Consider the following 115,343-nt stretch of genomic DNA (forward strand, 5'->3'; position numbering starts at 1 on the left):
GCTAACTCTAAGGCACCATTGTATGTTTGTTTAAGTGTATGGTTTTGAGATACTAAAGCTAAATCTAAAATGGAATAAGCTGTATGTTTCGTTTTCATGATAAATAAAATGCTATTAAAAATAACAAGAGGTCAAAATCCATACCAATTTTAATTCTTTGAGCATAATTATATAGATGATACTATTCAATAGAAAACACTTATAATTCCATGGTTTTTTCTTCTTCAATAGATTCTATATACTTTATGTTTTTATGTTCTAAAGCAGTATTTCTTTCTAACTTCAACATGTTAAATCGCGGATAATACTTTAGTATTTTAAAATCCATATCTGTTAGGTATTGAACAACATGGCTGTCTATTACCACATCATTTTTTAAAACGGCCAAATAAATTTTCATGAGTTTAAAATAAGCATTTTTACTTGAATTAAAAATAAAAGCTTTTTGAGTTTACGGTGTTTGCGCTAGTCCTTGACCAACATCTCTAAGTAATTGGTTAGTTAATTGTTTAGCTCGTTTTTCTAATTTTAACCAAATACCTTCGGCAGATAATTGTGGAAATGCTTCCCAATATAGAGCTGCTAATCCTGCTACATGTGGTGTGGCCATACTTGTGCCATTCATAGTTTGATATAAATTACCTGCACCTGCATGCTTCGATGATGTGCTGAATACATTGACACCAGGTGCCGAAATATCTATACGACCGCCATTACTCGCATTAATACCTCCATTAGAGAAACGTGCTACTTTTAGAGCTTCATCTAAAGCCGCAACAGCCATTATAGATTCTGCATTAGCCGGGCTACTTACTGGTTTGGGTAAGGTCGGTCGATTGCTATCGTTTCCTGCCGCGGCAATAACCAAACTATTATGTTCTAAGGCTTTTTTGCCAACTTGTTCAAATATTGGCGATGGTTGCTCGCCTATTCTTACGGGAGACCCTAAAGACATTGATATCACTTTGTGTCCTTTCTCTAAACTATTATCAATGGCATCGACTATTGCACTGGTTGAGCCACTACCAGAATCACTTAAAACTTTAGAAATGGCAATATTAGCTTCGTGTGCTACGCCATACCTCTTTTGGTCTATTTTAGAAATAAAACCAGCGGCAGTACCAGCACAATGCGTACCATGTCCGTGCATATCCAAATCCCATTGCTCTCCTGGTACAAAAGATTTTCCTGTAATGTTTCTACCTTTAAAATCTGGGTGTTCGGCATAAAAACCGGTGTCTAAAATACAAATATCTACGCCTTTACCGGTGTAATTGCTTAATTCCATGCCAATGGCTTGTAATCCCCAAGTAAAATTATTCTCAACGATAGGTTTATTATTTTGCTTAATAAGCAATTCTAATTGATCTAAAGCACCTGTTAAATCTTCTATTTGTGCTTTCATGCTATTTATAAGATCGAGTTCTACTACGGGTGTGAAAATGCGATCTTCTTCCCAATAAATTATCGGGTTAGATGATGCATTGGTTAAGCTCCTTAGTTTATCTATTTCATAATCTTCAACAATGGCTAAACCAAGGTTCTTTAAAAAGAGGCCGTTGCCTGAACTTAAAACGTCTTGTGCTCTTACGGTTGAACTCAATTCTGCCGAGGATGTAAATTTTAAACTCAAATCTTTTTCAGTTTTTCTTAAACTGGAACGGCTATCATCTTTTAACTGAATTATATATTTATTAGGTGTTTTTTTGGTTTTCATACTGTTTAGTTTTTAAGTTTAGAAAAGGCTATATCTATTAAAATGCTTATGTCTTCTTGTAAAATATCAAGTTTTAATTTTTTATCAATTACAGCAATTTGTTCATTGTCTTTTAATGTATTCCATAAGGCTGTACACTTCTCTAAATTATCGGTTATATTAATTAAGTTATCGCTAATAAGCTTGGATTGATATGCAGAAAGTATTACTTGATTAATAGTTTCTGTAGACGTACTTATAAGGTTTTCTATAATGGAGAGCGAGTTACGGAGCGTTTCACCTAAATGTGATAAGCAATGAAAACAAGCTGTACGAACCAAATCGCGTCGTCTCGTTTTAACACGCTCTAAATGTATTGGGTCTATACCAGAAACCGCTAAATCTAAATAGGTTTTTAATTCACTTATAGCACTTTCTGCCGTACTGTCACCCACCTGTCCATAATAGTCTTGTACTAGGTTTAGTAATGTCATTAGCGTTTTATCTAAGTCGTATTCCTTTTTAATAAATTTTTCGTTTTGCAAAATAAACTGTTGCATAAAACCCTCTAATTGTTGTTTTTTAAAATGAACCAGTACCGTCATTATTCAAAAATTATTTCTTCTACTACATTTCCTTTTTCGTCGGTTGCATTGTGAATTCGTATACCTTCCTCAACCATTTCCACATTAAGCGTTAATAATATTTTACCTTTATCTTTCTCGTCACTAGTATTCGGATCAAAATAAATATCATTAAGTTTAGATGAAATGGGTTTATACCTATCGGTGAGAGATTCCTGAAGTATTTTTTCCAATTCATCGTTCTCTACCGAAGCAGCATCAGCGGTGGTATTAAAAGTTCTAACTTTTATTAAATCTAACACCGGTTTTTTTAGGTCTATTTTTAAGATATTATCTTTAGGATTTTTAATTATTAAATTATTATCTTTTTCCAACTTATCGATAACTTCTTTTAAGTCCTTTTTAATAAGTACATCTTTGGTAATAGGAACAAGCTTAAGGTTCTTTTCTTTGTTAACTAATTCAATTTTGGTATTAACATCTTTAAGAAATTGATCGTTATCCATTTTAAATTCGTAGTTTGTTTCTGAGTCTAATTCCGAAATTTTAATAGGAATACTTAGCTTAACAGATGGCATAGTAAACCTTGGAACCCTAAAATATTTTAGATAAGGATGCTTTGCATATTCCTTGGCAATTATAACAGCTTGTTCATCGGCTTTTTTTCTAGCTTGGACTATCTCTTCATTGAGATAGTCCATGTAGTCTGATAGTTTTATCATAATTTTATTCAGATAAAATACCTAATACCTTTTCTAGTCCTCCAGGCATTTGGTCGTTAGTAGCCACCACTTTTACGCCCATAGTGTACTCCTTTTCTACTTTTACACCTGTACTAGAAGATCGTTTGTACGACGCAGATACTTTAAATTTTACTGGTCCCCAACCGCCACTAGCACTCGCATCAATACCAAATTCGCTACTAACGTCTTTAGTGTACACAGAGTTCAACTTAACGTTAAAATCGACTTCGCAGGTTTCAATACGTAAGCTAGGAATATTTAAAACGGATACAAAAGGCACTTTTAAAGACACATCTTCACTAATAGTTGCACTTGGATCTGCTGGATCTGGAACTTCTTTTTTATATGAAAAATCTACCATGCGTAAGTTCCCATCGTCATCAAAACCTACTTCTTTAATAAAATTAACAGTAGACATCGAAGCGTTGGCTTGCGCAGTAACGCAGGCATTTAAAGGCCCACCAATTAAATTCTCAAAATCAATACTACCTAATTCAGCAGCAAAATCGGCATCGGAAGCATCTAAGGTTGAAAATTGATTATCGTCTTTCTCGATTTGAGCAAAAATGGTTGATAATAACTCCGAGGAATTGGTAACATGAGTTTCCCACTTTACATTGTAATTATCTTTAAAAGATTTTAAAATAGCTAAGAGATCATCGTTTTTTGTTTTAGGAAGTTCACTGACCTGAACACCAGTAATTTCAGAATAGTCGTCACCAACAATTTCCTGAATACCTGTTAGTAAATCAACAAGTTCTTTTTTAGTTTTTTTTGAATGGTCTTCGTTTAAAACACTTTGTAATGTCTTCATTTTGTAAGGGATTTAGATTAATGTTTAATTTATATTACAAAGTTTAATAATTTAAACACTTAAAAACCAAGGGTATATACTGAAATTAGCACGGGGTTTTCCCCTTTTTTTTAAAATTAATTTTAAAGACTATTTAAGAATGAAGACTAAAAATAGATTTATTTAATCAACACGCTTTAAATAAAAACTTATCCTAATAAATACCTAAATTTGTATGCTATTAAGGTATACTTATAAGATGAATACAGAAATACAAAGCATAAATATTGAAGATTTAGATGGTGTAGCTACCGATTTAATAACCTTATATAAAAATAAAGTTTTACTGCTTATTATTTATAATAACGATTGTTTAGGTTGTACTGGGCGCGCCATTCCGTTGGCTTACGAGTTTCAGCAAAAATATCCATCAATCCAAGTAGCAGGTATTCATGCAGATTTTGTGAATAGAGAAGGCACAAAAACTTCTATTAAAAGTGTTTTTACAAGTGGTGAGAATCCGTTTCCTATTTATATAGACAAGCATCATCAGGTTTACGATCAATTTAAGTCTGAAGGCACACCACAATGGTTACTTATTACGGAACAAGGCGAATTGTTTCGGTCAATTTTTGGTTCGCAAGATAATGCTAAGAACAGGTTGTTTTATGCGCTAGAAAGCCTTTGTGAGTCATAAAATAGCTGGTGTTTCTATTTTTTATGATACAACCACCAATTCATATCTCGCGTTAACTGAAATCCTAATTTTTGATAAAGCGGAATGGCTAAGTTACCTTTATTTGTGTGTAAAATAGGTTGTTTATTTACTTTCAAAATTTCTTTTGTGTTGTGAGCTATTAGTTGTTTTGCCAATCCTTTTCTTGTATAATTGGGGTGTGTAACAACAGCACTAACTTCTATAAAAAGATCGGTTTGCATACGTTGGCCAGCTATAGCTACTAATTTACCATCCTTAATAATGCCATAATAATTCCCCATTTCAAAGGTTCGCTTTTTGTAATAACCAGGCATTACTAACCAAACTAGGTTGTAAATTTCTTCAATATAGCTATCGTCTAGCAATACAATATTTTCTGTTATTTCAACATCTGATAGTTGATTTAATACCATTTGACAACCTTCAATTTTTCTGTCTAAAACAACCTTGTTTTCGTCTATTATTGGGGTTTTATTTTCTGAAACAAAGAAAAATGAATCGGATTTTTTTACATATTCACTTGAAGCTTCTGCCGTTTTTGTTTCATCGAAAAAAGCTCCAAACGGACAAACCTCGTGGTGATAAAATTGTACACCATCGGAAACCACAGCAAATTTTTTATGCGTTTCTTTTAATGAATGCCAAACAGGGTTTTTTAATTGATCTTCTAAATTTATCATTAGAAATACTTAAATTAAGTTGAAATACTCCGTAAATAGAAGCTTAAATATAATTAAGTTAAAAATTGTTTTAATAGACTTAACGCAACAAATTAGTATTCCGTTTTATCCATTTTTTTAGACCATTCATTAAATGGTTCTAAAGCGATTTCACGAGCTAATTGCTCGAAAGGGATGCTTCTTTTTTCGTATGGTAACGGAATTTCCTTGTAGATAAATTCATCATCAAAACCGATATTAGCTGCGTCTACCTGATTACTTCCGTAGTAAACCTTATCTGGTCTCGCCCAATAAATAGCACCTAAGCACATAGGGCAAGGCTCGCAAGAGGTATATATTTCGCAACCATCTAGTTGAAAAGAATCTAGGTTTTTACATGCATCTCTAATGGCCGTAACTTCGGCATGTGCTGTAGGGTCGTTGGTAGAGGTTACTTTATTATTACCACGACCAACTATTTTTCCGTCTTTAACAACTACGCAGCCAAATGGGCCACCTTCATTGTTGTTCATTCCTTTTAAAGCTGCATTTACAGCTTCCTGCATAAATTTTTCTTTGCACATCGTTCTTCTAATTTTTCCGAAAAGTACAGATTATTTGCTGTTTTATTGATGGAGATTTGAGATTATTTTAATGGTTTCTGTAAGCTGTTAAAATTTTAAACAAAAAAAGCCCATCAAAATAAATTGATGGGCCTTTTTTAAAACTTGAAGTATATATTTAGATAACTTTTACGTTAACTGCATTTAGTCCTTTGTTTCCTTCTTGTAAATCGAATTCAACAACATCGCCTTCACGAACCTCGTCTACTAAACCTGAAATGTGTACAAAATGATCTTTGTCTACACCTTCTTCTGTAATAAATCCGAATCCTTTAGTGTCGTTGAAAAATTTTACTGTTCCTTTACTCATAATAATATAGTATTTATAATTACTTGTGTAAAGGTAGTGCCAATTTATAGATAAGGACTACCAATCTATAGGAAAATAATCTTTTAAAAATTTACCCGACCAATGTTTTCCGGTATTAATCCCGTCAATAACCGGATCCATTACCCTCGCGGCACCATCAACAATATCTAGCGGTGGCTGAAAATCGTGAACTTCTACCTTTTTCTTAGACAATTCGGCCGGATCTTCGTCGGTTACCCAACCAGTATCGACTGCATTCATGTAAATTCCTGACTTTGCAAAGGTAGCTGCCGAGGTATGTGTAAGCATATTTAAAGCTGCTTTTGCCATGTTTGTATGTGGATGTCTATCTTGTTTTTTAAACCTATGGAACTTTCCTTCCATGGCCGAAACATTTATAATGTGTTTTTTTCCTGTGTTTTCCTTCATCATTAAATTTGATAAACGGTTACACAACACAAAAGGCGCTACAGCATTTACAAGTTGTACTTCCACCATTTCGGTAGTTTCTATTTCACCTAATTTTAAACGCCAGCTATTTGTTTTTCGTAAATCTACTTGTTGTAAATCGGCATCTAATTTTCCTTCTGGGAATACCTCTGAGGTTTGCAATGAGTTATCGAAACTGTATGGGATTTGAGATAGTTCGGCCGAATTACGCAATCCAATACCCGGTTCTGGACCGTGCCATGTTACTGGTAATACGTTATTTTTATCTGTTTTTGATGGGCTTATACTTAAACTCGATATTTCTTCTAGACAACTCTCATGATCTTTAAGTAAGGTTTGTGCTAATTTTGGTAATTGATCTATGGGTAATTTTTCATTTTCCATTAAATGGAAATAAAAACCAGACGGACGCCTTACAGTTTGCGCAGCATTATTTATTAAAATATCTAAACGATCGTATTTTTGTTCTATGTAGTTACAGAAAATTTCTACGCTTGGTATGTGTCGTAAATCGAGACCGTGAATGTGCAAGCGGTCGCTCCATTGTTTGTAATCGTCTTCTTTAGCAAATCGAATAGCCGAATCGGCAGGAAAACGTGTAGTTGCTACAACAGTTGCTCCAGAGCGTAAAAGCATGAGCGTAATATGATACCCTATTTTTAATCGCGAACCAGTAATTACTGCCACTTGGCCTTTTAAATCTGTGGTTTGAAAACGTTTGGCATAATTTAAATCACCACATTCGGTACACATTGTATCGTAAAAGTGATGTAATTTAGTAAATACCGTTTTACAAACGTAACAGTTTCTAGGCGATTCTAATTCTGGAGTATCTTCTGGAATGGCTGCAGCTGCCAATAGTTTAGGAGCAACAAACAGTGCCGATTCTCTTGCCGAACGAATACCTGTAGATTTTCGAGCATGCTTATCTTTAGCAATCATTTTACGCTTTGCTGCTTTTTTAGCATCTTTTCTACGACGTTGAAACTCATCGCGATTAGGGCGAGTTAAGGCGCCTGCAGCTTTAAAAAGAGCTACTCTTTGCTCTTCGGGTAATTCGAAAAGTGTATTGGTGTCTTCTAATAAATTTTGTAACGTAGCGATACAAGCTTCTATATCTAGGTTACTAATGGGCTTACTCATAACAACGACTTGATTTAATCTTTTTGTAGGTTTAAAAGAGTGTAATGTGCTGCTTGAAACCTGAAAACTTTTTATTTAGTTGGCGAAGATAATACCATTAAATTAGAAATCTTCCTAATATATGTATTAGCCTATTTATTTTATGGAACTTGTTAATTTTAAGATTGAACCTATTACTTTAAAGTTTTTAAAATATTATCCATATTGTCCATAGCTTGATTATACCCGATATCGAACAATTCTTGAGATTTGCTAATAGAAAACATGCTGTAATTAAAGTGTTTATCGATATGTATAGACACGTCGCATTTTTCTATGCGTTCTTGTACTGTACTCCAAACGGCCAGTTGCAAACAGCGTTGTGTAATTTGTACGGCGCCTCTAATATTATCTTTAAACTCATGCTCGTTAACACTTACCCCTATTATTTTTTCTGAAGTTTTTAATAGCGGTTCAATAGGTAAATTATTAAGCAAACCACCATCGACATATAAGTGATTATTAATTTTTATAGGTTTAAATAGTAATGGAATCGCGCAAGAGGCCGCAATAAATTCTATTAATTTGCCAGAGGATCTAATTTCGAAAGCACCTACATTAATATTAGATGCGCAAATGGATAACGGAATTTTCAGGCTACTAAAATCATCTTCTAAATATTGATTTAAAAAAGATTTTAAGCGTGTCATTTCTGTAAGCTCTTTGTTTACAAAGCCTATTTTAAAAATTTGTAAAAACTCATGACTTTTCGCTAAGTCTAATATTTCTAATGGCTTATAGCCAGTACAATACAAAGCACCAACTAAAGCGCCAGCACTTGAACCAGAAAGATGTGTGGGATAAATACCATGTTTGTTTAAGGCTTCTAACACTCCAATATGTGCATAAGCCCGCGCCCCACCGCCAGAAAGAACAAGTCCAATTTTTTTATCAATTTTAGCTATTGTTTGTTTTATCAAAACGACATTGTGGTTTTAGTATTCAAAGCTTAATTATCTTCTTTTTTTTAACCATTTATCTAAAGGGTCTATAGATAAATTTATAATTAGTATGAGTACAGTACAGATTGCTGTTTCTTTATATAAACCTGTTGCGGCAATACAACCGATGGCCGCGCTGCACCAAATAGTAGCTGCAGAGCCTAAACCATGGACATTAACACCTTCTCTAAAAATAACACCTGCACCTAAAAAACCAACGCCGGTAATAACTTGGGCAATAATTCGGGTAACATCTACAGCTTTTTCTTCTTGCTTTATTAAAAAAGATAACAAAACAAATATTGCAGCTCCCGAAGCCACTAACATATTAGTTTTTAAACCTCCTGTTTTATTCCGCCATTGCCTTTCAAAACCAATAGCTAATCCTGCTAAGGCGGCCGCAAAAAGACGTATAGTAAAATCTGTAACTGTCATCTTAAAAAGATATATGATAGTTAAAGATAAGAATAAATTTTATGTTGTTTTAATAAGATTAAAGCATTAATCTTTTACAATGGTTAGCACGGCAGTTTTAACCGAAATTGGAACTTGTCTTTTTTCTTTAATTTTTTGATAGATAAAAACCACTAACCCAAGCACTACCAACGCAAGTAATATTTTTGTCGATAAAAAATTAGCTTGATTATCAGTTTGTTTAACAAATTTATGATCTTCAACATTTAGACTTAAAGCAAAATCGTTCGATTTATTTAAAACAAAATGTTCTTTACTAAACCCTTTTTTTAGAAGTACTAAAGCACTTTGGCTTCTATTAATATCTCTAAAAGCAGTATTTGTAACGTTTATAGATGTTAATGAATCAGGAATTCCCATAACCTGAAAAACAACTTTTGTTTCGTGACCCAGCTTTACAAAGCCATGCTCTAAAATTAAGAGAGATTCCCTGTTATTAACCTTTATGCTTATATTGTTTTTAATGTGCGTAATAACCATTTCCTTAAATTCTTCAGGAGTTTTATACGGCGTTTCTGCAAAATGACTTCTTACTTCTTGCTGAAAAGCGGTTAGTGACCCCGTAATTTGTAAAACCCAAGTGTCATTTTCTTGTTGTACTAACATCGTGGTTGATATATCTGGCTGATGGGCCTGCATGAGCAGGGATGTTGTAAGGAATATAATTACTAAAGCTATTTTTTTCATAATTAGAATGTGTTGTACAATTAATTTTTACTAAGAAATAAAATACGTGCTATGCATTAAACAGCACGCATTTGTAAATGTGTTTAGTTGGCATATGCGCCATATAAACAATCTATAAAGTTGTTGTTTCCTGGTGCATCAACATGGTAATGATAGCCTCTAACCTCATCTGTATGCCCACGGCAAGCATCTAAATCTGTTGGTTCGTTTCCATCGTCATCAAGTTGCGCATAAATACCATGTCCGTCCATAGCATACCCAATCATGGCGGCATGGTTGTCCTCTTGAGCTATTTGTGTACTTACACCTGTAGCGGCATGGTAGTGGTATCCCGCTGTTAAGTTTATATGTCCGCCAGCATCATCAAATGGCGCTAATGTATAAGCCCCTAAAATAGCATCAGTTGGTGCAGGCGCATCGAAAACAACACCATTAAAAGCTAAGCCTCTTTGAGACGGTCCGGCTGCTCCTGGTCCAAAACCACTAAAACTTGTTGCTGTGGTTTGCTTTACTGGAGTAATTGGTATTAAGTATGTTTTTGATATATCGGCCACATAAGATGGTAAACATTCTACACAAAAATTCTCATATTCCTCTCCTACGTTAGGGTTTGCAGCATTAGCACAATCATCTTCAGTTTCTGTAGTGTATATATCGCCATTTTCATCGTACATATGCCAAGTGGCATCGTTATAGAATTCTGCCATATTTTCAATAAAAGCACCATCAACATCATAAACTTCTCCACTTTCTAACCAAATTCCTCCAGCCGATGCATCGTCTGAGATGTTTCCAGGGCACCATGGTCCCATTTGATGGTCTGATGGTGTGCTCGTAGCGACTATTTGGTAGCAATCCGTAGTTGTTCCATCGGATAATGTACAGGGCACCGTAGTAATGGTTACAGCTGATGTATTTGTTAAAAATAAAGAGGAATCTACGCTTAAAACTAAGTCGTCGCTAATTTCTGCAGTATCAGATCCATTGGTATTACTATCGTCTGATCCACACGCTGTGAATGATAAAATAATCATGCAAATAAGGATAAGGCTTTTTACTTCTAATTTGTTTGTTTTCATGCTCTCAGTTTTATTCTGTTATTGTTATGTTTATAAGTTTAGATTAAGGTTTCAATATTTACTTGCGGTGAAAAATCAGTTTTAAGAAAACTTTAGCATATGTAATAAGTGTTTCATTTTGTTTTAATCTATTTTGCTTTAAAGTGCTATTTAAAAGCGGTTGTAACGTTTTTAACACTTAAAAAAAACTTGTATAAGAATTTTCTATGGTACCATTAGTAATTAGAATTTGTAAAAATGATAGTATTACTATTATATTTGCGTAAACAAGTTTCAATAATGAAAGATTTACTGTCAAAATTTAAAATAGAGCTACCTGAAGGAATTTACCTGAAAGATCCAGAGTCGTCTACTTTAGGAAAAAAAATTATAGAAAATAGCATTATTCTCATTGAAGAGATTGGGTTCGAAGATTTCAATTTTAAAAAACTTGGAAAATATATAGGTTCTAACGAGAGTTCTATATATCGTTATTTTGAAAGTAAACATAAAATACTTTTATATCTAACCTCTTGGTATTGGAGTTGGTTAGAATACCAAATGGTTCTAGAGACTTATAGTATAAATAACCCGAAGGAAACACTTATACAAGCCATAGATGTTGTAACGCGAACCACAAAGCAGGATAATAAATACACGCACATTAACGAGGTGTTATTGAATCAAATTGTTATAGACCAAAATTCAAAATCTTATCATACCAAGGATGTTGATATAGAAAATAAGGATGGATTATTCCTGCCTTTTAAACGTGTTGTACATCGTTTATCAGATATTATTGTTGATTGCAACTCCAGCTATGAATATCCTTTAAGTTTAGCTTCTACTATTATTGTAGGCGCCTTGAAACAACACTTTATCAAAACGCATTTTAAATCTATTTCGAATTACGATGAATATAAAAAACCAACCGATTTTTTCACAGATTTGGCCCTAAAAACATTACTACTACATGGATAACAGTACATTGTCACCCTGGAAACGCTTCTTAGGATTATTACGATTAGAGCGTAAAGATATTTATCAAATAGCATACTATGCTGTTTTCGATGGCTTGGTTGCTTTATCGCTTCCCTTAGGTATTCAAGCCATAATTAATCTACTTCAAGGCGCCCAAATTTCTACATCCTGGGTTGTTTTGGTATTATTAGTAACTTCTGGTGTCGCCTTTTCGGGTGTGCTTAAATTAATGCAAATGCGCATTATTGAAACTATACAGCAACGTATTTTTATGCGTGCCTCTATAGAATTGAGTTATCGTTTTCCGAAAATTAAAATGCGGGAATTACGTCAATATTATCTACCAGAATTAGCAAACAGATTTTTTGATACGTTAACCATTCAAAAGGGATTATCAAAAATTTTAATAGATATTCCTTCTGCTTTATTACAAATTATATTTGCATTACTTCTACTTTCCTTTTACCATCCATTTTTTATAATTTTTGGCTTGTTATTATTGCTTCTAATTTATGTAGTTTTTAAATATACTGCACGACGTGGTTTAGAAACGAGTTTAAAAGAATCTAAAGCTAAATATAAAGTAGCGCATTGGTTGCAAGAAATTTCTAGAACGGTTATAAGTTTTAAACTCTCGGGTAAAACGAGTTTAGCCATAGATAAAAGTGACGGTTTGGTTGCCGGTTATTTGGACTCTAGAGAAAAGCACTTTAAAGTATTGGTGCTTCAATTTATTCAATTAATAGGCTTTAAGGTTTTAGTAACTCTAGGTTTATTGTTAATTGGAGGTTTCTTGGTTCTAGACCAACGTATGAATATAGGACAATTTGTAGCCGCAGAAATTATTATTATTTTAATTATTAATTCCGTTGAAAAACTAATTAAAGGTCTCGAATCTTTTTATGATGTTTTAACGTCTATTGAAAAATTAGGGCAAGTAGTAGATATGGCTTTAGAGTCTCAAAGTGGTGAAACCATAAGAAAGGATGCCGATTTAACAATTGAATTTCAATACGTGTCTTACCTAGTTGAAAACCGTTACAAACCTATTTTAAGCGATGTATCTTTTACAATAGAGCCTAAAGACAAGATTTTGGTTAAAGGTGAAAGTGGTTCTGGGAAGTCTAGTCTATTGCAACTTATTGCGGGATTAATTTCTCCAACCTCTGGCTATGTTTATGTCAACAATTTATCCTTACAAAGCTTATTTAAAAATGAATATCGATCTAATTTAGGGTTGTCACTATCTGAGGAGTCGCCATTTGAAGGGACATTAAGAGATAATATTACTTTTGGAAATAAAGATATTAGCGATGATACTATTTATGATGTTTTACAAAGCTTAAATTTAACTACGTTTTTACAACAACAAACCAAAGGTTTGAATACTATTTTGAAGCCTGAAGGAAAACAAATGGCATATACTATATCGAAAAAAATAATATTAGCTAGAGCTCTGGTTAAACAGCCAAAACTTTTAATTCTAGAAGATCCGTTAGATCATTTTGACAAAGAAGAAGCTACAAAACTTATTAATTTATTAGCCAGCCCACAAAGCCCATGGAGCTTAGTTGTTGTGAGTAATAATGGCCTGTGGGACGCTAAATGTAATAAGCATATTGAGCTTAAAAATGGATTTATCATAAATAAACTGTAAGCTATGTTGAATATAACAAAGAATCACGTTTCAGAACATATAGATATTAAAACCTTGAAATCTGGAAAAGACATTTTTACGGTGCAATACCATAAACGATTTAAAAATTTTTTAAAGGTATTTTCTATTCTTATTGTAGTGATTATCTTTTTACCGTGGACACAAAACATAACAAGTACAGGTTTGGTAACAACTTTAAAACCTAACCAACGCCCACAATCTATACAGTCTCAAATACCAGGACGTATTGAGGAATGGTTTGTGCAAGAAGGAGATTTTGTAAAACAAGGCGATACTATTATTCGTATTTCTGAAGTAAAGAGTGATTATTTCGATTCGCGCTTAGCAGAGCGAACAGGTAACCAACTTAATGTAAAATCATCGTCTGTAGCGGCATATAAAAACAAAGTGGTAGCATTAGGAAATCAAATTTCTTCATTACAACAAGAACGCAGATTAAAGCTAGAATCGGCCAAAAACAAATTATTGCAGGCGCATTTAAAAGTGACCACAGATAGTATGGATTTAGAGGCTATTAAAATAAAAGCAGATATTGCCAACACGCAGTACGAGCGTACCATCTCTTTACAAGAAGAAGGTTTAAAAGCGGTTAAAGATGTTGAAGAAAAGCGCAATAAATTACAAGAAGCCGAGGCTAAGTTAATGTCTCAGCAAAACAAGTATTTAAGTACTAAAAATGAAGTAATAAATGCGCAAATTGCTATCTCTACAATAAGCGCTACTTACGGTGATAAATTGGCAAAAGCCGAAAGTGGTTTATACACCGCACAGTCTAGCGGGTATGATACCGAAGCCGAAGTATCTAAACTAGAAACTAGCTTAGCCAATTATACTAAGCGTAGCAGTTTACTATTTGTAACAGCTCCGCAAGATGGTTATATTAATAAAGCAATTAAAGCTGGTATTGGTGAAACTTTTAAAGAGGGTGAGCAATTGGTTAATATTATGCCAGCTAATTATGATTTAGCTGTAGAAATGTACGTGCGCCCTATAGATTTGCCATTAATTCATAAAGGGGAAAGTGTTCGTGTGCAGTTTGATGGTTGGCCTGCAATTGTTTTTAGCGGATGGCCAAATGTATCTTATGGAACTTATGGTGCTAAAATTGTAGCTATCGAAAATTATATTAGTACTAATGGTAAATACCGTGTTTTGCTAAAACCAGATACTGACGATGTAGCTTGGCCAGAAGCAATTCGTGTGGGATCTGGAGCTAAAAGTATTGCGTTGTTGAACGATGTACCTATTTGGTTTGAACTTTGGAGGCAAATAAACAGCTTCCCTCCTGACTTTTATAAGCCTGATAGTAAAGCCGAAACTTCAAAAGATAAAAAGTAAAAGGATGCAAAAACTTATCATTATCGTATTGTTTTTAATGTCTTCCATTGGTTTTTCACAAGAAGGCGATGCGGTTTTATCATTAGAGGAATATTTGGGTTATGTAAAAAAATATCATCCCATAGTAAAACAAGCGCAACTTATCACGACAGAAAGTGAGGCCAAATTGTTGAAATCTAGAGGGGCCTTCGATCCAAAATTGGAGGTAGATTATAATCGTAAAAAGTTTAAGTCTACCACCTATTACGATAAGCTAAATACCACATTTAAAATCCCTACTTGGTACGGTGTAGAGCTTAAAGCTAATTATGAAAATAACGATGGGACCTATTTAAATCCGGAATATAACACACCAGAAGATGGTTTGTATGGTGTTGGAGTTTCAGTTTCTTTAGCAAAAGGTTTATTAACCAATGAGCGCATGGCGACTTTAAAACAATCTAAATTATATTTAAAATATGCACAAGCAGAACAAAAACTTGTAATAAACGATATTTTATACAATGCTATTTCTACCTATTTTAATTGGTTAAAGAATCATCAAGCTAAATTGGTTTATAACGATTATCTAAAAAATGCAGATATTCGGTTGCAAAATGTAAAAAGCAGCTTTTTTGCGGGCGATAAGCCTGCTATTGATACTTTGGAAGCAAGTATTAATTTGAAAAACAGGAAACTCGATTTTGAAAAAGCGAAAATTGGGTATATTAAATCGGCTTTAGAACTATCAAACTATTTATGGATAGAAAACAACATTCCTTTAGAGTTAGAAGAAGGTGTTTTTCCGGATATTACTACTATTGATAAAATAGATGTTATTTTAAACAGTTCTGTATTAAATAGCACGGAAGAATTAATAATAAACCACCCTAAACTTCAAAGTCTTCAAATAAAAAAGGAAATCTTAACTGTTGATAAGCGTTTAAAAACAAATAACTTATTGCCAAAAATAGATTTGCAGTATAATTTTCTGTCTAGCGATTATCAAAATGCTAACGATTTTAATACTGCTAATTACAAAAGCGGATTAAATATTAGCTTTCCTTTATTTTTAAGAAAGGAACGTGCCGATTTAAGATTAGCTAAAATGAAACTTCAGGACATTGGTTTTGATATTTCGGCAACTAAAGTTAACCTGAAAAATAAAGTAAATGCTACCATACAAGAAATAGATTCGTATTACACGCAGTTTAATCTTTTACAAGATATTGTTAAAGATTACAAACAAATTGTATATAGTGAGGAACGCAAATTCAGCCTAGGTGAAGGCTCTCTCTTTTTGGTTAATTATAGAGAAGTTAAACTAATTGAAAGTCAATTAAAAGCAATAGATATTGAATACCAATTATTTATTAGTAAATCTAATTTATTGAGAGTTTTAAATAATTTGTAATTATTAATATTTTAGTCTCAATTTTACGTGTTAAACACGTAAAATTGTGCCACTTTGTTTTCGTTTCAATTAAGTTTTTTGACTATTTGAAATAGAACTCGTTTTTAAATTATAGTTAAGAGTCTTTGTTCGCATTATTTGTAACAAGTCTATTTTAGTTTTATTCAATTGTTATCAGTTTTCTACTTATTTAATAAAATCTTCAACCAACCACAGTGGTTTATTATTAAATAGCAACCAGTCGGTTTCTAGAGCATCATAAAGTTTATCTATTTCAGTTAAATCATCTAAGTTAATATCTGGGTCAGCTTTTAATTCCAAAATATACTCCATAAGCTCGTAGCATACGGTAAACTGGCCACAAGCGATTAAAGTTTGCATTCTGTTTTTTACAATATCTTTTTTATCCCACCATAAAATGGTTGGTGTTTCGGAAGCCGTTAAACAAACACTTTCTAGGTTTTTACTTGGGGCTTTTATAGATTTGTTATAAGCAGGACTATTTTTATAAGGCGATTTTTTACCGTTTAATTTATAAACAGTTGCGGTAATACGTTTGTTTTTTAACTGATTTTTAGAGTAGAATAAATCGTAATTTACGCGTCGCATTTGTTTTAAAAACACATCGTTTATCATCGTCATTGCCGATGTTACACGATTGGAGAGCATCACTTGTATTAAGCTAATATCTAATTTTTCAAACGTTAGAATATCATCGAGTAAAGCTTCGGGGATATTCTTATTAAATAGGTGTTTCAACCTAGAGAGTACTGCTATTTTAACTGACGATGCTACAAGTCCAAAAACGGTTAAAAGTAACCCAATACCAAAAAGTGAGCTACCTAAAATATATAAGCCTACATAGTCTGTTGAGCCAAAAACTTTCATGTTGTTTAAAAGTAAAATTGCTAAACCAACCAATAAAATAGACCAATAAATGGGTTTAATAGAAAAATATTGCAATACCTTATTTATAACTCGTTTGGCGGTCGATTTCTTTTCAATTTTAGTAGCATCTTGCTTCCAAGGTTTCATTTTATAGCTCCCCACATCGTTAACAATAATGAGGTCTAACTTACCTTTCATTCTATCATTAATGAGCATCATGCTGCCTATTCCTTGGTTATCGGCTATACCTCCATCCATGATACCTACACCTTCAATAAATGTGTCTAAACCTTTTAAATTTTTATACGAAGAACTATCATGATCTTTAAAATAATCGTCAGGAAACACTAACGGTTCAAACCCTACAGGAAAACAAGATGATGAGGCGATAACATCTCCTAATTCAACCTCATTTCGTAAAGCATTAATTTCTTTTTGATTGTTTCTATATAGTGGATTGTTTCCAAAATATCCGCGGTTTTGAAAGCGATAAGTTAAACCAAATGAAAAATCGGTAGCATTGAAACAAACTTGCTCTAGCTGCGTTATTTTACTTTTTTCAAATTTACCGAATGCACCTTTAAAAACGGGCATTTCGGAATACGTTAAAGCAAAAGCATTTATTAATGATCTGTTTTTATATGGGTTTGCTTTCCAAACGGTATCACTTTCTAATTTAGCAATGGCGCTTTCTAGTAAAACATCGTTTTCTGGTGTAAATGTATTATAAAATTGTGTAAAAAATGTTCTAAAATTATACCCTGGCATCTGCACAGCCTTTGCATAACCTACACCTGTAAGTGTTCCTCCACTTACCGTACTTAATGCTCTTACAGATTTTAATAACGACTTATTTTTATAAGAAACATGATCGAGATAAGATAAAACACCTAAAGCAAAAAAAGTAGCACGATAACCGCCACCGCTAAAGCAAAGGCCTATGTTTTCAAAAGGTGTGAATTCTGATTTTTTATCTAATTCTTTTGCCATGATCTGTATTGTGTCTTTCTGCTTTAAAGATAGTTATAGATTTAAAACTATTTGTAAGTAAAATCACTTGATTGTGTTTTATTTCTGAATTATCTAAATTTCACCCTTGCTAATTCATTCAGACCAAATAATATAAAAGCAAAAACCCTTCACAAAAATTGAATATTATCAATAGTTATGAAAGGTTTACTATTCTAAATTGCAAAAGCAAAATAGGCTATTTTATTACGTTCGTTTTATTTTAAAAGACCTAATAAGCCGGTTAATTCTGTTAAGTTTAAACTAGAATTGCTATCCGTATCTAATACGTTAAAATTTTCTGCTACTGAGCCAATAGCTTCTGTTGAACTAATAGCCTCATCTTTGTTAGAATCTAATAAACTAAATAAGGTAGATATTTGCTGAACTGTTGAATTAGAACTTAAAGAACTTAATAAGGATGCAGCACTTGCAACACTCGATGTATTCATGTTTTTTACACTGTTACAGCTCGTTAAGCTAACAATAACGACTAAAGATAGTATTACTTTTTTCATAATAGTTTTTAAATTTATTTTCAACAAATGTAGTGCTCCCCTATTCTTTTGAGAAAAATAATATACCAACACCGTAATTTCATCTTTTAAACAAGTAGATTTTTAGACGAATGGATTTATTCTAGTTCCTCTTTTAACTTGGTAATTAATAATTTTGTTTTTCCACGTAAAACTTTAGCGTTATTTAACTGAATCTCGGTTTGTAATAAGCGGTCTATAATACTGTTTTGATACTCTTTATTTTTAAGTAACCCGCTATAATCCGATTTGCTACCGAATTCTTTAATATGTTTATAGTTTAAGTTTTCATTAGAAAGCAAGTCTGCCAAAGAAATGTGCTTTTCTAAAACTGGTTTTACTCTGTCCGCAATAATGGCTCTTATTTTTTCATCTTGTTTCGTGAATACTTTAATTTTACTTGGATAAATTGCGATTAAATCTTTTAAATCTACACTTTCAATAATTTCAAATTTGGTAGTATTAACAATAGAGTTTATAGAACTATCGAGTAAACTCACCTCCTTATTAATCATGTTAACAAGTGTATCTTTTGCTCCTTTAGATAGTTCATTAGTTGGTTTGCCTACATATTTTAAAGTGTTTTCCAAATAAGTGATGCTTTTAGGATACTCATCAATTACGGCATTCAATACATGTAAGTTTGTATTTAATTCTTCATTGAGATTGTTGTAAATTTTCTGTTCTACAATATTGTTTTTTCTAATATCATTAAGATCGTTTATTTTCCAAGCAATGGAAATACCAATTACTATAAGTATAATTTCGCCAATAGCATATACCAAATAAGACTTAAACTTACCGAAGGCTATTAGGTTTCTTCTTAATTTACGGAATAGTTTCATAGCGGATTGTTTGGAAATATAAAGATGAAATTAATCCTATAAATTATATTGAATTACTATTTACAAATTCTAGAAAAGCAGGCTTATATTGCTCAGAAACCGTAATACGTTGGTCGTTGATAATAATCTGGCTACGCTCAATAACTTCAATGTTTTTTAATGACACAATAAAAGAGCGATGCACACGTAAAAACTGAGTTTCTGGTAATTCTTCCTGTAAAGATTTTAAGCTCATTAAAGTTAAAATAGGTTTTGGATTATCCTTTAACCAAATTTTAATGTAATCCTTCAACCCTTCAAAATACAAGACATTAGAAAGCTTTATACGTAGTTGCTTGTATTCCGATTTTACAAAAAGAAATTCCTTTCCTTCGGAAACTTCGTTTTGCGTCTTTCCTTTTGATAATGTAAACCAATGGTTTGCTTTATTTGCCGCTGCTAGAAACTCGGCATAATCAAAAGGCTTCAATAAATAATCTAAGGCTTCAACTTTAAAACCTTCCAACGCATACTGATCAAAAGCAGTTGTAAAAACCACACGTGTTTCTTTTGGTAACATTTTAGAAAACTCCAAGCCTGTTAAGTCTGGCATTTGAATATCCAAAAACAGTAAATCTACAGGTTCTTGCTTAATAAACTCCATAGCTTCAATAGCACTACTGCACTTCTTTTTTAAAACTAAAAAAGGCGTTTTTTCAACGTAGCTTTCTACTAAATTAAGTGCCATAGGCTCATCGTCTACAATAACGCAGGTAATTTTTATATTGCTCATAATTTAGTTCGTATCAATTTCTAAATGTCCAACAAAACGATCATCTTTAACAAATGTTTTAAAATTATTTTTGTTTGGATAAAGTAATTCTATCCGTTTTTCAATATTTTGAATGCCTATTCCAGATCCACTTTTATCGTCTGTCTTTTTAGGGAAATTATCGTTTTCTATGGTGAATATTACTATTTTCTCTTCGCAAGTCATGGTAATATCAATCGTACTCGTTTTGCTTGCAGATACGCCGTGTTTAAATGCATTTTCAATTAATGAAATAAATAATAATGGTGCAATTATAACTCCTGTTTCTTCCGTTGGGAAATTATAATTAACCACCGTTTTATCTGAAACCCTAAGTTTCATCAAATCGATATACCTTTTCATAAAATCGATTTCTTTTGATAATGGAATAGATTCATCATTTGTTTCATACAACATATAACGCATCAACTTGCTTAAACTATGTATTGAAGTTTTAGCTTGATCTGGCGAAATATCAACCATCGCATAAATATTATTTAACGAATTAAAAAAGAAATGTGGTTGTAGCTGATAATGTAAATGTTGAAGTTCTGACTTTAGTTTAATATTAATTGTTTCTTTTCGCTCTGCTTCTGTTTTCACCCAACGTTTGGTAGTTTTCATGGCTATTGAAAACAATAAAGGCACCATGAAAAACAACATTTGTATATAAACAAACATTCTAAAAGGTGGGCCATCATCATCCGCTTTATCAGGTTTATTAATAAGTTCTTCAAAAAACTTAACTTCAATCTGCTCTCTTAAAAAAATGAATAAAGCAATAATGACAATATTAATTAAAATGAATTGCATTGTTTTCTTTAAGAATAAAATACGATCTATAAGAACAAAATAATTAATGTAAAAAATGCAAGCATAAAACACCATTGGAATCCAAAAATGAGCAATAATTCTATAAATATTCTGTTCTTGTCCAAACGATAGTAAGTATGGCAAACAAACTAATGTTAGCCATACCAGTACATGTAATACTATTGTTATTGTTTTATTTTTATACATAATTTACTATTCGTAGCGTAAAGCGGTAATTGGGTCTAAGGCTGATGCTTTTCTTGCTGGATACCATCCAAAAAAGATACCTGTTACAGCACATACAGCGAATGAAATGACTATAGAATATAAGGCCACACTTGTAGGCCAATTTAAGAATTTTTCGATAAAAACAGTTGCTCCAAGTCCTAATATTACACCCAAAACACCGCCGGTTATACTTATTAAAATAGCTTCAATTAAAAATTGCATTAAAATATCGGAGCCCTTTCCTCCTACAGCCATGCGTAAACCAATTTCTTTAGTCCGTTCTTTAACCGAAACGTACATTATATTCATAATGCCAATACCTCCAATTAATAGGGAAATACTAGCTACAGCCACTAATAGAATGGTTAGCATTTCACTTGTTGAGCTAAATGTAGAAATCAATTCTTCCATAGAACGCACCGAAAAATCATCATCTTCATTATCCATTAATTTATGTTGCTCGCGCAAAATGACTGTGACCTGTTCTACGGCTTCTGGTGCATCATCTTCACTAACAGCTGACGCCATAACTTGATTTAAATAATCGATGGCCAAAATACGTTTTTGTACAGTTGTATAAGGCGCAATTACCACATCGTCTTGATCTTGACCAAAAGTATTTTCTCCTTTTTCTTCTAAAACACCAATAACCTTAAACGGGATATTGTTAAATCGAATCATTTGTCCAACAGGTTCCCGACCATCAGGAAAAACGTTATCAACTACCGTTTGCCCAATAAGAGCCACTTTTGAAGCTGTTTGAACTTCGGCGTCGGTAAACATACTTCCGCTTTGTAAATCGACTACTTTAATGTTTAAATATTCAGGATTAACACCATAAATAGTACTTGGCCAGTTATTAGCCCCATTAATCACTTGCCCTCCGCCGTTTACAACTGGGGTAATATAGCTTAATAGAGGCGCCTCTTTTTTTAATGTTTCGTAATCGTCAAGTGTTAAAGTCTGTACATCACCTCCGCTTCCTCTTGCCGGACCTCTATCATCGGCTCCAGGTCTAATGGTAATCATGTTAGAGCCCATAGCTGAAATTGTTGTACGTATACTTTCTTTAGAGCCTTCACCAATGGCTAGCATAGCAATTACTGAGGCTACACCTATAATGATGCCTAACATGGTAAGCAACGTTCTTGTTTTATTAAGAATGATTGCTTTTGTTGCGATTTTTAATAAATTTAATAGTCTCATAATTAATCGTCTTGTTTAGGTAATTTAGCCAATTCCTTTGCTGCTGATTGGATATTATGATTTTGATAGTCCTGCATAATTTCACCGTCTTTTAATACAACTGTTCTACTGCTAAACGTAGCAATATCTGGCTCGTGTGTTACAAACGTGATGGTAATACCTTGTTTATTCAATTCTTGAAATAGTGACATAATCTCGTAAGACGTACGTGTATCTAAGTTTCCTGTGGCTTCATCCGCCAGTATCATAACAGGATTATTTACTAACGATCTTGCAATGGCAACACGTTGTTGTTGTCCACCAGAAAGTTGCGATGGTGTATGATGCAATCGATCGCCCAAACCAACCATTTCTAAAGCTTTTATAGCACGTTCTCTTCGTTCTTCTGTAGATACTTTATTATTGTACAAAAGTGGTAATTCTACATTTTCGATTGCCGATGTTCTAGCCAATAAATTATAGGATTGAAAAATAAATCCAATTTTTTCGTTTCTAATGGTAGCCAATTCATTTCGGCTTAAATCTTTTACGCTTACCCCATCAATTTCATAAATCCCTGAAGTTGGTTGATCCAAACAGCCTAAAATATTAAGCATGGTACTTTTACCAGATCCACTAGATCCCATGATGGTAACAAATTCACCTTCTTTTATAGTGAAGGAAATCCCTCTTAGAGCATGAACCGTTTCTGTTCCCATGGTGAACTCACGTTTTAAATCTTCTATTTTAATGATTTCTTTACTCATGGCTGTTTATTTTTTTTTACTTCCCGGACGTTGTGGCATAAATGGACTTTCGTTAGTTCCTGACGGTGGACCGGTAGCTTCAGATTTTGACACACCTTTTAAACTATAAACAAGCTCGTCTCCTTCAGACAGACCACTTAAAATTTGAACATTAACACCATCACTTGCACCTAATGTTACTGTTTTCGGAGTTATACTTCTATCGCTAGCTAGTATCCATAATGTTTTGTTATTTTCTAAAACTTGGCCTGTAACCGTTGAAAAATTATGATGGGTGTTATATATATTTAGTGTTTCCTGTTCTGGCTTAAAATTAATGGCTTTCGCTTCTGCTGTCAATATATCATTGAGCTCTAAAGTAAAAATAGATATGGTTGCAGTTAATCCTGGCTTTAATTTTAAGTCTTCATTATCTGCTTTAACTACTACGGTGTAAGTCACTACATTTGAGGTTACTGTGGGGTCAAGTCTTACCTGCGTTACAATACCATTAAACGTTTCTCCGATGTAAGCATCTACTGTAAATTCAACACGTTGGCCTTCTTGAACTTGTCCAATATCAGCCTCATCCACATCTGCTTCGACTTGCATTTCTTTTAAATCTTGAGCAATTGTAAATAAAGTTGGCGTGCTGTAACTTGCAGCTACGGTTTGCCCTTCATCAATATCTTTAGATAATACAACACCATCTATAGGCGAATAAATATTAGCATAGCCTAAATTGGTTCTAGCTGATTGTAAATCAGAATAACGCTGTGTTACTGTACCTTTTGCTGTTTCGTAATTATATGCAGCATCGTCAAAGTCAGATTTACTAATTACCTGATTGTCAAATAATGTTTTTTGTCTGTCGTAAATGGTTTTAGTATAATTTCTTTGACTTATAGCATTATCATAAGCTGCTTGTGCTTGTGTTGTAGATGCTTTGAGGTTGGTTTTATCCAATTCTGCAATTAACTGGCCTTCTTTAACAATACTGTTGTAATCTACATATATTTTTTCTACAACACCAGACACTTGCGTACCAACATCTACTTGGTTTATAGGCTCTATAGTTCCCGTTGCGGTAACCATTGTGGTAACATTTGCTTTTTTAGCAGTAACGGTTTTTGGTTCTATAATAATAGCATCGTCTCCGTTTATTAAACTGAAACCTACAATAGCCAATACAACTAGTATGGCACTTATTATTATGATATTTTTTTTATTTTTCATGATGGTATGGGTATTATAGTTTTATATCGTTTCCTTGATAAAATTGTAATAGTTGGTGGTATAAAATATTTAAGTATTTGGCTTGTAAATAATTCTGTTGTGCGTTGGTATATGTATTTTGACTTATCACTAAATCGGTAGTGCTTAAGTCGCCTAATTCATATTTCTTTTGAGCAAGTTTATAACTCTGTTCCGATGCATCCTTAGAAGCTTCTGCTGCAATAATTTGTTCTTGAGCCGATAATGCATTTTGATAAGCTGTTTCAATTTTTTTATACAGTATTTTTTCTGTTATTTGTTTTTGTATTTCAGCTTTTTCAATATTAATTCTTGCAGAGGTTACGGCCGATTTTGTTTCATTTCTATTAAAAATTGGTATGCTTAATGATAAGCTTAATTTCTGATTAAAATTTACATCAAACTGATCCGAAAACGTATTATCATTAATACTAGTGTATCCAGAACCTACACTTCCGTTAAGGGATAATGTTGGTAAATATCCTCCTTTAGCAATGTCTAATGCTTTCTTGTTAGCAGCAAGGTTTAGTTTGCTTGCTTCCACTTCTGGTAAATAATTTAAAGCCTTATTATAGATTGAAATTTTGTCTAACTCTAGGTTTATTAAATTCATGTTTTCATCAATGGTTTCAATCTCTAAAGTTTCCATCGGAGAAAATTCTAGTAGTTGTTTTAAATCGATTATATATTGTTGGTAATTATTTTTAGCGCTAATTACATTGTATTGATTGGTAGCAGCTTGGCTTTGCGCTTCGGTATAGTCACTTAAAGCAATAGTGCCAGCGTCTAAACGCGCTTTGGCACGTAATACTTCCTTTTGTGAGGCTTCTAAATTGTTTTCAGCAATAACTATATCTTCTTTGCTGTATAGTGTTTGTAAATAGTTTTCTAATATGCTAATTACGATACTGTTTTTTGCTTCTTCTTCTATAAAGCTACTTTGTTCTAAAAGAATTTTACTTTGTTCTATTTGATTATTTATTTGATTCCCTTGAAATAAGGTTACCGAACTATTCACACCCACATTAGTACTGTGTATTTGATCGGTAACATAGCTACTGGTGATAGGGTCAATCGTGTTTCCGTTTGAAAAACTTTGCGATGCACTACCAAATAAATTTGGTAATCGAGACGATTTAGCGTTGCTATAATCAACTTCTGCAAGGTCTTTGTTTAAAGAAGCGTCTTTTACACTAATATTATTAGCGATGGCATAGTTAATACAATCTTCTAGTGACCATACTTTAGAAGAGATTTCCTTAAGAACTTCCTGCCCGATTGAAATTTGTGCAAATAGTAAACTTGCAATAAAAATATATAATCTCATTTTTTTGAGGTGTTTTTGTTTTACACACCAAAATTGATACTAAATGCTCCATTATAAAATAGTAATAGAAGTTTGAGGCAATTCACTATACTAAAGTCCTAATTCTATCGACGAGATTTTTATCAATTTTACCAATAATTAAAATATAGATTATACTCTTTGAATTTTTGATAAATATCGATTTTATGGCTTTATTTCGCTCAAATTATACTTAGAAAACAACAGGTAATCATTAACTTTGTTCGTAGTTAATTTAAATTGATGAATTAGTGATTTTATATTAATTACTGAAGCTTTTTATATGTAACAAAAGTTACTGTTTTATAGCGTAAAATCGAATAATTTCGTCGGCAACAAATATAAATTATTGCTTTTATGGAGGATATGCTTTTTTATGATAGAATGCAGTTTGCTTTTACCATTACCTTTCACTATTTATTTCCGCAATTAACCATGGGATTATCATTATTGGTAGTCTATTTTAAGGGAAAATATCTTTACTCTAATATTGAAAAATATAACGACGCGGCTAAGTTTTGGATGAAAATTTTCGCTTTAAATTTCGCTATGGGTGTTGTTACCGGTATCCCAATGGAGTTTCAATTTGGAACCAATTGGGCTAAATTCTCAGAACTTACAGGTGGAATTATAGGTCAAACGTTAGCCATGGAAGGTATGTTCTCTTTCTTTTTAGAATCTTCATTTTTAGGACTTTTTATTTTTGGTGAAAAGTTACTTGGGCATAAGCTCCATTTTGTTACTGGTTTTTTAGTCTTTTTAGGGTCTTGGGCTAGTGGATATTTAATTATTGCTACGCATTCATGGATGCAACACCCTGTAGGTTATGAAATTCTAGAGAATGGAAGGTTCGTGCTTAATAATTTTGGTGCCTTATTCTCTAATCCTTGGTTGTTGCCTTCTTATTTGCACAATCAAATGGCTTCAGTAATTACTGCATCGTTTGTGGTAGCAGCTATTGGAGCATTTTATATATTGAATGATAAGCATAGTGAATTTGGAAAACTATTTGTTAAAACAGGTGTTGGGTTTGGTTTAGTATCAAGTATTTTAGTGGCTTTCCCAACAGGAGATTTAGTGGCTAAAAACGTTGTAAAACATCAGCCTGTAACCTTTGCTGCAATGGAAGGGATTTTTGAAACTGAAGATGGCGGCTCGGAAATTGTTTTAATTGGCCAACCAAATATGTTGGAGCAAAAGCTTGACAATAAAATAGCGGTACCTAATATTTTGAGTTTCTTAACCTATCAAGATTGGAATGCAGAAATTAAAGGTTTAAACGAGTTTGATAAACGTACCCATCCTACAAACGTACCTGGGCTCTACTATTCTTACCATATCATGGTTGGTTTAGGGACTATTTTTATTGGTTTAATGTTATTAGCGGCCGTACAACTTTTTAGAAAAAAACTATATACAACAAAATGGATTTTGTGGGCGCTTCTATTTATGCTTCCTTTTCCATATATAGCAAATACAACGGGTTGGTACACTGCCGAATTAGGTCGTCAGCCTTGGTTGGTTTATAATTTATTGCGCACTGCAGATGGCGCATCTCCAACCGTATCTGCAGGAAACACATTATTTACTTTACTTGGTTTTATTGGTTTGTATTTGCTTTTAGGTTTACTGTTTTTAATGCTTGCAGGAAAAATAATTAACAAGGGACCACAACTTAACAACACACATTAATTATGGAATTATTTTGGTATATCGTTTTAATGACCATGCTGGCAGTTTATGTAATTTTAGATGGTTACGATTTTGGAGCAGGTATTATTCACTTATTCTTTGCTAAAACAGAAAAAGATAAAAAAGCTATAACCAATGCTATTGGACCTTTCTGGGATGCTAATGAGGTTTGGCTTATTGCTTCTGGTGGTATTTTGTTTTTTGCTTTTCCAACATTATATGCTTCATCTTTTAGTGGTTTTTACTTACCATTAATTATGATTTTATGGTTGCTTATTTTTAGAGCCATAGGTTTGGAGTTACGCGGACAAGTGCATAACCGCATGTGGGAAGCCATTTGGGATAAAGCCTTTGGTATCTCTAGCCTTTTATTAGCATTGTTTTTTGGTGTCGCGTTAGGTAACGTAGTTCGTGGTGTGAATTTAGGTAATGTGGTCGATGGTGTTTCTACTCACGAAGCACACTTTTTCTTTTTACCGCTATGGAATCCAACATTTAGTCCACATGCCGAAGAGTTGGGAGTTATAGATTGGTTTACCCTTTTACTAGGTGTTATTGGTGTGGTTTCTTTAGCAATACATGGCGCTAATTGGATTATTTTTAAAACCAATTCCGATATAAATCAAAAGCTTAGAAAAGTTATTTTTAACCTAAACATTGTACTTCTAGCTTTAGTTGTTATTTCTATTTTAATTTGGCATTTAATTGAACCACAACCATTTCATAATTTCTTTGAATATCCTTGGTTATGGTTGTTTCCTATTATAACATTAACCGGTTTATTTGGCTTATTCAGAATTAAATCATTCAAAAAAGATGGTCATGGCTTTATCTTTTCGTCGCTATTTCTATTTGGCGGTTTAACCACAACTGTGTCTTCAATATTTCCAAAAGTGTTACCATCAACTAACGATATTAATCCAGATTTAACGCTTTACAACGTCGCTGCAGATGATTATGGTTTATCTGTTGGCGTCTATTGGTTTGCTATCGCTATTGTTTTAGTTGCAGTATATATGTTTATACAGTATAAAGTTTTTAGAGGTAAAATGGACGATGTTGGTTATGGAGAACATTAAATTTTAAACCAATTTATAGATTATGCAAACCCCAATACACACATCTATTAAATTAGAAAAATTTATTAAAAAACTTATTCAAACAAAACCTACAGAAAAGTTAGGTTTATTAGGTAAATGGAATGCCACTGTTTTTCATGTTAATAGGAAAAAGTGTTGGCTTGTAGCTAATGCAAAAACACAATACTCTGTAATTTTAACAGATATAAAAGCGAAGGATTTAAGCAATATTTCAGAAATTTTTAAGAACGCTTTTTATACGCAGTTAATTTATGATGGGATTATTATCGATTTCGAAAACGTAAATATGCTTATTGGTGAAATAAGTTTTTTTAGAACGGATAATGACCGAAAAACAACAGGTTTTCAAAACGATAGACTTTCGCATTTAGAGTATTGGAAAGATGAATTTAATACTTTAGAAGCTATGCCTATTAAAGATTTAACAAACCGCATTAACAATATACCTATCCATATTGGAGAAAGTAAAAAAATGGCAGATTTCACTTATGCTAAAAGCGAAATGAAACAATGTATTGAATTTATACTAATGTAAATACAACCCTATTTTAAGTTTACATTACAATGAACAGTGATATTATATCTTAAATTTTTATTGTAGAATTATAGATTAAATTATCTTCGCGCGATGTGGATGTATTTAGGGCTTTTAGCCGCGCTATTTTTAGGATTACATAACTTATGTAAAAAGCATGCCGTACAAGGCAACGAAGTCTTTCCGGTGCTTTTGGGCACAGTGAGTTCTAGTTTCCTGTTTTTATTACCCTTTTTTATTGGATCGATCTATTTTCCGGAATTCACCAAGAATTTGGGCTTTTACATTGCGCCAATTCCTTGGGAAACACATGGGTTTATTTTTATCAAATCGGCTATAATGGCGAGCTCCTGGGTTTTGGCTTACCAGGCTCTAAAGCACCTACCAATAACTATTGTAACGCCTATACGCTCTGCTGGTCCGTTTTTCACTTTTATAGGTGCTATTCTTATTTATGATGAAAGACCTAACGGATTGCAATGGGTTGGTTTCTTTCTAATTATTTTTTCGGTGATGCTGTATTCTAAAATTGGTAAAAAAGAAGGGATTAACTTTAAAAATAATAAATGGATTTTTGCCATTATAGCCGCAACCTTCTTAGGTGCATCTAGTGGTCTTTATGATAAGTTTCTAATTCAGAATTTACTTCTGGACCCACAAACTCTACTATTTTGGTTTAGCTTTTATGTTATTTTAATTCTCTTAGTAATACTATCAATAACTTGGTTTCCTTTTGTTGAAAAACGAAAAGCTTTTATATGGCGTTGGACTATTCCGGCCGTTGGTGTGCTGTTATCCTCTGCCGATTATTTTTATTTTAAAGCGTTGCAAGATCCTGAAGCTTTAATTATGTTACTCTCTGCCATTAAGAGAAGTCAAATTATAATTGCTGTAGTTATTGGTGGGCTTATTTTTAAAGAACAAAATAAACGCAAAAAATTAGTGCCACTTTTCGGTATTATGTTAGGTGTATTTCTTATTCTATATTCATAATTATTTTTTTTAGCTTACTATAGAACTCATCTTAAACGTTTTATAGATAAAACCCTTCTACTCATCTAAATTTTGGCATTTTGGAATATAAATTTTTGTTAAAAAAAGAATGAACGTTCATTTTTTACATATATTTGTACTCACAAAACATAATAAATGACACTTTTTTGGAATATTTTACGAGTTCTATTTGCAATATTTATGATATACGCAGGTGCTCAGCATTTCACGAATGCTGAGTTTTTCAATGCTTTCGTTCCAGATTTTTTAATATATAAAACGTGTATTATTTATGTGTCAGGCATTATAGAGGTACTACTAGGAATATTATTACTTATCCCCAAATACAAACGTACGGCGGCAAGTGGCATTTTTGTACTAATGATTTGTTTTTTACCAATTCATATCTGGGATGTATTTTCAAATACACCAGCTATTGGTAGTCACCAAGCCGCATTAATAAGATTGCCAATTCAGTTTGTGCTCATTGCATTGGCGTATAAATTTCAAAAAAATCAATAAATTATGGCTAAACTACAGAAAAGTATAGATAAGCGTAATGCATTGGTAAAAGCAACCATAGAGTTGGTAAACAACGATGGTTTCCATGCAACACCCATGAGTAAAATTGCTAAAATGGCGAATGTTTCGCCTGCAACCATTTACTTGTATTTCGAAAATAAACAAGATTTAGTAAATCAAACGTATATAGATGTAAAAGCAGAATATACTAAATATGCTTTTGAAACTTATGATGATAATATGTCGGTTGAGGATGGTTTTGAATTGATATGGAAACGCATTGCAGATTTTAAGCTTAAGGAGTGTGAACACGCCATGTTTTTAGCGCAATGCGATAACTCTCCTATGATTGATGAACCAAGTCGACAAGAAGGCATAAAGCATCTGCAACCTCTACTCGATCTTTGGGAACGTGGTAAAAAAGAAGGTGTTATTAAACCATTGTCCGACTATCTTTTATATGCTTACGCGATAAATCCTTTGTCGTTTTTAATGATGATACAAAAACGTGGTGTATTTCAATTGGATAAAAGCCTACTAGAAGAAGCTTATCAGGCAGCTTGGAGTAGTATAAAACTTTGTAAATAACATGAGGAAAACGGCCATTATACTAGGTGCAACTGGGTTAACCGGTAATATTATTCTCAATAAGCTAATTGAAGATGCTCGATACGATACGATTAAATTATTTTCTCGTTCTAAAATAGAAGGTTTGCCAAATAAAGTAGAGCAATATATAGGTGATTTATTAAATATAGAAGACTTTAAGCTCGATTTTGAAGCAGACGAAGTTTATTGTTGTATAGGAACAACAGCAAAAAAAACGCCAGATAAAAATCTCTATAAAAAAATAGATTATGGTATTCCGGTAAAGGCAGCAAAGCTTTCAAAAGAAAACAATATATCAACATTTTTAGTGATCTCAGCAATGGGTGCTAATAGAAATAGTAATGTGTTTTACAATAAAACAAAAGGTAAAATGGAACGCGATGTCCTGCAACAGAACATAAAGAACACTTTTGTTTTAAGGCCTTCTTTAATTGGTGGCAAAAGAAAAGAGCGCAGATTATTAGAAAAAATTGGACTGGCTGTTTTCCAAGTCATTGAACCTTTATTTATTGGAAAATTAAAACAATATAAAGTTATAGATGCTGAAACTATTGCTGTTGCCATGATAAATTTAGCTAACAGCACAAGTAATGCCGAAGTAATTATTACATCAAGCGATATAAAACAAATTTCAAAAAACAACTAAAAACATAAAATTAACATGGAATTATTAGATAAATTAAATTGGAGATACGCTGCAAAAGCCATGAATGGTAAAAAAGTAGCCGACGATAAAATAGAACGTATTTTAGAAGCGGCTCGGTTAGCACCTACCTCTAGTGGTTTGCAACCCTTCGAAATTTTTGTAGTAAAAAGTCAGGACATCAAAGAAAAAATAAAACCTGTAGCCTGGAACCAATCAGTGGTAACCGATTGCTCTCACCTACTCGTTTTTGCTGCTTGGGATACGTACACCGCAGATCGTATTAATTACATGTTCGATTTAACAAACGATATTCGTGGTTTTAAGAACGAAGGTTGGGAAGATTACCGTAAGATGTTATTAAACTCCTATCCGCAAAAAGATGCCGAAGAAAATTTTAACCACGCGGCAAAACAAGCTTACATAGCCTTTACAGAAGCGCTTACTGCTGCTGCTTTTGAAGGTGTAGATGCTACACCAATGGAAGGTTTTGATGCCGATGCGGTAGATCAAATTTTAGGTTTACGCGAAAAAGGATTACGTAGCGCCGTTTTATTACCAATTGGTTATAGAAAAGACGATGCAGATTGGTTAGTAAATCTTGTAAAGGTTAGAAAACCTATGGAAGATTTGGTAACTGTAATTGAATAAAAAAAGAATAAAATGACAAAGACTATATTATTAAATAATAGGCCTAAAGGCAAACCAACAATTTCAAATTTTGAGTTTGTTAGCGACGGCTCGCCATTGGAAGTTAACGAGGGAGAAATCTTGCTAGAAGCTACTTATGTATCTGTAGATCCTTACTTAAGAGGCCGTATGAGCGATTCAAAATCCTATATTCCGCCATTTGAGTTAAATAAACCAATACAATCAGGTGTTGTAGCCAAAGTAATAACTTCAAAAAATAAGAATTTTGCAGAAGGTGATTATGTTTCTGGTATGCTAAGTTGGAAAACACAACAAATTTCTACGGGTGAAGGCCTTTTAAAAGTTGATGGCAATAAAGCACCACTAAGTACGTATTTAGGGGTCTTGGGCATGACCGGCTTAACTGCTTACTTAGGTTTACACGAAATAGGAAAACCTAAAGCTGGAGAAACTATTGTAGTTTCTGGTGCTGCTGGAGCGGTTGGTTCTGTAGTGGGGCAAATAGCAAAAATTCTAGGACTACACGTTATAGGAATTGCTGGAACCGATGAAAAGATTGAGTTGCTAAAAAGTAAATTTGGTTTCGATGCAGGTATTAATTACAATACTAGTAAAGATATAAACGCCGAATTAAAAACATTAGCACCAAATGGTGTTGATATTTATTTTGATAATGTTGGTGGCCCAATATCTGATGCTGTTTTATTCAACATAAATCGTTTTGCACGTATCATTATTTGCGGAGCTATTTCGGTTTACAATGAAACAGAATTACCAAAAAGCCTTAGTGTACAACCATTTTTAGTTAAAAACAGTGCCTTAATGCAAGGTTTTATTGTTTCTAATTATGCTGAAAAGTTCCCTGAAGCTATGAAACATTTATCTAGCTGGTTAACAGAAGGTAAATTAACCTACACCGAGACTATTGTTGATGGTTTCGATAATATTCCTAGTGCTTTTATCGACTTATTTGAAGGTAAAAATAAAGGGAAAATGATAGTAAAAATATAAAAAATTAAAGAAAAAGAAGATGAACAATTTTGAATTTAAAAATCCGACTAAAATTATTTTTGGAAAAGATTCTATTGAAAAATTAGAAAATGAAATTCCAAAAAACGCTAAAGTTTTATTACTTTATGGCGGAGGAAGTATTAAGAAAAACGGTATTTACGATCAGGTAAAAACAGCCTTAGCGAAAGTTGAAGTTGTTGAATTTGGAGGTATTCCTGCAAATCCAGAATATGCTGTGTTAGTAGATGCTTTAAAAGTAATAAAAGAAGAAAACATCACTTATTTATTAGCTGTTGGTGGTGGTTCTGTAATCGATGGTACTAAGTTTTTGTCGGCTGCTGCATTATTTAATGGAGATACACCATGGGATATTTTAACCCAAAATATTAGAACAGAAAAAGGTATGCCTTTCGGAACTGTTTTAACCTTGCCTGCAACAGGATCAGAAATGAATTCTGGTGCAGTAATAACCAGAAAAGAAACAAAAGAAAAACTAGCTATGGGTGGACCAGGTTTATTCCCTGAGTTCTCGATACTGGATCCAGAGGTCATTATTTCTATTCCCAGACGCCAATTAGTAAACGGTTTAACCGATGCTTTTACACATGTTTTAGAGCAATACATGACGTATTCGGTTGGTGCGTTATTGCAAGACCGATTTGCCGAAAGTATTTTACAAACCATTATAGAAGTTGCACCAAAGGTTCTAAAAGATCCTACAGATTATCAAGCAGCCTCTAACTTTATGTGGAGTTGCACAATGGCCTTAAATGGATTAATACAAAAAGGAGTACCTAACGATTGGGCTGTTCATGCTATGGGCCATGAATTAACGGCTTTATTTGGTATTGATCACGCGCGTACTTTAGCTGTAATTGCACCAAGCCATTACAAATATAATTTTGAAGCTAAAAAAGAAAAATTAGCACAATACGGTGAGCGCGTTTGGAATATTACTGAAGGTAGCATGGACGATAAAGCTTATGCGGCAATTGAAAGAACAGAAGCATTTTTTAATGAATTAGGTATAGATACCAAATTATCTGACTATACTAAAGATTATGAAGGTACAGCTGAAGAGATTTCTAAACGTTTTACAGATCGTGGTTGGTTAGGTTTAGGTGAACACCAAAGTTTATCGCCAGACAAAGTTGAAAAAATTGTAAAAATGGCTTACTAATTTGATGATTAAATCTATAAAAACTATAATTCTAGCAGTTACAATAATTACGGCTTCGAGTTGTAAAGACGTAAAACAAGAAACAACTTCTGAAAAAGTTTCGGAAGTAAAAACAGAATCAAAAAAACAAAACGACATGAAAATATTATTTGTATTAACATCTCACGATAAATTAGGAGATACAGGAAAAAAAACAGGATTTTGGGTAGAAGAATTCGCTAGCCCATATTACACATTATTAGATAAAGGTGCAAAAATTACTATTGCAACTCCAAAAGGTGGAGCTGCACCAATAGACCCAAGTAGTGATAGTCCCGATGCCGCTACAGAGTCTACAGACCGATATAACAGTGATGCTGATGCTAAAGCAAAAATTGCAAATACAGAGGTTTTAGCCGATATGAATCCAAACGATTTTGATGCGGTATTTTATCCAGGTGGTCACGGTCCTTTATGGGATTTAACCAATGATAAAGCATCTGTTTCATTGATTGAAGCATTTAATCATCAAGAAAAACCAATCGCTTTCGTATGCCACGCACCAGCCGTTCTAAAAGATGTAAAAAATGAAAACGGTACAGCCTTAGTAAAAGGTAAACGTGTTACCGGATTCTCTAATGCAGAGGAAGCTGCTGTTGGATTAACAGAAGTTGTACCGTTATTATTAGAAGATATGCTTATTGAAAACGGTGCTTTGTATTCTAATTTAGGTAACTGGGAACCATATGCAGTACAAGATGGTAATTTAATCACTGGTCAAAACCCAGCGTCATCAGAATTAGTAGCAGAAAAATTATTAGAGAGTTTAAAGTAATTTAAATATCTTATTTTTATTAAAAAGGTTGCCCATAATATGGGCAACCTTTTTTTTTATTCAAAAATTAATTTTATTTCAATGATAATTATTTGAAAAAATACATTCCATTTGTCTGATAAATCTTATTTTTTTGTTAAATTCATAATAGATTTAATCGGTATTAAACCTTGAAATAAACGGTTTTAAAAATTATTTGGTAACTTATTATTGGTGGTTTTAAAAACGAAAAACGGCGAATTAAAATAAATAAAATTTCTTTTAATCGTGTTTATATGTATTTTATCGATAAATTTATTTAAAAAGTAAGTTAAAACAACCATTAAAGTGCGTTAACACCTTTTTGAGTATTATCTTGCACTATTATTTTACTTAAAAGTATTATTACGAGTTATTTAGCCTATATTATGGAGCGTCCGTATTTAAAAAATCAAATAAAACCATTTTATCTATTTGTATGGATATTATTGGTGTGTTTGTTTACTACGTCCCTATTCGCTCAAGATAGAATAAAGAACGCTATACTACAAGATCTTAAAAACATAAAAGAAACTCAAAATTTTGAAAAGGATACCACGTATATCAACTTGCTAAATGAATTAGCTCGAGAATATAGTGCTTACAATTTAGATAGTTTACTCATTCTTTCAAACAAAACCATTGATTTAAGCAAAGATATTAAATACAGAAAAGGAGAGGCACAAGGCTATTTAATTAAAGGTGGTTATTATTCTGATATAGGCGATCAAGATCAAGCTATCTTCTTTTTTATTAAGGCTAACCTAGCAGCAAGAAGTATTAATGATATTAAAATTTTACTTCAATCCAAAAGTGAATTGGCTACAGAATATATGTATCAAGAAGAATACGCCAAATCCCTAAAAGAATTTTTAGACGGTATAGAAATAGCAAAGCAATATAAAAATGAATCTTGGCTATCAACTTTTTATGTGAATATATCGGTACTTTATAGTATGCAAAAGGAATATAAACAAACTATTCTTTTCTTAAAAAAAGCCATGGAAATTAATGAAAGAAGTGGTGATCAAAAAATTTTAGCCATTACCCTATCAAATTTGGCTTTTACCTATATTGAAATTGGCAATTTAGAAAGTGCAGATTCTACCATTAACGAAGCTGTAAAAGGCTTTAAAGAATTAGAACTAGATCCCTGGCTTACTTACACTTATGAAATAAAGGCGACTATTTACCTTAAAAAAAATGATTTTAGTAACGCTTTAGTTTGGTTAAAAAAGAGTGAAAGGCTTCACGAAAATATTGACCAGAAACGTTATAAAATTCCGCTTTACCTATTATTAGCGCAAACTTACTACGGACTCGAAAACTATGAGTTATCCGAAAACTATGGTACTAATGCACTAGAGATTTCAAAAGAGCTTAATACTTTAGAAAATCGTGATGAAATTTTAGAGATACTCTATAAAGTTAATAAGGCCAGCGAAAATTACAACGAAGCCCTTACTTATTTAGAAGATTTAAAAGCTATTTCTGATACGATAAATAAAAATAATAACATAAAGGAATTAAGAATTTTGAAATCTAATCTTGAGTTCGAGCAAGAACGCGAGCAGTATATATTAGAGAACGAACAGAAAAATGTGATACAACGCAGTTACATTTATATTTCGGTTTTAATTATTTTGGCGTTTTTAATTATCATCATTATACTTAAAAAGAATAACAAAACTCAAAATGCTTTAAATCAAAAATTAATTGAGAATGCAGAGGCTCTAACAAAAAACGAAGCGCATTTAAGAGAAGCTAATGATACTAAAAGTAAGCTTTTTTCAATTATTGCTCACGATTTAAAAGGGCCTATAAATTCGTTTAAATCTCTTTTCGATTTATTCAATAAAAGTGAGCTTAGTAGTGAAGACCTTATGACCTTTATGCCACAAATTAGCGAAAACATTGATAGTATTGCGTTCACGCTTAATAACTTACTAACTTGGGGACAGTCACAAATGAATGGTTTATCTACCAAACCAAATGTCACTAGTATGAAAAACTTGGTAGAAGAAAATTTCAGGTTACTATCCAAACAGGCTGAATTAAAATTAATAACCACTGTCAATACCGTCGATAAGCGTGTAATAACTTGGTGCGATGTTAATCAAATAGATATTGTAATACGTAATTTAGTGAGCAATGCGCTAAAATTTACAAGAGAGAATGGTACTATAACCATTGGCGCTAAAGAAACTCCTGAATATTGGGAGATGTTTGTTAAAGACGATGGTGTTGGTATTAGTAAAGATAAGCTTACTTCTATTTTTAACGCAGATGAAACCACAACCTCTTTTGGTACTCGAAACGAAAAAGGAACTGGTTTAGGTCTTAAAATATGTAAAGAAATGGTACAAAATAACGGTGGTGATATTTGGGTAGAAAGTGAATTAAATCAAGGATCTACGTTTTTCTTTACCGTTCCAAAACCCGAAAAACTATAAATTATTTTTATCTGCTCCTCTCTCTAAACTGTTTGTTCTAAATAACATTTGTTATATTTTATTTAAGTAGAAACTTAGATAGGTACAAATCTAAATTTGAAAACAAAAAAACTGTTTCATAATGAGAATAAATTTTCTATGATTTTACGATAATTATAAATTTCAGCAATTAATAATCTTTTACAAACAACACATAGCAAGGTTCTTCTTTTTTAGTATCGTCTAGCGTAGTACCATGAAACGACCATGCACACTGGGTATCTGCTATATCTGCTGTCCAGAGTTTATATTTTAAACCATCTTTTTGAGAAAATGCGGACATGTAAGGAAATAATTGCTGTTTTAATACTGTGGCTTCTTTTTCTCGAAGATTGTAAACATCACGGTCTTTTATGCTTGGATTACTATAAAACTGAAGAATATCTGCTTCAGCAGCAGTTGGTAACCGCCATTTATCAGAATCGGCGAATGAAACCTTACAACTACCTTTGGTGTAATTTTCTTTAAAATTCGTTGGTCGTTTTTCTAAGGATAGTGCCGGGAACGGGCTTCTAATAAAAATCCCCTTTCCAAACAAATCGCTTGCGTCACGCCATTTGATAGGTTGTGGATTGCCAATAAAATCTGTGCCATTCCAAGTAGTTCCCCAAGGTGCTCTAACCCAAGATAATTTATTAGTGTTATCGGTAACAGTGCCGTTAGCGTTTATAGACCAACTTCCAAAGTATTTAGTTTCTAAAGGTATTGTTGCCGTTTCTTTGGTTACATTTCTGTAACCACCAAAGTTTGTAGTTTTATAACGCTTAGCATCTGCTAATAGTGAAGGTTTCTTTTTATAAAAAAAATATTTCGAGATAAGCCATGATGCCACAATACCAATAATTATAGGTATTACTACTTCTTTTGACATTAGAGATTGAAAAAACAGACTAAAAAAACACATACTTACCTTGTTTACAATTGGTTGATTATAAAATTAAGTTTTTTTATTTAAATAAAGAAGGTGTTTTTTATATGTCGATAGTTTTATATGCCTATTGTGTTTTGTGATTTTAGTTGTTATAAAACAGGTTATTCCATAAATTAAGCGGTGAGTTAAACTTTTTTTATATCACAAAAAATATTTCTTTTATTCTAGTTATCTATTCTCACTTTATTTTTAGCAAAGTTGATTTTGCATTTTCATTATTTGGATTTAATTCAATAGATTTCTCGTACATTTTAATGGCTTTTACTTTTTGGTCAGATTTTAATAAAGCTTCTGCGTAACTATCAAAAGCATTAAAGCTATCCGGAAATAGCATAGTATTTAATTTCAAAATAGTTAATGCTTTTTCCAATTCCCCACTACTCATAAGGCTATATCCCCAAATATTCAAATCGTTTTCTGAATGCCATTTTTCTATTTCTGCCTTTTTAGTATCAATAGATAATTCTATAGCATTATTTAAGGCCTTTTTTAAAAGAATATGTTGCTGCTCTGAATCTAGGATTTCTGAATAAGCCTTAATAATGGTGTTGATAATTAAAGCGGGATTATCCTCAAATATGGCATGACCACTACCTTGAGCTATTATATTTTTTACATTTTTGTTTTTATCACCAAATGTATCATGTAGTTTTTTCCATCTATTATTAATTATTTCAGGGAAACCTGGAAAAGATATTTCTGGAAAAACATTTGTTATGGGGATGTTTGCGGGAAAGTTAAAATCCCTAGTATAGCGTATGGTTTCGTTGTAATTGAAATTCAAGTAATAATCACCTGTATGTTTTTTTATATTACTAATATCGACATTGTTGTCTCTCATGTTTAGTAAATCGTCACTCCAAAAATTATTTAAAGTAGCATCTATTAAAATAACCGACTTTACTTTTTTCGGATGTTTGCTTGCGTACAGCAAGTTGTACAAACCTCCATAGGAATGAGAAACTAAAATAATATCTTTATTGAAGCCTAATTTTGAAAGGCCAATTTCTAGTTCTTTTATGCCATTTTCTATACCATAATCTGATTCGTTTTTTAGATTAGGATTTAATTCACTTTGTCCAAAACCAGACCTATCATAAGTAATCAAGGTTGTGCCTGTTACTTCATTAATTTTTTCTAATATGCTGTTCCAAACATTACTATCATTACCTCCACCAGCTTCAAAAAGAATTGGTGTTCCTTTGCCTTCAATTATTTTAAAGTACATGTTATAGCCTCCAACATCAACTAATGTATCTTGGCTTTGAGCATTCATGAATAGCGATAATAAGAAAAGCAGTGAGAAATTAAAACAAAGAAATTTCATGTAGTATTTAGTTTAAAATTTAATAGTAAAATATCTAAAAGTATTTTTTAAGGAAGTGAATATTCTAATCCTGAGTATATACTTAAGGCTCCAACAATAACATCGTTTACAGGCATCGAAACGCCATTAAATGTTATTGAAATACTAACATCATCATTCGGAAAATAATAAGAAGCTGATTGAAATCCGTCCAAAAGCCCTGTATGCCCGAATCCTGTTTTTTGATAAAACGGAACCGAAATTAACCCAATGCCAAAAGCATTATTAATTGCTACCATTTGTTTAAAGGAGTTCTCTGAAACTACATTTCCGTTGAACAAATTTTGATAAAAGGTAGTGATATCCGCAGGGGTAGAAACTATAGACCCTGCTCCTATCACCAAAGATATATTTGTTTCTGGCGCAAGAACCCAATTATTTAATTCTAAAGTATAAGATAGCGCCTCAAGGTTTGAAGTGTTAATGGCATTGCCGTTGTAAGTATTCTCTAAACCTAACGGTATAGTGATTCTATCTTTTAAAGATTCAGAAAAGGTTTTATTATCAATTATTTCAATTATAAAAGCTAAAATAACATAATTTGTATTTGAGTATTCCGTTTGTTCATTTGGCTCAAACACAGTTCCATTTTCAATAAATAAATCAATAAGTTGTTCTCTGGTAGCAGTTTGAGTGATATCGGTTCCATCGGCATAATTGGTATAGTTATATAACCCGCTTCGGTGGCGAAGCAGGCTTTCTATAGTAATTAAATTTGAATTTGGTAATTCTGAAAAATAGGTATCGAGTGTGGTATTTAATGCTAGTTTGTTTTCATCTATTAATTGCATGATTATTGAAGCTGTGAACGATTTAGAAATCGATGCAATTCGGTACTTTGTTTGATGGGTTGCGGAGATGCTCTTTTCGATATCTGCTTTACCAAATGATTTTTGGTAATCTAATTGTCCGTTTTTAAAAATAGCAATGCTTCCCATATCGAGATTTTTTTCTTCAAGAATTGAAAAAAAAGTATCCATTTTATCGCGGTCAAATTGGGTGCCAAACTCAAAACCCTCATTTTTTTCTTCCGAACAACTTATTAGAGAAAATATAATTAAAATACTAAAAATTTGAAATGGTGTGTTTTTCATACTAGCAATTCCTTTTAATTAATATACATATTGCTTTATATTTTCTTTATAAATATTAAGACCTAATTAATCTTCATAAAGCCGCAATCTATTTTTAACTGTATTCAATTCAGTTTGTAATTTATGTATTTTATCCAGTAGATTAAAAACGGTATCAACGCCTTCCAAATTGATATTAAGATCTTTTTGCATTCTTACTACTTTTTCAACCACACTTATCTTATCCTCATGTATAAAGCATGTGTTTTCAATAGTTAGTATTTCAATGATACCAAAACTATGTAATTCAGAGAATAAGGACATTTCGATTTGATAGTGTTCGCACAATTGGTTAATCTGGATTAATTTTTCTTTATTCATTTGGATCTCAATTTAGCTAACTCTTTAAATAATTCTATTTCTTTTTCACTTAATTTTGTTGGCAACGCTACATTATAAGTAATATATAAATTTCCAAATTCACCTTCTTTTTTATAAACAGGAAAGCCTTTGCCTTTTAATTTTACTTTGGTTCCACTTTGTGTTTCGGGTTTTACTTGCAACTTTACTTTTCCGTTAAAAGTGTCGGTTGTAATTTCACCCCCTAAAAGTGCTTTGTACAAATCTATATCTACGTTGGTATATAAATTATCTTCGTCTCTTTTAAATTTGGTACGATTGACTATTAAAAATTTAAGTATTAAATCGCCATTTGGTCCACCATTCATTCCGTCGCCTCCATAGCCTTTTATTCTAATTATTTGTCCATTTGTAACCCCAGCCGGAATTGTTAAGCGTATATTTTTGTTATTAACGGTTAAAGTACGTTTATGCGTTTCATACACATCTTTTAGGTTAAGTTGTAATTCTGCATTAAAATCCTGTCCTTTAAACTTAACATGCGCTCCTTTCGGATTTCCTCCGCCAAACATAGATTCAAAAAAATTGGAATATTCACTTTCTGAAAAATTATCTGAAGAAGAATCTCGATAATTGCTCGATGATTGCGATCTCTGCTGCTGGGCTTTGTCTAACTCATCTGCATGCTGCCAATCTTTTCCATATTTATCGTATTTCTTACGGTTTTCTGCATTGCTAAGAACTTCATTGGCTTCATTAATTTCTTTAAATTTTGCCTCGGCTTTCTTATCGTTAGGATTTAAATCAGGATGGTATTTACGAGCTAATTTTCGGTAAGCTTTTTTTATATCGTCTTGAGTAGATTTTTTTTCAATTCCTAAAGTCTTATAATAATCTATAAATGCCATTTAGTTGATGTTAATTTGATAAAATAATTTAGTATACTCTATAATTTCTAATGAATTTATTAGCTGTCTTTATTCTATAATTTTTTGAAGGAGAATCAAAAACTACAAACTCATAACTATCTCGAAATAAGCACTAATGTAATAATTATATTCTCAATTTATTAACATTGACTTTTAATTGTTTGTTAATTATTCAATACATTAATTTAGGTAAAACTTGCTCCAATTTGCGAATAGGATTTTACTATTAGCTGACCTTAATAAAACAAAAAAGACCCCATTTTTAACGGAGTCTTATCTTTAAATAATATAAATGTGAAAGCTTAAAGTATATATGTCCGCACTTTACGTTTCTTTAAACGCATATTATTGGTTTTGGCAATAATACTTTTTATTTTATCAGTTGGTATAGCTACAAAGGCACAATCTTGCTTAAGTTCTATAACGCCAATTTCAGTTTTATCTAAAAGGCATTGTTTAAAAAGTAAACCTGCAATATCACCTTTAGATATTTTATCTTTTCGTCCACCAGAAATAAACAAGGTGCTCCACGGTGTTCGCATCTGTTTTGTTTTAGGGTTTGGTATTACGGTTTCAGAAGTTTCTATAAAATCTGGTGTGGTTTCTTTTTCCCATTGAAGCACATAGGCGGTACCTTCGGTATTCATGCGGGCTGTTCTACCATTTCGGTGTGTAAATTCTTCTGCTTTTAAGGGCAGTTGGTAGTGAATAATATAATTTAGTTCTGGTATATCTAAACCACGAGCAGCCAAATCTGTAGCAATAATGATTTGGTGCGTACCGTTACGAAACTTAATTAACGCACGTTCGCGATCTTGTTGTTCCATACCACCTTGGAAGCAGCCATGCGCAATATTATTATCGTTTAAAAAATCGCTAACATATTGAATGGTATCTTTAAAATTACAGAAAATTATTCCGGGTTTATTTCCTATGTGGTGCAATAAATCAACTAAGGTTTGCAATTTGTTTTTGTCTGGAGAAATTACTTTTTTAATTTCTAATTTAGAAATTTTAGTATCTAAATAATCAATAACAAGCTCATTCTCTAATCCTACAAACTTTGGGATTTCCATGTCTTGGGTAGCAGAAGTCAAAATACGCTTTTTGATGTAGGGTAGATGACCAATGATTTCACGCATTTCTTCTTCAAATCCAACCTCTAAAGATTTATCAAACTCATCTAAAACCAAGGTTTTAATTTCTTCAACAATAAAAGTTTCTCTGCGTAAATGGTCCGCAATTCGGCCAGGAGTTCCAATAACAATGGCAGGTGTGTGTGCCAAATCTATTTTATCTTTTGCGAATGGCCTGCCACCATAAACAGCATTAGCCTTAAAGCCTGTCCCCATAGTACGGATAACTTGCTCGATTTGTATGGCTAACTCACGGGATGGCACTAAAATTAGTAGTTGTACGTTATCGGAGTTTTTATTTAAAGCTGTTAGCGTTGGCAATAAAAACGCTAATGTTTTTCCTGTTCCAGTAGGAGATAAAAGTACGGTGTTTTCAACATTAGTAATAGACAGCAGTGCTTCTTCTTGCATAGCATTTAATGCCTTAATATTAAGCTTATCTAGAATATGCTGTTGTATTTTTCTAAAATTATCCATAACCTATTTTTTCTTTTTCTTCTTTACAGGTTCCTGCTTTTCTACAATGGTATTGTTTTCTGCAATATAATTAGATAGTATTTTATCGACCAATTCTTCTTTCGTTAAATGATGAAAAATGGTTTTTACCTTAGCTTTAAAATCTTCTGGAATATCCCGATTTGGCTTAGTTTTAAAAATTTTTCGAGCCCAAAGTAAACCATTATTTTCTTCGATACTTTTCGCATCTGCTTTTTGGTAAGCCTTAAATGTTATACCTAATTCTTGTTCAAATTCTGGAATATCTTGTACTTCATCTTCTTGAATAACACTTAATGCCAAACCGGTGGCTCCTGCCCTAGCTGTTCGTCCGCTACGGTGAACATAGGCATCATAGGTGTCTGGTAAATGATAGTTAACCACAAAAGCTAAATCTTTAACATCAATACCACGTGCAGCCAAATCTGTAGCGACTAAAATATTAATATGTCCTTCTCGAAATTGCCCCATAATACGATCGCGAATACCTTGAGATAAACTACCGTGAATGGCGCCAGATGAGAATTTATTGATTGCTAAATTTTTAGCTAATTTGTTTACAGCGGCTTTAGTTTTACAAAATATAATACCGCGTTGCCCATCGTTAGAGTTTAAGAAATGCATAAGCACATTCAGCTTTTCTATAGGTTCCACAACCACGTATTGATGGTTTATGCCTTGGTGTCCAACCGTTTCCATATTAGCCTCAATGGTTAATACGTTTTTCGACAAGTTATTTTGCACCAATTGCTTAACGGTTCCTGGCATAGTAGCCGTAAACAAAAGTGTTCTTCTGGTTTTAGGCAGGTTTTTTATAATTGCATCTACACCTTCTTTGTGTGCGCTAATCATTTCATCAGCTTCATCTAAAACAAAATATGTTATAGATTTAACGTCTATAGCATTTCTATCGATTAAATCGGCCAAACGTCCTGGTGTTGCTACAACAATATGCGTATTTGCTTTAAGCGCTTCTATCTGCGGTTTTATAGGAATTCCGCCAAATATGCCTAAAATAGAAACTTGTAAATCTTCTGAATTAAAGGCTTCTAAATTTTTATAAATTTGTTGACCTAATTCTCTAGTTGGCGCTAAAATCACAGTTTGTATATGGCTTTTACCACTATCTATTAATTGAAGTAAGGGCAACCCAAAAGCAGCTGTTTTTCCTGTTCCGGTTTTAGCAATTGCAACAACATCGTCTTTTTTAGATAATATTAATGGTATAACTTTCTCCTGAATATCAGTGGGTTCCGTAATGTTTAAGGCAGATAAACTGTTTTGTAATGCGGCATTAATACCTAAGCTAGAAAATGATTGTGACATAAATTATATTTTGTGCAAAGATACTAGAGTTTTATGGGTTTAACAGATTAAAATGAGCAGATTTGTTAGAAGCTCTAACTCTTTAAAAATTTAAGTTAAAAACAAAACAGCACCTCAATTATCTCGAGATGCTGTTTGGATTATTGTAATGAAAAACACCTTAGCTTTTAAAGGCTTTTATCATGGCTATAGTTGATATATGAGGTCTTCCAGCAGCTTTTTCAAAATCGGATGATACGTGATTTGCCCCAGTCTTTATACCTTCGTAAATACCAGCGATAATAGTCCCCATAAAATCTCCTAATGCAGCTTTTCTTTCTTCAGCATAACGCTCTACTGAGACCGACTGAAAGACTAAATTGGTTTTAAAAACCTCATTAATGCTATCTGCCAGTTCACTTTGCGTAATGGCATGACCTACTAGGTTATAGGTTTGGCTATTATGTTTATCTTCTTTAAGCATTTTGGAGTACGCATAACCTAACTCTTCTCTACTGGTATAAGCACATTTTCCATCGCCAGCACAATTTCTTATTTCACCTTCTTTCACATAGGTTTCTATATATTCTAAATCGGGTTCTATATATATCCCGTTACGTCCAATAACCCATTGTAAACCAGAGTTTTTAATGTCTTTTTCTGTTTGTCTATTAGTTTGTACTATCGGACTGAAAGCATTGTTTTTTTCGTCTCCCACAATACTTGTGTAAACTATTTTTTTAACGCCATTAGATTTTGCGGCTTCAATGACATTTCTGTGTTGTATAATTCTTTTTTGAGGATCGTCCATGCCAGAAACTAATAAAACAGTATCAATTCCTTTTAAGGCTAAATCGAAATCTTCACGACTATTATAATCACCTTTTCTAACGTCTACACCAAAATGCTTTGCTTTATCTGTTGAACGTGCTATTGCTACAACCTGTTCTTTACCAATAGCTTGGATAAGGTGTTTTACAATAGATGATCCTAATTGTCCACTTGCTGATGTTACGGCTATTTTCATAATAAGTTATTTATCCTTTATTCGTTACAAAGATCTCAATAATTAAAAGCAAAAATAAGATACATATTAGTCTAAAAAGGGTTAATGTTTACCGCATGCTCTACTTGGAGGTCTACCATATCTATAAGATTATTTCGGTCCTTTGGTTTTAAAATAGATAGTTCCGTACATCCCAATATTACGGGCATCATAGAGTTGTACTTAGCAATTACCTTGTGGTAAGATTCTATTAAATCTTTAGTTTCCGTTTGATTGTATATTTCTTTTCTAACAGTATCAATAAGTTGCATATCGCTTTCGGAAGGGCTAATAATAGCAATGCCTGCTGCATTAAAATGTTGGCTTATGTAATTGGATTTCATGCTGAATAGTGAACCAAACAATACTACTTCTTTACATAAATTAGCTTTTATTTTAGAAATACTTAAATGGATGGGGTGTACAATATTTTTGTTAATACTTAATCTATCAATAGTTTCGTGCAAGGTGATATTAGGAATTAAAATAGAATCAACTTCTAGCTGCTCTATTTTTTTTATATAATCGCTAACCACATAATCTAAAGCTTCTGATGGATTTGGCAGTAAACTATTGATACTATTAAAGTCTGTATTTAAAAGCCATAAAGGATATGTGCTATAACCACCGTTTTTATTTTGGTATGCTCTATTTAATTCACTTAGGTAAAATAATGTTGATCGGCTTCCTAATCCTAAAACGGCTAGTTTTATTCTATTCATTCTTAATGTCTTGATAGCATATAATCGGCAAAATAACCTTTGCTATCCAATATTTTAGTTTCTAAAGTAAAGTCTGTATTCGCAATAATTTTTTTAATTAATGCGTCGTTATATTTTCTAGAAATTTCGGTGTGTATTTTTTCTCCTTTGGCAAATTTATATGCGGTTCCAATAGCTTTTACCTCTACAGTTTGATTTATTGTACTCGTAATAAAGCTTTTTGCAATACCATCATTTTCGTTGTATTCTGGCTCGTGTTTAAAGTTGTCGATATTAAAATTAGCACCAAGTTCTTCGTTGATTCTTTTTAAAAGGTTAAGATTGAATTTTGCTGTTATTCCTTTATTATCGTTGTAGGCAGGTAAAACAATATCTGTTGATTTTATTAAATCTACACCCAATAATAGCTTGTCGCCAGGTTTAAGGTTTGCACCTAAATTATAGATGAATTCAGCCGCAACAACATCATTCATGTTACCAATATTGGAACCTAGGAAGAGAATAACTTTAGGTTTGTTACTGTTTTTTAAAGATGCTAAAACTTTAAAATAATCGCCTTGTTTTGTTTTTACAGAAACACTTGGTAATACCTCTTTTAGGTCCTTTTCTAATAGGTTTAATGCATTTCCGGAAATATCTATGGGAAAATAATCAAATTTAAAATTCTTTGCGTCTAAAACATTGAGGAGTTTTTTTGTTTTTAAGCCATCACCAGCACCAAGCTCGATCAACTCAAAATAAGACTCCGGATTTAATTGAAGCGCATTAATTAAGTCTTCCGTTTTATTTTGAAAAATATCCAATTCACTTCTTGTTAAGTAATACTCTGGCAAATTCATTATTTCTACAAAAAGGGCATCACCTACTTCATTGTAAAAATATTTCGACGATAATGTTTTTGGATTAGCCTCAAGACCTTGTTTTACATCGCTTTTAAATGTGTTTAACATTAAATCGTTTTCTTTTTTTTCTTTGGTAACCTTTGTTTTAACTGTATCTATCATCTATTTTGCTAATCTTATTCCCGTGAATTGCCATCTTTCTGTTGGACTGAAAAAATTTCGATATGTTAACCGACTATGGTTTTTTGATGTTGCTACAGAGGCTCCTCTAAGCACCATTTTACTACTCATAAATTTGCCATTATACTCACCTACTGCCCCATTTTCCTTTTTAAAATTTGGATAAGGTAAATAGGCACTATTAGTCCACTCCCAACGTTTTCCCCAATTTATTTGTTTAGCAGCAATTTCCCATTCAAATTCTGTTGGTAATCGCATGCCTTTCCATTCTGCAAATGAATTGGCTTCAAAATAATTAATATGGCATAATATAGCATTTTTATCTACCTTTTTTAATCCTGAAAGCGTGTAGTAATACCATTCTCCTTTAATTTTATGCCAATACATGGGTGAGTTTATGTTGTTTTTATTTACCCAAGACCAACCTTCGTCTAACCAAAGATTAAAATCTAAATAGCCGCCAGCCTCAATAAAATCTATATACTCACCGTTGGTTACCAAATGGTTACATATTTCAAAACTCTCAACATATACTTGATGTACTCCTAATTCGTTATCATAACAAAAATGGGTTCCTTGATGGCCTATATTATAAAGTCCTGCTTTAATATTTATGCTTTCATTACTTTTGTTTTTATCTTCTATTAAGCTAGAGTTATCTTTAAAAACAGGAAAAATAGGATTGTGGCCCAACATATATTTTACATCAGTAATTAATAATTCTTGATGTTGTTGCTCGTGGTTTAAGCCTAAAGTAATTAAGTCTATAATATTTTTATCAGGAACATCACTTAAAAACTTTTCAATACTAGCATCTACATGTGCTCTATATTGGTATATTTCATCTGTACTAGGTCGTGACATGTTACCACGATTAGTTTGTAATATTCTATCGCCTACATTGTTGTAATAGCTGTTAAACAGAAAATTGAAGTTAGAATCGAACTCGGCATAATTATCTAAATAATTCTTAAGTATAAATGTTTCAAAAAACCATGTAGTATGGGCTAAATGCCATTTCGCCGGACTTGCAAATTGAACTACTTGTATGGCGTAATCTTCTGGTTTTAAAGGCTTACATATTGTTTCAGTATAAGCTCGTATTTCTTTATATTTAGTAATAAGTTCTTTTGACAAAATAGAGAGTGTGATTTTAACTTTAGTTGTAATTTTTATATTGCTTTATAGTTTCCTTAAAAAAATCAATAACATCCATTTCTGCCGCCTTAGATTTTGGCAAAACAGCCCCTTTAAAATCCTCATTTTTCCACGCTCCTATTTTCAAGCTCTGAAAATTAGAAGTTTTAATGGTTGTGTTTTCTTTGTAACCACTGGTATAAAAATAATGCTCTTTACAAACGTAGTCAGGTATGGCTAGTCCTAAACCAACGAATATTTCGGTATTTGATAATTTACCATAAATTCCAGTATCAAAATGGTGTGGCCATACTCTTGGATTAGAATTTAATTGGAATTGTTTATTAATTTTGTCTAGACTTGTTTCTGCTAGAGTTCTTAACTGTATTAATTCATTTAATTCAGAACTATTTTTTAGCTCAAAAATAAAAGATTCATCTATCTCATAAGGTAAACTGTAATGAAAACTATACGCATATGTTTTATTCAAAAAGCGTTTAGATGTTTCTGTTAACCATGCTAAAACTTCTTGATGAGATTTTTTATCTAAATTAAAAGTAGCGCTGTTGGTTTTTGATTTCCATACTAATGAAAAGTCTCTATAGTTTAATGTTAATTGGTCCTCGTTTTTAGATAGTATATGTGTTTCTAATGCGGCAGCCTTAACGTTAAAACCTAAATTAGTATGGCTGTCATCTTCTTTCTTTTCAAGAAAACTAATTCCTGCAGCTGCCAAATATTGAGCTGCTAAGTGCATTTGCTTTTTCATATATATCTTATACTTGTGTTTTAATTTCTTGTAAGCATAAAAACATCCAATTATATAACCTTTTATAACATTGTATTATTTGATGCTCCCCTAACTTTCTAATTCACTCGCAGATAATACTTTGATTGTTTTATAGATTTTTATTTTTTGCTAAAGTTTAAGTCGAATGTTTTATTTGATGATTACAAATAAAAAATAGAAGCTTTGAATATTTCATTAAAAAATGAAATATTATCTATTTTTTCTAAATTTAATGATTTTTTCTTTTACCTGAGGGATCCTTATAAAAAAACCGATACCTACAACTACAGCATAAATAATCCATGTTTTATCTAATATTGCGACATGTACTAAGCTAAATAGTATAGCTGCATATGCATAGCTTTGTAATTTCTTCCACTTTGTTTTTAGCTTTTTCATTGCTTTTCGATTCGAAGTAAGAAACAATGGAATTAATATTATTATAGCCAAAAATCCAGTTACGTAATTAATTTGAGTAAATGTTTCTAAAAAACCTTCGACTGCAATAAAAATAATAAAGTGAAGTAAACTCCAGACTGCGGTTGCTATGCCCATGGCTTGCCTTACAAATAGATTGGAAACACCAAATAGTATAAAAAATGGTGTGCACATTAGTACAGCCGTCATCCATCGTATCGCAAATTCACCAGATACGTGATATAGCATTTCTGCAGTTGTTCTACCTTGTCCTACTGCGCTTTCGGCTAAAGAAATAGATAAGTTGGTAGAAAAATTGAAGTTTATCATCTCTTTAATCACCAACAACGGTAAGCTGGCCAATATAGTAACTATTAGCCAGCCATAGTTTCTTTTTAAAAATACCATGCTATTTTTTTAACTTAAGTTCTTCGAGTTCTTTTTCTAAAGCTTCTGCTTTAGATTTAAATTTTTCCATAGCTTTTTTCATTTGACCAACTTTTTTAAAAGCTTCTACATCTTGAACAGCTGTGAATGTTTCTTCTTGATCTTTGACTTTATACTTTGCTTTTGCGCCACAAGTTGGGCATGTTCTTACATCTGACATGATATCTTTATTTAATTTTTTATATTATTTTTTAACAGTAATCAGTACCACTTTACCACCAAATTTGTGCTGTAATTGGTATTTATTATTCTCACTAATGGCTTTTAAAAATGATTTGGTTTCTCCCATATCTGCATTATCTACATAAACTACGGTGTTTTCATTAAAATTATGTTCAAGCATATTAAATAAAGGTAAATACAAGTTTTTCCATCCATCGAGAAGTAATAAATCTATTCTTTTATTATGATTTTTTAACGTTTCCATAGCATCTCCAACTTTAACTTCAATAAGCTCATTAACTCCTGCTTTTTCAAAATTACTAATGGCTTTTTGTGCTTTAGATTTAACTAGTTCAGTAGTAATAATATGGCCTTTAGTTTCAATAATACCTTGTGCTAAAAACAAGGTAGAAATACCAAATGAAGTTCCATATTCCACCACGTTTTTAATGTTGTTTTTTGTTATGAGCTCAATTAAATCTTCACCTTGTTCTTTAGAAATTGAAAGGTAAGCATCTTTAAAATCTGATGGTTGTATAGGTCTAATAATGCTTTTTGCAAAGCCTTTTATAATTTTTAAATGGTCATACTTAGAATCGTTGTATAATTCTGTTAACGTTCTTGTTATGTGATGTTGTATTATCATGTTTTTTTTTATATTTTGAAAAGATTTGAAACTAAACCGTTCTATTTTCTGTTGATATTTTTAAATTATATATCAAAATTAGTTTAAAACAAGGTTTAACTTAGGATACATGTAGTTTTAAAAATGGTAAATATCGAACCGTTTTAAGGTTTTATATAAAAAAAGGTTATCAAATTAATGATAACCTCCTTTTGCTAAAAATCAATATTTACTATTTAATTCGCGAGATATCGCTTCATTCTCATAGTATTACCTTCAATCATGTTCGCGTAATTTGCAACAGATGTATCTTTCATAAATTTTTGCATAGATGCATCAGCATCTTCCATTTTTTTCCATTTTGCAACAACTAAAACTTCATCAGTTTCATCGTTAAAAGCACTTTCTCTACTTATATAACCTGGTTGTTTACTTGTATAGTTAGCGTCTATTTTTGCATCTTCTTTCCAAAAATTTTCAGTGGTAACTGTTGTTTTTATCTTGAAAGTTGTAATTTCTATAACGTAAGATTTTATATTACTACTACAGCTAAACATTGTTAAACTTGTTAGAATAATTAATATGTATTTCATTTTAAATTATTTAGGGAAATTAAATTTTCCATTAGCATTTTTACGGTCTTCCTCTGGTGTAATTGTTTCCATAACGTCCCAATGTTCAGCTATTTTATCATTTTCTACTCTAAACAAATCGTAATAAGATGTTGGTTCTCCTGCAAATGTTCCTTCTGTAATAGTAAGCACAAAGTTACCTTCACCTAATACTTTATGTAAGGTTGTAAACTCCATAGTAATCCCTTGTTTTGCCATAGCCTCAACCGCTTTTCCAAACCCAGATAAACCATCTCCAATATTTGAGTTGTGCTGTATATATTGATCTGCATTGAAGTAATTAGTAATTTCACTCATTTTGCCATTGATTAATACGTTGATTAAAAACTTTGAAACTAAAGCCTTATTGGCATCCGTTTTGTTTAAATCTGTAACAGTTGTAGTACCATCAATTTGTGTATGTCCACTTGGGTTCTCTGTTGTTGTTACAGTTAAATTATCCCAATGTTCTACAATTAGTCCATTTTCAAATCTGAAAATATCAAAACCAATTTTAGGTCCGAAAAAGTCGTATTGTGTTTGTGCAAAAACGTAATCTCCATCTTCAAAAGCTCTAATATTATTAACTTTAAAACCTCCTTCTGGAGCATGCTCCAGAAGCGCTCCAAAGCCTGCTAAACCATCTTCAACACCCAAATTATGTTGTATGTAATTTGTAGGATTTATGTATGCAATTGCTGTTTGATCTCCAGTTTCAATACTTTTTAAAACTGCTAGCGTTTTTTGTTTGTTTGATAATTTAACTTTTGTTTCCATTGTGCCATCATGGTTTATTTTTTCTGTAATACTTTCTTTTTTTTCAGTTTTGCAGGACCCTAATATTAATACTAAGGCCAATACTAAGAGTGTTTGTTTCATGTGTTAGTTTTTTAATGTTATAATTAGTACGGGAACAAAATTACACCATCAATAGGGTTAACTAAAGATGAATATTGACACAAAAAAGGTAAATAACGAACCTATAGCTCTAGATGTAGCTTTTTTTGAAAGAATTCGGGGTGAACCCTGTATGTTTTTTGAAGTATTTTACAAAATTGGTAGATTCTTCAAAACCTAAAGAATAAGCCAGTTCAGTACTTTTTATTTCGGAATTTATAAGTAATCGCTTTGCTTCTAAAATTACAAAAGCATCTATAAATTGCTTCGCTGTTAATGCCACTGTATCTTTACAAATTGTATTTAAATGCTTGTAAGTAATGTTTAGTTTATCGGCATAAAAATCGGCATTTCTACTTGTTTTATAATTGGCTTCTAGAAGTGATTTAAAATTTAAAAAAGTGTTTAATTTATCAGAATATTTTAAATGAAAAGTTTGGTACTGTTTTAAACGTTCTAACTTAGAGAAAATGATAGAATGTATTGATTTATATGTGTTTTCTTGGTTGTAGTCTTCATTCAAAGATGTGTACTCTTGATATAACAATTCGAAATATTTAAGTACATTAGAATCTGTAGGGACTTGAATAATTGGAGAAAAAAGATGAGAATTGAACAGTCTAATAATTTCATTTTTCGGTAATGAATTAATTTGTTTTTTTAAAAAATCTTCTGTAAAAAGAAGAATATATCCTTTTAACCCCTTGGTAAATTGAAAGGCATTAATCTGTCCTTTTGATAAGTGAATGATGGTGTTATTTTTAACGGAATGCCAAACAAAATCTACTAAATGTTTACTATTTCCATGTGTATAATAAACAATCATGTTAAACGCCACTTGGTGGGCTTTTTCAGGACTGTGATTTACGTCATTTTTGCGTTTAGCAAGACTTTCAAGAGGAAGTATTTCAATACCACTATTATTGGGTTTTGGAGAATTAAATGCAATATGTGGAATGTTTCTATTTTCCATTAGGTTTAGTCTTAGATTTTTCTAAAGTTTTTCTAATATGTTCACTATCCCAATGATTATCATAACTTACAATACCTCTCTTAAAATCTTCATTTAAAAATTTCTCTTGTTGTTCTAGTTCTTTTCTGACTTTAAATATATAATCATCTTCTCGTTTAGGTTCAGTGGCTAAACGTCTTAAACTATTTTCATCATATTTAATAAAGTTTTGTACTTGCCTATTTAACGTATACTTTCTAAAGCCCATTTTGCTTAAAACATCTTTAGCTAAAGTTAAGGATGTTTCTAAAGATTCTCTATAAATATTTTCATTACCAAGGTTAAGCAATTCATAAGCATCATATCTATTTTTGGTACGAATCATGAATTCTACATGCGGATATTTCTCCTTAATTATTTTACCAATTGCCTTTGAAACATTAATTTTATTGGTAGCACAGATAAGAATTTTAGCTTCTGCGATACCTGCAGATTCCAATAAATCTAGCCGCGTAGCATCTCCATAATAAACGTCAAAGCCCATTTTACGAAGAAAATCGACACGGTTAGAATCGTGGTCTAAAATGGTAGCCTCTACGCCATGCGAACGTAAAAAACGACCAATGGTACTTCCGAAATGACCAAAACCTACCAATATAATTTTCTGAGACTTTGCAATATGATCCATAGGTCTTTTAACAGACTCTTTTGTTCCTGTTTTTGGTAGTATAAAACGTTCATTAACAATACCTATTATTGGTGTTAAAGACATGCTAAGTGCCGTTATTACTAACATAATATCCATTTGGTCTTGTTCTAATATATTAAGACCAGAGGCGAAAGACAGTAATACAAAGGCAAATTCGCCAATTTGCGCCAAACTAAAGGTAAGCAATAGATTTTGATCTAATTTTAATTTAAATACACGCCCCGTAATATGCAAAACAACCGCTTTCAAGATGATTATTGCTATTAACATACCTCCGATTTTTAAAGGACTATTAGCTATGACAATAAAATTAATTGATGCTCCAACAGCCATAAAAAATAAGCCAAGCATTAAGTTTTTAAAAGGTTCTAGTGTGCTTTCTAGTTCGTGTTTAAACTCACTGTTGGATAATACAACACCGCCTAAAAACGCACCTAAGGCGGGACTTAAACCAACAAACTCCATTAATAGCGAAATGCCAAAAACAATTAAAAAAGCAGCGGCTATTAGTAGTTCTCTTACTCCTGTTTTTGCCACTTTCCGAAGCATTGGCACTATTAAATAGCGACCAGCAACTATAATTACAACTACCGATAAAATAATGGCTAAAGTTTGTATACCCAACGGTAAATTATCTAATAAATTGGTATGCGCACTTTGATTCTCTGAAGAAGCACTATTATTTGTATTAGATAGTAAAGGAATAAAACCCAACATGAAAATAACAATAATATCTTGAAATAGTAAAATAGAAAATGATGAGGAACCAAAAGTAGTATCCATTAAACCTTTTTCTTTAATAGTTTGCATAGCAATTGCTGTAGAAGATAAGGCAACGGCCATCGAAATTACTAGAGCGACTTTCCAATCAAAGCCCAAAATTGTAAAGAATATATAAGAAAGTAACATGGTGCCACCTACCTGAATACCACCCATTCCCACAATGGTTTTACGCATATTCCAAAAGTTTTTAGGTTCTATCTCTAAGCCTATTAAAAATAACATGACCACAACTCCAAACTCAGCAAAATGTAAAATATCTTCACCTTCCTTTCCTATAAAACCAAAAACATAAGGACCAATTAAAACACCGGCCAACAAATAGCCTATAACCGAACTTAACCCTAAACGCTTTGCTATAGATACACAGATAATGGCACCTGCCAGAAATACAATGGCTTCAAAAAGTATACTTCCTGTCATAATATTTAAGAGTTATTTAGTTCTGGTATATCATTCAAAAATGCACATCCATTAAAATCGCCTAAGGTATAATCTTGCTGTAATAAATCGATTAAATGACTATATTGCTTAGCATGACTGGTTAAAGCGTCATGATCTAAATTATGTGTTCCCATTACAGTAAAAGGCGGAAAATACGTCATGCCACACAAATGAGCCGTTTGCTCAAAAGGTCTCAAAAATTGATTAACAGTAAAGCTATTAGTGCCCTGTGCGCAATACAATTCTCTAGACCCGCCAGTTGTGATTACATTTAAGCAAATTTTAGATTCTAGAGCATTGGTGTTTGGACCGTAAGCCCAGCCAAATTCTAAAACCATATCAATCCATTGTTTCATTAAAGGCGGACAGCTATACCAGTAAAATGGATGATGCCAAATAATGACATCGTGTTGCTTTAGTAATTCTTTTTCGACCTCTACATCAATATGAAAATCAGGGTACCGCTCATATAAATCATGAAAAGTAACATTTTCCTTATTTTTTATATGTTCTACAAGTATTGTATTTGCTCTAGATTTTTCGAACTTTGGATGTGAAAACAGAATTAATATTTTTTTCATAGAGCTATTAATTAATTGCTGAGCAGCATTTAGTTTAAAGAGTTAATTGGATATTAAATCGAAAGAAATTTTAATACCTTGTATTATCATACCTGTACCGATAATAGCAATAATTAATCCCATTATTTTTCCAATTACGGATATTACATTATATCCAACAAACTTAACGATATGGTCGCTTAATTTAAAGGTGAAATATGTTATTAAGCTCATAGACCCAAAAATAACAATTACCAAAAACATTTGTAATGGTGCAGCGTTTGATACAAAATTCATTGCGGTAACTATAGTCCCTGGGCCAGCCAAAATAGGTATTGCTAATGGAGAAACTGCAATATCTTCTTCAATATGTACATCGTTCAAACTCTTTACATTAGATTGCTTAGATTGTAACATCTCGAAACCTATAAAAAATATTAAAATTCCACCTGTAATTTTAAAGGCAGGAATACTAATATTGAATAGTTCAAAAATATATTTTCCTAAAAGAATAAATACCACTACAATTATAAAAGCAATGATATTTGCCTTTTTATTGATGGCATCTTTGGTCTGTTTATGCGCACCTTGCGTTAAGGACACAAAAACAGTCATGTTTGAAATAGGGTTAGTAATAGCAAAAAAACCAGTAAATACGGTTATTGCGAAGGTAATTAGGTTATCCATTTAATGCGAAAATTTGAATCTAGAAAGAACTTGAATTCCTTCTGTTTCACCAAATCAATTTTAATTTATTTTTAATATTTATTTTACGAATTGGTTTAATATAAGAAATGCTGAGATTAATTAAAAAATTAATCTCAGCATTTCTTATTCTAACGTAACTATTAATTTTATTCTAACTTAATTAGGGCACAAAAAAAATCTCAATATCTGAGATTTTTTTAATTTAATACTTATGTGAAATGTTAGAATTTTAAACTTTCTAAAAAATCATTTACTTTTTCCTTAGATTCTCCGGTTTTTTTCTGGATTTTCCCAACTAATTCATCTTCCTTACCTTCTTGATAATCTAAATCATCATCGGTTAAATCTCCCCATTTTTGCTTTAGTTTACCTTTAGCAATATTCCAGTTTCCTTTTAATTTGTCTTCTATCGCGTTCGTCATTTTATTTGCTTTTTTAAGTTAAATAAACCATTATTGGCTTACACTTGTAAAATTAGAGCTAAACCACGGTTTATCTTGACGCTATCGATTTAAAATTTAGTTCAAATCAGAATGGCGGATATTAAACTTCTTATTAATTCTAATAGGTTTGCAATTTTTTACAAGCCCTTTTTTAATGTTTAGATTGTAATCATTAGGTTCCCGCCGGAAACGCTACTTATTTAAAAGTGTTCTATTATAGCGCCGAGCATTGTTACTAAAGTGTCACGATTACTTTACCCACTGTTCTTCCTTTTTCAACTTCGGTATGTGCATTAGCCATATCTTCAAAAGCAAACGTTTTGTAAATGTTTGGTTTAATGCTACCGTTTTCTAACATTTCTTTTAAGGTGTTCATATCTTCAGCACTAGAGTGTACTAAAATGTCTGAAACGGTTTTGTTCTCCTTTTTGGCAGATGCTTTTAAGTCATCTAAATCCATACCTACTGTTGTATAAGCTGTACCACCGCTTTTTAAAACTTTTACGGAATTTTCTAATACTTCACCACCTTGCGTATCTAATACAAAGTCGATATCAGATAAAATTTCTTCAAACTTTTCAGTATGATAATCAATTGCGTTATCTGCTCCAATAGAGGTAACAAATGCACTGTTTTTTGCCGAGGCAGTAGTATTTACAAAAGCTCCCATTGCTTTTGCAATTTGGATAGCAAAATGCCCGACACCACCAGAACCTGCTTGTATCAGTACTTTATCACCTTTATTAATCCTTCCTTCTAAGATTTGCAGTGCAGTTAGAGCAGCTAAGGTTGTAGCTGCAGCCTCTTCAAAAGAAACGTTGTCTGGCATTATAGCTAAATGTGCTTCTGGCGCAGCAACAAATTCCGCGTAAGCGTTACCTACACCAGGGAAGTTTACCATACCAAAGACATTGTCGCCTATTTTAAAATTGGTAACATCAGTACCGACTTCTGTTACGGTTCCTGCTATGTCCCAGCCTAAAATAACAGGTCGTTTTTCACCATACATCATATTCAGCATCTTATCTTGATACTTTGGTTTTACATCTGCCGGGTTTAATGAAATAGCCTTTACCGCTACTAATACCTCGTTATCTTTTATGCTTGGTTTTGCTACTTCTGCTAAATGAAGGTTTTCTGGTCCTCCTGCTTTTTCTAATACTATTGCTTTCATAGTGTTTCTATTTTTAAATTATTTTTTATTGTAGACAACGGTCATTCCCTTGCCTTGCTTAAGTGTTAAGCGCATTTTGGTGTCGGTTACTTCAATTACAAGTTCATCATACCCTAAATCCAGATCTCCGATTTTGCTGGTTCTGGTGAAGAAATTATTCTTCCAATCCCAAGTACCTGTCAAAACTTTACCTCCAAAAACTCCTAATATTTGTCCGTCGTGAGTAGCAACAGATTGCCCGTCTTTGTCACCATAAAAATTATCGGCAGCTATCTTTAAATATTCTTCTTTTGTGTTTATTCTTTTCCAATTTTCATCTACAGGTATAGCTTCACTAATCGTTGATGGAAGTGTGTAAGATGCTATTGAATTACTAAATAGAACCGGAGTAAATAACACATTGTTTTCTATAGTAATATCTGCTAAACCTTTCGGAAAGTTCCCAATTAATTGTCGCGTATTTTCATTTATAAAAAACAAATCACTAACCGTACCTCCTGTTACTAAAAAACCATCATTAACAGCAGTTAAACCGTCTAAAGCTCCTAGTTGATAACTGCTTTTAAACCGTGTTATCGTTTTATCTTTTAGGTTAACTTTATATAGACTGCCAAACTTATCTGATGAAATTTCTAAAGTCAATTCTTCACCAAAATTTGCAATAACCAAGTCTTCATTTTGAATATAAAGTCCGTTTGGATGCTTAATTTCAGGGGATTGAAACCAAACCTCTAATTTGTTATTTACTAATGTGAAAATTTTACCACTTCCTATATCAGAGATAAAAACCTGTCCGTTTTTAGAAACCACTACATCATTTAATGACACAACATCTGGAGAAGTAATGCTATTTACGACTTTTCCATTTTTAACATTGATAATATGTAGCTCCTTACCATCGCCAACGTATAATTTGTCTTGATATAGTGCTAAGCCTGCAGGCGAATTTAAACCTGTTACCCATTTATAATTATCAACTTTTCCGTCCTTTGAAATTCTACTTATATACCCTTTGTTATTTTGATTTACGTTAGAAACATATAACCAATTCTCTGTTGGTGATGCCACAATAGACTCAGGCATAGAAAAACCATCTAACTCCCAGTTTTTAACTAATTGCTGTGTTGTATTTATGTGATTAGATGCAGTATAGTTTGTTTCTTCTAAAACTTCCTTTAAAGTAAAAATGCCATTATTTGCAGCTGGAAAGCCCGTATACAAGCTTAACAAAATCATAGTTTCAGAAATCTCATTTGGCGTAGCCCCTAAATTTAATGCAGCCTTTATATGCGACTTTAACTGCGACTTTGCATTAGCTTGTGTAGTAAGACTAGCTATTATTAGTAATTCTTTGGTTTTAAAATCTATGCCTTTTCTGTTATAAATTTCTCCAAAACCATAGCGAATAATATAATCTGCCATATCTGGAGAGACACTTTTAAAAGCTGCTTCTAATCCTTTTGCAGCACCTTCACCATTAACCTCATTAACAATTTTTACGCCTGTTTTATAGTTGTCTTCTTTTGTGTTTTGCGCAATACCTGCAAAAGAGAAAGACAATGCTAAAACTAAAATGATGTACTTTTTCATAATCTTCTTATTTTCCGTTTTGCTTTGCTGTAGCTTTTGGAGCTGCACCTTGCTTTAACGTTTTGTTTCTGAATTTTTCAGTTTGAGGAAGCTGCAAATTGACTTGGTTTATTTCTTGAATTTCTACTTGAAGTTTATCAAACTTGATATCTTCTAAATGTCCTCCCAGTGTTATGTCTTCAGACAAAAAGTGAAAGTGCATTCCCGGTATCACTACGTTTCCAATATAATCTGGCGTAAATAAGCCTACTAAAGTTCCTTTGATATTTTTTCTAGTATACATTACTCTTGTATCTAAATATTCAAATAGAGAAACATCTTCATTTTCTACTTTATGTGCCGATGCCATTTTTAGATATCCAAACTCTCCTTTAATTCTGTAGGCATAAAAACTATTTTTAGAAGTGGAGTATTTTTGAAGTTCTTTGTTTAGTTCTTCATAAGAGGTCATGTTTTCAACGGTTACCGTTTTTTTAGGTTGAAAATTAATCATCGTCATATTAGGCGATTCTAAATCTTCTGGAGCCTCTTTAATTCCGCCTTCCGCGTCAATAGTATATACCACACCATCTACAGCAACCAACTCACCTGCTAGGTGATTAACGGTTCCGATACCAATATTACCTTGCTGTACCATTTGTTCTGGCGTAAAATCACCTTCATATATACTATTTAACAATGCAACCGTTGGCGCGTATTGATGAATGGTATTTTCCGTATGTGGTGCTAATCCGTTTTCATCTACATTGTGTGGATGTGGGTGTTCGTGATCGTGCGTTTCTAGCGTTGAAACAACCTCTTTTTTGTCCTGATTTCCGCAGCTTGCTAAAATCGCCAAGGAAACTAATAGAATTGCTTTTTTCATAAGAGTACTTTTTAGTTGATTATTTAATTCTCTTAAATTTCTCTAACGAAATTCATATACTGCTTTAAATCACCAATGACAGCATCTTCCATTAGTTTGCCTGTTTTTACTGCATAAGGTTGATTAAAGTGAATGTCCCAAACATCAGATTCTTTTCTCCAATGCTCGTAAACTGCTAGGGTATCCACTTGATTATCTACTGTGTATAAATCAAAAAGGATGTTGCCATCTTCCTCTTTTCTTGTGTGGGTAATGTGATCTTCAAACTGTTCAAGAAGTGCTTCTCTAAATTCCGTTTTTAGTTTAAAAATGAAGAAAATAATAAATACGTCATCTTCAGGATTTGCAGATTTAGAATGGTTTGGAAGTGGATTTGTATCGCCTAAAAAGTAGAAATCTGGAGCGGACTGTAAGGCGGTCTGTCCTACTTCCATTAACTTTTTGGTATGTGGCTCTTTATCGTGAGATTTAATAGCAGCCTTGTCTGCCCAACGTTCGTAAACAAAAAACACATTGTCTTCTGCTTTAGATACAAATACTCTTATCTCTTTATTACCAGCCTCTTTTTGGGTTGCCGCTTGTACTTCTTTAAGCGTTGCTGCAAACGTGTCTTTATGTTCTGGTTTTGCAGTAAATTTTACTATTGTACTTTTCATAATAATGTTCTTTAGAATTGAAGCACCTTTTATTTTAATGGGGTAAGTGGTACTTTTTGAATGATTGTAACCTCTTTTATTTTTGCAAATCGGTCGTTTGGATTATCCTTTACAATCCAATGGTGAGAAGTAGTTGCTGTTAATTTTTGATCCTCTTTTGTTACCCCTTTCCAAACAAAATCTACATGGACTTCATATTCATTTTCTGAAATTACTTTTACTGTAAAATTCTCTGGAAAATGACTGCTTTCCTTCAATTGCTTTGGCGTTCCGTTTAACCATTGTTCTAATTGGTTTATGGTAACAATAGGTTCGCTGTTTGTTGAAAAATTAAGTTTAAATCCATCTGTTAATACCTCTTTAAAAGGCGCAACATTACCATCTAACTGTTCCATATTTAAGAGCCAGTAGTGCATAAGAGATAACATTCGGTTTTCTGGATAAGCATCCTCAAACGTTGGATCTTTAATCTCGCCAGTAGGGTTAATATTAATTTCTGTAAACACAGGTAAAAGCGCACCAGGAACCTCTTTTAAAAATGTGCTGTAATGCAAAGGATAACTGTCATTAGAACCGTCTGACTTTAAATTTTGATATATAATATCAGCTTCTAAATTAACAGTACCGTTCTCTAATTTATTAACTACTATATTTTGAATATGATGCGCATTTTTCCATCCTTTATAAACTTTTAATCTTTCAGGATAATTCGCTTTGCCTTGCATTTCTCCAGCTGCAGATTTCATTTTTATATCATCTGCTAATATTTCTAACTGATTTTCTAGTCGCTGTTTATTTTCAATATCACGTTCATAAAAAAGATACCAACGGTGATATTGTACGATAGCTGCGTGAATAAGTTTTGTGTTTGTTTTCATAATATATTTAGTTTTAGAAATGAATTTTTTAATATCATTGGCTACTTCTTCCGGAACTTCTAATTGTGGAGAGTGCGATGCGTTTTCAATAACGACTAACTTCGCATTGGGGATATGGTCTCTGTAGTACTCTGCCACATTAAACTTTACCACTTCATCGTGTCTACCTTGCAAGACTAATGTGGGTACTTTTATAATTTGTACATCATCTTTAAGATTGAAATATTTTCCGTTTTTAATTGCAGGAATTAAAGAGCCGTCAACAAAATCTTTGCTGTTGTTAACCGTTTCAATCATATAATCTGCTATAGGACCTGGTAGATCTGGTACTTTGTAGAACACTCGTGAAAGCACAGCATTCAGCTCTTCTTTATTCTCAATTTCTTTACCAAAACCGCTGTACACCACGTGGTCATCTATTTTAATACCCGCAGCATCTAGTAAAATCAGATTGCTAAGATCATTAGGATATTTAATAGCGTATGCTGCAGCAGTATGTCCGCCCATTGAGTTACCTACAAGGCTAAATTGATTTACACCAAGTTTTTCTAAAAAGGACTTCAGAAAAGTTGCTTGACCGTCTATTGAATAATCAAGTCCTTCTTTTCTTTCATTATCGCCGTGTCCAGCCAAATCGGGTAGAATTAAATGATAGTCTTCTGATAAAAATTTAGCAGTTTGTAAAAAACTACTTTTATCATCTCCCATACCGTGAACAAGAACAAAGTCTGGCTTATCATCTTCTCCTTCACTTTCATAGAAATGAACAGTGTAGCCATTTATTTCAATCGTTTTTTTCTCAAGACCGGCAGCACGAGCATAACTGGTATTTGTTTGGTTTACAAGAACCTTTGGGAAAAAGAAGTATATGACTGCTACAGCAATCACTAATAATCCAGTAATTCCACCAATAATTTTTAAAAGCTTCTTCATAATTTCTAGTGGTTTAAATTTGATTATAACTGAGTAATAACTGTTTCTTCAGGAAACCTTGACTTTGGTAATTTTGCATTAAAGTCACTGACTTTTCTATAACCTAAAGACACAACTGCTAGAGTGGTGAAGCCTTTTTCGCGTAAGCTAAATTCTTCATCTAAGGCTTTTACATCTACACCTTCCATTGGGCAAGCATCAATACCTAAGGCAGCTGCACCTAATAAGAGTGCCCCCATATTTAAATACACTTGCTTTTCCATCCAGTGTGGTAAATCTTTAAGGTCATAGCGGTGAATGTTTGCAAATAGCATACGACCACCGTGCATTTGATCTTTAAACTCTTGTGCTGCAAAACGACCATCTTGGTCTTCTTGTTCAAGAATGCTGTTCATATAATCATCATCTGCATCTGTGCGAGCTGCGATAACAATTACGTGAGATGCGTCTAAGACTTTTGGTGTGTTGAATTTGAAAAATCCTTGTGTCCCTTTTGCTATTCGTTCTTTACCTTCTTGAGTATCTGCAATTAAAAAATGCCAAGGCTGTAGATTTACACTAGAAGGACTTAAACGCAGTACATCTTTTATTTGTTGAAAATCTGCATCTGATATTTTCTTAGTTGCATCAAATTCTTTTGCTGAGTAGCGGTTGTTTAATATTTCTGTTAGATTCATTTTATGATTTATTTAACTTGTTGATTATTAATACTATCAAAATTATAGTACAAATATAGATATAGAGTTGATACGTGTCAATAACGGTCAAGAAGTATAGTATACAAAATAATTCTTAATTGACTGAATATCATATATTTAAATACATGATATTTTACTATAAAAAGTATAGTTGCATACTATAGTAAAGCTTTATATCTTTGTCAGATATTTAATATTTAAGAAATGGACAGAAAAGAACTGTTTGAAAAGAAACCAAAAATTAAAATCAACGATAAAATATCTTACTGCCCAACGAGCGCTGCAATGGAATTGATTGGTGGAAAATGGAAGAGTGTTATACTAACCCATTTAATAGGCGACAAAAAACGCTACAATGAGTTACGTAAAGAAATTCCTGGTATTACTGAGCGCACGTTGAGTTTACAGTTAAAACAATTAGAAGCGGATGGTATGGTAAACAGAAAAGTGTTTACTAAAAAACCACCTTTAAAAGTAGAATATACACTTACAGAGTTTGGACAAACATTAGTTCCAATTCTAAACCTAATTGTTGATTGGGGATTACATGCGGCAGAAACAAAAGGGGAATTTTTATTTGAGGAATAGAAATAAGAAAAGGCAACCAATAGGCTACCTTTTCTATACCGAATTAAATAAACTTATATGATACTTTGGGTAATACTTAATAATTCTTCAACTTTACTATCATCATAAGCATCAGGATGTGCATTACTAAAGGCACCTTTATCATTATCAAAATACTTGCCTGACTCGTTTTTATTTGCCTCAGACATGGCTAAATCATAAAGAATATCTACACCTTTTTCTGCTGGAGACCAATGTTGTCCATAAGCTTCTTTAGCCATTTTAGTATTCAATAAAGAACCAGGATTAACAGCAATTGTGGTCATATTAGGGTGCTGTTTTGCAAAATGAAAACTCCACATGGTTAATGCCAATTTACTTTGTGCATAAGCATCGCTTGCATTAATAGAAACAGCTCCTGTAAGAATCCCTTTTTTAACTGTTGATTGTGCAGCAGAACTTAAATTGACAATTCTTGTTTCTGATCCTTTTTCTAAAATAGATACAATAGATTCCGTTAAAATATAAGGCGCTAAATAATTAACAGACATTCTAATATCTAATCCGTCTTTTGTTTTCTCCAAAGATGTTTTAAGTATTCCTGCATTGTTTATTAAAATATCTAAACTTGATACTTCATTTTTAATTTGTGCTGCTAGTTGTTTTACAGCATTTAAATCTGAAAAATCGGCAACAAATCCTTTTATATTTTCGTTGTTTGAAGCGTTTTTAATTTCGGCAATAACACTGTCTACTTTAGCTTTGCTTCTACCATGAATATATACTTCATGGCCTTCTTTAGCTAGTTTAAGAGCAGTAAGTTTTCCTATACCGTCTGTACTTCCTGTGATTAATATGGTTTTCATTTTTGTTATGTGTTTTATATGTCACTTGATGCTTGCATCCAAAATGCTTTCAAAAAGTTTTAGACTGCTCTCAAAATGACCTACTGCTTTTATTGCAATGTATTCTATTTTTTATTCTTTTTAAAACGGTGCAGCTGTATCTTTTGGACCATCAGGTAAGCTCCAACGTTGTCGCGCTGTAACGCTTTCTAATCCAACATCTTTGATTGTGTTACTACTGATATTTCCGTAGCTACTAGTGCTACCACGAGGAATTTGCATTTGATCTCCGTATAACCAAACTACCAAGTTACTACGTTGTCCGCTAGTAATTGGATGTGTAGCATGTGGCACATTACCTCTGTGCAGGATTGCTTTTCCTGGTTCAAAAATGGTTTGCACTGTATTTCCTGAAGCTTTATCATAGAAATCAACTTCTGATCCTGTAAATACTTCATCAGGTAAGTTAATATTAATATTTAAAGTAGCTGCTGAAGCATCTGTGTGTGCATGTAAATCTTTATCCTTATCTGGATTATATTGAATTGAAAAACCAAAAGTTTGGTTATCGTAACCATAAGTACCAAGCAATAAACGTGCAATTGGACGCATAAAACGATCCATCATGTCGTTATAAAAGGCTTGAAAACTTGGTGCAGCTAAATGACCTTCAGAACGCTCATCTAACATCATTCCATAACGATTTAATTGTATGCCATAAGGTGCACGCTTAGGAATTTCAGAATTAACGACAGCTTCTAAATACTTACGGAATTCTGCTAAGCGTTCTATATCAAAAAACTGTGCAACATAAACACCAGGAATAATTTCTTCCCATAAATCGGCAACAGCATTTTCTTTTTCTGGGTTTTCCCAAGCGTCATTTATTGCTTTTCGCAATTTTGGATCAAGCAGCGATTCATCAGGAATTAGTAAATTGTCTTTGTTTTCCATTTCCCATGTTGCCCATGCTTCTTCCAATAATTTTCTGTTGCTATTCCAAAAATGAGATACAGAAGGTTCACGTTTTAATGAAGCTTCGCGAGTTGGTTGTGTAAGTGCACGTGCTTGTTCTAGTGCATTTGTATTTGTTATTGTTTTCATGATTTATATATTTTAAATAATAACTACTGTTATTGTAATTGTTTTAAGCAAAATTAAGGCTAAACGATAGATGGTGTTTGGTAGTAAAAATGGTAGTTTTAGTAAAAAACAAGGTTTGCAGTATGTAAATGAAAAATGCCCCTAAAAAAGAGGCATTTTAACTACTAATCAACTTAAAAGGATTTATAAAAAATCCATTTATTTTTAATGCTCTACCACTATTTTTCCAATAGCTTTTCCGCTTGCTAAATGTGCATAAGCATCTCCAACTTGTTCTAATGAAAATTGATTTTCATCTACAATTGGGGTTAAATGTCCTTCGTTTGAAATTTCAGCTAATGTTTCCAAAATGTTTCCGTGTTTATCTCTATTAAAATTATGCAACATTGGGATTAACATAAATACTACGTGTAAGGATGCACCTTTAAAATGTAATGGCGTTAAGTCTAACTCACATAATGAAACTGTAGTAGAAATATGTCCATTTAAAGCAACTGCTTCAATAGAATTAGTAAGATTTGCACCACCAACCGTATCAAAAACCACATCAAAACCACCATTGGTATATTTTGCGGTATAATCTGCTACTTTTTCCGTTTTAAAATCGATAAAGGTTGCTCCAAATTTTTCTACAATAGCTTTTTGATTATCGCCTGTACCTGTAGCAAAAACTTCAGCACCAAAATATTTAGCCAATTGTACAGCTAAGTGTCCAACACCTCCAGAACCACCATGCACCAATACTTTTTGTCCTGCTTTAACTCCTGCTCTTGTTAAACCTTCGTAAGCGGTAATTGCTACTAGTGGTAAAGCTGCAGTTTCTCGCATGGTTAAATCTTTTGGCTTATGCGCCATTAAATTACTATCTGCAACAATATATTCGGTTAAAGTTCCTGGTAAATCTGCAAGTCCGCCAGCACAGCCATAGACTTCATCTCCAACAGCATAACCTGTTACTCCTTCTCCAACTGCTTCTACAGTTCCTGAAAAATCCATACCTAATAATGCTGGAGCAGCTGGTGATAATGGTAAATCTGATCCCATATTTTTAATCATAGTATCAATAGTATTTACGCTTGATGCTGCTATTTTTACTAATACGTGATTCGCTTTTACTTCTGGTTTTTCTATTTCAGAAACTTCGAAATTTCCGTTTTCTCCGTATTCTTTAATTAACATTGCTTTCATTTCTATATTCTTTTTTAATTTAAAATTATTGTTTTTTTTATTAATTTACTGCTTGAATATCCATTACCATTTGCTCCCAATTCTTTTGATTGTTATGATCAAATTGAGCACCATTATCATCTGCATACTGAAAACGTTTTACTGCTGGTGTTTTACTGGTTGCCTGAAATAATTGATATGCCTCTTCTTTTAAAGCTTCTTTTATTGGTAAATCTATAGATGCATATACAGCTCGCTTTGATGCTGTAATAGAATCTGCTGGAAATTTTGAAATACGCTCTGCCAAAGCCTCCACATAAAGACCAATTTCATCTGCATTTAAAGCTTTGTTTATGGTTCCGAATTTTTCAGCTTCGTCTGCATCCCAATCTCTAGCACCTAAAATAATTTCCAATGCTTTTCCTAAACCTGCTTGTCTAGCCATACGTGATGCGCCACCACCACAAGGTAAAATGCCCATACCTACTTCCATTTGCATGAATTTGGCTTTTCCTTTGGCTGCAAAACGCATATCTAAAGCCAATGCCATTTCGTGTCCACCACCACGAGCAAAACCTTCAATTTTTGCAATGGTTGCTTGTGGTACATTACTTAATCTTTCTAAAACAGCTTGTAAGTCTAATAGCTGAATTTCATTTCTTGGAACAGCTTCTGTAGATAAATCTTTTAATAAATCGGTATCATAATGACAAACCCAATATCCTGGATTAGACGATTCAAAAACGACAACTTTTACACTTCTATCGCGTTCCAATCGTAAGCAAAGACTGCTTAAATCTGCTAGCATTTCTTGTCCCTGTACGTTTACTGGTCCGAAGTTAATGTCAACGGTTAATATTGCTCCTTTTTGTGTTGCGGTAAATGTTTGAAAATTCTTGTAGTTCATGATGTTATTTTTAAATTATTGTGTGTTTATTAATTACACTGCAAATTTAAAATAGACACCAAGCTTTTATTTGGTAGAAAACAAAGTGGTATTAGTAAAAAAAGAGGTTTCTTATAAAAACTAACCTAAAAATTAGGCTAAACTCGCTTTAAAAGCACTTAAACTTGTGCCTTTATAGGCTTGAAACGTTTTGTTTAAATGACTAGAATCTGTAAAACCGAGTTCTGCAGCAATTTCAGAATATTGCAAATCGGTATACTTCAATCTAGTCTCAACAAGTTTTAATTTGTAGTTGATAATGTATTTTTTTAACGACACATCGGTATGCTTTTTAAAATATTCGCTGATGTAATTATCTGCCATATGAAATTCTTCTGCCAAACTTTTAGTGGATAATACTTCAGAATTATAAATATTAGAATGAATATAATTGATGATTTGCTGAATTTTTGAAGACTTTACTTCCTTTACCGAATCTGAAGTATTTATAAACTGGATATTTCTGGCTATTAAATGAAGGATTACCGATAATGAATTTTCAATAATAAAAATATCGAAAGACTGTTTGTTTAAATATTCGGTAGACACCATATTAATTAAGGATACTAAATGCGATCTATCTGCATCGGTTTCAAATTGCATTTCACGTAGTTCGTGACTTTCGCTATTTAGAATTTCTTCAATTTTTCGAAACCAATCGTTTACTGGAAGATTGGAGTTTTGCGAACTTGTTTTTCTAAAAAAACTCTTTAAAAACTTTATAGCTACTGTAGTTGTAGCCGATTCTGCATTAACGATATAAATATCATCTGGAATAAAAACAAAGACACTATTTGGCGTGTAATTTACCGTTTTACCATTAATTTTTATGGTTCCTGTACCTTTTTCAAAATAAAGAATTTCGAAAAAACGAATAGTAGTGTATTTACAAAACTCAAAAAATGTTTGGTCTTTGTATTGCGCAATGACGATATTTTCGATAATAGTTCTTGGTATGTAAATCTTTTTTTAAAGGTACTAAATATTTAAAATAGAAGAAGCCACAACATGGTGACTTCTTCTTGCTATTAATCAATAATTAGGGATTCAACTATATTCTTAATTTATAAGTTATTTTGATATCACTTTGTAATTCCCATTGCTTCTAATGTAAAGCACTGTTTCTTTTTCTGCTGAAATGATGGAAGTAGCATTTTCTTCTGCTCCAAAATAAGATGGTGCGTTTAATTCTTTTTTATCTTCTTTTTTAGAAAACTGGTGTGAAATTCCACCAGAAATTACAACTGCTCTAAAATTTGGACTTAAATTTTTAATTTTCCCATTGAAACCAGCTGGTAGTTTTAAAAGTGTAGCACGTAATTGATTTTTTTCGTGGCTTCCCCATAAAAAAGCAGTTTCTACATTACTTTTTTCTGAAATCCATTCAATATCCTTAGCGTTTAACCATACTAAATTGGTTTTATCTACATTAATTGGTCTTTCCCCATTATCAAAAGCTTCGTCTGTTGGTTGTACTAAATATGGACCTTCCTGTATATCTAAAAAAGCCATATTTTTTTCACCTTCTGCTGCAGTAATATGTGCTTCTCCTGCTGGTTGCTGCCAATAAGATCCAGCTGGTAGCCATTGCTTTTCGGCTTGTTCATCATCATTATGCAATAAACCTTTAATAACAACTCCACGATAGGTAATGTTGTGAATGTGTGGTGGCGAAGAAAACCCTTTATTGAATTTCACTAAAAAACCTGCAGGTTCGTTTTTGGTTCTGTCTCCCCAAAGTTTTCCTGCAGCTGGACTTTTGTCTCCTCGCAACGGATTTAACCAACCCCATTCTACATTATCTGCAGTTACTACTTCGTTTACAGACTTAATATTGTCTGTTTTTGGTGTTTGAGCGTTTGCAAAAATACCTGCGACTAGTGCTAATGCGATTAAAATATTTTTTTTCATGCCGTTTGATATTCAGTTTTAATACTGATCAATTTTATTTTTTCGTTTTCTTTAAATACTCTGGTAATTCTTTAGACAACCAATCCTGACGCACTGGAACATGCACATCTAAATCTACGGTTTCTTCTAAAGCCCAAAACTCATGTGGTACATTTTCAGGAAAAACAATAACTTCTCCTGCTCCAACTTCTACAAATGTTTCCTTTCCATCTATAATAGTTTTTATTTTAACCTTACCAGACATGATGTAAGTAATTTGTTCGTTTGGATGTTTATGCCAAGGAATATGCGCATCTTTTTCTAAATTAAAAATGGTCATTTGTCCTTTTTCACCATGAAACCATTTGCGTTTTATACCTTTGCCAATGGTTTCCGATGCCATATCATCAAAATTAAAATGTTGCACTTTTGATGTGGCTACAGAATCTATTGTTGTTACTTGTGCATCAGCTGTATTATTAATTATAGAAATAATTAAAGTTAATGCTACTGTTAGTATGTTTTTCATTTTTGTAAAATTTATTAAATCTAAAATCCTTCTAAAACAATTTTCCCTTTAGCTTTTCCTGTCTCTAAGAAAGCATGTGCTTTACGAAGATTTTCAGCATTTATGGTTCCGAAATTTTCACCTAAAGTAGTTTTAATGGTTCCGTTGTCAATTAATTCTGAAGCTTTGTTCAAGATATGGTGTTGCTCTATCATATCTTCCGTTTGAAACATAGCACGTGTGAACATTAATTCGATATGTGTAGAAACTGCTTTTCCTTTAAAAGGCATCACGTTTAACGATTTTGGATCGTCAATAAAACCGAATTTACCTTGAGGTTTAATCAGTTTTACAATTTCATCTACATGATGTTCTGTAGCATTTAAACTCACTACATATTCCGGAGCAGGAATGTTGTATTTTTCAAATTCTTCGCTCAATTTATTTCTGTGATTGATAACCGTATCTGCGCCTAATTCTTTTAACCAAGATGTGGTTTCTTCGCGAGAAGCAGTACCAATAATATTTAATTTTGTTAGCTTTTTAGCCAATTGAACCAATATAGAACCCACTCCACCAGCAGCACCAATTACCAAAATCGACTTGTTGGCATCATCCTTAGTAACTTGTAATCTATCAAACAACATTTCGTAAGCTGTAAGTGTGGTTAATGGTAAAGCAGCAGCTTCTGCATAAGATAAGCTTGAAGGTTTTTCACCCACAATACGCTCGTCTACAATTTGAAATTGTGCATAACTCCCTTGTCGCGTAAAATCTCCTGCATACCAAACTTCATCTCCAACATTAAACAAGGTAACGTCTTCACCAACTTCTTTTACAATACCTGTTGCATCCCAACCAATAACTTTCCAGTTGTCACCTTCTACTGGCATTCCTGCACGTACTTTGTAATCTGCTGGATTTACAGAAATCGCTTTAATTTCAACAAGAATATCTCTTCCAGTTGCTTTTGGCGTTTCTAATGTTATATCTTGTAAAGACTTTACATTCTCAATTGGTAAATTCTCTTTGTATCCTATTGCTTTCATCTTACTTAATCGTTTTTGAAATTATATTACTGTGAAAATTTCGCTTTCTGCTAATCTAGATTTTGGAGTTTTATCTGTTGAATTAAAATCAGAATCTGCTCTGTAACCTATAGAAACAGCAACTAAAGCTGTGAAACCTTTTTCTCTTAAACCAAATTCTTCATCTAATGCTTTTACGTCTATGCCTTCCATTGGAGTTGCATCAATACCTAAACTAGCCACACCTAATAAAAAGCTTCCTATGTTTAAGTAAACTTGTTTTTCCATCCAGTGTTGTTGGTCTTTTAAATCGTATTTATGAATCCCTGCAAACGCTTTAACAGCTCCTAGGAATCCATTTTTTATGTCTTCACTTGGGAATCTACCATTTTTATCTTCAGTATCAGCAATATGTTGGTAATACGCATCATCTGCATCAATTTTTGAACAGAATAAAACGACTGCTGAAGCATTGGTTACTTTAGGCTCATTAAAATGAAAGAAACCTTGAGTTCCTTTTGCAATTCGTGCCTTACCTTCTGCAGTTTCTGCAACTATAAAGTGCCAAGGTTGCAAGTTTACACTCGATGGGCTCATTCTTAATAAATTTTTGACTTCTGCCATATCTGCTTCAGATATTTTTTTTGTTGAGTCAAATTCTTTAGTTGTGTATCTCCAGTTTAAAATTTCTTTTAAATTCATTTGTATGTATTTTTTATGTGTTGATTAATAATTACATTGCAAATATATATACGTATTCTCCTTTTTTTAGTGTACAAAAAAAGGTAATGCAGGTACAAAAAAAGGTTTTTTAAGGGTTTTTTCTTAAAATTTTCCTAAAACAAGTAGAAAACACTGTTTTATGACACTTAAACATACATTAACTAAACGTTAAACCTTTATTAATACTATAACAATCATTTAATCAATCCATCTGAATGTTAAATTAATTCTAGGTAGAATCTGCTTTTTGGTTTTAGGAATTTTATGTTTCCAATTATCTTGTGTAGCGCCTTGCATAATTAAAAAGCTTCCGTGTGCTAACGGAATATCAAGACGCTTTAAGTCTGTGCGCGTGGCGTGTTTTAATTGAAAAGATCTTGTTTCACCAAAAGTAACAGAACCAATAACCGTATTTTTACGTTGGTCGGGCTCATAATCTTGGTGCCAATCTACACTATCTTTGCCGTCTCTATAATAATTAAGTAAACATCGCGGAAATTTGATATCTACCTCCTGCTCTATTCTTTCTTTAATAAATAGTAAATCGGCATTCCATGGAAGCATTTTACTTTCACTCTCAGCATAAGCTACTAGTTCATTTCGGTCTCCATACCAAGCCGTTAATCTAGGTAAATCTACTTGTTTTCCATAAATAATCATCTGGTCTTGCTCCCAAATGGTGTTTTTAAGTAAGCTTTCATATAAACGATTACTTTCTTGTATACTGAAAAAATTTTCGAATAAAACAACATCAGCTCCCGGTAAATCAAATTCCGTTTTTATAATTTCATTTGTAGAAAATAAGTTAGGTTGTTTAAATAAATTCATCATTATATTTTTAAAGCTTAATCAAAAAAAAAAGCAAAAACTAGCATTTATGTTTTATCAATTTCAATTTTATTCTGCTTAATATCTTTTATAAAATAACCAAGCATAACTATAATAAAAAATAAAAATGGTAGCGACGTTATAATCAATAACCGCTGTGCGGCCTCCAAAACATTTACATGAGGTTTAATATTACCTAGAAGCACTAAAGCAATGGTAGCTAATAAGATAAAAACAGACCAAATTACACGATGTATTTTACTCGGATTTCTAGCGCCTTTATCCGTAAACATGCTAAGCACAAACACCGCAGAATCTACAGAAGTAATTAAAAAACTAATGAGAAGACCTATAGATGTTATGTTTAGAAATGTAGCATAAGGATACTGCTCAAAAAACACAAAAATTGATGAAAAAACATTACTGAATTCGTTATTGTATGTACCCAATTTTTCAATTAATTGAAAGGCCGATGTTCCAAAAACAGAAAACCAAAAAAATGTTCCTAATGATGGAATAATTAAAACACCTAATAGCAATTGTCTTATGGTTCTTCCTTTAGAAATACGAGCAATAAAAATACCTGTAAAAGGTGCCCAAGCCAACCAAAATGCCCAATAATAAAAGGTCCAACCTGTTAAAAATTCTAATCCAGGATTATAAGCTCCCATAGCTAAGCTAAGAGGAACAAAATCTATTATATAATTATAGGTTGCTGTAATAAATGCAACTAAAATTTGCTTAACATCACTGCTAAAAAAAATAAATAATAAGATTGAAAACGTGACAATAATATTTAGTTTAGAAAATATTTTGATGCCTTTATTTATACCTTGCCAAGCGGAATAACAAGCTACGGCAGAAATTAACACACATAATACTAGTGTTGTTATTAACCCGAAACCTCCATTAAGTACGTGATTAATGCCTCCATTAATTTGGGTTGTTCCTAAACCAATAGCAGCAACAAGACCAAACACTGTTGTTATGATAGTGATAACATCTATACTATTTTTAAGCGTTCTACTTTTAAAATGATCTTCGATGGTCGCGCTAATTCTTACTTTCTTTTTTTTTACATGTAAAGCATAGCCAACAATTACTGCAAAAAGTCCATAAAAAGCCCAAGCCGTAAATCCCCATTGATAAAATGTAAACTCTAGCGCTAGAGTTTCTGCCGATAAATTAGAAATAAAAGGCGGATTTTGTTGCATAAAAACAGGTTCTTGCACAGCTCTTAATAAAATACCCGAACCCATTCCTGCGCTATACAACATGGACACCCACGACCATAGTGAGTATTCTGGTTTACTATTTGGTTTACCCAGTTTTATTTGGCCGTATTTAGAAAATGCGATAAGCAATAATGCTAAAACACAAGCAAAACCTATATATAAATAGAAATAACCAAAATAATTTCTCACCCATAATGAAGTGCTTTCGATTGCGTTGTAGCTTATTTCAGTAGCAAAAAACACCACTAACGTAAAAGCAAATATGATGCTTATTGAAATAGATAGAATGGTATGCTTTTTAAGGTATTCTAAAATCAATTTATAAAGGTTTGTGTAAAAATAAGAATTAGTATTTTAAATTTTAATAACTATTTTTCGATTTTCTATGGCAAATATTACAACTATAGATCACTTTAAAATGTATATTACACGGCTAATTTGGTATAAATAAAGGTTTGTATTATGCTAATACAGGTTCATATCTCAATTTTATCTAAATTTGTAATGATTTTTGATTAAACCCTAATAAAATGCAAGTAATTGAAGCTTATCAACCTTTTGAAATACAAGAAATTGAATTAACAGATTGGAAACAACGCCCCGTTAAAAACAATTTTTTTGAATTAGTATTGATTAAAGAAGGAGAAGGTATACAATGTATTAATTACAATGAGCATCAATACAACAAAGGTAGTATCTTTTTGTTACCACCTTTAAAATGCCACTCGTTTACTATAGAACAACCCACACAATTTGTTTTTTTAAAATTCACAGATTCCTTTTTTAAAACGGCGAACCGTATTACAATTGATAGAAACGAATGGTTTAAGGAGGCCGCATATATATTATCTAACTACAACCAACTACCTGGAGATATTATTAAAAATGATTTAGACAGAAAGCATTTGGAAAGTTTAATAGGTATGATTTTACTTGAATCTCGAAGCTATGAAGAATCATCTATAAATTTAGTAACAAGCTTAATGACCAGTGTTTTAGAAATACTAATACGCAACATCAAAAAAAGTAGTTATTTTGAATTGCCTAAAAATAAATCCGATGATAGAATTACGAAAATGTTGACTTATATTAATGAAAACATTGATAAAACAGAATTGCTTAAAGTCGAAAACTTAGCTGATGTTTTTATGATGTCTCCCACTTATGTTAGTGAGTTTTTTAAAAAACAAGTACATATGTCTTTGCGAGAGTATATTATTAAAGCAAAACTTAAACTTGTAGAAATACGCTTATTGAACTCTGATTTCACATTAACACAAATTGCAGACGAGCTTGGTTTTACAGATGTTAGTCATCTCTCTAAAACCTTTAAACGCTACGCTGGTACATCTATCCGAGAGTTTAAAAATAATGGTGAATACATGCTATTAAAAAGAGGTGCTTGTGCTTCTAGTATTAGAGCTTAACGACTAAATTATTTCTTACTTAATAATATTTTTTTGATTTCTTTTAAATCGTTTTCCATGGTTAACTGCCTTAACTTTAAGGCTTCATTTTCAGATTTTAAAACTTGAATTTCTTTAGTTTGTTGCTGAATAGCTTTTACCATTGGCGCCATTAAATCGTTATACCTTACACTTAACATGCCTTCGGAATCTTCTGTAATAATTCCGTTTGTTTTAGAGCTACTTGTTTTTAAAGCTTGCTTTAACTCCTGAGCTATAAAACCGTACTCTAATTTATTCCTTTTGTCGTTGTTTCTAAAATAAGATACTGGGCGTAATTTATTAATAAAGTCTAATCCTAAGTCTGAATCTTCAATAGTATTTTTCCATCGCTTATCTGATGTTACCGTCCATGCTACTTGCACGCCTGCGTATGTTATTGCTGTCCCACCAATTCTTATTTGGTTATCTGCTGCACCGTTAGGAACATTAGACAAGTATCCTATCGCAATATTATTACTTCCTGTTGTTGCATTATCTAATGCTCTGTGACCAACAGCTGTATTACCGCTTCCAGTAGTTAATACCCTTGAAGAATGATAACCTAAGCTAGTATTGTTATTCCCTGTTGTACTCAAATTTAAGGCAACATAACCCAAGGCAGTATTATAATTTCCTGAGATATTATTTGGTAATGAACTATAACCCGATGCAGTATTACCAATTCCTGTGTCATTATCGTTTAACGCTGCCCCGCCTATAGCAATATTGTAGTTTCCTGAAGTATTAGAGTTCATTGTATTAACGCCTATTGCTACATTACGAATTCCATCAATATTTCCACTCATAGCCCCTTGCCCCATAGCAACATTATAATTTCCAGATATATTATTCAGCATCGCATTTAAGCCACTCACTGTATTCCCTATTCCTGTAGTGTTGTATAGCATAGAATTTAAGCCGCTTGTGGTATTGTTTGATCCTGTTACATTATTACTAAGTGCATTTACTCCAATTACTGTATTACTAGACCCTGTTTCATTCAATCTAAGTGATCCCGTACCTATTCCCGTATTGTTATTTCCTGTACTATTAGTGTATAATGCATTTGCTCCCACAGCTGTATTAGATACTCCTGTTAGATTAGAATAAAGTGAGTTCGATCCAATAGCGGTATCGCTACTTCCTGTAGTATTACTAGTTAAAGAATTATACCCGTTGGCCGTATTATAACTTGCTGTTGTATTAGATGCCAAGGCATTTACTCCTGTTGCAGAATTATAATGCCCATTATTGGTTGAAAGCGCTAACACTCCTAAAGCCACATTACTACTTCCAGTTGTATTCGATTGAAGAGTGTTTTCTCCAAATGCGGTATTGTTGCTAGCTGTTATGTTCGATTGTAAAGCATTTGTTCCCATTGCTGTATTTCGAGTTCCTGTTGTATTCGAAAAAAGAGAATTTGATCCAACTGCAGTATTATTATTAGCAGTCTTGTTGGAATACAACGCATTAGTACCAACAGCAGTATTGTAATCACCTGTAGTATTAAAAGTTAAAGATTCTGAACCACTTGCTGTGTTATGTGTTCCTGTTGTATTATCAAATAAAGAGAAAATACCAGTTGCAGTATTATTAATTCCTGTTGTGTTTTTTGTAAGCGACTGAATACCTATTGCGGTATTATTTCCTCCTGTAGTATTTTGATTTAAAGTTAACGACCCAACTCCTGTATTACCAGAACCAGAAGTATTATTAACCAATGAACTAGATCCTATAGCTGTATTAGAACTCGCAGTATTTGCAATAAGCGTATTAAAACCTACTGCGGTATTACCACCTCCACTTAGGTTATCTCTTAAAGCGTTTTGTCCAACAGCTGTATTTTGTGCTCCAGATGTATTAGAAGACATAGCATTTACACCAAAACTAGCATTATCTGTACCTGTAGTACTAAGCGGTAAACTATTAACCCCAAATGAGACATTATTAGCATCTAATAAACCAGCCTGTACATTATTGCGTTTAAAAACTAAATCTTGATCGTCTGTAGTTCCAAGAAAATTGACGGTTTCATCAGTTCCTACATTTCCTAAAATACTCCAAGCATTATCTACTGCATTAGAAGTTGCAATTTTTAACCACTCGGTCCCACTCCAATAAAAATATCCTGGAGTAACATCTCCCGTGGTGGCTGTATTATAAATTAGTAAACTTGATACTGGTGAAGCTATTGTTGTGTTATCTGTTGATGATGATAAACTAATTCTTGGAATCAGTAAACCTCTATCTGAACTGGTAACATCCAAAATAGCCGATGGATCGGGAGTGACTGTATTTATGCCAACTTGAGAAAACGCATTTATGGCGCAAAAAAATAATAAAAGAGAGAGAGATTTCATTTTTAGCAATTTCAATTTGAGAATTGCGAATTTAATCGATTTTTTATAACCGTTTATCGATTTTAGATGAACGGTATAATTTTTAACATAATTTTAACGTTTTAATGTTTTTGAAGTCTGTTTGTCTGTTTTTTTTAAAGATATACTCCAAGTTTTTCTTTAAAAAAAGTTGCAATGTGCACAACATAATTTTTGTTAAAACAACATTGTAATCATGCAAGAAACACTCAATTTTCTAATTCAAATGAATTAGAAATACGCTAATCATGATGTAAAAATTAAAAACAGACACTAAAAAATCAAATGCAATTACAACTTTTTAACGGTCGAATTCTCATATACCAAAAGCTAAATAAATAAGAATTGGTTTAAGAGATTAAGTTTAGATTTTAAAGTACCTGCTTTTTTTTTAGGAACCTTTTTTAAATAAAATATTCTATTTCATGATTTCAAGGTTTACAATTTTTTCGTTTGTTTTTATATACATAAGTAAATTTCCCGATAGCCATACGCTGTGATGCATCTTTAGCTCGATTTGCTAAAGCGCCTTCAAATAAACTATAAATCGTTGCTAACCAAAGTTTTAACCAACGGTTAAAATGATCTTGATGCATACCATAATTTAAGTTTTTATCCACTGTTATGTGTGCTTGGCTGGGGTTTCCTTTAAAACAGGCTTCTCCAAATAACCTAGCAACCTAGAAACCGGTAAGCTTTTCAATATGTGACGGCCATTGTTCATCTGTTAAATGATGATTAAAAATAGAGCCTAACAAATCATCTTTCCTAACAACTCTATAAAATTCGGAAACCAATATATTTACGTCGGCTCTGTTTTCTATTTGCTTCATTTTAAATTAATTAATTCTTTTTTCTTTTTAAACAGTATATAGTTTCGCTTATAGTAAACCAGCAGAAATAAAATATACCTACAGAGAAAATCACATCACCTATCATACGCATCCATTTTAAAGTTTGAACGGTTGGAGAATATAATAAATCTGCACTACGAGCAAATGAATATCCTTTGGTTATGGAAGTATAAGCTTGTATAATTCCAACAGGTAACATACTAAAAACAACCATGGCAACTAAACCAATGTTTAAGAGCCAAAAGGCACGTTTTAGTTTTGTAGACTTCCAAACACGATCGGAATAAAAACGTAAGCAAATTATTATGAATCCCATACCAAGTATACCATATACTCCAAATAATGCGGTGTGAGCGTGTACTGCTGTAGTATTTAATCCTTGAATATAATACAAAGCAATTGGGGGATTTATTAAGAAACCAAACACACCTGCACCTACCATATTCCAAAAAGAAACAGCGATGAAAAAGAATATAGGCCATTTGTATTTTTGCATCCAGTCGTGTTCTTTTAAAATATTCCAATTTTCACGAATTTCAAAGCCCATTAAAGTTAATGGCACCACTTCTAAAGCACTAAATGTTGCCCCTAAAGCAATAGCTTGCACAGGTGTTCCCGAATAGTACAAGTGGTGAAGTGTTCCAATTATTCCACCTGCTAAAAATATAGTTGCCGATGCAATAGACGCTCTCCCGGCTGTTTTGGCCGAAAGAATCTTCATTCTTAAAAAAATAAAAGCAATAATTACGGTTGCAAAAACTTCAAAGAATCCTTCTACCCAAAGGTGAACTAACCACCATCTCCAATAGTTAATCACTGGTAAACTACTGTTTTCACCATACATTAATCCTGAAAAGAAAAACATACCAATAGCAATTACAGATATCAATAATATAATTAGTAAATGTTTAGAATCGTCGTTTTTCTTAATCGCAAAAACTACATGTCGACCAACCATAATTACCCATAGAACAAGGCCAATGGCTAAAAATAATTGCCAGAAACGGCCAAGGTCCATATACTCATAGCCTTGATGACCAAAGAAGAAATTGGTTGTTAAATCTAAAAATTGGTGCACACCTAACCACTCACCTATTAATGATCCTAAAACAATAACTAGTAAAGCCCCAAAAAGAAAGTTTATTCCAAATACCTGAAATTTCATTTCTTTACCACTTATCATAGGTGCTAAAAATAAACCTGTAGCTAACCATGTTGCAGCAATCCAAAATACAGCTAATTGTGTGTGCCAAGTTCTGGTAATAGAATATGGTAAAACACTAGATAAATCCATACCAAAAAACGCTTGGCCTTCTACAGTGTAATGTACTGTTAAAGCACCTAAGACAACCTGTAACGCTATTAATAATGATATGACAACAAAATATTTTAAAACTGATTTTTGAGATTTTACAAGAACAAGTGTATCTAGCGGATCTTGTTTTGGATTTACAATAGCATCTCCTTTTTCATGTTTTCTAAGATAGTAATACGTTAAAATCCCAATAAAAAGAAGTAAAAGCACTACCGAAAATCCAGACCAAATTTGAGAATCGGCAGTAATAGTATTACCAATTAATGGCTCGTGTGGCCAATTGGATGTATAAGTGTAATCTTTTTCAGGACGATTTGTACTTGCCGCCCAAGACGTCCAAAATAAGAACGCATTTAATTGTTCTAACTTTTCAGCGTCTACCAAAGCTCCTTTTGGAATAGCATATTTTTCGTGTCCTTTAGTAAAAATATCAGCATAATGTTTTGCGTTTTCTACAATAGCACTGTACCGATCTTTTGTAATTGTAATACTCTCATTTGATGAGTTATACGTATTTGTTTTTATAGTTTTAATTAAACGTGCTTTCAGTGCTGCTTTAGGCTCAACTCCTAAGCTTTCATAACTTGTATTAAAGTCTCTTTGCGACCAAGTTTCTAGTAAAAAAACAGCTTCTTTGTGTATCCAATCGGCACTCCAATCTGGCGCCACATAACTACCGTGTCCCCAAATAGAGCCCACTTCCATACCTCCAATAGACTCCCAAACGTTTTGTCCTGTTTGTATATCTTCAATAGTAAATACGGTTTCGCCGGTTTCTTGTATTATAACGGTTTTAGGAATTGGCGGTTGTTTTTGATAAACTTCTGTCCCTACCCAAATTAATGCGATAAAGGATAGTATTACGACGCTGGAAAATGCGATCCAAACTTTTTTCATTGTGATTGATTTTTATTAGTTTCAATAAATAATTATAATTTAGCAACGTCTTCTACACGTTCTACGGTATCTGCAATAGAAATGGAGAGTCTAACTATAGAATTTTTCAATCCCTTTAAATCGTGAGGTACATTGGCATTTAACGCCAGCAGTGCTCCCTTTTTCAATATCTTTTGTTCTCCACTTACACCAAACTCTATTTCACCGTCAAAAATTTCAACTATTATTGGATATGGTGCTTTGTGCTCTTTCATCAGTTGTCCTTTTTTTAAAGCAATTCTAAGTTCTTTTGTGGTATCTGTTTTTAATAATAACGTTATACTTGGTTTGTCTTCGGTATAAATAAGTGCTTCTAAAAGTGATACTGTTTTCATAATTATTTCATTTAAAGTGTTAGTAATATGTAGTTGTGTTTTTTTTTCATCATTCGCTCTATAGTAGAGTAGAAGATCTTTTTATCTTCTTTATAATTCTAATTAGAGGTAATTCCAGAAATATTTTACTTCGCAAAGATAGTTTAATTTAATAAAAGACAAAATTATCCGCTATTAAAATATTAGTTCTTTCTTCTCTTGTAAAGTTTAAACAAAAAAAAAGGAATCATTTCATATTGAAATAATTCCTTTTCTCTTAAAATTTTATACTTTTTTATCGTCTTTGATTCTGCCCTTGTCCTCTTGGCGGTCTTTGCCCTCTGCCACCTTGTCCTGGAGGTGGCTCTGCAGGGTGTCTTTCTTCTTCAAACTCTCCCATTAAACAACGTCCTACATATGGATATGAATCTGTAACCATATATACATAACCTCCATTAACATAAACACCATTACACTCATCTAAATCCCCTAAACCTTTAACGTATTCCCAATCGGAAACAAACGTACCATCAAACTCATTATTTTCTAACTCCACATCCAGGGTGTTTTTAGGATTGGAATACGTACAATCTGTAGCAGAATAAATCCCATCTATTATTTGAAAACTAGGTTTAAACGCTCCACTTTTTGAATAATAAATAGGAAAACCATCCTTAGCAAAACCAAGATGCACCAAATCTTCTCTCGAATCAAAAGCTTCCACTAAAGCCTCCGAAATACCGTGATAATGATATTCGCCTGTAGGTTGCACGTGGGCGTTATTAAAATCTAAACCTAAGTTTATTAAATCTTGTACTGCTTCAACCTTAAAATTCTCTCCACTGTCGCAAATAACCATTTCAGCGGTTTCTGGTTCAAATTTAACACCGTTTAATGCAACGCCTGGTTCTCTTGCCCATTTAGCTACACCCGTAAAACTTGGTTTTAACGGAATTCTGTACGTTTTATTTTGGGCAGAAATAGTATTTGGGTTTCCTTTTCGTGGATACTCACCAGTTGCATGATTTGGCAATGCATTGGTTGTTATAACGCGATAATCACCATCTATAGCAAGTGTTGTTTGCGTACCATATTGAGCATCGTTAATAGAATAATTACCAAAATAGTTGTTTGCAATCTCTGTTGTTTTTTGTTCTGTAGCTGTATTATTTTTTTGCGCATGGCAACCATAAAACAAGATAATAAGAGCAATAAGTAAAGCAGTTTTATAATTCATTTTAATTCTCTTTTTAACTTTAGATTAGAAAAAACAGAAATACTTGCGGCACTATTTCTTTAATTTTTTGAAAACTTTGTTGTATTCAGAAAAAAGCCTCAAAATTAACATAAAAAGAAAGTGATGCTTGATATATTTGTAATAATGCTAAATAACTTATTTCATGATTTTAAAACACTTACAATATAGTATTCTTTTTTTAATTTTTGTAGGAAGTACATTAGTTAACGCTCAAAATTCTACCATAGAAATTAAAGGTAAAGTTATAGAAGCTGAAAGCAAACAAACCATAGAATATGCTACAATTTCTATACTAGATACTACTACCAAGAAACCACTAACCGGAACTATAACTAACGAAAAAGGTTTTTTTTCTATTGATGTAAAAGCAACTAGTTTTTATATAGAAGTAAGTTTTTTAGGTTTTACTACTAAAACATTTAAAACCTTTACAATAACAAATAATACTATTGATTTAAAAACCATTAATCTCTCGGAAGACTTAGAATCTTTAGGTGAGGTTTTGGTCAGAGCAGAACGATCGCAAACCGAATTTAAATTAGATAAACGTGTTTTTAATGTGGGCTCAGATTTAAGTGCCACTGGTGCTGGTGCATTAGAAGTTTTAAATAATGTGCCATCTGTAAATGTTAGTATTGAAGGTGAAGTAAGCTTGCGTGGAAATTCGGGTGTGCAAATTTTAATTAACGGAAAACCTTCTGTTTTGGCCAGTGCCGACGGTAATGCCTTAGGTACAATTACAGCTGATATGATTGAAAAAATAGAAGTTATTACAAATCCCTCAGCTAAATATGATGCTGCAGGAACTTCTGGAATTATAAATATTGTCATTAAAAAATCTGAAAAAAAAGGTCTAAATGGCTCAGCCTCTATAAATGTTGGTGTGCCAAATAGTAATAGTTTTGGATTGAGTTTAAACCGAAGAACCGAAAAATTTAATTTATTTAGTCAGTTAGGGTTTGGTTTACGCACATATCCCGGAGAAACGGAAAGCATTAACCGAGACCTAGTTAATAACACTGAAATAAATAGTGTTGGTGATAGCGAGTTTGACGAAAAATTCAGCAACTTTTTGTTAGGTACCGACTACCATATTAACGACAGAAACGTTATTACGCTATCTGGTTCTTATGCATACGAGGTTGAAGATCAAAGTTCGCAGCAAAACTATACCGGTTTAGATAACACTAACACCATAACAGACGCTTGGTTACGTGATGAGAAAACAGAAGCAACGAACCCAAAATTACGCTATGAGTTACAATACAAAAAAGATTTTAAGCGCCACGAAGATCAAAGTTTACTCTTCAGTGCTTTGGGAAGTTCTTTTAGAAAAGATCAAACCTCTAATTTTATAAACACCACACGTATTGGTGATTTACCAGATGAAGTTCAAAATACTCGAACCGACTATAAACTAGAAGATTATACCTTTAAATTAGATTATGTACATCCTTTTTTAGAGCATTATACTATAGAAACTGGATCACAATATGTTATTAACCAAGGCCCTAACGATTTTGCTGTAAGCGATTTTGAAAATGGAGCTTGGATAGATAATATTGATTTAACGAATGTGTTTAATTTCGATCAGAATGTACTTGGGGTCTACACCACAGTAGCTTATGAAGCTGATAAATGGGGACTGAAAATGGGTATTCGATTAGAAGATACTCAAATTGAAACGTTGCTCGAAAACACCAACGAAAAAGCTACTAAAAATTACACCAACTTCTTCCCTAGTGCGCACACATCCTATACTGTAAGCGATAATTTTTCGTTACAAGCCGGTTATTCACGTCGCATTAATCGTCCAAATTTACGGTCTTTAAATCCTTTTTCTAACATTCGGAATAACTTTAGTATTTCAACAGGAAACCCAGATTTGCAACCGGAATACACCAATTCTTATGAGTTAACCACAATCCATAAAATTGGAAAGGCCTCTTTAAATTTTAGCTTATACAACCGTTACACCACAGATGTTATTGAAAGTATTACTGAATATGAAGATGATGTTAGTATTTCTCGTCCTGAAAATATAGGTACAAGTAATACCACTGGTTTTGAATTTAACGGAAAATACAATCCTATAAATTGGTTTTCTTTAAGTGGAGAATTTAATATTAATTTCTTTGATAGAAAAGGTGTTTTTGATACAGAATCTTTCGATTTTAAAGGGAGTCGATGGACAACGAGTTTAACATCTAAATTTAAATTACCTTTAGATTTCGATTTAGAAATGTCTGGAGATTATCAATCTAAATATAAAAGTTTACAAGGTGAAACCTATGATAATCTCTATGCTGATTTAGGAATTCGGAAAAAGATTTTAAAAGGAAAAGTTATCTTGAATATGAGTGTTCGAGATGTTTTTGCTTCTCGTGTAAATCAATCGGAAACTTCCCAAACAGAATTTTATTTATACAACAGCCGTAAAAAGGGCCGTTATATTACCTTTGGTGTAAGTTACGGGTTTGGAAAAGGTGAAGCTATGGAGTTTTCTGGACGTAGACGTTAATTTATTTTATATGAAAAAAATTGTAATGTTCGCTCTTATAGTAATTTTGGGTGTATTAATGTCTTGTAAAGATCAAAAACAATCTATTCTAGTTGAAAATGTTCCGGTTGAAACCATTATTATGGAGGTGCCTGCGAAAAAAACAGATAGTATGATTACAAAAGATTTTGTTCTTGGCAAGTTCGATTATAAAGCGCATGAGGCTTTTGAAAAAGTTAGCGCATCTCATTCATCTAAAACTATTTATTTAAATAAATCATGCTACAAAGCTTTTAAAGCTATGCACAAACAAGCCAAAACATATGGTATTAATCTTATAATTATATCTGGAACTAGAAATTTTTACGAACAAAAAAGTATTTGGGAGCGAAAATGGAAAAAATATAGCAGTTTAGAACCTAAAATTCGTGCTTTAAAAATTTTAGAATACAGCTCAATGCCAACATCATCGCGGCACCATTGGGGTACGGATATGGATTTGAATAATTTAACAAACTCATATTTCGAAAAAGGCGAAGGTCTAAAAATATATAATTGGCTTTTAAAACATGCCAAAAGTTACGGTTTTAAGCAGGTTTACACCGAAAAAATAAATGGAAGAACGGGCTATAATTTGGAAAAATGGCATTGGTCTTACATGCCGTTAGCCGAAACTTATTTAGAATTTTATAATGAAAATATAAGTTATACTGATATCATTGACTTCAAAGGATTTGAACAAGCCCAAGAACTAGATGTTATAAAATATTACGTTAACGGAATTTCTAAAAATTAAAATTATCTTAAAATACCATTTATGGATTTAATCCAATCGTTAATATCAGTATGGTTTGTATTAAGCGCTACACTGCCATTACCGTATGGTGCGTAAATATTTTCATTAGTTACCGAAAAGAAGCCAACACAAGGTACTAAAGCCGCGCTTGCTAAGTGCATTACACCATTATCGGCGGCTATAAAAATACTAGTGTTTTTAATTATTCCCGCCATTTCACGAATATCCTTACTATAAAAATTTAAAGATTGAAAGTCGATTTTTGAAATGTTTTCGATTGGCAACATTTCAATAATATTAAAATCAGGATACTCTGTTTTCAGACGTTCATAAAAAGTGTTCCACCAAGTTTCAGAATAACATTTATCTCCGGTGGCATTGGTATAAATACAAATAGTCTTTTTATCATTCTTAATAATATCATCTAAAATAGTTTTTCCTTTTGCTATTTCACCTTCTGTTAATTTAATATCTAAAACAGGAATTGGACTATCGTTTTTAGGAAAACCTAAGCGCTCTAAATTATATCTTAAATTATAAATAGGGTATTTAGAAATATGTAAATGATCGCTGTATGTATTTTGAATACTTTCATTAACATCACCAAAAACTTTTATTTTAGCCTTTGCGAGATTAGTTAACAAGCGTCCAGACGAAGAATTTTTATCACCATTAATAACTAAATCATAAGAAGTAGACTTAATAGAAATCCAACTTTTAGCATATTTAAAAAGGTTATTAAAGGGTTTTCTAGGTAGTTGAATAATTTTAGAAACCTGTTTGTAATTTTCAAAAACGGGATAAGCCACTCCGCCTTTTACAAATAAATCAATTTCGCTATTTGGAAACGTATTTAAAACTTCCTGAACCAATGGTGTTAGTAGTAGTTGATTTCCTAAACGATGATTAGGTCTAATAATCAAAACACGTTTTATATCGGTAACTTTAAGAGTGCCTTTTGCTGGCTCAGTATAAGAACTGCCAACATTTTTAGTAATGTTACGCATTACTTTTCTTCTTACTTTATTTACACGTGTTTTAAAAGTCATCTATTAAATTTCTAGAAATGAGATTGCAAAATTACAAATAAGCACAGAGGTTGGCAAAAAAACAATTACGCCTTATATTTTTCTTTGTAAAGTACGTTTAAAATAAGTCCGCCAATAATTAAAGCAATACCAAGTAAACTCCAAAACGTGTAAACTTCATTAAAAATAAAAGTTCCAAAAAGTAAGGTGAAAACGACTTCAATATATTTTAATGGAGCAACCTGAGTTGTAGATGCTATTTGGAAGGCTTTAGTCATGTAAACTTGACCAAAATAACCAAAGACACCAAGTATACCTAACAAAAACCACTCTTTGCCAACTGGCCAAACCCAATTATTAAGTGCACCGAAAAGACCAACTAATGTAGAAATAATCATAAAATAATTTACAACGACTACTGGATGTTCACTTTTTCCAATTTTACTCAATATAATATAGACTAAACCACTAAATAAAGCTGAAATAAATATTAACATTAAACCATAACCACTCACCTCTTTATCAAAACCTTTTAAAACTAATACCCCGGCAAAAGCCATAGCGAAAAAGAACCATTGCATCAGTTTAATTTTTTCTTTTAGTAAAAATACCGCAAAAATAGCCGCAAAAATTGGTGCAAGATATCTTAAAGAAACAGCACTACCAATAGGCAGGTATTTAGTTGACATAAAGAATAAACTCATAGATGTTACGCCTACTATTCCACGTAAAATCAATAATTTTTTGTTTTTACCGGCAAATGAAATTTTGTTTTTTAATAAGAAGCCAAATGTAAAAAACAGCGAACCAACAGATCTAAATAATACAATTTGAAAGGCGCTGAAATTACTTAAATATTTTACTGTGGTATTCATGCATGCAAATGCTAGTGTGCTAATAAGCATGAATTGTATTGCTTTTTTAACGTCCAATAGATCGGGGTTTAAATTTTCGTTTTGAATTTATAAAATATACGCCTGTTAATAAGATAACGGCAGCAATAATAGATTGTATCGTTAAATTTTCGTCTAAAATTAACCAACCTAAAAATAGAGCGATAACGGGGTTCACGTAAGTAGAAGTTGATACTTTTTCTGGTGAAACTTCTTTTAATAAGTAGTTAAATGCCGTAAAAGCGATAATACTTCCAAAAATGATAAGCAAAAGCATAGACCAGAGTACTGGCGTACTCCAAGTAGTTGGTGAAGTCCACTCTTCTCCAAAACATAAGCTAGCTATAGCCAGCATTATGCCTCCAGAAAGCATTTGATAACCTGTGTTTACAAAAAAGTTTTTTGGTAAATTAGCTTTACCTACAAATATAGAAGCGTAAGCCCAGCTAATCATACATACAAAAATCATGATCATGCCAAGTATTTGACCATCTTTACTAATTATTTGTTTTTGGCTAACTAATAAAAATATGCCCAAAAAGCCTAAAGCTACGCCAATGTATGACATGGCAGATATTTTTTTACCTTGTAAAATTCGCATTAAAATAAGAACAACAAGTGGTTGAGCAGAAATTTCTAAAGCAGTAAAACCACTATCTACAAACCGTAAGGCCCAAACCACAACACCATTACCAAAAGCTAAAAAAAGAAAACCTGCAATAATTGTGTTTTTTAGTTGCGTTCTAGTAATGGAGAGATCAAATTTTAAAATTTTAGCAATTGTAAAAATAAGAATACTCGCCGTTGTAAAACGCATGGAGCCTAACATAAAAGGAGGTAATTCTGTTACCGCAATTTTATTTAGTAAATACGTAGATCCCCAAATGACGTAGATGGCAAAGAAAGCCAACATAATAGAAATCGATTTACGAGAAACAGCCATTAAAAACCTTTTTAAAAAGAAATAATCCTCACAGTTTAACTGTTGAGGATTATTTTAAAATTTACTTTAGATAAAACATGTTAAGCTCTTTAAAAAGAACTATTTACGAATGTATTATATTTTCTTTACTCGAACGGCATTCATACCTTTTTGACCACGTTCAAGATCATAAGTTACTTTGTCGTTTTCTTCAATATCGTCTAATAAACCGCTAACATGAACAAAATACTTTTCTTGATTCACGCTATCGATAATAAAACCAAAACCTTTAGAATGATCAAAAAATGATACTTTTCCTTCTTTAATTACTGGTTCTTCTTCAATACGGTCTTCCTTTTTAGGGATTCCCAATTCAATACTTTCGGCTTCAACCTTTTCACGCATTGCCGGATCTGGTGGCGTATCGGTTAAATTCCCGTTAAAATCTACATAAGCAAATTGGATGCCTTGTGGGTTTTCTTTAGCTTCTGCCCTACGAGCGTCCTTCTTTTTTTGCTTTTCCTCTCTTTTCTTTAAGCGTTTTTTTTCTTTTTCAATTTTGTTAAATGTGACTTGCGATTTTGCCATAGTTTAAAATATCCTACTTTTTTTTGTAAATTAATAAGGGATAAAGATACGGCTTATTTTTATGATGTTATAATATTCAGGGGATTAAAAATGAATTCGAACAAAAATAGTTTCAAATTTGAAATCCCTTATTTTTAGAGACTTATTTGCTGTAATCATGAAATTTATACTTTTTATTTTCGTTGTCTAAGGTCTTTTTCGGTAATAAAACCATCTTTATTGGTATCTCTTTTATCAAAGTTCTCTTTTAGTTTTCCTTTTGCTTCTGCCCTAGCAATCTTTCCATCTTTATTAGAATCTAATCGTTTTAGCATATTTTCAAAATTAGAGCCTTGGTTGTTTTTTGCATTATCTATTCGTTTTTGTGTTTCTAAAGTGTCTCCATTTTTTGGAAACGTCATTAAATCTTCAGCATAAAAAACAGCGCCTTTGTAATTTTTACTTAATTCTTTAGTAGTAGCTACTTCATCAACATTAGTAAAGTTTAAATGTGTTAAAACTAAGTTTTTAACTTGCCCTTCATTTGCCATTCGAGAGCTTTCGTCTAAATTTACATGTGCATGGGTTTTATTACCTCTATTTTTTCCATTACCTATTCTTGTATTCGATTTTCCTTGTTCTATAGCGCCTCCAGAATCTATAATTAAGTAATCTGCTTGTTTTGCAAGTATGGGTAAACTTTGAGAGTACGATAAATCTCCTGAAATAACAATAGATTTACCTCCTGCATCAAAACGAAATGCCATGGTTGCAATTGTATGGTTTACGGGTGTGCAAGAGATTTCAATATCCCCAATAATAAAGCTTTGGATGCCTTCTAATTCGTTTAAAGTAAAATTACTTGCAACATCGCTAAAAGTTCGTTGCTTCTTAGATAATCTATAAGCTATATCTTCTTCGTAATTATTTAAAATGCTATTGACCAAATTTGATGTTGGCTTCGGTCCTACAACTTGAAACTGGCCTGCAGCTAGCAAAGTTTTAATAAAAATTGGCGTAAACTCTTCATTATGATCTAAATGGTGGTGCGTAAAAAGAAGAGCGTCTAAATCTTTATTTTTCACTTGTAACTTGTCTAAATTACCCTGAGTTCCATTTCCCATATCCACTAAAATTTTAGTGTTTTTATAAGAAATTAGAACAGAAGGTCCTGCTCGCTCCGTATTATATTTAGGTGAACCTGAACCAATAATGGTTGCTATTAACTCATTTTGAGATTGAGAAAAAAGCTGAAAATTTAAACAGAAAATTAAAATAGAGATAGACTTCGTCATCATTATATGTTTGATGTTTAGACATGTAAATCCTCGAAAGGTTTAAAAATCTAAAAAACAAACTAAAAGATTACCGAAAATTATTAAGACCACAACGTCTATTCTTCTATTGGTGGGTGGCCATGGATTTCCTCGAAAACTTCATCGAAATTAGATCGTAGATAAGCATTTAGTTTCTTACGATAATCACCTTTTAACCACTCTACAAAATTATATGTACTTTTACTAATACATTTTGTGTAACGTTGTATACGGAAATCAATATCGTCCCCAAGCATTTTCGCTAATCCTAATGCATCGTAAACATCTTCACTGTTCTCTATACAAATTTTTGCATGATGCTCTATAGAGCGCTCTAAAACAACTTTAGAAGACTCTCCGTTTCTAATAGAACTTACATAAGTTTTCTGAATATCGAAATAAACATCTTTAGATTTGGCAAACTCGGCACGCAAGGCATCCGGCATTTCATATCTAAAGTTGCTTTCTAATTCATCATCGCTTAAAATAGCATCTAAATAATAGTTTGGAGAACGGAAAATACGTTGCCAATCCAGATCTTCTCCCCAAGCACCGAAACGATGGAAGTTATTCCCTAAATCAATAACAGAAAAAGATTTTTTATCTTTTAAAATACGTGAACCACGACCAATCATTTGGTAATAAAGTGTTAGCGACTTTGTTGCACGATTTAATATAATACTTTCAACAGTAGGCTCATCAAACCCTGTGGTTAAAATACTAACCGATGTTAAAATAGCACCAGGCGTTTTCTTAAACCATTTTAGTATCATAGACCGCTCCTTCTTTGTATTAGTGTTATCTAGGTGAGCAACAGGGTAACCCGCACGCCTAAACGAATCGTAAACATGCAGCGACGTATTAATACCATTGTTAAAAATAAGCGTTTTCTTCCCTTTACAACGTTCTTCATAAGCTTGTACAAGTTTAGAAAGCATATCGCTCGCTGTATATAAATCTTCAGAAGATTTTACCGTATAATCACCATTAGCTCCAACAACTAAAGATGTTAAACCTACATTATAAGAATACATTTCGGCACGTGCCAAAAAGCCGTTTTCAATAAGTGACTCGATACTTTCTCCAACAATTAATTCATCATAATTATCAGTCATTGGTAACTCCATACTCGAGCTTAAAGGCGTTGCAGTAACACCTAAAATAAAAGACTGACTAAAGAATTTAAATAATTTTGTGAATGAATTATAGTGCGCCTCATCAATAATAACTAAACCAATATCTGAAATATCTAATTTATCATCATTTAAACGATTGTTTAAGGTTTCAACCATAGCTACAAAACAGCTATAATCGCCCTGATCGCTCAAATCGGCTTTACTATCTACCACTTTATTATTTACACCAAACTCGGTAAGTACGTTAGATGTTTGACGGCACAATTCAATTCTGTGCGTCATTACTAACACTTTTTTCTTGTGTGTTTTTAAGAATTGTCGAACTATTTCAGAAAATATAACTGTTTTTCCACCTCCCGTTGGAAGTTGATATAGTAAATGGTAATCGGCTGGAGACTCTTCAAAACTTGTGAAAATTTTGTCAATAGCCCCTTTTTGGTAGCTATATAAATCTTTCCCTGCTTTTCTTTCTTCTAATTCGGTTTTGGAAACGGACATGAAATATTCTTTAAAGTGGCTGCAAAAATAACACCTTTAAAGGGTTTTTACGGTATGTTCTTAGTGAAAATTTTAAATGATTTTTGATTTTATCGCTTTCGAGTTATATGAAAAGTAATTTATACATTTACAATCTTAAAATAAAACCAATATGCAAATTAACGATAAATCTGAAGTACAAAGCTATTTAGCAGACCCCAAACGATATGATACCATGACCTATAAAAGATCTGGAAAAAGCGGTGTTTTATTACCAGCTATCTCTTTAGGATTGTGGCATAATTTCGGGTTTGTTGATAATATACAAAACGCCAGAAATGTTTTAAGATGTGCGTTCGATTTAGGAATTACACATTTTGATTTAGCCAATAATTACGGGCCTCCTTACGGTTCTGCCGAAGAAAATTTTGGCACAATATTTAAAAATGATTTCAAAAATTATAGAGATGAAATGTTTATTGCAACCAAAGCAGGTTACGATATGTGGCCTGGACCTTACGGTAATTTGGGGTCTAGAAAATATTTAATTTCTAGTATAGACCAAAGCTTAAAACGTATGAATTTGGATTATGTAGATGTATTTTATCATCACCGTCCAGACCCTGATACACCTTTGGAAGAAACCATGGGAGCGCTTGCCGATATTGTTCGCCAAGGGAAGGCGTTATATGTTGGTATTTCTAATTATCAACCGGAAGAAACACAACGTGCTGCCGAATTATTGCGCGAATACAATGTGCCTTTTATACTGCACCAAGCGAGATACTCTATGCTTGATCGTTGGGTTGAGGATGGACTTTTAGATACTTTAGAAGATAACGGTGTGGGCTGTATTACCTTTTCGCCATTGGCACAAGGTATGCTTACAGATAAATACTTAAACGGTATTCCTAAAGATTCTAGAGCGGCTAAAGATTTAACGTATTTAAATACTGAAACCGTAAACGAGAATATTGAAAAGATTAAGAAACTTGCAGAAATTGCTGAATCTCGGGGGCAAAAACTATCCCAAATGGCTATTGCCTGGATTTTAAGACAAAAGCAAGTGGCATCGGTACTAATTGGTGCGAGTTCTACAAATCAATTAAAAGAGAACGTTAAGGCTTTGGATAATTTAGAATTTACTGAAGAAGAATTAAAACGTATAGAAGAGGTTCTTTCTTAATGGGAAAACCATGCAATTTTAATAAAAAAGTTATTGCGGTTGTGTTTGAACCTAATCTTTAACCACAACAACAGTAACTTTTACTCCTTTTTCTAAGGCCCAAACTTTACTAGCTATTACAGCACCGGTTTCATCAACAATTCTATATTCTGCTGTGTTGGGTCCAGAAGAACCTGTATTAATGGCATAAAAATCAATTTTATTTGAACCCTCTCTTAGCTTCAAAGTGAAACCACTAAAACTTCTACCTAAATACACGTTAGATCTCAATACATCGTCATTAACATATACACGAAGTAAATCGCCATCAATAGCACTATGATCCCTATACTTAATTTGTACATATAAAGATTTTGTATGGTAATCTCCCCAAAAAGCATCTTCTTTTAATCCAGCATTTTCACCATAACCATCGGGCAATACTGCCTTAGCTTGTCGGTCGAGATTTTTAGTGTATAATTCTCCAGGGTTTCCAAACTCTTCCTCTGGGAACATAGACAACTGCCTCTTAGGTGCGCTCAAATCTACTGAAACTCTTGGCGCATTCATACCATTTAATGGATCAGCCTTAGCTTCAATAGGCGTTGAAGGTTTTGGGATTTCCGCTTTTAAAGAATCATTTTCCCTTTCAATAACGGGAAATGGCGTAGACTTATTTCTACTATCTATTTGGGCAAAACTAGAGATAGTAAAAACAAAAAATATAAAAAATGAAAAATAAAACTTCATTGGTTTGTCGGCGGCTTTTAATTATAATAGGAAACAAAAATTGTTTCATTATGTTTCAAAGATAATTGTTATCATTTAAATCACAATTATCCCCGTTTCTATTTAGGAAAAAATTAATACAATAACCGTTCCTAAAACATTTCAACGTTTATAATTACATGATTATTAGCGACAAAATATTAAATTTTATTTAAAACAACAGTTCTTCTAATAAGGGAAATTATATTTCTAAAAACCCTAAACGGCTTATAATATGCTTTTTAAGAATAAATTATATAAAACTATTACATGTTTATAATTCCTTTGATGGCATCATTTTTCTTTAATATAATTTGAAGAAAAACTTGATGCGAAAAAAAATAAGCTTATTTCGCTAAGTTGATAGATTCTCTTTTAGACCACAAATAACCTTCAGTAGACATACCTTCAATATAAAGTTTTATACTATCTGAATCATACTTTGGAACTTTAAAAGTTAATTCTCCTTTATCATTAGGTGTAAGATTTGGTATCCAGTGAATAGTTCCAAATTTTAAAAACGTATCTGAGCTGGTATTTGTATAATTAGGCTTATAATATTCTTTAGGAACTGAGAATCCAAATATATTGTTAATAGTATGATATTCATCATCGGTAGTACTCACGCCACCTCCATTTTTGGTAAAAATTCTGATGGTTCCAGCTGGTGAATCCCCAGGATTTGGCATGCGACTAATATACATATCTTCAACATCTAAAGCTCTAAGACCTACTAATGTTCTAAAATCATCAAACAGTGGCATATTATCCACATAAATAGACGGTACTGAATTCCCAGGCACTATTCGTTTGGTACGAATAATTACATTATCAAGAGTGGTAACAACATCAAATCCGTTTTTTCTAATTATACTTGCAATCGGCTCATTTTGAAAATCAGATTCAGCTAAATTAATATATTTGGCCCCATGCATGGATATTAATGGCTTGTTTTTAGGTGTCTTATTTTTAGCGCGAGCTTTTAATACTAGAGTATCTAAAAGCGTAGACCCTATGAGATTATTAAATTTTTCTTCCGTTTGTTGATTGCGTAATTTATTTTTGGGATAAGTACTTAAATCTTCTAAGTTATCTTTAATAACTTTTGGAAATATATTAACGTATAAAAATGGTTTTGTTAATTTCCCGTTTTTATTTTTTAAACTAAAATTAACACTTGTATCATCCGCTAAAAATAAATTTTCAAAGCTAAAAGTTGAATTTTCAATAACGGCAGATTCATGAATTTGATTTGCCGAAGAAGATAACACCATCAAATCTCCTGTTTTTTGTTTATAATTATTAAGACTTCCCTTTATTTGAAATCCTGTTTCAAATGCATAATTAGCTTTTGACTGGTCTTTAAAGATATTATCCCAATTATACCTACTCCATCCTTGGTTTAATAATAACAAGTCTAAATCGTATAGCGTCTTGTGATCAATATCACTGAAATAATAATACGGCTTTTCTATATAGCCTTTAATATATGGAGCTAATAAAAAAGATGCCATTATCGTAGACTGATTCTTGTAGGATTCATTGGGCGCTGGCAAAACTGATACACTAAAACTCGGATTAATTTCTGTTTTAATATTTGTTTTAAGTTTTACCGTGCTCGAATCTTTTTGTGCTACTACACTTGCTACTTCAATGTCTATAATTGGAGTTTTTAAATTATTAAATATTAATCTTTCCGCTATGGGCTTATAATTTTCATTAACTAAAGTGAGTATATTTATACCTGGTAGCAATTCTGGCTTTTTTACATTTAGAAAATAGTTTAGTTTACCTTCTTCAAAATCAATTTTTAATTTTATGATTTGGCCGTCTCTATGTATCAATAAATAGTAAGGTTTACCTATTAAATCATTAATAGTAAACGGGTTAGTTTCCAAAGCAATTATTACATTGTTACCATTGGTAACCGCAACTTTAAAAGAGATACCTTTTTTCTCGATCAATCCAACTGGTTTGCTAATGGTTTTACCGTTTACCGTAGTAGCATTAACAGTATAATTATTGTTTTCTTTAGCATTTAGCACAAACTTCCCTAACCCAAATTGATTGCTTTTAAAAGTTGTAATTATATTTTTGTTTTTATCAAAAACAGTTCCTTCGCTAACTACAACACCATTCCCCTGTTCATCGAGTAATTTAAAACCAATAGTATTGTTTACATTTTCAACAATATGACCACCTTCTGGCAAAAACTGTAAATCATATGTATTTTCACTTATTACATTTTTAGTGTCTTCTTCTCCGTTGCCCATAATTTCAATTATTTGAACATGAGACAAGTCTTCTTTAAAATTTTTCATCCAATTCGTGGTGGTCTTCACGTAGTAAATCCCAGGAGTGAATTTCTTGTCAATTAAAAAATTTCCATTCACATAACCATTTGAGGCATAGAGAAGCTTTGAAGTTATTATACTACCGGTTTCATTAAAAATACTGACATATACATTAGTGGTGCTTTCGTAAGGTGTTTGATATTTATTATTGTAAATATAACTTTTAAACCAAATTTCTTCACCTTCAAAAAATATTGATTTATTTAAGTGCGTAAATATTGTTTCTCGTTCTAATTCAAAATATTTATTATATTTTTTTATTAAATCAGCAGAAGGTTTAATTTGAGAAAAAACTATTGAAGAAAAATTAAGAAATATTAGAACTATAAGAAAGTGTTTTTTCATAATGTTGATTTGCGAAATTACTGACACAAATTTAGAAAAAAATATAGGTTAAGGTGAGAACATTTGAGTTTAAATCGTTTCAGTCCTTTAATTTTTTAGTTTTTTTATTTTAAATAGGACTAAATTATATTTTAATATAATTAAGGATTAAAAAGTTATTTTAAAACGGTAATTTAAAGAACGGCATATTGGGAGTAATCATTGATGTCTATAAATACTATTACATTATTTTTTAAACTAATTTATGTTCTATTTACTGTAAAACTAAACAGCGTTATAATATTTCTTAGATCCCATTAGCAGCATTCAAAACAATAATTTTAACATTAATCTGGTAACCAATTGTTCCCTTTTTAAAGAACGTGAATTTTTAAATAACTTGAAATACAAAAAACCATTCTTAACAAGAAACTTTCGTTAAAATCTGATTTTCAAATACTTTAAACTTCTATAATTTTTATTAAAACAACCAGTGTAATCTTGTTTTTTCAGCGATTATCATCTTTTTATGGTATTGTTTTTGTGTGTTTTAATTTCATATTAACATTTAAATTTTAACATTTATGAGACATTTAAAAGAAGTGCCAGAAGTTAATGCGGGTTCTATGGCCGACATTGCCTTTTTACTACTAATTTTCTTTTTAGTAACCGCAACTATTTCATCCGATGCAGGAATCAAGCGGGTTTTGCCAGCCGAATGCCCAACGGGAGATTGTGAAAGCTTAAAACATGAGCGAAACATTTTGCGCATTGTTATTAATAATAATGATGAAATTATGGTTGAAAATGAACAGATCAATCTAGCCGATTTAAAAGAGACTACAAAAGCCTTTTTGGATAATAATGGTGACGGTACTTGTTTGTATTGCAATGGGAATAAGTTCCCCAATGCATCGGACAATCCGGAAGATGCTGTTGTTTCACTTCAAAACGGACAACAAACTACTTACAAGCAATTTGTGGCAGTTCAAAATGAATTATCTAAAGCTTATTTTGAATTAAGAAGCAATTACGCTGCTAATGTTTTACAGAAATCGGTTGATAATTTAACAAAAGAAGATTTACAGAAGGTTAAAAAAGCATATCCGTTTATTCTTTCGGAAGCAGAAATAAAATAAAATAAAATATACTACAACTTGAATATTGAGTTATTTTGCGGCAACAGAATAACTCAATATTTTAATAATGCCTTTAAAGCGGCTTCAAACCTCTTTTTTGGTAAATATTGATTTTCTAAACTTTTCAAAAAAGGAATAGGTGTTTCTAAACTCGCTACACGTTTTACAGGCGCATCTAAATACTCGAAACACTGCTCCATAATTTGTGCTGAAATATCACTAGCAATACCACCAAACAAAGAATCTTCCTGAAGAATAATCGCTTTCCCTGTCTTCTTAACGGAATTAAAAATAGTATTTAAATCTAAGGGTTGTAAACTTCTTAAATCAATAACATCAGCTGAAATTTGCGGATTATTTTCTAAAACATCTAGCGCCCAATGCACTGCTGCTCCATAAGATATAACGCTAATAGTTCGACCTGTTTTTAGCAAAGATGCTTTACCTAAAGGAAGTGTATAATAATCTATTGGAACTTCTTGGCGTATACTACGATATAATCCTTTATGCTCAAAAAACATAACCGGATTTGGATCATTAATAGCCGAGGCCAATAAGCCCTTCGCATCATAAGGAAATGCCGGATAAACAACTTTTAGTCCAGGTGTTTTTGTAAACCAAGCCTCATTGGTTTGCGAATGAAATGGGCCAGCTCCAACATCGCCACCACATGGCATTCTAATAACGACATCGGCATTTTGTCCCCATCTGTAATACGATTTTGCCAATAAATTTATAACAGGATTAAAACCAGAACTCACAAAATCTGCAAATTGCATTTCCACAACACTTTTAATTCCTGCAATAGATAAGCCATAAGCAACTTCAATTATTGCTGATTCACAAATAGGTGTATTTCGAATACGTTCCTTACCAAACGCTTCAACAAAGCCTTCGGTTATTTTAAATGCGCCGCCATATTCAGCAATATCCTGCCCCATAAGAACTAAGTTTTTATCACGCTGCATACTTTGTTCTAAACCTTTGGATATAGCATCAATAAAACGAATTTCTTTAGAGTCTGTATTGTTTTTAATTAATTCATTTTTAACAGGTTGATATACATCATTTAATTCTATGCTTTTATTTGGGGTTATTTCATTTTCATTAAAAGCCACACTCAAATGCTTATTAATCTCATCTGAAATATCAACTTTTATTCTATCATTATCCTTTTCATTTAAAATATTATTTTCTTTCAAAAAACATTCAAAATTATAAATAGGATCTTTTTTTGACCAAATATCAATGAGTTCCTTCGGAACATATTTTGTGCCACTCGCCTCTTCATGACCACGTATTCTAAAGGTTTTAAATTCAATTAAAACAGGTCTTGGGTTGTTTCTAATACTTGTCGCTATGTTGCTTATTTTTGTATAAATTTCAAGAATATTATTACCATCAATAATATGTGATTCCATACCATAACCAAGGGCACGATCCGCAAGGTTTTTACAATTATATTGTTCATTTGTTGGTGTAGACAACCCGTAACCATTATTTTCAATACAGAACAAAACGGGTAATTGCCAAACTGAAGCTATATTTAAAGCCTCATGAAAGTCGCCTTCACTTGTGCCTCCTTCTCCTGTAAATACAGCTGTCACGTCATTTTTATTTTTTAATTTTGAAGCTAAAGCAATACCATCTGCAACACCCAATTGTGGACCTAAATGCGATATCATTCCTATAATTTTGTACTCCTGCGTACCGAAATGAAACGAGCGATCTCGCCCTTTTGTAAAACCTGAAGCTTTGCCTTGCCACTGCGCAAATAAGCGACTTAGCGGAATGTTTCTTGTAGTAAAAACCCCTAAATTACGATGCATAGGTAAAATATATTCATTTGGTTTTAATGCCATAGTTACACCCACAGAAATAGCTTCTTGTCCAATTCCAGAAAACCATTTACTAATTTTCCCCTGCCTAAGTAACACGAGCATTTTTTCTTCTACCAGTCTCGGTATCAGCATATTTTTGTAAAGCGATATTAAAAAAGAAGCATCTAAATTTTGATTTTGATAATTAATTTGGCGAGAAGTCATAAAACAAATTGTTTAGTATCTCAAATATAAGATAAATGCTAATAAGTGGCAGAACCATATATATAAAATGGAGATTACAAAACTCTCCAATGTTTTTGTACATTTGTATTACACAGATTAAAATTATTTTATAATGAATATAATACCTAGCGTTAATTTAAAAGATTTTACTTCGGGCGATATTAGCAAAAAACAACAATTTGTAGATGCCATTGGTAAAGCATATGAAGAGATTGGATTTGTTGCTCTAAAAGGACACTTTCTTGATGATGCTCTAGTCGAAAATCTTTACCAAGAAGTAAAGAACTTTTTTGAGTTAGATACTGATACAAAACGCAAATATGAAATTCCAGGAATTGGAGGACAACGTGGTTATGTATCTTTTGGAAAAGAAAGTGCAAAAGGTAAAAAAGAAGGTGATTTAAAGGAGTTTTGGCATTTTGGACAATATGTTGATGACAATGATGAATTGAAAGCTGAATACCCAGAAAATGTTATGGTTGAAGAGCTTCCTGAATTTAATAAAATAGGAAAGGAAACTTACCAAATGCTGGAAAAAACCGCCAAATATGTGCTACGCGCCTTGGCATTACATCTTAATTTAGAAGAAACATATTTCGACAATTACATACATAACGGAAATTCTATATTACGCCCAATACACTACCCTCCGATTACCGAAGAACCAAAAGAAGCTGTTAGAGCGGCAGCTCATGGTGATATTAATTTAATTACACTTTTAATGGGTGCGCAAGGTCGTGGTTTGCAAGTTCAAAACCACAAAGGCGAATGGATAGATGCTATTGCTGAAAATGATGAGTTAATGATTAATGTTGGTGATATGTTATCACGACACACTAATAACAAATTAAAATCTACTATACACCGCGTTGTAAACCCGCCTAAAGAGCTTTGGGGAACATCACGTTATTCTATTCCATTTTTCATGCATCCTGTAAGCGCTATGAAATTAGATGTATTAGACGGCTGTATTGATGAAAATAACCCAAAGAAATTTGATGATATTACGGCTGGAGAATTTCTAAACGAGCGCTTGATTGAATTAGGCCTTAAGAAATAGTAATAACCCCAAACTTCTGTTTTAGTTTAATAGCCAAATAGCAATGAATATATTGTTACCCTAAAATTAATTTATGGATTTACAAGACCAATTAAAAAACCTTTTTCCCGAACATATTGAAGAGGAAACTCCCGAAAGTAAGCAGAACACATCCGATATTTGGATGCAAGACGAACCCATACTTTGTAAATATGAAAAGCGTAAAGGCAAACCCATTACTATTTTAGATGGCTATACGGGTGCTACTGAAGATTTTAAAATTTTAGCCAAAGAAATAAAAACTAAACTCAGTGTTGGTGGTAGCTTTAAAGATGATAAAATTATAATCCAAGGTGATTACAGAGATAAAATTATGGAGATGTTGAAAGCAAAAGGGTTTAACGTAAAACGTGTTGGAGGTTAATTTATGAGCAAAGAGTTACTGCATATTACAAACGGAGGACATTTATCTGGCCGTTTAACAGAATTGGAAATTCCTGGAGAACAATTAACTTGGCAAGAAATATTTTGTGAGGGGCGAACATTAGAAACTATACATTGTAAAGAATCTATTGAAGTACGTAGATCATTTTTAAATGATTTCTATGATATTGATTTAGATTTGAAAAAGGTAGATACCGCACTAGAAATACTAGACCACGCGGAGGAAAAATATTCCGAAATTATTCTTTGGTTCGATTACGATTTGTTTTCGCACGTTAATATGCTAGCTGTGATAAGCCTTATTAAACAGAAAAAGATAAAACTTCCTATATATTTAGTTTGTAGCGGGAGAATACCAGGGAATAAAAGCTTAACGAGTTTAATGGAGCTAAACACGTCTCAGTTTTTAAATCAATACAAAACAAAGGTTGCTTTAAATGATGAGGATATCGATATGGCAACAACTGTATGGGCTATTTACTGCGGTAAAGATCATAATTTGTTGAAACCATTTATTGTAAAAGGATCTAGTTTTAAATACCTTAGTAATTGCTTAAAGGCACATTTAGAACGCTTTCCAGATTCTAAAGATGGGTTAAATATTTTAGAGCGTAACATTCTCGAAATTGTTCGTGATAATATAATTAAATCCAAACATCATTTATTGGGTTATGCTTTAAATTACCAAGGGTATTACGGATATCGGGATTTACAATTAGCTAGATCTATTGATAAATTGAGTATTTTTTTAAATGAAGAAGAAAACAGCATTACACTTAATAGAGATGGGCATGAAGCGCTTTTAGCTCAGCATAATTTTTCTAAAGAGGTTGATAGTGATATGCAATTTGGTGGTGTTAAAAAATACGATTTCCAATTTAGTAAACCATTAAACAAACTAGTAAAAACTGTATCGAATGCCAATTAAAGAGTCTGAATTAATATTAAATCCGGATGGTAGTGTTTATCATCTAAATTTAAAACCCGAAAACATAGCGAAAACCATCATATTTGTTGGTGACCCAGATCGCGTTTCAAAAATAACCGAGCATTTCAATTCAATTGAATTCACAACTCACAAGCGTGAATTTAAAACAGAAACAGGTCTCTATAAAGGCAAACGTTTATCTGTTATTTCTACAGGTATTGGTGCTGATAACATTGATATTGTCTTGAATGAATTGGACGCTTTAGTTAATATAAACCTAGAAACTAGAGAAATTAATAAAGATTTAGTTAGTCTAGATATTGTAAGAATAGGTACTTCTGGGTCTTTACAAAGTGATATTCCTGTTGATTCATTTTTAATGAGTTCTCACGGTATGGATATAAACGGTATGCTTCATTCATATCAAACAGAAAACATTTCGCACCCTATTATTGAGGATGCTTTTGTTGCACATAGCGATTGGGATAAAAACAAATCGACACCTGTTATTGTTGAAAAAAGTAATGAACTTGCTGAAAAGTTTAAAGATGAAAAAGTAAAGCTTCATCAAGGTATTACAGTTACGGCTAACGGGTTTTATGGTCCTCAAGGTCGTGTGCTTCGTTTACCGCTTCGGGATTCAGAATTGAATAACAAAATTGATAGTTTCAAATTTAAAGATTACCGTATTACAAATCTAGAAATGGAAACATCGGCCATTTACGGTTTATCTAAACTATTGGGGCATCGTGCCGTATCTTTAAACGCTATTATCGCCAATAGAGCAAATGGTACCTTTAGCGATAATCCAGAAAAAATCGTTAATAGTTTAATCCAATTTTCATTAAATAAAATAATTGCTTAGTACCTCATAATCATGACAAAAGTAAATATAGGCGGTGTGCCAGAACACTTTAATTTAGCTTGGTATTTAACCCTAAAAGAAGGTGAGTATAAAGATAAAAACATAAACCTTCGTTGGCACGATTATTACGGTGGTACTGGTGCCATGTGCAAAGCGTTGCGAGATGGAGATATAGATATTGCCGTAATTTTAACAGAAGGTATTGTAAAAGATATTATTGCTGGAAACCCGAGTAAAATTGTACAAACATTTGTGCAAACACCTTTACATTGGGGCGTGCATGTCGCACAAAATTCTACATACAAAACTGTAGCAGATTTAAAAGGAACCAAAGCAGCTATTAGCCGTTATGGATCTGGTTCTCATTTAATGGCCTATATAAATGCACAAAACCATAAATGGGATTTAGAAAAAGATCTCGATTTTGAAGTTATAAAAAATCTTGATGGCGCTGTAGAAGGATTGACTGAAGGCAGAGGCGATTACTTTTTATGGGAAAAATTTACGACTAAACCTTTAGTAGATAATGGTGTTTTTAGACGAATTGATAATTGTCCATCTCCATGGCCTTGTTTTGTAATTGCAGTTCGTGAAGATTTTATAAAAAATAATGAAGCTGAATTAAAAACAATTCTTGATATAATTAATAACACTACTAGAGAGTTTAAAGATATCCCAAGTATTGACAAAACTATAGCTAACCGTTATGAGCAACAATTAGAAGATGTTCAAGAATGGTTAGGTATAACAGAGTGGTCTCAAGAATTAATAGACAAAGACATACTGAATAACGTGCAAAAAGAATTATTTGCTCTAAATATTATTCCTGAGATAGTAGATTATGAAACCTTAACACACAAATTATAATCACTTATAAAACAACAAAAAGCCCATTTAGACGAATGTTTAAATGGGCTTTTTTTATTTATTAGAAATCTCGGTATACGAAGTTTATTTAAGGTTTTGGCTCCTCTGCCTCTACTTGCTCCGGTGGTTCTGGTTGTTTGAACAAATCGATAAACGCTTGCCCCATATTATCAATAACATGGCTAGCAATTAAACTTTGATAACCATAATCTTCAACAGCGATATCTGCAGCTTTACCATGTAAGTACACTCCAAAAATAGCGGCTACCACAGGATGATAACCTTGAGAAATTAAACCTGTAATAATACCCGTTAACACATCTCCACTTCCGGCTGTAGCCAATCCGGGATTTCCGGTGGTATTGACATAAAGTGTATCATCAAAAACAGTAATGCTATTAGCACCTTTAACTACAACAATCACTTTATATTTATTAGAGAAAGCTTTAACTTTTTCTAATTTATCAAAATCGTTCTCCCAACTACCTATTAAACGTTCTAATTCTTTTGGGTGCGGCGTTAAAACTGTTTCTGCTGGTAATAGTTTTAGTAAACTTTCCTTTTTAGCCAATAAATTAATACCATCAGCATCTATAACAAGCGGCTTTTTGTTGGTTTTCAAAAAGGCTTCAAATGCTTTCTGAGACTCTGTATCTGTTCCTAAGCCAACACCAATAGCAATTACGGTTGGTTCTATATCAAACTTTATATTTGTTATTTTTTCTTCATTAGTATCTGTAATTACCATCACTTCTGGTAGCGCCGTTTGTAACACATTGTAGCCACATTTTGGAACATAAGCACTAACTAAACCTGCCCCTGCGGAAAGTGTTGAACGACTCGCTAAAGAAACTGCACCTATTTTACCATAACTCCCTCCAATAATCAAAGCGTGCCCAAATTGCCCTTTATGAGAAAATTTTTCGCGAGGTATATAATTTGGTAATACTTCATTCTTACCAATTAATTGCACTTCGGTTTGTGTAGTCGATAAAAATTCAGGATCTAAACCAATATCTAATACTTCCCATTGTACCGTATATTTAGCCGTTTCTGGTAAAAAGAAAACAAGTTTAGGTGAAGCAAAACTAAGCGTATAGCCAGCATGCACCACAGCATCTTCATCTGTAACAGCTTTATCTGTATATAATCCAGAAGGAATATCCACAGCCAAAGTAAACGCTTTAGAGGCTCTAAAATGAAGGAATAAGTTCTTAACCCATTCATCTACAGGTCTATTTAAACCAATTCCAAAAACACAATCTACAATAATATCTTGTGGTTCTATTGCTGGAAAATCTTCTTTACATTTTAAAAGTGTTGGCCACTTTTTTGTTACATTTTTAATGCGATCGTAATTAATTAAAAAATCTTTAGATCGTTTATCACTGCAGTTCACCACAAAAGTATTTACGTTGTAACCCGCTAAAATTAAATGCCTTGCCAAAACCAAACCATCGCCACCATTATTACCTATACCGCAAAAAACATGTATCGGCACTTGGGCACCTTGCATGCGTAAATCGATCCAATTAAAAATCTGACTTCCTGCACGCTCCATTAAATCGGTTGATGAAATTTGTTGCTTTTCGGCTGTAATTTTATCGCCTTCGTAAATTTGCTCTTTTGAAAATATTTTCATTAATAGTATTATTATTGATTTTTCAATCCTTCTTAAACTTTGTCGCTTTTTTTCTATGAAAATCGCAACTATATAAGAATTCTATAAAAAATTTATTTTAGTTTTTTTATAAGGTTAAAAGTAATACTTTTGAAACATATTATATAACTATAATGATTCAATTCAACCAAAATATAAATGCTACAGCTTCTTTTTCTACAAAAGGAACGGCTACTATTTTGGCTACAACTACAATTATTACAACCCTTTGGGGTTGCTAATTATATATTCTTCAGGCAATATTTGCGATTTTAAAAATCGCATAATCAAAAATATTTTTTTTAATTTTTCAATTCATTAAAACATGAAAGTTTTAAAATTTGGAGGAACTTCTGTAGGTTCTTCAGAAAACATAAATAGAGTTATTAGTATTTTAGAAAATCACGGCAAAACAGATGCTGTTGTTTGTGTTGTATCTGCTGTTGGCGGTATTACAGATAAATTACTTTTAACAGGTAAGCAAGCTCAAAATAAAGACATTAGCTATAAAGACACGCTAAACTTAATTAAAGATATTCATTTTAGTGTCATAAATGAATTGAACTTGGGTACCGGTGAAAACATCACAAAAGAGGTTGATAATGAATTTCAAGAATTAGAAGATTTACTAAATGGAATCTATTTGATAAATGAGTTATCCCCAAAAACATCGGATAAGCTTGTAAGTTTTGGCGAAAAACTTTCTTCTTTTATTATTGCTGAAACCATGAAGAATCGTGGTTTATCAGCCGATAGAAAAAACTCTCAGGAGCTTGTAGTTACTAACTCCAACTTTACAAAAGCAGAAGTTGATTTTAAAATCACAAATGCTAATATTCAAGATTACTTCAAAACGGCAGTTCAAAATATTACTATTTTACCTGGTTTTGTTTCAAAATCAAAATTGGGTGAACAAACTACTCTTGGACGTGGCGGGTCGGATTTCACGGCTGCTATTGTTGCTGCAGCTCTAAAAGTAGATCAATTAGAAATCTGGACAGACGTTAGTGGTATGTACACCACTAACCCTAGAATGGTGAAGCAGGCTTACCCAATCTCTAAGATTTCATATCAAGAAGCGATGGAATTATCGCATTTTGGAGCTAAAGTTTTATATCCTCCAACGGTTCAACCTGTGTTAAGTTTAGGTATTCCTATTCATATAAAAAACACCATGGAACCAGAAGCTGTTGGTACAGTCATTTCGAATGAAATTGTTGAAGAGTCTACTCCTGTTAAAGGAATTAGTAACATAAGCAATATTGCCTTATTGACATTACAAGGTAGCGGTATGGTTGGTATTCCTGGGTTTTCTAAACGTTTATTTGAAACGCTTTCGCAGGAAAAGATTAATGTCATAATGACCACTCAAGCGTCATCAGAGCATTCTATTTGTTTAGGTATAGACGAAAAAGAAGCAGATAGCGCTAAAATAGCTATTGATGCTGCTTTTGAAAATGAAATTGCATTAGAAAAAATAGATCCAATTATTGTTGAAACCGGTCTTTCAATCATTGCACTTGTTGGTGATAAAATGAAAAACCATCAAGGTATCAGCGGTAAAATGTTTAGTACTTTAGGAAAAAACAACATTAATATTCGTGCTATCGCTCAAGGGGCCTCAGAAAAAAATATATCTGCTGTAATTACGGAAAGTGATGTAAATAAGGCTTTAAACACGCTGCACGAGCAGTTTTTTGAATCTAAAACAAAACAATTAAATGTATTTATCACTGGTGTTGGAAATGTTGGTGAGCGTTTAGTTGAGCAAATAAAACAACAAAAGAAATACTTAAAAGAAAACCTTAAAATTAACCTTCGTATTGCTGGATTATCAAATTCTAGAAAGATGATTTTTAATGAAGAAGGTATCAATTTAAAAAACTGGAAAGAGCAACTAGAAGATGGCGAACAAGCTACTCTGCAAGGTTTCTTTGAAAACACTAAAGCATTAAATTTACGTAATAGCATATTTGTTGATGTTACAGCAAATGCAGATGTTGCAAATCTTTATGCTAATTATTTACGCCAAAGTATTGGTGTAGTAGCGTGTAACAAAATTGCATGTTCTAGTGATTTTAAAAATTATAAATTACTTAAAGAATTATCTTTAAAATACAACGCGCCTTATTTATTTGAAACTAACGTTGGTGCAGGTTTGCCAATTATTGATACCTTAAATAATTTAATCGCTTCTGGCGATAAAGTAAATTCAATTCAGGCGGTATTATCAGGAAGTTTAAACTTTGTGTTTAACAACTTTACAGATAAAACTAAGTTTTACGATGTTGTAAAGCAAGCTGGAGCTGAAGGTTATACTGAACCAGATCCAAGAATTGATTTAAGTGGTGTAGATGTTGCTAGAAAAATTTTAATTCTTGCTAGAGAAAGTGGCGTTGAAATGAATTTAGAAGATATAGAAAACACATCGTTCTTATCGGAAGCTGGATTGAAAAGTGATTCTGTAGACGATTTTTATCAGACTTTAATTGCAGACGAGGCGCATTACCAAAAGTTATATGCTTCCGCGAAAGCGAATAATTGCCAATTAAAATATGTAGCACAATTTAACGACGGTAAAGCAAGTGTTGGTCTTCAAGAAATTCCTGAAGGACACCCATTTTATAATTTAGAAGGTAGCGACAATATCGTTATGTTTTACACACAACGTTACCCAAAACAACCTATGATTATTAAAGGTGCTGGAGCTGGTGCAGATGTTACTGCTTCTGGTTTATTTGCCGATATTATTAGAATAGGAAACGATTAAATAAGCAAATAATTGCTTGATGAGATTTCCACCTTCGTGGAAATAACAAAAGAACTTTTGGAATGAACGAAATAAAAATATTTTCACCGGCAACCGTTGCCAACGTATCATGCGGATTCGATGTTTTAGGATTCTGTTTAGATAGTGTTGGCGACGATATGGTGATTAGAAAAACCGATAAAAAAGGAATTTTTATAACTAAAATTGTTGGTTTCGATTTGCCTTATGAAACTGAGTTAAACGTTGCTGGCGTTTCGGCTTTAGCCATGTACAACGCGATTGATGTCGATTTTGGTTTTGAAATTGAAATATATAAAAACATAAAACCTGGTAGTGGTATTGGGAGCAGTGCTGCAAGTGCCGTTGGCAGTGTTTTTGGAATGAACGAACTCTTAGGGCGTCCGTTTAATAAAACAGAACTAACAGCTTTTGCTATTAAAGGTGAAGCCATTGCAAGCAAATGCGAACATGCTGATAACCTCGCTCCTGCCCTTTTTGGTGGTTTTACTTTAGTGAAGAGTATTAATCCTGTTCAAATATTAGAAATTCCATCACCAACGGATTTGTACGCCACCATTATACATCCTCAGATAGAAATTAAAACATCAGAGTCTCGTGCCGTACTTCCAAAAGAAGTGGCACTTAACGATGCTATAACCCAATGGGCTAATGTGGGCAGCTTAGTACATGCCTTGCATACTAGTGATTATAATTTACTTAAAGACTCACTGCACGACGTTATTGTAGAGCCGCATAGAAGTAAGTTAATCCCCAATTATAATGATGTGAAAAAGGCATCATTACAGGCTGGCGCATTAGGTTGTGGTATATCGGGTTCTGGACCTTCAATATTTTCATTGAGCAAAGGTCTGAAAACAGCAAACAACATAAAAGAAGCTATTAATAGCGTTTATGCAAACACAGGAATTGAATTTGATATTCACGTTTCTAAAATTAATACAGAAGGCGTTAAAATAGTTTAAGTTTGATTAATCTCGTCTTTTAGACGCTAATGAAAATCACACTTAAGAATTATAAATTAATAATAAATAGTTTCCTGCTTAGGCAGGTTTTCATAAATTATGAACTACTACTCATTAAACAAAGAAGCAGCAAACACATCGTTCAAAGATGCGGTTATAAAGGGATTAGCGCCAGATAAAGGTTTGTACTTCCCTGAAAGTATTACACCTTTACCAAAGTCATTTTTCGATAATATTGATAACCTATCTCATACTGAGATTGCTTTTGAAGCTATTAAACAATTTGTTTCACCAGAAATACCTGAAAATGTTTTAAAAACTATAGTTGAAGAAACATTATCTTTCGATTTCCCTGTTGTAAAGCTTAATGACAATATTTCTACTTTAGAGTTATTCCATGGGCCAACTATGGCTTTTAAAGATGTTGGTGCTAGATTTATGGCGCGTTGTTTAGGTTATTTTAACAAAGATAATACCAACGAGGTTACTGTTTTAGTTGCCACTTCTGGAGATACTGGTGGCGCTGTTGCTAATGGTTTTTTAGGCGTTAAAGGCGTAAATGTGGTAATACTTTATCCTAGTGGAAAAGTGAGTGATATTCAAGAGATGCAACTTACAACTTTAGGGCAAAACATAAAAGCATTAGAAGTAGATGGTACTTTTGATGATTGCCAAGCTATGGTAAAAACAGCTTTCTTAGACGAAACCTTAACAAGTAAAATGCAGCTAACATCGGCCAACTCTATTAATGTGGCACGGTGGTTACCACAACTTTTCTATTTTATGTTTGCTTACAAGCAGTTGCATAATACTCATGATAACATTGTGTTCTCTGTGCCAAGTGGAAATTTTGGTAATGTTTGTGCCGGAATGATGGCTCAACAATTAGGCTTACCGATTAAGCATTTTATTGCTTCTAATAACGAAAACAACGTGGTAACACGTTATTTAGATTCTGAAAAGTACGAGCCAAAACCATCTGTGCAAACTATTAGTAATGCTATGGATGTTGGTGCTCCAAGCAATTTTATTCGTATTCAAGAAATTTATAAAAACAACTTTAGTGCTTTAAAAGAAAACATCTCTTCTTATAGTTTTTCAGACGATGAAACTCGAGAAGCGATGTTAGAAATTTTCAATAAATACAATTATGTTGCAGATCCGCATGGAGCTGTTGGTTATTTAGGTTCTAAAAACTACTTAAAAGATACCCCTAACGCACATTGCGTATTTTTAGAAACTGCTCACCCAACAAAATTCTTAGATGTTGTAGAAGAAGTTATAAAAGAAAAACAACCACTTCCTGAGCAAATACAATCGGTTATGGGAGGTGAAAAAGTTGCCATTTCTATTGCAACTTATAACGATTTAAAAGATTTCTTATTAAGCTAAAGCTTAAAAAATCAACCTAAAAAACGGTTTTACAAACATAAACACTCTAGCGTGTTTAGTTGTAAAACCGTTTTTGTTTTATATATGAAGGCCTTATATAGAAGGTGTACTTATTATACTAAGTCGTTAACACTTTATCATACTTTTTCAAAATCGAAAAAACATCTTCTTTGCTAAAAGGTTTAGATAATATATCATCGAAACCTAAAGTATCCAATTTATCAATAATTTCAGTACTTGGTATATTCGCGGTAAAGGCAATAACGATTACATCTGGTCTATATTTTTTAATATGACCAATAGCTTTAAAACCATTCATTTTAGGCATTTCTAAATCTAAAAGCACAATATCTATATCTTTGTGTAATTTTATTTGGTCAATAGCCTCAAGACCGTTTGTTCCTTTATATATTTTTGGAACGTGCTTTTCTAATAGTTTTTTAGCATACATCATGCTAACCATATTATCTTCTACTAATAATAAGGTTGAATTCAATGAAAAATCATCATTAAAAGTTTCTTTGTTTATCAATTTCTTGGGAGTTAATTCAACGCGTTCTAAAGTTAAAGGGAATTGAAATCGCGTACCTTTGTTTAATCTACTTTCTATTTTTATCTCAGAGTTCATGGCTATTATAATTGATTGAGAAATAGCCAAACCTAAACCTGTGCCACCGTATACTGGATTTTTTTCATTTTTAATTTGATGAAAACTCTCAAACACTTTCTTTAAGTTTTTAGGAGCTATACCTATTCCGGTATCCTGAACCACAAAATGCACAGATACCATATCATTAGCTAATTCAACAACTTCTGCCGAAAAGGAAATTTTACCTTGTTCAGTAAATTTAATAGCATTCGATATCAAATTATGCACAACTTGAGCAAAACGTTTTCCATCTAAATCAACAATAATATCTTTTAATTTACTATCAATGCAAGAATGGAGTTCTAAGTTTTTTTCTTCGGCTTTATTAATGAAAGGAATTGTAATTTTATTCAAAAAATCATAAAGTTCCTTAGGTTCATTAAATAACTCAAAGCGTCCTGATTCAATTTTATGAATATCTAACATATCGTTAACCAATAATAGCATGTTATCATTACAATAGTCTAAAATTTCAAAGTACTTCTTGGTCGTGGCCTTGCTGTTTTCATTACCTAAAATTAATTGGGTAACACCATTAATACTATTAATTTGCGTACGTAACTCGTGTCCAAGGTTAGATAAAACTCTAGTTCTTCGGTCCTTCTCGTTTTCCGCATCTTCCTTATCACTAAATATTTTTTTTATAAAAGATTTACTTTGACCAAGTGCTTGTAGTGAAAAAATCATTATGAGTATAAAAGCAACCGATGAATTGATAACAAATTTTAAATGTACTTCGTCTTTCGTTAGATGGGTGTAATAATTTGAGTACAATGGAGAAACCACAACAGTAATAACCATTAATGAAATGATTACCGCATATAGAATATTAGTATGTTTTTGAAAATATATTTCGTGTCTAATAACGTATGGTAAGCAAAAAAGCATAACCAATTGAAACCAATAATATCCAGACATTAAACCTTCCAAATAAGACAGACCAACCAAGGCACTTCCTAGTGTAATGTAAACAATATATGGTCCAGCTAAATAATTACGGCGTATTACAAAAAAATAGACGCTCACAAAAAAACTTATAAAAGGGAGTATAATTAGAAATGCTGAAGCTGTTAAGTCTTGATTATAATTAAAAACAGTATAAGCTCCAGTAAATAGTGTAGCAGATAAATAAATACGGATAGCGTGCTTAAAAAAAGTTTTACGCTTTAAATCTTTAAAATTAAGAGTCCTTATTGTTGGTTCCATTTGGAAAGTTCTACAGACAAAAGAAACGCTTTTATCGATTAAAAGCAAGTTTGGTAAATTATTTTTTCAAAAAAAAACTTCAAAATGCTTTTAATCTATAATCTATTCCTTTCTTTTTGAAATAATTATCAATACGCCCGCTATAAGCTAGTATAAATATATCATAATAATAGATTAAAAGTAAATCTATATTTTTTCAATACATTTGCTTTCTGAAATTGAATCACTAATATTTATAAAATAATAAAAATACAAGCTTAGATGAAAAACACAGCCTTAACGCAAACGCACGAAACTCTAGGAGCTAAAATGGTACCTTTTGCAGGATATAATATGCCTGTTCAATATGAAGGTGTAAATGCTGAACATGAAACCGTAAGAACTAGCGTTGGTGTTTTTGATGTTTCTCATATGGGTGAATTTTTAATTGAAGGCTCACACGCACTAAGTTTAATTCAAAAAGTATCTAGTAACGATGCTTCAAAATTAACTATTGGAAAAGCACAATACAGTTGTTTACCAAATGATAAAGGCGGTATTGTAGACGATTTAATTATTTATAAAATAAAAGAAGAAACATATCTTTTAGTAGTTAATGCCAGTAATATTGAAAAAGATTGGAATTGGATTCAGTCTAAAAACGATGTTGGAGCAGAAATGAAGAATTTAAGCGAAGATT

General features: G+C 32.4%; 111 protein-coding genes and 1 pseudogene (2 of these 112 cut by a window edge). 32 read left to right on the forward strand and 80 right to left on the reverse strand.

Translation table 11 applies throughout. The annotated features are described in order from the left end of the window. From ACJJV4_RS01390 to ACJJV4_RS01415, 6 genes are all read right to left on the reverse strand, one after another. On the reverse strand, positions 1-98 hold the beginning of the coding sequence (locus tag ACJJV4_RS01390; RefSeq protein ID WP_405291352.1) for an LLM class flavin-dependent oxidoreductase. 910 nt of this gene lie to the left of the window's left edge; only the first 98 of its 1,008 coding nucleotides appear in the window; its start codon is at positions 96-98; the stop codon falls past the left edge of the window. Between the two features lie 101 nt (positions 99-199). Further along, complete coding sequence (locus tag ACJJV4_RS01395; RefSeq protein WP_405291354.1) at positions 200-400, reverse strand: hypothetical protein; 201 nt, start codon at positions 398-400, stop codon at positions 200-202. A gap of 51 nt (positions 401-451) precedes the next feature. Next, complete coding sequence (locus ACJJV4_RS01400) at positions 452-1,717, reverse strand: S8 family serine peptidase (RefSeq protein ID WP_405291356.1); 1,266 nt, start codon at positions 1,715-1,717, stop codon at positions 452-454. A gap of 5 nt (positions 1,718-1,722) precedes the next feature. Then, positions 1,723-2,301 carry a hypothetical protein gene (locus tag ACJJV4_RS01405; protein ID WP_405291358.1) on the reverse strand — a complete coding sequence of 193 codons (579 nt, stop codon included), beginning with the start codon at positions 2,299-2,301 and terminating at the stop codon, positions 1,723-1,725. After that, positions 2,301-3,002: a hypothetical protein gene (locus tag ACJJV4_RS01410; protein ID WP_405291360.1), complete on the reverse strand. Its 702-nt coding sequence runs from the start codon at positions 3,000-3,002 to the stop codon at positions 2,301-2,303. The genes ACJJV4_RS01405 and ACJJV4_RS01410 overlap by 1 nt, the downstream gene beginning before the upstream one ends. 4 nt (positions 3,003-3,006) lie before the next feature. Then, positions 3,007-3,837, reverse strand: coding sequence for a DUF2589 domain-containing protein (locus ACJJV4_RS01415; protein WP_405291362.1), 831 nt, complete (start codon positions 3,835-3,837; stop codon positions 3,007-3,009). Between the two features lie 238 nt (positions 3,838-4,075). Between ACJJV4_RS01415 and ACJJV4_RS01420 the strand changes: the two genes are divergently transcribed. After that, on the forward strand, positions 4,076-4,513 hold the full coding sequence (locus ACJJV4_RS01420; RefSeq protein WP_405291364.1) for a TlpA family protein disulfide reductase: 438 nt from the start codon (positions 4,076-4,078) through the stop codon (positions 4,511-4,513). Positions 4,514-4,527: 14 nt separating this feature from the next. Here ACJJV4_RS01420 and ACJJV4_RS01425 read toward each other — a convergent pair whose 3' ends face one another. From ACJJV4_RS01425 to ACJJV4_RS01460, 8 genes are all read right to left on the reverse strand, one after another. After that, the gene (locus tag ACJJV4_RS01425; RefSeq protein WP_405291366.1) at positions 4,528-5,214 is read right to left on the reverse strand and encodes a GNAT family N-acetyltransferase; all 687 of its coding nucleotides are present in this window, start codon (positions 5,212-5,214) and stop codon (positions 4,528-4,530) included. A 92-nt stretch (positions 5,215-5,306) separates the two neighbouring features. Further along, positions 5,307-5,777: a nucleoside deaminase gene (locus ACJJV4_RS01430; protein WP_405291368.1), complete on the reverse strand. Its 471-nt coding sequence runs from the start codon at positions 5,775-5,777 to the stop codon at positions 5,307-5,309. Between the two features lie 157 nt (positions 5,778-5,934). Further along, the gene (locus ACJJV4_RS01435; RefSeq protein ID WP_405291370.1) at positions 5,935-6,126 is read right to left on the reverse strand and encodes a cold-shock protein; all 192 of its coding nucleotides are present in this window, start codon (positions 6,124-6,126) and stop codon (positions 5,935-5,937) included. A gap of 57 nt (positions 6,127-6,183) precedes the next feature. Beyond that, on the reverse strand, positions 6,184-7,719 hold the full coding sequence (locus ACJJV4_RS01440) for an SDR family NAD(P)-dependent oxidoreductase (RefSeq protein ID WP_405291372.1): 1,536 nt from the start codon (positions 7,717-7,719) through the stop codon (positions 6,184-6,186). A gap of 173 nt (positions 7,720-7,892) precedes the next feature. After that, positions 7,893-8,678, reverse strand: coding sequence for a patatin-like phospholipase family protein (locus ACJJV4_RS01445; protein ID WP_405291374.1), 786 nt, complete (start codon positions 8,676-8,678; stop codon positions 7,893-7,895). 33 nt (positions 8,679-8,711) lie between these two features. Beyond that, positions 8,712-9,134, reverse strand: a complete 423-nt coding sequence (locus ACJJV4_RS01450; RefSeq protein ID WP_405291376.1) for an MgtC/SapB family protein — start codon at positions 9,132-9,134, stop codon at positions 8,712-8,714. 66 nt (positions 9,135-9,200) lie between these two features. Continuing rightward, a complete protein-coding gene (locus ACJJV4_RS01455; RefSeq protein ID WP_405291378.1) occupies positions 9,201-9,860 on the reverse strand; it encodes a DUF6702 family protein in 660 nt (219 codons plus the stop codon). Positions 9,861-9,943: 83 nt separating this feature from the next. After that, positions 9,944-10,939: a YHYH protein gene (locus ACJJV4_RS01460; RefSeq protein ID WP_405291380.1), complete on the reverse strand. Its 996-nt coding sequence runs from the start codon at positions 10,937-10,939 to the stop codon at positions 9,944-9,946. A gap of 279 nt (positions 10,940-11,218) precedes the next feature. Here ACJJV4_RS01460 and ACJJV4_RS01465 point away from each other — a divergent pair, with 279 nt between their 5' ends. From ACJJV4_RS01465 to ACJJV4_RS01480, 4 genes are read left to right on the forward strand one after another with little or no spacing between them, the layout of a single operon-like run. After that, positions 11,219-11,899: a TetR/AcrR family transcriptional regulator gene (locus ACJJV4_RS01465; protein ID WP_405291382.1), complete on the forward strand. Its 681-nt coding sequence runs from the start codon at positions 11,219-11,221 to the stop codon at positions 11,897-11,899. Then, the gene (locus ACJJV4_RS01470; RefSeq protein ID WP_405291384.1) at positions 11,892-13,556 is read left to right on the forward strand and encodes a peptidase domain-containing ABC transporter; all 1,665 of its coding nucleotides are present in this window, start codon (positions 11,892-11,894) and stop codon (positions 13,554-13,556) included. The genes ACJJV4_RS01465 and ACJJV4_RS01470 overlap by 8 nt, the downstream gene beginning before the upstream one ends. Before the next feature lie 3 nt (positions 13,557-13,559). Next, positions 13,560-14,915 carry an HlyD family secretion protein gene (locus ACJJV4_RS01475; protein WP_405291386.1) on the forward strand — a complete coding sequence of 452 codons (1,356 nt, stop codon included), beginning with the start codon at positions 13,560-13,562 and terminating at the stop codon, positions 14,913-14,915. Between the two features lie 4 nt (positions 14,916-14,919). Next, the gene (locus tag ACJJV4_RS01480; protein WP_405291388.1) at positions 14,920-16,308 is read left to right on the forward strand and encodes a TolC family protein; all 1,389 of its coding nucleotides are present in this window, start codon (positions 14,920-14,922) and stop codon (positions 16,306-16,308) included. 186 nt (positions 16,309-16,494) lie between these two features. On the opposite strand, the gene ACJJV4_RS01485 is transcribed toward ACJJV4_RS01480, so the two are convergent. The 9 genes from ACJJV4_RS01485 to ACJJV4_RS01525 all read right to left on the reverse strand — a co-directional run bounded on the left by ACJJV4_RS01485 (position 16,495) and on the right by ACJJV4_RS01525 (position 25,928). Then, a complete protein-coding gene (locus tag ACJJV4_RS01485) occupies positions 16,495-18,186 on the reverse strand; it encodes a patatin-like phospholipase family protein (RefSeq protein ID WP_405291390.1) in 1,692 nt (563 codons plus the stop codon). Positions 18,187-18,422: 236 nt separating this feature from the next. Next, positions 18,423-18,722, reverse strand: a complete 300-nt coding sequence (locus ACJJV4_RS01490) for a hypothetical protein (RefSeq protein ID WP_405291392.1) — start codon at positions 18,720-18,722, stop codon at positions 18,423-18,425. Positions 18,723-18,838: 116 nt separating this feature from the next. After that, the gene (locus tag ACJJV4_RS01495; RefSeq protein WP_405291394.1) at positions 18,839-19,585 is read right to left on the reverse strand and encodes a hypothetical protein; all 747 of its coding nucleotides are present in this window, start codon (positions 19,583-19,585) and stop codon (positions 18,839-18,841) included. A gap of 43 nt (positions 19,586-19,628) precedes the next feature. After that, positions 19,629-20,357 (reverse strand): LytR/AlgR family response regulator transcription factor, encoded by a 729-nt coding sequence (locus ACJJV4_RS01500; RefSeq protein ID WP_405291396.1) that lies wholly within the window; start codon positions 20,355-20,357, stop codon positions 19,629-19,631. A gap of 3 nt (positions 20,358-20,360) precedes the next feature. After that, a complete protein-coding gene (locus ACJJV4_RS01505) occupies positions 20,361-21,332 on the reverse strand; it encodes a sensor histidine kinase (RefSeq protein WP_405291398.1) in 972 nt (323 codons plus the stop codon). A gap of 69 nt (positions 21,333-21,401) precedes the next feature. Next, positions 21,402-22,622, reverse strand: coding sequence for an ABC transporter permease (locus ACJJV4_RS01510; protein WP_405291400.1), 1,221 nt, complete (start codon positions 22,620-22,622; stop codon positions 21,402-21,404). A gap of 2 nt (positions 22,623-22,624) precedes the next feature. Further along, positions 22,625-23,368 carry an ABC transporter ATP-binding protein gene (locus ACJJV4_RS01515; RefSeq protein WP_405291402.1) on the reverse strand — a complete coding sequence of 248 codons (744 nt, stop codon included), beginning with the start codon at positions 23,366-23,368 and terminating at the stop codon, positions 22,625-22,627. A gap of 6 nt (positions 23,369-23,374) precedes the next feature. Next, complete coding sequence (locus ACJJV4_RS01520; protein WP_405291404.1) at positions 23,375-24,583, reverse strand: efflux RND transporter periplasmic adaptor subunit; 1,209 nt, start codon at positions 24,581-24,583, stop codon at positions 23,375-23,377. 13 nt (positions 24,584-24,596) lie between these two features. Beyond that, the gene (locus ACJJV4_RS01525) at positions 24,597-25,928 is read right to left on the reverse strand and encodes a TolC family protein (protein ID WP_405291406.1); all 1,332 of its coding nucleotides are present in this window, start codon (positions 25,926-25,928) and stop codon (positions 24,597-24,599) included. A gap of 375 nt (positions 25,929-26,303) precedes the next feature. On the opposite strand from ACJJV4_RS01525, the gene ACJJV4_RS01530 reads away from it, so the two are divergent. The 12 genes from ACJJV4_RS01530 (at position 26,304) to ACJJV4_RS01585 (ending at position 38,167) form a co-directional block, all read left to right on the forward strand. Continuing rightward, positions 26,304-27,638 (forward strand): cytochrome ubiquinol oxidase subunit I, encoded by a 1,335-nt coding sequence (locus tag ACJJV4_RS01530; RefSeq protein ID WP_405291408.1) that lies wholly within the window; start codon positions 26,304-26,306, stop codon positions 27,636-27,638. A gap of 2 nt (positions 27,639-27,640) precedes the next feature. Further along, a complete protein-coding gene (gene cydB, locus ACJJV4_RS01535) occupies positions 27,641-28,717 on the forward strand; it encodes a cytochrome d ubiquinol oxidase subunit II (RefSeq protein ID WP_405291410.1) in 1,077 nt (358 codons plus the stop codon). Positions 28,718-28,739: 22 nt separating this feature from the next. Next, on the forward strand, positions 28,740-29,273 hold the full coding sequence (locus tag ACJJV4_RS01540) for a DUF6933 domain-containing protein (protein WP_405291412.1): 534 nt from the start codon (positions 28,740-28,742) through the stop codon (positions 29,271-29,273). 93 nt (positions 29,274-29,366) lie between these two features. After that, the gene (locus tag ACJJV4_RS01545) at positions 29,367-30,266 is read left to right on the forward strand and encodes an EamA family transporter (RefSeq protein ID WP_405291414.1); all 900 of its coding nucleotides are present in this window, start codon (positions 29,367-29,369) and stop codon (positions 30,264-30,266) included. Positions 30,267-30,422: 156 nt separating this feature from the next. After that, the gene (locus ACJJV4_RS01550) at positions 30,423-30,788 is read left to right on the forward strand and encodes a DoxX family membrane protein (protein WP_405291416.1); all 366 of its coding nucleotides are present in this window, start codon (positions 30,423-30,425) and stop codon (positions 30,786-30,788) included. 3 nt (positions 30,789-30,791) lie between these two features. Next, positions 30,792-31,376 carry a TetR/AcrR family transcriptional regulator gene (locus ACJJV4_RS01555; RefSeq protein WP_405291418.1) on the forward strand — a complete coding sequence of 195 codons (585 nt, stop codon included), beginning with the start codon at positions 30,792-30,794 and terminating at the stop codon, positions 31,374-31,376. 1 nt (position 31,377) lies between these two features. Continuing rightward, positions 31,378-32,043 carry an NAD(P)H-binding protein gene (locus tag ACJJV4_RS01560; protein WP_405291420.1) on the forward strand — a complete coding sequence of 222 codons (666 nt, stop codon included), beginning with the start codon at positions 31,378-31,380 and terminating at the stop codon, positions 32,041-32,043. A 15-nt stretch (positions 32,044-32,058) separates the two neighbouring features. After that, positions 32,059-32,691: an NAD(P)H-dependent oxidoreductase gene (locus ACJJV4_RS01565; RefSeq protein ID WP_405291422.1), complete on the forward strand. Its 633-nt coding sequence runs from the start codon at positions 32,059-32,061 to the stop codon at positions 32,689-32,691. Between the two features lie 12 nt (positions 32,692-32,703). Then, positions 32,704-33,702, forward strand: coding sequence for an NADP-dependent oxidoreductase (locus tag ACJJV4_RS01570; RefSeq protein WP_405291424.1), 999 nt, complete (start codon positions 32,704-32,706; stop codon positions 33,700-33,702). Between the two features lie 19 nt (positions 33,703-33,721). Beyond that, a complete protein-coding gene (locus ACJJV4_RS01575) occupies positions 33,722-34,882 on the forward strand; it encodes an iron-containing alcohol dehydrogenase (RefSeq protein ID WP_405291426.1) in 1,161 nt (386 codons plus the stop codon). A 7-nt stretch (positions 34,883-34,889) separates the two neighbouring features. Beyond that, positions 34,890-35,696 (forward strand): type 1 glutamine amidotransferase domain-containing protein, encoded by an 807-nt coding sequence (locus ACJJV4_RS01580; protein WP_405291629.1) that lies wholly within the window; start codon positions 34,890-34,892, stop codon positions 35,694-35,696. Positions 35,697-36,103: 407 nt separating this feature from the next. Beyond that, on the forward strand, positions 36,104-38,167 hold the full coding sequence (locus ACJJV4_RS01585; protein ID WP_405291428.1) for an ATP-binding protein: 2,064 nt from the start codon (positions 36,104-36,106) through the stop codon (positions 38,165-38,167). 169 nt (positions 38,168-38,336) lie between these two features. On the opposite strand, the gene ACJJV4_RS01590 is transcribed toward ACJJV4_RS01585, so the two are convergent. From ACJJV4_RS01590 to nfsB (ACJJV4_RS01725), 28 genes are all read right to left on the reverse strand, one after another. Beyond that, positions 38,337-39,077: a hypothetical protein gene (locus ACJJV4_RS01590; protein WP_405291430.1), complete on the reverse strand. Its 741-nt coding sequence runs from the start codon at positions 39,075-39,077 to the stop codon at positions 38,337-38,339. A 238-nt stretch (positions 39,078-39,315) separates the two neighbouring features. Then, positions 39,316-40,464 carry an alpha/beta fold hydrolase gene (locus ACJJV4_RS01595; protein WP_405291432.1) on the reverse strand — a complete coding sequence of 383 codons (1,149 nt, stop codon included), beginning with the start codon at positions 40,462-40,464 and terminating at the stop codon, positions 39,316-39,318. Between the two features lie 47 nt (positions 40,465-40,511). Beyond that, the gene (locus tag ACJJV4_RS01600; RefSeq protein WP_405291434.1) at positions 40,512-41,597 is read right to left on the reverse strand and encodes a serine hydrolase domain-containing protein; all 1,086 of its coding nucleotides are present in this window, start codon (positions 41,595-41,597) and stop codon (positions 40,512-40,514) included. A 66-nt stretch (positions 41,598-41,663) separates the two neighbouring features. Then, entirely contained in the window at positions 41,664-41,957 is a 294-nt protein-coding gene (locus ACJJV4_RS01605) for a chaperone modulator CbpM (protein ID WP_405291436.1), read from the reverse strand. Continuing rightward, positions 41,954-42,844, reverse strand: coding sequence for a DnaJ C-terminal domain-containing protein (locus ACJJV4_RS01610; RefSeq protein ID WP_405291438.1), 891 nt, complete (start codon positions 42,842-42,844; stop codon positions 41,954-41,956). Before ACJJV4_RS01610 ends, ACJJV4_RS01605 begins: the two co-directional genes overlap by 4 nt. Before the next feature lie 323 nt (positions 42,845-43,167). Beyond that, positions 43,168-44,478 (reverse strand): DEAD/DEAH box helicase, encoded by a 1,311-nt coding sequence (locus tag ACJJV4_RS01615; protein WP_405291440.1) that lies wholly within the window; start codon positions 44,476-44,478, stop codon positions 43,168-43,170. 3 nt (positions 44,479-44,481) lie between these two features. Continuing rightward, a complete protein-coding gene (locus tag ACJJV4_RS01620) occupies positions 44,482-45,822 on the reverse strand; it encodes a DEAD/DEAH box helicase (protein WP_405291442.1) in 1,341 nt (446 codons plus the stop codon). Positions 45,823-45,982: 160 nt separating this feature from the next. After that, positions 45,983-46,828, reverse strand: coding sequence for an SDR family oxidoreductase (locus ACJJV4_RS01625; RefSeq protein ID WP_405291444.1), 846 nt, complete (start codon positions 46,826-46,828; stop codon positions 45,983-45,985). A gap of 71 nt (positions 46,829-46,899) precedes the next feature. Further along, positions 46,900-47,568 (reverse strand): aspartate/glutamate racemase family protein, encoded by a 669-nt coding sequence (locus ACJJV4_RS01630; RefSeq protein ID WP_405291446.1) that lies wholly within the window; start codon positions 47,566-47,568, stop codon positions 46,900-46,902. A 2-nt stretch (positions 47,569-47,570) separates the two neighbouring features. Then, complete coding sequence (locus ACJJV4_RS01635) at positions 47,571-48,572, reverse strand: L-histidine N(alpha)-methyltransferase (RefSeq protein ID WP_405291448.1); 1,002 nt, start codon at positions 48,570-48,572, stop codon at positions 47,571-47,573. Next, entirely contained in the window at positions 48,573-49,727 is a 1,155-nt protein-coding gene (egtB, locus tag ACJJV4_RS01640) for an ergothioneine biosynthesis protein EgtB (RefSeq protein WP_405291450.1), read from the reverse strand. 22 nt (positions 49,728-49,749) lie between these two features. Then, a complete protein-coding gene (locus tag ACJJV4_RS01645; RefSeq protein ID WP_405291452.1) occupies positions 49,750-50,496 on the reverse strand; it encodes a hypothetical protein in 747 nt (248 codons plus the stop codon). A 231-nt stretch (positions 50,497-50,727) separates the two neighbouring features. Next, on the reverse strand, positions 50,728-51,342 hold the full coding sequence (locus ACJJV4_RS01650) for a ferric reductase (protein ID WP_405291454.1): 615 nt from the start codon (positions 51,340-51,342) through the stop codon (positions 50,728-50,730). Position 51,343: 1 nt separating this feature from the next. Next, entirely contained in the window at positions 51,344-51,541 is a 198-nt protein-coding gene (locus tag ACJJV4_RS01655) for a hypothetical protein (protein WP_405291456.1), read from the reverse strand. A gap of 24 nt (positions 51,542-51,565) precedes the next feature. Next, the gene (locus ACJJV4_RS01660; protein ID WP_405291458.1) at positions 51,566-52,189 is read right to left on the reverse strand and encodes an O-methyltransferase; all 624 of its coding nucleotides are present in this window, start codon (positions 52,187-52,189) and stop codon (positions 51,566-51,568) included. 215 nt (positions 52,190-52,404) lie between these two features. After that, complete coding sequence (locus tag ACJJV4_RS01665) at positions 52,405-52,761, reverse strand: hypothetical protein (RefSeq protein ID WP_405291460.1); 357 nt, start codon at positions 52,759-52,761, stop codon at positions 52,405-52,407. 6 nt (positions 52,762-52,767) lie between these two features. Further along, the gene (locus ACJJV4_RS01670; protein WP_405291462.1) at positions 52,768-53,658 is read right to left on the reverse strand and encodes a hypothetical protein; all 891 of its coding nucleotides are present in this window, start codon (positions 53,656-53,658) and stop codon (positions 52,768-52,770) included. Positions 53,659-53,767: 109 nt separating this feature from the next. Continuing rightward, positions 53,768-54,649, reverse strand: a complete 882-nt coding sequence (locus ACJJV4_RS01675; protein ID WP_405291464.1) for a helix-turn-helix domain-containing protein — start codon at positions 54,647-54,649, stop codon at positions 53,768-53,770. Continuing rightward, positions 54,639-56,540, reverse strand: a complete 1,902-nt coding sequence (locus ACJJV4_RS01680) for a monovalent cation:proton antiporter-2 (CPA2) family protein (RefSeq protein WP_405291466.1) — start codon at positions 56,538-56,540, stop codon at positions 54,639-54,641. The genes ACJJV4_RS01675 and ACJJV4_RS01680 overlap by 11 nt, the downstream gene beginning before the upstream one ends. A gap of 5 nt (positions 56,541-56,545) precedes the next feature. Beyond that, positions 56,546-57,142, reverse strand: coding sequence for an NAD(P)H-dependent oxidoreductase (locus ACJJV4_RS01685; RefSeq protein ID WP_405291468.1), 597 nt, complete (start codon positions 57,140-57,142; stop codon positions 56,546-56,548). Between the two features lie 42 nt (positions 57,143-57,184). After that, positions 57,185-57,808, reverse strand: coding sequence for a MarC family protein (locus tag ACJJV4_RS01690; protein WP_405291470.1), 624 nt, complete (start codon positions 57,806-57,808; stop codon positions 57,185-57,187). A gap of 242 nt (positions 57,809-58,050) precedes the next feature. After that, the gene (locus ACJJV4_RS01695; protein WP_405291472.1) at positions 58,051-58,251 is read right to left on the reverse strand and encodes a CsbD family protein; all 201 of its coding nucleotides are present in this window, start codon (positions 58,249-58,251) and stop codon (positions 58,051-58,053) included. Positions 58,252-58,507: 256 nt separating this feature from the next. Then, positions 58,508-59,446: an NADP-dependent oxidoreductase gene (locus ACJJV4_RS01700; RefSeq protein ID WP_405291474.1), complete on the reverse strand. Its 939-nt coding sequence runs from the start codon at positions 59,444-59,446 to the stop codon at positions 58,508-58,510. An 18-nt stretch (positions 59,447-59,464) separates the two neighbouring features. Continuing rightward, complete coding sequence (locus ACJJV4_RS01705) at positions 59,465-61,036, reverse strand: carboxymuconolactone decarboxylase family protein (protein ID WP_405291476.1); 1,572 nt, start codon at positions 61,034-61,036, stop codon at positions 59,465-59,467. Between the two features lie 7 nt (positions 61,037-61,043). Continuing rightward, positions 61,044-61,901, reverse strand: a complete 858-nt coding sequence (gene budA, locus ACJJV4_RS01710) for an acetolactate decarboxylase (protein ID WP_405291478.1) — start codon at positions 61,899-61,901, stop codon at positions 61,044-61,046. 32 nt (positions 61,902-61,933) lie between these two features. Further along, positions 61,934-62,557 carry a putative quinol monooxygenase gene (locus ACJJV4_RS01715; RefSeq protein WP_405291480.1) on the reverse strand — a complete coding sequence of 208 codons (624 nt, stop codon included), beginning with the start codon at positions 62,555-62,557 and terminating at the stop codon, positions 61,934-61,936. 29 nt (positions 62,558-62,586) lie between these two features. Then, complete coding sequence (locus tag ACJJV4_RS01720; RefSeq protein WP_405291482.1) at positions 62,587-64,368, reverse strand: alpha/beta fold hydrolase; 1,782 nt, start codon at positions 64,366-64,368, stop codon at positions 62,587-62,589. A gap of 23 nt (positions 64,369-64,391) precedes the next feature. Beyond that, entirely contained in the window at positions 64,392-65,045 is a 654-nt protein-coding gene (gene nfsB / locus ACJJV4_RS01725) for an oxygen-insensitive NAD(P)H nitroreductase (protein ID WP_405291484.1), read from the reverse strand. A 225-nt stretch (positions 65,046-65,270) separates the two neighbouring features. Here nfsB (ACJJV4_RS01725) and ACJJV4_RS01730 point away from each other — a divergent pair, with 225 nt between their 5' ends. Then, complete coding sequence (locus tag ACJJV4_RS01730) at positions 65,271-65,654, forward strand: helix-turn-helix domain-containing protein (protein ID WP_218736208.1); 384 nt, start codon at positions 65,271-65,273, stop codon at positions 65,652-65,654. Between the two features lie 53 nt (positions 65,655-65,707). On the opposite strand, the gene ACJJV4_RS01735 is transcribed toward ACJJV4_RS01730, so the two are convergent. From ACJJV4_RS01735 to ACJJV4_RS01790, 12 genes and pseudogenes are all read right to left on the reverse strand, one after another. After that, entirely contained in the window at positions 65,708-66,499 is a 792-nt protein-coding gene (locus ACJJV4_RS01735) for an SDR family NAD(P)-dependent oxidoreductase (RefSeq protein ID WP_405291486.1), read from the reverse strand. Positions 66,500-66,619: 120 nt separating this feature from the next. Then, positions 66,620-67,582 carry a 2OG-Fe(II) oxygenase gene (locus tag ACJJV4_RS01740; protein WP_405291488.1) on the reverse strand — a complete coding sequence of 321 codons (963 nt, stop codon included), beginning with the start codon at positions 67,580-67,582 and terminating at the stop codon, positions 66,620-66,622. A gap of 204 nt (positions 67,583-67,786) precedes the next feature. Further along, complete coding sequence (locus tag ACJJV4_RS01745; protein ID WP_405291490.1) at positions 67,787-68,770, reverse strand: zinc-dependent alcohol dehydrogenase family protein; 984 nt, start codon at positions 68,768-68,770, stop codon at positions 67,787-67,789. Between the two features lie 40 nt (positions 68,771-68,810). Continuing rightward, positions 68,811-69,656, reverse strand: coding sequence for an enoyl-CoA hydratase/isomerase family protein (locus ACJJV4_RS01750; RefSeq protein WP_405291492.1), 846 nt, complete (start codon positions 69,654-69,656; stop codon positions 68,811-68,813). Between the two features lie 132 nt (positions 69,657-69,788). Beyond that, a complete protein-coding gene (locus tag ACJJV4_RS01755; protein WP_405291494.1) occupies positions 69,789-70,298 on the reverse strand; it encodes a helix-turn-helix domain-containing protein in 510 nt (169 codons plus the stop codon). Positions 70,299-70,406: 108 nt separating this feature from the next. Beyond that, a pseudogene (locus tag ACJJV4_RS01760) lies at positions 70,407-70,658 on the reverse strand (AraC family ligand binding domain-containing protein); the annotation flags it as partial. Positions 70,659-70,766: 108 nt separating this feature from the next. Beyond that, a complete protein-coding gene (locus ACJJV4_RS01765) occupies positions 70,767-71,606 on the reverse strand; it encodes a DUF4437 domain-containing protein (protein ID WP_405291496.1) in 840 nt (279 codons plus the stop codon). Between the two features lie 34 nt (positions 71,607-71,640). Further along, positions 71,641-72,114, reverse strand: coding sequence for a cupin domain-containing protein (locus tag ACJJV4_RS01770; protein ID WP_342861374.1), 474 nt, complete (start codon positions 72,112-72,114; stop codon positions 71,641-71,643). A gap of 20 nt (positions 72,115-72,134) precedes the next feature. After that, positions 72,135-73,142, reverse strand: coding sequence for a zinc-binding alcohol dehydrogenase family protein (locus ACJJV4_RS01775; protein ID WP_342861375.1), 1,008 nt, complete (start codon positions 73,140-73,142; stop codon positions 72,135-72,137). Positions 73,143-73,163: 21 nt separating this feature from the next. Beyond that, positions 73,164-73,823 (reverse strand): oxygen-insensitive NAD(P)H nitroreductase, encoded by a 660-nt coding sequence (gene nfsB / locus ACJJV4_RS01780; RefSeq protein WP_342861376.1) that lies wholly within the window; start codon positions 73,821-73,823, stop codon positions 73,164-73,166. Positions 73,824-74,042: 219 nt separating this feature from the next. Continuing rightward, the gene (locus tag ACJJV4_RS01785) at positions 74,043-74,675 is read right to left on the reverse strand and encodes an alpha-ketoglutarate-dependent dioxygenase AlkB family protein (protein WP_405291499.1); all 633 of its coding nucleotides are present in this window, start codon (positions 74,673-74,675) and stop codon (positions 74,043-74,045) included. 44 nt (positions 74,676-74,719) lie between these two features. After that, positions 74,720-76,225, reverse strand: coding sequence for a BCCT family transporter (locus ACJJV4_RS01790; RefSeq protein ID WP_405291501.1), 1,506 nt, complete (start codon positions 76,223-76,225; stop codon positions 74,720-74,722). A gap of 212 nt (positions 76,226-76,437) precedes the next feature. Between ACJJV4_RS01790 and ACJJV4_RS01795 the strand changes: the two genes are divergently transcribed. Then, positions 76,438-77,334 (forward strand): AraC family transcriptional regulator, encoded by an 897-nt coding sequence (locus tag ACJJV4_RS01795; protein WP_405291503.1) that lies wholly within the window; start codon positions 76,438-76,440, stop codon positions 77,332-77,334. An 8-nt stretch (positions 77,335-77,342) separates the two neighbouring features. Here ACJJV4_RS01795 and ACJJV4_RS01800 read toward each other — a convergent pair whose 3' ends face one another. The 6 genes from ACJJV4_RS01800 to ACJJV4_RS01825 all read right to left on the reverse strand — a co-directional run bounded on the left by ACJJV4_RS01800 (position 77,343) and on the right by ACJJV4_RS01825 (position 84,389). Next, on the reverse strand, positions 77,343-79,715 hold the full coding sequence (locus tag ACJJV4_RS01800; RefSeq protein WP_405291505.1) for a tail fiber domain-containing protein: 2,373 nt from the start codon (positions 79,713-79,715) through the stop codon (positions 77,343-77,345). 449 nt (positions 79,716-80,164) lie between these two features. Then, a complete protein-coding gene (locus tag ACJJV4_RS01805) occupies positions 80,165-80,353 on the reverse strand; it encodes a hypothetical protein (RefSeq protein ID WP_405291507.1) in 189 nt (62 codons plus the stop codon). A 60-nt stretch (positions 80,354-80,413) separates the two neighbouring features. Further along, complete coding sequence (locus tag ACJJV4_RS01810; protein WP_405291509.1) at positions 80,414-80,566, reverse strand: hypothetical protein; 153 nt, start codon at positions 80,564-80,566, stop codon at positions 80,414-80,416. Between the two features lie 10 nt (positions 80,567-80,576). Further along, a complete protein-coding gene (locus tag ACJJV4_RS01815) occupies positions 80,577-82,799 on the reverse strand; it encodes a nitric-oxide reductase large subunit (RefSeq protein WP_405291511.1) in 2,223 nt (740 codons plus the stop codon). Between the two features lie 32 nt (positions 82,800-82,831). Next, a complete protein-coding gene (locus ACJJV4_RS01820; RefSeq protein ID WP_405291513.1) occupies positions 82,832-83,173 on the reverse strand; it encodes a cupin in 342 nt (113 codons plus the stop codon). A 274-nt stretch (positions 83,174-83,447) separates the two neighbouring features. Beyond that, positions 83,448-84,389, reverse strand: coding sequence for a YHYH protein (locus ACJJV4_RS01825; protein WP_405291515.1), 942 nt, complete (start codon positions 84,387-84,389; stop codon positions 83,448-83,450). A gap of 163 nt (positions 84,390-84,552) precedes the next feature. Between ACJJV4_RS01825 and ACJJV4_RS01830 the strand changes: the two genes are divergently transcribed. Beyond that, positions 84,553-86,931, forward strand: coding sequence for a TonB-dependent receptor domain-containing protein (locus ACJJV4_RS01830; protein WP_405291517.1), 2,379 nt, complete (start codon positions 84,553-84,555; stop codon positions 86,929-86,931). A 10-nt stretch (positions 86,932-86,941) separates the two neighbouring features. Then, positions 86,942-87,706 (forward strand): M15 family metallopeptidase, encoded by a 765-nt coding sequence (locus tag ACJJV4_RS01835; RefSeq protein WP_405291519.1) that lies wholly within the window; start codon positions 86,942-86,944, stop codon positions 87,704-87,706. A gap of 2 nt (positions 87,707-87,708) precedes the next feature. Here ACJJV4_RS01835 and ACJJV4_RS01840 read toward each other — a convergent pair whose 3' ends face one another. The 6 genes from ACJJV4_RS01840 to ACJJV4_RS01865 all read right to left on the reverse strand — a co-directional run bounded on the left by ACJJV4_RS01840 (position 87,709) and on the right by ACJJV4_RS01865 (position 94,066). Continuing rightward, a complete protein-coding gene (locus ACJJV4_RS01840) occupies positions 87,709-88,755 on the reverse strand; it encodes a glycosyltransferase family 9 protein (RefSeq protein ID WP_405291521.1) in 1,047 nt (348 codons plus the stop codon). A gap of 65 nt (positions 88,756-88,820) precedes the next feature. Beyond that, positions 88,821-89,666 (reverse strand): DMT family transporter, encoded by an 846-nt coding sequence (locus tag ACJJV4_RS01845; protein WP_405291523.1) that lies wholly within the window; start codon positions 89,664-89,666, stop codon positions 88,821-88,823. Continuing rightward, a complete protein-coding gene (locus tag ACJJV4_RS01850) occupies positions 89,656-90,570 on the reverse strand; it encodes an EamA family transporter (RefSeq protein ID WP_405291525.1) in 915 nt (304 codons plus the stop codon). Before ACJJV4_RS01850 ends, ACJJV4_RS01845 begins: the two co-directional genes overlap by 11 nt. A gap of 114 nt (positions 90,571-90,684) precedes the next feature. Next, positions 90,685-91,137 (reverse strand): cold-shock protein, encoded by a 453-nt coding sequence (locus ACJJV4_RS01855; protein WP_074935825.1) that lies wholly within the window; start codon positions 91,135-91,137, stop codon positions 90,685-90,687. Between the two features lie 173 nt (positions 91,138-91,310). Then, the gene (locus ACJJV4_RS01860) at positions 91,311-92,414 is read right to left on the reverse strand and encodes an MBL fold metallo-hydrolase (protein ID WP_405291527.1); all 1,104 of its coding nucleotides are present in this window, start codon (positions 92,412-92,414) and stop codon (positions 91,311-91,313) included. Positions 92,415-92,509: 95 nt separating this feature from the next. After that, the gene (locus ACJJV4_RS01865; protein ID WP_405291529.1) at positions 92,510-94,066 is read right to left on the reverse strand and encodes a DEAD/DEAH box helicase; all 1,557 of its coding nucleotides are present in this window, start codon (positions 94,064-94,066) and stop codon (positions 92,510-92,512) included. Between the two features lie 151 nt (positions 94,067-94,217). On the opposite strand from ACJJV4_RS01865, the gene mgrA reads away from it, so the two are divergent. Further along, positions 94,218-95,231 (forward strand): L-glyceraldehyde 3-phosphate reductase, encoded by a 1,014-nt coding sequence (gene mgrA, locus ACJJV4_RS01870; protein WP_405291531.1) that lies wholly within the window; start codon positions 94,218-94,220, stop codon positions 95,229-95,231. Between the two features lie 51 nt (positions 95,232-95,282). Here the strand turns inward: mgrA and ACJJV4_RS01875 are convergent, their stop codons facing one another. Further along, complete coding sequence (locus ACJJV4_RS01875) at positions 95,283-95,960, reverse strand: hypothetical protein (RefSeq protein WP_405291533.1); 678 nt, start codon at positions 95,958-95,960, stop codon at positions 95,283-95,285. Positions 95,961-96,325: 365 nt separating this feature from the next. Then, complete coding sequence (locus ACJJV4_RS01880; protein WP_405291535.1) at positions 96,326-98,677, reverse strand: hypothetical protein; 2,352 nt, start codon at positions 98,675-98,677, stop codon at positions 96,326-96,328. 563 nt (positions 98,678-99,240) lie between these two features. On the opposite strand from ACJJV4_RS01880, the gene ACJJV4_RS01885 reads away from it, so the two are divergent. Continuing rightward, positions 99,241-99,795, forward strand: a complete 555-nt coding sequence (locus ACJJV4_RS01885; protein WP_405291537.1) for an ExbD/TolR family protein — start codon at positions 99,241-99,243, stop codon at positions 99,793-99,795. A 53-nt stretch (positions 99,796-99,848) separates the two neighbouring features. On the opposite strand, the gene ACJJV4_RS01890 is transcribed toward ACJJV4_RS01885, so the two are convergent. Further along, positions 99,849-101,840: a thiamine pyrophosphate-dependent enzyme gene (locus ACJJV4_RS01890; RefSeq protein WP_405291539.1), complete on the reverse strand. Its 1,992-nt coding sequence runs from the start codon at positions 101,838-101,840 to the stop codon at positions 99,849-99,851. Positions 101,841-101,973: 133 nt separating this feature from the next. Between ACJJV4_RS01890 and ACJJV4_RS01895 the strand changes: the two genes are divergently transcribed. The 5 genes from ACJJV4_RS01895 (at position 101,974) to ACJJV4_RS01915 (ending at position 106,004) form a co-directional block, all read left to right on the forward strand. Further along, complete coding sequence (locus tag ACJJV4_RS01895) at positions 101,974-102,921, forward strand: isopenicillin N synthase family dioxygenase (protein WP_405291541.1); 948 nt, start codon at positions 101,974-101,976, stop codon at positions 102,919-102,921. Between the two features lie 73 nt (positions 102,922-102,994). Beyond that, complete coding sequence (locus tag ACJJV4_RS01900; protein ID WP_405291543.1) at positions 102,995-103,324, forward strand: translation initiation factor; 330 nt, start codon at positions 102,995-102,997, stop codon at positions 103,322-103,324. Positions 103,325-103,327: 3 nt separating this feature from the next. Further along, the gene (locus tag ACJJV4_RS01905; protein ID WP_405291545.1) at positions 103,328-104,272 is read left to right on the forward strand and encodes a DUF1835 domain-containing protein; all 945 of its coding nucleotides are present in this window, start codon (positions 103,328-103,330) and stop codon (positions 104,270-104,272) included. After that, on the forward strand, positions 104,262-105,137 hold the full coding sequence (locus tag ACJJV4_RS01910; RefSeq protein WP_405291547.1) for a nucleoside phosphorylase: 876 nt from the start codon (positions 104,262-104,264) through the stop codon (positions 105,135-105,137). Before ACJJV4_RS01905 ends, ACJJV4_RS01910 begins: the two co-directional genes overlap by 11 nt. A 12-nt stretch (positions 105,138-105,149) precedes the next feature. Then, positions 105,150-106,004, forward strand: coding sequence for a substrate-binding domain-containing protein (locus ACJJV4_RS01915; RefSeq protein WP_405291549.1), 855 nt, complete (start codon positions 105,150-105,152; stop codon positions 106,002-106,004). An 88-nt stretch (positions 106,005-106,092) separates the two neighbouring features. Here the strand turns inward: ACJJV4_RS01915 and ACJJV4_RS01920 are convergent, their stop codons facing one another. Further along, complete coding sequence (locus tag ACJJV4_RS01920; RefSeq protein WP_405291551.1) at positions 106,093-107,646, reverse strand: NAD(P)H-hydrate dehydratase; 1,554 nt, start codon at positions 107,644-107,646, stop codon at positions 106,093-106,095. A gap of 343 nt (positions 107,647-107,989) precedes the next feature. Between ACJJV4_RS01920 and thrA the strand changes: the two genes are divergently transcribed. The 3 genes from thrA to thrC all read left to right on the forward strand — a co-directional run bounded on the left by thrA (position 107,990) and on the right by thrC (position 112,809). Next, complete coding sequence (gene thrA / locus ACJJV4_RS01925) at positions 107,990-110,434, forward strand: bifunctional aspartate kinase/homoserine dehydrogenase I (RefSeq protein WP_405291553.1); 2,445 nt, start codon at positions 107,990-107,992, stop codon at positions 110,432-110,434. 62 nt (positions 110,435-110,496) lie between these two features. Further along, positions 110,497-111,417 carry a homoserine kinase gene (locus ACJJV4_RS01930; protein WP_405291555.1) on the forward strand — a complete coding sequence of 307 codons (921 nt, stop codon included), beginning with the start codon at positions 110,497-110,499 and terminating at the stop codon, positions 111,415-111,417. A 99-nt stretch (positions 111,418-111,516) separates the two neighbouring features. Beyond that, positions 111,517-112,809, forward strand: coding sequence for a threonine synthase (thrC, locus tag ACJJV4_RS01935; RefSeq protein WP_405291557.1), 1,293 nt, complete (start codon positions 111,517-111,519; stop codon positions 112,807-112,809). 118 nt (positions 112,810-112,927) lie between these two features. Here thrC and ACJJV4_RS01940 read toward each other — a convergent pair whose 3' ends face one another. Then, positions 112,928-114,664 (reverse strand): hybrid sensor histidine kinase/response regulator, encoded by a 1,737-nt coding sequence (locus tag ACJJV4_RS01940; RefSeq protein ID WP_405291559.1) that lies wholly within the window; start codon positions 114,662-114,664, stop codon positions 112,928-112,930. Positions 114,665-114,925: 261 nt separating this feature from the next. Between ACJJV4_RS01940 and gcvT the strand changes: the two genes are divergently transcribed. Continuing rightward, positions 114,926-115,343 carry the beginning of a glycine cleavage system aminomethyltransferase GcvT gene (gene gcvT, locus ACJJV4_RS01945; RefSeq protein ID WP_405291561.1) on the forward strand. It continues 662 nt past the right edge of the window, so 418 of the gene's 1,080 nt are visible here — the first part of the coding sequence; its start codon is at positions 114,926-114,928; the stop codon falls past the right edge of the window.

This window comes from Algibacter sp. Ld11 (assembly GCF_045066735.1).
Classification (GTDB): domain Bacteria; phylum Bacteroidota; class Bacteroidia; order Flavobacteriales; family Flavobacteriaceae; genus Algibacter.

Coding starts and splice junctions, on each gene's coding strand:
- ACJJV4_RS01395 (WP_405291354.1), bottom strand. CDS start 400: ATGAAAATTTATTTGGCCGTTTTAAAAAATGATGTGGTAATAGACAGC.
- ACJJV4_RS01400 (WP_405291356.1), bottom strand. CDS start 1,717: ATGAAAACCAAAAAAACACCTAATAAATATATAATTCAGTTAAAAGAT.
- ACJJV4_RS01405 (WP_405291358.1), bottom strand. CDS start 2,301: ATGACGGTACTGGTTCATTTTAAAAAACAACAATTAGAGGGTTTTATG.
- ACJJV4_RS01410 (WP_405291360.1), bottom strand. CDS start 3,002: ATGATAAAACTATCAGACTACATGGACTATCTCAATGAAGAGATAGTC.
- ACJJV4_RS01415 (WP_405291362.1), bottom strand. CDS start 3,837: ATGAAGACATTACAAAGTGTTTTAAACGAAGACCATTCAAAAAAAACT.
- ACJJV4_RS01420 (WP_405291364.1), top strand. CDS start 4,076: ATGAATACAGAAATACAAAGCATAAATATTGAAGATTTAGATGGTGTA.
- ACJJV4_RS01425 (WP_405291366.1), bottom strand. CDS start 5,214: ATGATAAATTTAGAAGATCAATTAAAAAACCCTGTTTGGCATTCATTA.
- ACJJV4_RS01430 (WP_405291368.1), bottom strand. CDS start 5,777: ATGTGCAAAGAAAAATTTATGCAGGAAGCTGTAAATGCAGCTTTAAAA.
- ACJJV4_RS01435 (WP_405291370.1), bottom strand. CDS start 6,126: ATGAGTAAAGGAACAGTAAAATTTTTCAACGACACTAAAGGATTCGGA.
- ACJJV4_RS01440 (WP_405291372.1), bottom strand. CDS start 7,719: ATGAGTAAGCCCATTAGTAACCTAGATATAGAAGCTTGTATCGCTACG.
- ACJJV4_RS01450 (WP_405291376.1), bottom strand. CDS start 9,134: ATGACAGTTACAGATTTTACTATACGTCTTTTTGCGGCCGCCTTAGCA.
- ACJJV4_RS01455 (WP_405291378.1), bottom strand. CDS start 9,860: ATGAAAAAAATAGCTTTAGTAATTATATTCCTTACAACATCCCTGCTC.
- ACJJV4_RS01460 (WP_405291380.1), bottom strand. CDS start 10,939: ATGAAAACAAACAAATTAGAAGTAAAAAGCCTTATCCTTATTTGCATG.
- ACJJV4_RS01465 (WP_405291382.1), top strand. CDS start 11,219: ATGAAAGATTTACTGTCAAAATTTAAAATAGAGCTACCTGAAGGAATT.
- ACJJV4_RS01470 (WP_405291384.1), top strand. CDS start 11,892: ATGGATAACAGTACATTGTCACCCTGGAAACGCTTCTTAGGATTATTA.
- ACJJV4_RS01475 (WP_405291386.1), top strand. CDS start 13,560: ATGTTGAATATAACAAAGAATCACGTTTCAGAACATATAGATATTAAA.
- ACJJV4_RS01480 (WP_405291388.1), top strand. CDS start 14,920: ATGCAAAAACTTATCATTATCGTATTGTTTTTAATGTCTTCCATTGGT.
- ACJJV4_RS01485 (WP_405291390.1), bottom strand. CDS start 18,186: ATGGCAAAAGAATTAGATAAAAAATCAGAATTCACACCTTTTGAAAAC.
- ACJJV4_RS01490 (WP_405291392.1), bottom strand. CDS start 18,722: ATGAAAAAAGTAATACTATCTTTAGTCGTTATTGTTAGCTTAACGAGC.
- ACJJV4_RS01495 (WP_405291394.1), bottom strand. CDS start 19,585: ATGAAACTATTCCGTAAATTAAGAAGAAACCTAATAGCCTTCGGTAAG.
- ACJJV4_RS01500 (WP_405291396.1), bottom strand. CDS start 20,357: ATGAGCAATATAAAAATTACCTGCGTTATTGTAGACGATGAGCCTATG.
- ACJJV4_RS01510 (WP_405291400.1), bottom strand. CDS start 22,622: ATGAGACTATTAAATTTATTAAAAATCGCAACAAAAGCAATCATTCTT.
- ACJJV4_RS01515 (WP_405291402.1), bottom strand. CDS start 23,368: ATGAGTAAAGAAATCATTAAAATAGAAGATTTAAAACGTGAGTTCACC.
- ACJJV4_RS01520 (WP_405291404.1), bottom strand. CDS start 24,583: ATGAAAAATAAAAAAAATATCATAATAATAAGTGCCATACTAGTTGTA.
- ACJJV4_RS01525 (WP_405291406.1), bottom strand. CDS start 25,928: ATGAGATTATATATTTTTATTGCAAGTTTACTATTTGCACAAATTTCA.
- ACJJV4_RS01530 (WP_405291408.1), top strand. CDS start 26,304: ATGGAGGATATGCTTTTTTATGATAGAATGCAGTTTGCTTTTACCATT.
- cydB (WP_405291410.1), top strand. CDS start 27,641: ATGGAATTATTTTGGTATATCGTTTTAATGACCATGCTGGCAGTTTAT.
- ACJJV4_RS01540 (WP_405291412.1), top strand. CDS start 28,740: ATGCAAACCCCAATACACACATCTATTAAATTAGAAAAATTTATTAAA.
- ACJJV4_RS01545 (WP_405291414.1), top strand. CDS start 29,367: ATGTGGATGTATTTAGGGCTTTTAGCCGCGCTATTTTTAGGATTACAT.
- ACJJV4_RS01550 (WP_405291416.1), top strand. CDS start 30,423: ATGACACTTTTTTGGAATATTTTACGAGTTCTATTTGCAATATTTATG.
- ACJJV4_RS01555 (WP_405291418.1), top strand. CDS start 30,792: ATGGCTAAACTACAGAAAAGTATAGATAAGCGTAATGCATTGGTAAAA.
- ACJJV4_RS01560 (WP_405291420.1), top strand. CDS start 31,378: ATGAGGAAAACGGCCATTATACTAGGTGCAACTGGGTTAACCGGTAAT.
- ACJJV4_RS01565 (WP_405291422.1), top strand. CDS start 32,059: ATGGAATTATTAGATAAATTAAATTGGAGATACGCTGCAAAAGCCATG.
- ACJJV4_RS01570 (WP_405291424.1), top strand. CDS start 32,704: ATGACAAAGACTATATTATTAAATAATAGGCCTAAAGGCAAACCAACA.
- ACJJV4_RS01575 (WP_405291426.1), top strand. CDS start 33,722: ATGAACAATTTTGAATTTAAAAATCCGACTAAAATTATTTTTGGAAAA.
- ACJJV4_RS01585 (WP_405291428.1), top strand. CDS start 36,104: ATGGAGCGTCCGTATTTAAAAAATCAAATAAAACCATTTTATCTATTT.
- ACJJV4_RS01590 (WP_405291430.1), bottom strand. CDS start 39,077: ATGTCAAAAGAAGTAGTAATACCTATAATTATTGGTATTGTGGCATCA.
- ACJJV4_RS01595 (WP_405291432.1), bottom strand. CDS start 40,464: ATGAAATTTCTTTGTTTTAATTTCTCACTGCTTTTCTTATTATCGCTA.
- ACJJV4_RS01600 (WP_405291434.1), bottom strand. CDS start 41,597: ATGAAAAACACACCATTTCAAATTTTTAGTATTTTAATTATATTTTCT.
- ACJJV4_RS01605 (WP_405291436.1), bottom strand. CDS start 41,957: ATGAATAAAGAAAAATTAATCCAGATTAACCAATTGTGCGAACACTAT.
- ACJJV4_RS01610 (WP_405291438.1), bottom strand. CDS start 42,844: ATGGCATTTATAGATTATTATAAGACTTTAGGAATTGAAAAAAAATCT.
- ACJJV4_RS01615 (WP_405291440.1), bottom strand. CDS start 44,478: ATGGATAATTTTAGAAAAATACAACAGCATATTCTAGATAAGCTTAAT.
- ACJJV4_RS01620 (WP_405291442.1), bottom strand. CDS start 45,822: ATGTCACAATCATTTTCTAGCTTAGGTATTAATGCCGCATTACAAAAC.
- ACJJV4_RS01625 (WP_405291444.1), bottom strand. CDS start 46,828: ATGAAAATAGCCGTAACATCAGCAAGTGGACAATTAGGATCATCTATT.
- ACJJV4_RS01630 (WP_405291446.1), bottom strand. CDS start 47,568: ATGAATAGAATAAAACTAGCCGTTTTAGGATTAGGAAGCCGATCAACA.
- ACJJV4_RS01635 (WP_405291448.1), bottom strand. CDS start 48,572: ATGATAGATACAGTTAAAACAAAGGTTACCAAAGAAAAAAAAGAAAAC.
- ACJJV4_RS01645 (WP_405291452.1), bottom strand. CDS start 50,496: ATGAAAAAGCAAATGCACTTAGCAGCTCAATATTTGGCAGCTGCAGGA.
- ACJJV4_RS01650 (WP_405291454.1), bottom strand. CDS start 51,342: ATGGTATTTTTAAAAAGAAACTATGGCTGGCTAATAGTTACTATATTG.
- ACJJV4_RS01655 (WP_405291456.1), bottom strand. CDS start 51,541: ATGTCAGATGTAAGAACATGCCCAACTTGTGGCGCAAAAGCAAAGTAT.
- ACJJV4_RS01660 (WP_405291458.1), bottom strand. CDS start 52,189: ATGATAATACAACATCACATAACAAGAACGTTAACAGAATTATACAAC.
- ACJJV4_RS01665 (WP_405291460.1), bottom strand. CDS start 52,761: ATGAAATACATATTAATTATTCTAACAAGTTTAACAATGTTTAGCTGT.
- ACJJV4_RS01670 (WP_405291462.1), bottom strand. CDS start 53,658: ATGAAACAAACACTCTTAGTATTGGCCTTAGTATTAATATTAGGGTCC.
- ACJJV4_RS01675 (WP_405291464.1), bottom strand. CDS start 54,649: ATGGAAAATAGAAACATTCCACATATTGCATTTAATTCTCCAAAACCC.
- ACJJV4_RS01680 (WP_405291466.1), bottom strand. CDS start 56,540: ATGACAGGAAGTATACTTTTTGAAGCCATTGTATTTCTGGCAGGTGCC.
- ACJJV4_RS01685 (WP_405291468.1), bottom strand. CDS start 57,142: ATGAAAAAAATATTAATTCTGTTTTCACATCCAAAGTTCGAAAAATCT.
- ACJJV4_RS01690 (WP_405291470.1), bottom strand. CDS start 57,808: ATGGATAACCTAATTACCTTCGCAATAACCGTATTTACTGGTTTTTTT.
- ACJJV4_RS01695 (WP_405291472.1), bottom strand. CDS start 58,251: ATGACGAACGCGATAGAAGACAAATTAAAAGGAAACTGGAATATTGCT.
- ACJJV4_RS01700 (WP_405291474.1), bottom strand. CDS start 59,446: ATGAAAGCAATAGTATTAGAAAAAGCAGGAGGACCAGAAAACCTTCAT.
- ACJJV4_RS01705 (WP_405291476.1), bottom strand. CDS start 61,036: ATGAAAAAGTACATCATTTTAGTTTTAGCATTGTCTTTCTCTTTTGCA.
- budA (WP_405291478.1), bottom strand. CDS start 61,901: ATGAAAAAAGCAATTCTATTAGTTTCCTTGGCGATTTTAGCAAGCTGC.
- ACJJV4_RS01715 (WP_405291480.1), bottom strand. CDS start 62,557: ATGAAAAGTACAATAGTAAAATTTACTGCAAAACCAGAACATAAAGAC.
- ACJJV4_RS01720 (WP_405291482.1), bottom strand. CDS start 64,368: ATGAAGAAGCTTTTAAAAATTATTGGTGGAATTACTGGATTATTAGTG.
- nfsB (WP_405291484.1), bottom strand. CDS start 65,045: ATGAATCTAACAGAAATATTAAACAACCGCTACTCAGCAAAAGAATTT.
- ACJJV4_RS01730 (WP_218736208.1), top strand. CDS start 65,271: ATGGACAGAAAAGAACTGTTTGAAAAGAAACCAAAAATTAAAATCAAC.
- ACJJV4_RS01735 (WP_405291486.1), bottom strand. CDS start 66,499: ATGAAAACCATATTAATCACAGGAAGTACAGACGGTATAGGAAAACTT.
- ACJJV4_RS01740 (WP_405291488.1), bottom strand. CDS start 67,582: ATGAAAACAATAACAAATACAAATGCACTAGAACAAGCACGTGCACTT.
- ACJJV4_RS01745 (WP_405291490.1), bottom strand. CDS start 68,770: ATGAAAGCAATGTTAATTAAAGAATACGGAGAAAACGGAAATTTCGAA.
- ACJJV4_RS01750 (WP_405291492.1), bottom strand. CDS start 69,656: ATGAACTACAAGAATTTTCAAACATTTACCGCAACACAAAAAGGAGCA.
- ACJJV4_RS01755 (WP_405291494.1), bottom strand. CDS start 70,298: ATGCAATTTGAAACCGATGCAGATAGATCGCATTTAGTATCCTTAATT.
- ACJJV4_RS01765 (WP_405291496.1), bottom strand. CDS start 71,606: ATGAAAAAAAATATTTTAATCGCATTAGCACTAGTCGCAGGTATTTTT.
- ACJJV4_RS01770 (WP_342861374.1), bottom strand. CDS start 72,114: ATGAAAAACATACTAACAGTAGCATTAACTTTAATTATTTCTATAATT.
- ACJJV4_RS01775 (WP_342861375.1), bottom strand. CDS start 73,142: ATGAAAGCAATAGGATACAAAGAGAATTTACCAATTGAGAATGTAAAG.
- nfsB (WP_342861376.1), bottom strand. CDS start 73,823: ATGAATTTAAAAGAAATTTTAAACTGGAGATACACAACTAAAGAATTT.
- ACJJV4_RS01785 (WP_405291499.1), bottom strand. CDS start 74,675: ATGATGAATTTATTTAAACAACCTAACTTATTTTCTACAAATGAAATT.
- ACJJV4_RS01795 (WP_405291503.1), top strand. CDS start 76,438: ATGCAAGTAATTGAAGCTTATCAACCTTTTGAAATACAAGAAATTGAA.
- ACJJV4_RS01800 (WP_405291505.1), bottom strand. CDS start 79,715: ATGAAATCTCTCTCTCTTTTATTATTTTTTTGCGCCATAAATGCGTTT.
- ACJJV4_RS01810 (WP_405291509.1), bottom strand. CDS start 80,566: ATGAAGCAAATAGAAAACAGAGCCGACGTAAATATATTGGTTTCCGAA.
- ACJJV4_RS01815 (WP_405291511.1), bottom strand. CDS start 82,799: ATGAAAAAAGTTTGGATCGCATTTTCCAGCGTCGTAATACTATCCTTT.
- ACJJV4_RS01820 (WP_405291513.1), bottom strand. CDS start 83,173: ATGAAAACAGTATCACTTTTAGAAGCACTTATTTATACCGAAGACAAA.
- ACJJV4_RS01825 (WP_405291515.1), bottom strand. CDS start 84,389: ATGAATTATAAAACTGCTTTACTTATTGCTCTTATTATCTTGTTTTAT.
- ACJJV4_RS01830 (WP_405291517.1), top strand. CDS start 84,553: ATGATTTTAAAACACTTACAATATAGTATTCTTTTTTTAATTTTTGTA.
- ACJJV4_RS01835 (WP_405291519.1), top strand. CDS start 86,942: ATGAAAAAAATTGTAATGTTCGCTCTTATAGTAATTTTGGGTGTATTA.
- ACJJV4_RS01840 (WP_405291521.1), bottom strand. CDS start 88,755: ATGACTTTTAAAACACGTGTAAATAAAGTAAGAAGAAAAGTAATGCGT.
- ACJJV4_RS01850 (WP_405291525.1), bottom strand. CDS start 90,570: ATGGCTGTTTCTCGTAAATCGATTTCTATTATGTTGGCTTTCTTTGCC.
- ACJJV4_RS01855 (WP_074935825.1), bottom strand. CDS start 91,137: ATGGCAAAATCGCAAGTCACATTTAACAAAATTGAAAAAGAAAAAAAA.
- ACJJV4_RS01860 (WP_405291527.1), bottom strand. CDS start 92,414: ATGATGACGAAGTCTATCTCTATTTTAATTTTCTGTTTAAATTTTCAG.
- ACJJV4_RS01865 (WP_405291529.1), bottom strand. CDS start 94,066: ATGTCCGTTTCCAAAACCGAATTAGAAGAAAGAAAAGCAGGGAAAGAT.
- mgrA (WP_405291531.1), top strand. CDS start 94,218: ATGCAAATTAACGATAAATCTGAAGTACAAAGCTATTTAGCAGACCCC.
- ACJJV4_RS01875 (WP_405291533.1), bottom strand. CDS start 95,960: ATGAAGTTTTATTTTTCATTTTTTATATTTTTTGTTTTTACTATCTCT.
- ACJJV4_RS01880 (WP_405291535.1), bottom strand. CDS start 98,677: ATGAAAAAACACTTTCTTATAGTTCTAATATTTCTTAATTTTTCTTCA.
- ACJJV4_RS01885 (WP_405291537.1), top strand. CDS start 99,241: ATGAGACATTTAAAAGAAGTGCCAGAAGTTAATGCGGGTTCTATGGCC.
- ACJJV4_RS01890 (WP_405291539.1), bottom strand. CDS start 101,840: ATGACTTCTCGCCAAATTAATTATCAAAATCAAAATTTAGATGCTTCT.
- ACJJV4_RS01895 (WP_405291541.1), top strand. CDS start 101,974: ATGAATATAATACCTAGCGTTAATTTAAAAGATTTTACTTCGGGCGAT.
- ACJJV4_RS01900 (WP_405291543.1), top strand. CDS start 102,995: ATGGATTTACAAGACCAATTAAAAAACCTTTTTCCCGAACATATTGAA.
- ACJJV4_RS01905 (WP_405291545.1), top strand. CDS start 103,328: ATGAGCAAAGAGTTACTGCATATTACAAACGGAGGACATTTATCTGGC.
- ACJJV4_RS01910 (WP_405291547.1), top strand. CDS start 104,262: ATGCCAATTAAAGAGTCTGAATTAATATTAAATCCGGATGGTAGTGTT.
- ACJJV4_RS01915 (WP_405291549.1), top strand. CDS start 105,150: ATGACAAAAGTAAATATAGGCGGTGTGCCAGAACACTTTAATTTAGCT.
- ACJJV4_RS01920 (WP_405291551.1), bottom strand. CDS start 107,646: ATGAAAATATTTTCAAAAGAGCAAATTTACGAAGGCGATAAAATTACA.
- thrA (WP_405291553.1), top strand. CDS start 107,990: ATGAAAGTTTTAAAATTTGGAGGAACTTCTGTAGGTTCTTCAGAAAAC.
- ACJJV4_RS01930 (WP_405291555.1), top strand. CDS start 110,497: ATGAACGAAATAAAAATATTTTCACCGGCAACCGTTGCCAACGTATCA.
- thrC (WP_405291557.1), top strand. CDS start 111,517: ATGAACTACTACTCATTAAACAAAGAAGCAGCAAACACATCGTTCAAA.
- ACJJV4_RS01940 (WP_405291559.1), bottom strand. CDS start 114,664: ATGGAACCAACAATAAGGACTCTTAATTTTAAAGATTTAAAGCGTAAA.